This is a genomic window from Streptomyces sp. NPDC040410 (genome assembly GCF_055595715.1).
The window spans coordinates 97,109-187,760 of record NZ_JBVIVK010000003.1 but is presented as its reverse complement, the minus strand read 5'-3'; the positions used below and the strand labels follow the sequence as shown (position 1 = coordinate 187,760).

Annotated in this window: 76 protein-coding genes, 1 pseudogene and 1 riboswitch; of the genes and pseudogenes, 49 read left to right on the top strand and 28 right to left on the bottom strand. The window is 71.9% G+C overall.

Going from position 1 to position 90,652, the window contains the following annotated elements; genetic code table 11:
- Positions 1–328 precede the first annotated feature (328 nt).
- Positions 329–484, top strand: a complete 156-nt coding sequence (locus tag ACZ562_RS08130) for a hypothetical protein (protein ID WP_471175140.1) — start codon at positions 329–331, stop codon at positions 482–484.
- A 42-nt stretch (positions 485–526) separates the two neighbouring features.
- On the opposite strand, the gene ACZ562_RS08125 is transcribed toward ACZ562_RS08130, so the two are convergent.
- Entirely contained in the window at positions 527–1,081 is a 555-nt protein-coding gene (locus ACZ562_RS08125; RefSeq protein ID WP_471175138.1) for a hypothetical protein, read from the bottom strand.
- Between the two features lie 161 nt (positions 1,082–1,242).
- Here ACZ562_RS08125 and tsaB point away from each other — a divergent pair, with 161 nt between their 5' ends.
- The 7 genes and pseudogenes from tsaB (at position 1,243) to ACZ562_RS08090 (ending at position 5,792) form a co-directional block, all read left to right on the top strand.
- Positions 1,243–1,899 carry a tRNA (adenosine(37)-N6)-threonylcarbamoyltransferase complex dimerization subunit type 1 TsaB gene (tsaB, locus tag ACZ562_RS08120; protein ID WP_471175136.1) on the top strand — a complete coding sequence of 219 codons (657 nt, stop codon included), beginning with the start codon at positions 1,243–1,245 and terminating at the stop codon, positions 1,897–1,899.
- A gap of 8 nt (positions 1,900–1,907) precedes the next feature.
- Positions 1,908–2,426, top strand: a complete 519-nt coding sequence (gene rimI, locus ACZ562_RS08115) for a ribosomal protein S18-alanine N-acetyltransferase (protein ID WP_471175668.1) — start codon at positions 1,908–1,910, stop codon at positions 2,424–2,426.
- Entirely contained in the window at positions 2,419–3,513 is a 1,095-nt protein-coding gene (gene tsaD, locus ACZ562_RS08110; RefSeq protein ID WP_471175134.1) for a tRNA (adenosine(37)-N6)-threonylcarbamoyltransferase complex transferase subunit TsaD, read from the top strand. The genes rimI and tsaD overlap by 8 nt, the downstream gene beginning before the upstream one ends.
- Positions 3,510–3,767 (top strand): hypothetical protein, encoded by a 258-nt coding sequence (locus ACZ562_RS08105; protein WP_471175132.1) that lies wholly within the window; start codon positions 3,510–3,512, stop codon positions 3,765–3,767. The genes tsaD and ACZ562_RS08105 overlap by 4 nt, the downstream gene beginning before the upstream one ends.
- A 43-nt stretch (positions 3,768–3,810) precedes the next feature.
- Positions 3,811–3,937 (top strand): annotated as a pseudogene (locus tag ACZ562_RS08100) (LCP family protein); the annotation flags it as partial.
- Positions 3,938–4,110: 173 nt separating this feature from the next.
- Entirely contained in the window at positions 4,111–4,467 is a 357-nt protein-coding gene (locus tag ACZ562_RS08095; protein ID WP_471175130.1) for a YciI family protein, read from the top strand.
- Positions 4,468–4,511: 44 nt separating this feature from the next.
- Positions 4,512–5,792, top strand: coding sequence for an RNA polymerase sigma factor (locus ACZ562_RS08090; RefSeq protein ID WP_471175128.1), 1,281 nt, complete (start codon positions 4,512–4,514; stop codon positions 5,790–5,792).
- A 314-nt stretch (positions 5,793–6,106) separates the two neighbouring features.
- On the opposite strand, the gene ACZ562_RS08085 is transcribed toward ACZ562_RS08090, so the two are convergent.
- A complete protein-coding gene (locus tag ACZ562_RS08085) occupies positions 6,107–7,372 on the bottom strand; it encodes a class I SAM-dependent methyltransferase (RefSeq protein WP_471175126.1) in 1,266 nt (421 codons plus the stop codon).
- A 102-nt stretch (positions 7,373–7,474) separates the two neighbouring features.
- On the opposite strand from ACZ562_RS08085, the gene ACZ562_RS08080 reads away from it, so the two are divergent.
- From ACZ562_RS08080 to groL, 4 genes are all read left to right on the top strand, one after another.
- Positions 7,475–8,404, top strand: a complete 930-nt coding sequence (locus ACZ562_RS08080; protein WP_471175124.1) for a polysaccharide deacetylase family protein — start codon at positions 7,475–7,477, stop codon at positions 8,402–8,404.
- Positions 8,401–9,213, top strand: a complete 813-nt coding sequence (locus ACZ562_RS08075) for a polysaccharide deacetylase family protein (protein ID WP_471175122.1) — start codon at positions 8,401–8,403, stop codon at positions 9,211–9,213. The genes ACZ562_RS08080 and ACZ562_RS08075 overlap by 4 nt, the downstream gene beginning before the upstream one ends.
- A 335-nt stretch (positions 9,214–9,548) precedes the next feature.
- Positions 9,549–9,857 carry a co-chaperone GroES gene (groES, locus tag ACZ562_RS08070; RefSeq protein WP_003998759.1) on the top strand — a complete coding sequence of 103 codons (309 nt, stop codon included), beginning with the start codon at positions 9,549–9,551 and terminating at the stop codon, positions 9,855–9,857.
- Between the two features lie 115 nt (positions 9,858–9,972).
- Positions 9,973–11,598, top strand: coding sequence for a chaperonin GroEL (groL, locus tag ACZ562_RS08065; protein ID WP_471175120.1), 1,626 nt, complete (start codon positions 9,973–9,975; stop codon positions 11,596–11,598).
- A gap of 88 nt (positions 11,599–11,686) precedes the next feature.
- Here the strand turns inward: groL and ACZ562_RS08060 are convergent, their stop codons facing one another.
- From ACZ562_RS08060 to ACZ562_RS08050, 3 genes are all read right to left on the bottom strand, one after another.
- Positions 11,687–12,394: an ester cyclase gene (locus ACZ562_RS08060; protein WP_471175118.1), complete on the bottom strand. Its 708-nt coding sequence runs from the start codon at positions 12,392–12,394 to the stop codon at positions 11,687–11,689.
- 85 nt (positions 12,395–12,479) lie between these two features.
- Entirely contained in the window at positions 12,480–13,253 is a 774-nt protein-coding gene (locus tag ACZ562_RS08055; RefSeq protein WP_471175116.1) for an SDR family NAD(P)-dependent oxidoreductase, read from the bottom strand.
- 95 nt (positions 13,254–13,348) lie between these two features.
- Entirely contained in the window at positions 13,349–14,017 is a 669-nt protein-coding gene (locus ACZ562_RS08050) for an MOSC domain-containing protein (RefSeq protein WP_471175114.1), read from the bottom strand.
- A gap of 80 nt (positions 14,018–14,097) precedes the next feature.
- Here ACZ562_RS08050 and ACZ562_RS08045 point away from each other — a divergent pair, with 80 nt between their 5' ends.
- Positions 14,098–14,991, top strand: coding sequence for a LysR family transcriptional regulator (locus tag ACZ562_RS08045; protein ID WP_471175112.1), 894 nt, complete (start codon positions 14,098–14,100; stop codon positions 14,989–14,991).
- 82 nt (positions 14,992–15,073) lie between these two features.
- On the opposite strand, the gene ACZ562_RS08040 is transcribed toward ACZ562_RS08045, so the two are convergent.
- Positions 15,074–15,403: a WhiB family transcriptional regulator gene (locus ACZ562_RS08040; protein ID WP_471175110.1), complete on the bottom strand. Its 330-nt coding sequence runs from the start codon at positions 15,401–15,403 to the stop codon at positions 15,074–15,076.
- A 380-nt stretch (positions 15,404–15,783) separates the two neighbouring features.
- On the opposite strand from ACZ562_RS08040, the gene ACZ562_RS08035 reads away from it, so the two are divergent.
- The 4 genes from ACZ562_RS08035 to ACZ562_RS08020 all read left to right on the top strand — a co-directional run bounded on the left by ACZ562_RS08035 (position 15,784) and on the right by ACZ562_RS08020 (position 20,750).
- The gene (locus tag ACZ562_RS08035; protein ID WP_003948568.1) at positions 15,784–16,395 is read left to right on the top strand and encodes a response regulator transcription factor; all 612 of its coding nucleotides are present in this window, start codon (positions 15,784–15,786) and stop codon (positions 16,393–16,395) included.
- 868 nt (positions 16,396–17,263) lie between these two features.
- Positions 17,264–17,851: a sigma-70 family RNA polymerase sigma factor gene (locus ACZ562_RS08030; RefSeq protein WP_471175108.1), complete on the top strand. Its 588-nt coding sequence runs from the start codon at positions 17,264–17,266 to the stop codon at positions 17,849–17,851.
- 154 nt (positions 17,852–18,005) lie between these two features.
- A complete protein-coding gene (gene guaB / locus ACZ562_RS08025) occupies positions 18,006–19,511 on the top strand; it encodes an IMP dehydrogenase (protein WP_471175106.1) in 1,506 nt (501 codons plus the stop codon).
- A gap of 114 nt (positions 19,512–19,625) precedes the next feature.
- Entirely contained in the window at positions 19,626–20,750 is a 1,125-nt protein-coding gene (locus ACZ562_RS08020; protein ID WP_471175103.1) for a GuaB3 family IMP dehydrogenase-related protein, read from the top strand.
- A gap of 62 nt (positions 20,751–20,812) precedes the next feature.
- Here ACZ562_RS08020 and ACZ562_RS08015 read toward each other — a convergent pair whose 3' ends face one another.
- Positions 20,813–21,376: a hypothetical protein gene (locus ACZ562_RS08015; RefSeq protein ID WP_471175101.1), complete on the bottom strand. Its 564-nt coding sequence runs from the start codon at positions 21,374–21,376 to the stop codon at positions 20,813–20,815.
- A 126-nt stretch (positions 21,377–21,502) separates the two neighbouring features.
- On the bottom strand, positions 21,503–22,711 hold the full coding sequence (locus ACZ562_RS08010; protein WP_471175099.1) for a nucleotide sugar dehydrogenase: 1,209 nt from the start codon (positions 22,709–22,711) through the stop codon (positions 21,503–21,505).
- 273 nt (positions 22,712–22,984) lie between these two features.
- Here ACZ562_RS08010 and ACZ562_RS08005 point away from each other — a divergent pair, with 273 nt between their 5' ends.
- Positions 22,985–24,691, top strand: coding sequence for a glycerol-3-phosphate dehydrogenase/oxidase (locus tag ACZ562_RS08005; RefSeq protein ID WP_471175097.1), 1,707 nt, complete (start codon positions 22,985–22,987; stop codon positions 24,689–24,691).
- Positions 24,692–24,780: 89 nt separating this feature from the next.
- On the opposite strand, the gene ACZ562_RS08000 is transcribed toward ACZ562_RS08005, so the two are convergent.
- Complete coding sequence (locus tag ACZ562_RS08000; RefSeq protein ID WP_471175095.1) at positions 24,781–25,827, bottom strand: serine hydrolase domain-containing protein; 1,047 nt, start codon at positions 25,825–25,827, stop codon at positions 24,781–24,783.
- A gap of 209 nt (positions 25,828–26,036) precedes the next feature.
- Here ACZ562_RS08000 and ACZ562_RS07995 point away from each other — a divergent pair, with 209 nt between their 5' ends.
- The 7 genes from ACZ562_RS07995 (at position 26,037) to ACZ562_RS07965 (ending at position 40,409) form a co-directional block, all read left to right on the top strand.
- Complete coding sequence (locus ACZ562_RS07995; protein WP_471175093.1) at positions 26,037–28,166, top strand: serine/threonine-protein kinase; 2,130 nt, start codon at positions 26,037–26,039, stop codon at positions 28,164–28,166.
- Between the two features lie 164 nt (positions 28,167–28,330).
- Positions 28,331–31,267, top strand: coding sequence for a protein kinase (locus ACZ562_RS07990; RefSeq protein WP_471175091.1), 2,937 nt, complete (start codon positions 28,331–28,333; stop codon positions 31,265–31,267).
- A 175-nt stretch (positions 31,268–31,442) separates the two neighbouring features.
- Positions 31,443–33,164: a serine/threonine-protein kinase gene (locus ACZ562_RS07985; RefSeq protein WP_471175089.1), complete on the top strand. Its 1,722-nt coding sequence runs from the start codon at positions 31,443–31,445 to the stop codon at positions 33,162–33,164.
- A 92-nt stretch (positions 33,165–33,256) separates the two neighbouring features.
- Positions 33,257–34,945, top strand: a complete 1,689-nt coding sequence (locus ACZ562_RS07980; protein WP_471175087.1) for a serine/threonine-protein kinase — start codon at positions 33,257–33,259, stop codon at positions 34,943–34,945.
- A gap of 81 nt (positions 34,946–35,026) precedes the next feature.
- Positions 35,027–36,691 carry a serine/threonine-protein kinase gene (locus ACZ562_RS07975; protein ID WP_471175085.1) on the top strand — a complete coding sequence of 555 codons (1,665 nt, stop codon included), beginning with the start codon at positions 35,027–35,029 and terminating at the stop codon, positions 36,689–36,691.
- Between the two features lie 261 nt (positions 36,692–36,952).
- Positions 36,953–38,566 carry a succinic semialdehyde dehydrogenase gene (locus ACZ562_RS07970; RefSeq protein WP_471175083.1) on the top strand — a complete coding sequence of 538 codons (1,614 nt, stop codon included), beginning with the start codon at positions 36,953–36,955 and terminating at the stop codon, positions 38,564–38,566.
- 64 nt (positions 38,567–38,630) lie between these two features.
- The gene (locus tag ACZ562_RS07965; RefSeq protein WP_471175081.1) at positions 38,631–40,409 is read left to right on the top strand and encodes a GMC family oxidoreductase N-terminal domain-containing protein; all 1,779 of its coding nucleotides are present in this window, start codon (positions 38,631–38,633) and stop codon (positions 40,407–40,409) included.
- An 857-nt stretch (positions 40,410–41,266) separates the two neighbouring features.
- Here ACZ562_RS07965 and ACZ562_RS07960 read toward each other — a convergent pair.
- Positions 41,267–41,554 (bottom strand): chorismate mutase, encoded by a 288-nt coding sequence (locus tag ACZ562_RS07960; protein ID WP_471175079.1) that lies wholly within the window; start codon positions 41,552–41,554, stop codon positions 41,267–41,269.
- Between the two features lie 340 nt (positions 41,555–41,894).
- Between ACZ562_RS07960 and guaA the strand changes: the two genes are divergently transcribed.
- The gene (guaA, locus tag ACZ562_RS07955) at positions 41,895–43,475 is read left to right on the top strand and encodes a glutamine-hydrolyzing GMP synthase (RefSeq protein ID WP_471175077.1); all 1,581 of its coding nucleotides are present in this window, start codon (positions 41,895–41,897) and stop codon (positions 43,473–43,475) included.
- A gap of 12 nt (positions 43,476–43,487) precedes the next feature.
- Here guaA and ACZ562_RS07950 read toward each other — a convergent pair whose 3' ends face one another.
- Positions 43,488–43,973, bottom strand: coding sequence for a pyridoxamine 5'-phosphate oxidase family protein (locus ACZ562_RS07950; protein ID WP_471175075.1), 486 nt, complete (start codon positions 43,971–43,973; stop codon positions 43,488–43,490).
- A 220-nt stretch (positions 43,974–44,193) separates the two neighbouring features.
- On the opposite strand from ACZ562_RS07950, the gene ACZ562_RS07945 reads away from it, so the two are divergent.
- Positions 44,194–45,003, top strand: a complete 810-nt coding sequence (locus tag ACZ562_RS07945; RefSeq protein WP_471175073.1) for a class II aldolase/adducin family protein — start codon at positions 44,194–44,196, stop codon at positions 45,001–45,003.
- 17 nt (positions 45,004–45,020) lie between these two features.
- On the opposite strand, the gene ACZ562_RS07940 is transcribed toward ACZ562_RS07945, so the two are convergent.
- Entirely contained in the window at positions 45,021–45,902 is an 882-nt protein-coding gene (locus tag ACZ562_RS07940) for a DUF4429 domain-containing protein (protein ID WP_471175071.1), read from the bottom strand.
- Between the two features lie 198 nt (positions 45,903–46,100).
- On the opposite strand from ACZ562_RS07940, the gene ACZ562_RS07935 reads away from it, so the two are divergent.
- Together ACZ562_RS07935 and ACZ562_RS07930 are read left to right on the top strand one after the other, a co-directional pair.
- A complete protein-coding gene (locus ACZ562_RS07935) occupies positions 46,101–47,378 on the top strand; it encodes a hypothetical protein (protein WP_471175069.1) in 1,278 nt (425 codons plus the stop codon).
- Positions 47,379–47,530: 152 nt separating this feature from the next.
- Positions 47,531–48,061: a DoxX family protein gene (locus ACZ562_RS07930; RefSeq protein WP_471175067.1), complete on the top strand. Its 531-nt coding sequence runs from the start codon at positions 47,531–47,533 to the stop codon at positions 48,059–48,061.
- A gap of 70 nt (positions 48,062–48,131) precedes the next feature.
- On the opposite strand, the gene ACZ562_RS07925 is transcribed toward ACZ562_RS07930, so the two are convergent.
- Complete coding sequence (locus ACZ562_RS07925) at positions 48,132–48,377, bottom strand: hypothetical protein (protein WP_471175065.1); 246 nt, start codon at positions 48,375–48,377, stop codon at positions 48,132–48,134.
- Entirely contained in the window at positions 48,364–49,767 is a 1,404-nt protein-coding gene (locus ACZ562_RS07920; protein WP_471175064.1) for a PspC domain-containing protein, read from the bottom strand. The genes ACZ562_RS07925 and ACZ562_RS07920 overlap by 14 nt, the downstream gene beginning before the upstream one ends.
- Positions 49,768–49,909: 142 nt before the next feature.
- Here ACZ562_RS07920 and ACZ562_RS07915 point away from each other — a divergent pair, with 142 nt between their 5' ends.
- Both ACZ562_RS07915 and ACZ562_RS07910 read left to right on the top strand, forming a co-directional pair.
- Entirely contained in the window at positions 49,910–51,238 is a 1,329-nt protein-coding gene (locus ACZ562_RS07915) for an ATP-binding protein (protein WP_471175062.1), read from the top strand.
- A complete protein-coding gene (locus ACZ562_RS07910) occupies positions 51,235–51,975 on the top strand; it encodes a LuxR C-terminal-related transcriptional regulator (RefSeq protein ID WP_471175060.1) in 741 nt (246 codons plus the stop codon). Before ACZ562_RS07915 ends, ACZ562_RS07910 begins: the two co-directional genes overlap by 4 nt.
- 48 nt (positions 51,976–52,023) lie before the next feature.
- Here the strand turns inward: ACZ562_RS07910 and ACZ562_RS07905 are convergent, their stop codons facing one another.
- Entirely contained in the window at positions 52,024–53,085 is a 1,062-nt protein-coding gene (locus ACZ562_RS07905) for a C40 family peptidase (RefSeq protein ID WP_471175058.1), read from the bottom strand.
- A gap of 397 nt (positions 53,086–53,482) precedes the next feature.
- On the opposite strand from ACZ562_RS07905, the gene ACZ562_RS07900 reads away from it, so the two are divergent.
- Positions 53,483–53,836, top strand: a complete 354-nt coding sequence (locus ACZ562_RS07900) for a hypothetical protein (protein ID WP_471175056.1) — start codon at positions 53,483–53,485, stop codon at positions 53,834–53,836.
- On the opposite strand, the gene ACZ562_RS07895 is transcribed toward ACZ562_RS07900, so the two are convergent.
- Both ACZ562_RS07895 and ACZ562_RS07890 read right to left on the bottom strand, forming a co-directional pair.
- Positions 53,814–54,815: a tellurite resistance/C4-dicarboxylate transporter family protein gene (locus ACZ562_RS07895; RefSeq protein ID WP_471175054.1), complete on the bottom strand. Its 1,002-nt coding sequence runs from the start codon at positions 54,813–54,815 to the stop codon at positions 53,814–53,816. The genes ACZ562_RS07900 and ACZ562_RS07895 overlap by 23 nt on opposite strands.
- 114 nt (positions 54,816–54,929) lie before the next feature.
- The gene (locus ACZ562_RS07890; RefSeq protein WP_471175052.1) at positions 54,930–56,123 is read right to left on the bottom strand and encodes a C40 family peptidase; all 1,194 of its coding nucleotides are present in this window, start codon (positions 56,121–56,123) and stop codon (positions 54,930–54,932) included.
- Positions 56,124–56,131: 8 nt separating this feature from the next.
- Positions 56,132–56,304, bottom strand: a riboswitch (cyclic di-AMP (ydaO/yuaA leader).
- 398 nt (positions 56,305–56,702) lie between these two features.
- Here ACZ562_RS07890 and ACZ562_RS07885 point away from each other — a divergent pair.
- The gene (locus ACZ562_RS07885; protein WP_471175050.1) at positions 56,703–56,915 is read left to right on the top strand and encodes a hypothetical protein; all 213 of its coding nucleotides are present in this window, start codon (positions 56,703–56,705) and stop codon (positions 56,913–56,915) included.
- Between the two features lie 75 nt (positions 56,916–56,990).
- Positions 56,991–59,474, top strand: coding sequence for a DNA helicase PcrA (gene pcrA / locus ACZ562_RS07880; protein ID WP_471175048.1), 2,484 nt, complete (start codon positions 56,991–56,993; stop codon positions 59,472–59,474).
- A gap of 59 nt (positions 59,475–59,533) precedes the next feature.
- On the opposite strand, the gene ACZ562_RS07875 is transcribed toward pcrA, so the two are convergent.
- Both ACZ562_RS07875 and ACZ562_RS07870 read right to left on the bottom strand, forming a co-directional pair.
- On the bottom strand, positions 59,534–61,063 hold the full coding sequence (locus ACZ562_RS07875) for a M23 family metallopeptidase (protein WP_471175046.1): 1,530 nt from the start codon (positions 61,061–61,063) through the stop codon (positions 59,534–59,536).
- 282 nt (positions 61,064–61,345) lie between these two features.
- Positions 61,346–62,209, bottom strand: coding sequence for an esterase/lipase family protein (locus tag ACZ562_RS07870; protein ID WP_471175044.1), 864 nt, complete (start codon positions 62,207–62,209; stop codon positions 61,346–61,348).
- 559 nt (positions 62,210–62,768) lie between these two features.
- Here ACZ562_RS07870 and ACZ562_RS07865 point away from each other — a divergent pair.
- Positions 62,769–63,185, top strand: a complete 417-nt coding sequence (locus ACZ562_RS07865) for a cobalamin B12-binding domain-containing protein (RefSeq protein ID WP_471175042.1) — start codon at positions 62,769–62,771, stop codon at positions 63,183–63,185.
- A gap of 42 nt (positions 63,186–63,227) precedes the next feature.
- On the opposite strand, the gene ACZ562_RS07860 is transcribed toward ACZ562_RS07865, so the two are convergent.
- On the bottom strand, positions 63,228–64,874 hold the full coding sequence (locus ACZ562_RS07860) for a DUF5691 domain-containing protein (RefSeq protein WP_471175040.1): 1,647 nt from the start codon (positions 64,872–64,874) through the stop codon (positions 63,228–63,230).
- Positions 64,875–65,004: 130 nt separating this feature from the next.
- A complete protein-coding gene (locus tag ACZ562_RS07855) occupies positions 65,005–66,360 on the bottom strand; it encodes an SWIM zinc finger family protein (protein WP_471175038.1) in 1,356 nt (451 codons plus the stop codon).
- A gap of 145 nt (positions 66,361–66,505) precedes the next feature.
- Between ACZ562_RS07855 and ACZ562_RS07850 the strand changes: the two genes are divergently transcribed.
- The 4 genes from ACZ562_RS07850 to ACZ562_RS07835 are packed head-to-tail and all read left to right on the top strand — an operon-like array spanning position 66,506 to position 71,569.
- Complete coding sequence (locus ACZ562_RS07850; RefSeq protein ID WP_471175036.1) at positions 66,506–67,636, top strand: ATP-binding protein; 1,131 nt, start codon at positions 66,506–66,508, stop codon at positions 67,634–67,636.
- Entirely contained in the window at positions 67,633–67,767 is a 135-nt protein-coding gene (locus ACZ562_RS07845; protein WP_471175034.1) for a hypothetical protein, read from the top strand. Before ACZ562_RS07850 ends, ACZ562_RS07845 begins: the two co-directional genes overlap by 4 nt.
- Positions 67,768–67,811: 44 nt before the next feature.
- Positions 67,812–70,397 carry a DUF5682 family protein gene (locus ACZ562_RS07840; protein WP_471175666.1) on the top strand — a complete coding sequence of 862 codons (2,586 nt, stop codon included), beginning with the start codon at positions 67,812–67,814 and terminating at the stop codon, positions 70,395–70,397.
- Positions 70,394–71,569, top strand: coding sequence for a VWA domain-containing protein (locus ACZ562_RS07835; protein WP_471175032.1), 1,176 nt, complete (start codon positions 70,394–70,396; stop codon positions 71,567–71,569). Before ACZ562_RS07840 ends, ACZ562_RS07835 begins: the two co-directional genes overlap by 4 nt.
- A 200-nt stretch (positions 71,570–71,769) precedes the next feature.
- On the opposite strand, the gene ACZ562_RS07830 is transcribed toward ACZ562_RS07835, so the two are convergent.
- Entirely contained in the window at positions 71,770–72,225 is a 456-nt protein-coding gene (locus tag ACZ562_RS07830; protein WP_471175030.1) for a hypothetical protein, read from the bottom strand.
- Between ACZ562_RS07830 and ACZ562_RS07825 the strand changes: the two genes are divergently transcribed.
- The 4 genes from ACZ562_RS07825 (at position 72,224) to sucD (ending at position 77,610) form a co-directional block, all read left to right on the top strand.
- Entirely contained in the window at positions 72,224–72,892 is a 669-nt protein-coding gene (locus ACZ562_RS07825; protein WP_471175028.1) for a hypothetical protein, read from the top strand. The two genes, ACZ562_RS07830 and ACZ562_RS07825, sit on opposite strands and share 2 nt — an antisense overlap.
- Before the next feature lie 237 nt (positions 72,893–73,129).
- On the top strand, positions 73,130–75,103 hold the full coding sequence (locus tag ACZ562_RS07820; protein WP_471175026.1) for a hypothetical protein: 1,974 nt from the start codon (positions 73,130–73,132) through the stop codon (positions 75,101–75,103).
- A 421-nt stretch (positions 75,104–75,524) separates the two neighbouring features.
- Entirely contained in the window at positions 75,525–76,703 is a 1,179-nt protein-coding gene (gene sucC / locus ACZ562_RS07815) for an ADP-forming succinate--CoA ligase subunit beta (protein WP_471175024.1), read from the top strand.
- A 22-nt stretch (positions 76,704–76,725) separates the two neighbouring features.
- The gene (gene sucD / locus ACZ562_RS07810) at positions 76,726–77,610 is read left to right on the top strand and encodes a succinate--CoA ligase subunit alpha (RefSeq protein WP_471175022.1); all 885 of its coding nucleotides are present in this window, start codon (positions 76,726–76,728) and stop codon (positions 77,608–77,610) included.
- Positions 77,611–77,683: 73 nt separating this feature from the next.
- Here the strand turns inward: sucD and ACZ562_RS07805 are convergent, their stop codons facing one another.
- Positions 77,684–78,775 carry a sigma factor-like helix-turn-helix DNA-binding protein gene (locus ACZ562_RS07805; protein WP_471175020.1) on the bottom strand — a complete coding sequence of 364 codons (1,092 nt, stop codon included), beginning with the start codon at positions 78,773–78,775 and terminating at the stop codon, positions 77,684–77,686.
- Positions 78,776–78,871: 96 nt separating this feature from the next.
- On the opposite strand from ACZ562_RS07805, the gene ACZ562_RS07800 reads away from it, so the two are divergent.
- Complete coding sequence (locus ACZ562_RS07800) at positions 78,872–80,611, top strand: cell division protein PerM (RefSeq protein WP_471175018.1); 1,740 nt, start codon at positions 78,872–78,874, stop codon at positions 80,609–80,611.
- A gap of 40 nt (positions 80,612–80,651) precedes the next feature.
- Here the strand turns inward: ACZ562_RS07800 and ACZ562_RS07795 are convergent, their stop codons facing one another.
- A complete protein-coding gene (locus ACZ562_RS07795) occupies positions 80,652–81,467 on the bottom strand; it encodes a hypothetical protein (RefSeq protein ID WP_471175016.1) in 816 nt (271 codons plus the stop codon).
- 266 nt (positions 81,468–81,733) lie between these two features.
- On the opposite strand from ACZ562_RS07795, the gene purN reads away from it, so the two are divergent.
- The 3 genes from purN to ACZ562_RS07780 all read left to right on the top strand — a co-directional run bounded on the left by purN (position 81,734) and on the right by ACZ562_RS07780 (position 85,136).
- Positions 81,734–82,363: a phosphoribosylglycinamide formyltransferase gene (gene purN / locus ACZ562_RS07790; protein WP_471175014.1), complete on the top strand. Its 630-nt coding sequence runs from the start codon at positions 81,734–81,736 to the stop codon at positions 82,361–82,363.
- On the top strand, positions 82,360–83,925 hold the full coding sequence (purH, locus tag ACZ562_RS07785) for a bifunctional phosphoribosylaminoimidazolecarboxamide formyltransferase/IMP cyclohydrolase (RefSeq protein WP_471175012.1): 1,566 nt from the start codon (positions 82,360–82,362) through the stop codon (positions 83,923–83,925). Before purN ends, purH begins: the two co-directional genes overlap by 4 nt.
- A 155-nt stretch (positions 83,926–84,080) precedes the next feature.
- On the top strand, positions 84,081–85,136 hold the full coding sequence (locus ACZ562_RS07780) for a WGR domain-containing protein (protein WP_471175010.1): 1,056 nt from the start codon (positions 84,081–84,083) through the stop codon (positions 85,134–85,136).
- Between the two features lie 240 nt (positions 85,137–85,376).
- Here ACZ562_RS07780 and ACZ562_RS07775 read toward each other — a convergent pair whose 3' ends face one another.
- The 4 genes from ACZ562_RS07775 to ACZ562_RS07760 form a co-directional block, all read right to left on the bottom strand.
- Entirely contained in the window at positions 85,377–85,763 is a 387-nt protein-coding gene (locus ACZ562_RS07775; protein WP_471175008.1) for a hypothetical protein, read from the bottom strand.
- Positions 85,764–85,857: 94 nt separating this feature from the next.
- Entirely contained in the window at positions 85,858–87,417 is a 1,560-nt protein-coding gene (locus ACZ562_RS07770; protein ID WP_471175006.1) for a serine/threonine protein kinase, read from the bottom strand.
- Positions 87,414–88,160, bottom strand: a complete 747-nt coding sequence (locus ACZ562_RS07765; protein WP_471175004.1) for an FHA domain-containing protein — start codon at positions 88,158–88,160, stop codon at positions 87,414–87,416. The genes ACZ562_RS07770 and ACZ562_RS07765 overlap by 4 nt, the downstream gene beginning before the upstream one ends.
- 132 nt (positions 88,161–88,292) lie before the next feature.
- The gene (locus ACZ562_RS07760; protein WP_471175002.1) at positions 88,293–88,934 is read right to left on the bottom strand and encodes a hypothetical protein; all 642 of its coding nucleotides are present in this window, start codon (positions 88,932–88,934) and stop codon (positions 88,293–88,295) included.
- Positions 88,935–89,209: 275 nt separating this feature from the next.
- On the opposite strand from ACZ562_RS07760, the gene ACZ562_RS07755 reads away from it, so the two are divergent.
- Positions 89,210–90,064, top strand: coding sequence for a bifunctional methylenetetrahydrofolate dehydrogenase/methenyltetrahydrofolate cyclohydrolase (locus ACZ562_RS07755; RefSeq protein ID WP_471175000.1), 855 nt, complete (start codon positions 89,210–89,212; stop codon positions 90,062–90,064).
- Complete coding sequence (locus ACZ562_RS07750; RefSeq protein ID WP_471174998.1) at positions 90,054–90,533, top strand: DUF3017 domain-containing protein; 480 nt, start codon at positions 90,054–90,056, stop codon at positions 90,531–90,533. Before ACZ562_RS07755 ends, ACZ562_RS07750 begins: the two co-directional genes overlap by 11 nt.
- Positions 90,534–90,652 lie beyond the last annotated feature (119 nt).

Genomic DNA, 90,652 nt, shown 5'->3' with positions numbered 1-90,652 from the left:
CGCGTGAGCTGCGGGCTGGTCTGAGCGTGCTTTCCGCGTGAAGCGGCGGGCTGGTGGGTCTGAGCGTGCTTTCCGCGTGAGCTGCGGGTGGGTCCTTGGCCCGAGCGGCGGTCCGCGGTTCGTGGCGCGGCGGGCCCCCGCCGCCGTGAATCCGAGCGCTGCGGCGCCGCGGCCTGCGGGGCCGGCCGACCCGATGAGTGCGATGAACGTTCCGACAAGACGTCGGCAAGATGTTGCGTTCGGCGTCTTGCGCGTGGTCACATGGTTACCCAGTCCGTAGTTAGGTGTGCCTAACTACGTTCGCCCCCCGGGACCTCAGGAGGCGTACATGCCGGCCACGGAACGAGACGAGGCGCTGCCCCGCGTGGTGTCCATGCGTGATCTGCTGGCGGCATGTGCGGCGGCGGACGTGATCTCGACGCCGCCGCGCGAGCCCGAGCCGCAGCGGCCGGCACCCGTCAAGGACCACCGCGAGGCCGCGTAGCCCGAACGGGCGACTGAGCCGCGGACAGCACCTGGCGGAGACCTAACGGATGACGACGACCGGCTCGCCGACCGTCGCGAACCTCCACATCGCGTCGCCGTCCGCGCGGGACTCCCGGATGCCGCCCGTGCGCACCTTCGGATCGACCGGCGTCCGCGGGCCCTCCACGGCCGCGCTGAAGCCGATGGACACCCCGTCCCTGCTGGTGAACCGCACGACGTGCTCGATGGGGGTGCCGTCGGTGCCGGTGATCGCCCCGGAGCGGGACGTGACCCGGTAGACGCCCGGGGCCGGGTCGACCGAACCGGGGGTGACCTTGAACGTACGCCTTACCTTGTTGCCCGCTCCGACCAGCCACACCCGGTCGTCGTCCACCGAGTACACGACCCGCCGGCCCGTGCCGGACGCGGCGGGCAGGGCGGCCGGGTTCCTCTTGTCCCGTGGCGCCTTCGAGGCGGCCGCGGCGGGGGAGGTGTGCGCGTTCGCCCCGCCCAGGCCGTCCGGGACGCTCGCCGAGGCCTGGTAGGCGAGGACGCCGACCGTCGCGAGCGCGGCCATGGTGAGCCCGGCCACGAATCCGGCGCTGCCTGTTGCCACCGTCGCCCACCTCGGTCGTCTCGTACGTCGCGCTTCGTGGCGACGGTAGCAGCAGGCGCCCGCCCGACCGGGGCGGCCGTTGCGGGGTGCGCGGCCCGTGTCGGAATCCCTGTTGTCCCGCGGCGTCCGACACGGACCCCGGGGAGCCGTAGGCTGTTTGCGTGCTCTTGCTCGCTCTGGATACCGCCACCCCCGCCGTCACCGTCGCCCTGCACGACGGCACGGCCGTCATCGCCTCCTCCAGCCAGGTGGACGCGCGCCGGCACGGAGAGCTGCTGCTGCCGGCCGTGGACCGCGTGCTCGCCGAGGCCGGGCTCAGGCTCGACGCCGTCACCGGCATCGTCGTCGGCATCGGCCCCGGCCCCTACACGGGGCTGCGCGTCGGCCTGATGACCGCGGACACCTTCGGGCTCGCGCTGGGCGTCCCCGTGCACGGCGTGTGCACGCTCGACGGCCTCGCCTACGCGGCCGACATCGAGAAGGGCCCCTTCGTCGTGGCGACCGACGCCCGCCGCAAGGAGGTCTACTGGGCGCGGTACGCCGACTCCCGTACGCGTCTGACCGACCCCGCCGTGGACCGTCCAGCCGACATCGCCGACCGGGTGGCAGGACTGCCCGCCGTCGGCGCCGGCGCGCTGCTGTATCCGGACACCTTCCCGAACACGCACGAGCCCGAGCACGTGTCCGCCGCCGCCCTCGCCTCCCTGGCCGCCGAGAAGCTGGCCGCGGGCCAGGAGCTCCCGGCCCCCCGGCCGCTGTATCTGCGCCGCCCGGACGCCCAGGTCCCCAAGAACTACAAGGTGGTCACCCCCAAGTGACCGACGCCATGACCTCTCGACTGCGCGAGATGCGCTGGTGGGACATCGACCCCGTGCTCGGGCTGGAGAGGGACCTCTTCCCCGAGGACGCCTGGTCGCGGGGGATGTTCTGGTCCGAACTGGCCCATTCGCGAGGGCCCGGGGCGACCCGGCGGTACCTCGTCGCCGAACGCGCCGACCGCATCGTCGGCTACGCCGGCCTCGCCGCCTCGGGAGACCTCGCAGACATCCAGACCATCGCCGTGGCCCGCGACCAGTGGGGGACGGGGCTCGGCGGACAGCTGCTGACCGAACTGCTCGTGGCCGCGAGCGACTTCGAGTGCGCCGAGGTGATGCTCGAGTGCCGGATCGACAACACCCGCGCCCGGAAGCTGTACGAGCGCTTCGGCTTCGAAGCCATCGGGTTCCGGCGCGGCTACTACCAGCCGGGCAACGTCGACGCCCTGGTGATGCGACTGACCACGGCATCCGGCAGCGGCTCCGCCGCGGGCGCAACCTCCGAACAAGGAACCGAGATCAATGGCTGACTCACGCGACGAGCCTCTCGTACTCGGCATCGAGACCTCCTGCGACGAGACCGGTGTCGGCATCGTCCGCGGCACCACCCTGCTGGCCGACGCCGTCGCCTCCAGCGTCGACGAGCACGCCCGCTTCGGCGGGGTGGTGCCCGAGGTCGCCTCGCGGGCGCACCTGGAGGCGATGGTGCCGACCATCGACCGCGCGCTGAAGGAAGCGGGGGTGAGCGCGCGGGACCTGGACGGCGTCGCGGTGACCGCCGGCCCCGGACTGGCCGGTGCGCTGCTGGTCGGCGTCTCGGCGGCGAAGGCGTACGCCTACGCGCTCGGCAAGCCCCTGTACGGCGTCAACCACCTCGCCTCCCACATCTGCGTCGACCAGCTGGAGCACGGAGCGCTGCCGGAGCCGACGATGGCGTTGCTGGTGTCCGGCGGGCACTCCTCCCTGCTGCTGTCCTCGGACATCACCTCGGACGTACAACCGATGGGCGCGACGATCGACGACGCGGCCGGCGAGGCCTTCGACAAGATCGCACGCGTCCTGAACCTGGGCTTCCCGGGCGGCCCGGTGATCGACCGGTACGCGAAGGAGGGCGACCCGTCGGCGATCGCGTTCCCGCGCGGTCTGACCGGCCCGCGCGACCCGGCGTACGACTTCTCCTTCTCCGGTCTGAAGACGGCCGTGGCCCGCTGGATCGAGGCGAAGCGGGCGGCGGGCGAGGAGGTACCGGTGCGCGATGTGGCGGCCTCCTTCCAGGAGGCCGTCGTCGACGTGCTGACGCGGAAGGCCGTGCGGGCCTGCAAGGACGAGGGCGTCGACCACCTGATGATCGGCGGTGGAGTCGCGGCCAACTCCCGGCTGCGGGTGCTGGCCCAGGAGCGCTGCGAGGCGGCCGGGATCCGGCTGCGCGTCCCGCGGCCCAAGCTGTGCACCGACAACGGGGCGATGGTCGCGGCGCTGGGTGCGGAGATGGTGGCCCGGGGCCGTGCCGCGTCGAGCTGGGACCTGTCGGCGGACTCGTCTCTGCCGGTGACCGACCCGCACGTGCCCGGACACGACCACGTCCACGAGATGAGCAAGGAGAACCTGTACTCGTGACGGTCGCGTTGATGTGGGAGGCGCGGGCGGTCTCCGGACGCGGCGGGGAACTGCTGGCCTGGGCCCGCGCGCAGGAGCTGCCGCGGCAGCCCCTGCGCCGGGAGACCTTCCGGGCCCCGCAGGACCGGGTGCTGGTCATCACGTGGTGGGACGCGGCGTACGACGCCGAACTGCCCGAACTTCCGGAGCCGACCGGGGAGCTGGCGGGCCGTCCGGTGCATCGGTGGCGGTTCGAGTCGGTGGGCGCCGGCTGAACGGAAGGGTCAGGACGCCTGCGACACCTCCGTGTCGCACTGGCAGAAGCTGGTGAAGCACCTGCTGGAACGGCTCCTCGACGAACCTCCTCTCCGACCCGCCCAAGCTGTACGACGTCGCCGACGCGGTGACCGGCAGCCTGACCACGGACACCGGCATCGACTCCCTCAGGACGAGCCGGAGCTGAGCGAGCTGTGGGAGTCGCTGCGCTGACCAGCGAAAACGGGACCGCGGAAGAATCTTCGGAGAAAATTCGGCCCGCGTGTCGATCCCGGTGCCTCCCGATCGACGCAGGGGTGAGAGGCCGGAAAGGTCCCGGCCCCACCGACACGAGGAGTCACCATGCCGCGTTACCTGTCGCTCGTGCAGATCGACGAGAAGACCGCGCCGGCCGAGGGCCCCAGCCCCGAGCTGATGCAGAGGATGGGCGAGCTGATCGAGGAGGTCACCAAGGCGGGCGTGATGCTCGACACCCAGGGGCTCACACCGTCGGCGCAGGGCACCCGGGTGCGCTGGGAGGGCGGGGAGCTGTCCGTCACGGACGGGCCCTTCACCGAGTCCAAGGAGGTTGTGGGCGGCTACGCGATCATGCAGTGCAAGGACAAGGCCGAGGCCCTCGAGTGGACCAAGCGGTTCCTGAAGATCCACGAGGCTCACTGGACGGTGACCTGCGAGGTGCGGGAGATCGCGGAGGGCTGAGCCTTCCTTGGCGTCGGGCGGCCGCGGGTGTTGCATGGAGGGTTGTGAGCTCACAGCCCTCCACGGTCCCGCCGTCCGCCGACCCGCGCGGCACCGTCGAGACCGTCTTCCGGATCGAGTCCCCGCGCATCATCGCCGGCGTCGCCCGCATCGTGCGGGACGTCGGTATCGCCGAGGAACTGGCGCAGGACGCGCTGGTGGCCGCCCTGGAGCAGTGGCCCCGGGACGGGGTGCCGGACAACCCGGGCGCCTGGCTCATGGCGGCCGCCCGGCACCGCGCGGTCGACCTGATCCGGCGCCGGGAGAACTACGCCCGCAAGCTGCAGGAGATCGGGCGGGACCTTTCGGCCGAAGCGCCGCCGGACGAGCCTGCCGACCCCGACGACATCGACGACGACCTGCTCCGGCTGGTCTTCACCGCCTGCCACCCGGTCCTCTCCGCCGAGGCCCGCATCGCCCTCACGCTGCGGCTGCTCGGCGGCCTGACCACGGCCGAGATCGCCCGGGCGTTCCTGGTACCGGAGCCGACGGTCGCCCAGCGCATCGTGCGCGCCAAGCGCACCCTGGCGACGAGGAACGTCGCCTTCGAGGTGCCGTACGGTCCCGACCGCGAGGCCCGCCTCGGCTCCGTCCTCGACGTCATCTACCTGATCTTCAACGAGGGGTACGCCGCGACGGCCGGCGACGACTGGCTGCGCCCGGCCCTGTGCGAGGACGCCCTGCGCCTGGCCCGCGTGCTGGCGGGTCTGATGCCCAAGGAGCCGGAGGTGCACGGCCTGGCCTCCCTCCTGGAGTTCCAGGCGTCCCGCGCCGCCTCCCGCACCGGCCCGCACGGCGAGCCCGTCCTCCTCAGGGACCAGAACCGCCGCCGCTGGAACCGCATGCTCATCGCCCGCGGCATCACCGCCCTGGACCGCGCCACCGCCACCGCAACCGGCGCCCCGGGCCCGTACGCCCTCCAGGCCGCGATCGCCGCCTGCCACGCGTTCGCGTACTCCTACGAGGAGACCGACTGGCAGAAGATCGCCACCCTCTACGGTCTGCTCGCCGCCCGCGCCCCGTCCCCCGTCGTCGAACTCAACCTCGCGGTCGCCGTCTCGATGGCCGAGGGCCCCGGCCCGGCCCTGGAGATCGTCGAAGCCCTCGCCGCCGACCCCGCCCTGCGGGACTACCACCTGCTGCCGAGTGTGCGAGGCGATCTGCTGGCGCGGCTGGGGCGTACGGCGGAAGCGGCAGCCGAGTTCGAACGGGCCGCGCGGCTGACGCGCAACGAGCGGGAACGGGACCTGCTGGCGGCCCGCGTGCGGGAGCTGGGCCAGACATGATGGCCCTTGCGCAGCTGCCGTAACGGGAGTGACGCCATCGCGCGCCCCGCAGCCACCTGAACGGCGTGTCCGGACAGCCGGCGTGGCCGCCCCTGGTCAACGGGGCCGCGGGCATCAACTTCCCGGTGGCGTTCGGCGGCACCGGCTCGGTCTCGACCACGGCGCTGGACTCCCGGGCACCGCGATCAGCGCGAGCAGCAGCCAGTGGGGCTGCACGCCCTTCTGCAACGGCCCGGAGCCGACGGCGAGTTCGTTCGCCCCGGCGACGGCCGGTTCCTCCGCTCCGGCCCGCCCGGACGCCACGGCGCCGGATCTCACGGTGCTGCGGACGACGGCCGGTCAGGAGCGGCGGCAGGCGCCCCCGCGGGAGCTCCGACCAGCATGGTCGGGGCCCCCGCGACGCGTGTCAGGAACACGGTGGCCGAGTTGGGGCCGTGCGACCTGGGAAGCGCCTTGCGCCGCAGTTCCTCCGGCTCGACCGCCGATCCCCGCTTCTTCACCGTCAGGACCCCGACCTCGCGCTCCCGCAACAGAGCCTTCAACCTCTTCACGTTGAAGGGCAGTTGGTCGGTGATCTCGTAGGCCGAGGCGTACGGCGTCGGCCGCAGCCCGTCCGCGGTGATGTACGCGATGGTCTCGTCGATCAGCCCGCCGTCGAGTTCCTCGGCCACGTCCGCGACCAGATGGGCCCGGATGACGGCGCCGTCGGGCTCGTACAGGTAGCGTCCGACAGGGCGTACCCGAGGGTCCGGCAGGCCGCGTCCGAGCAGCGTGCGCGGCCCCGGCAGCAGGGTGGCGCGCACCGCCCCCGGCGCGGTGCCGAACCACAGCACCGCCTCCTTCACGTCCCCGCCGTCGGAGATCCACTCCGCCTCGGCCTCGGCGGGCACCGTCTCGTGCGGGATGCCGGGGGCGATCTTCAGAGCGGCGTGCGGCGCCCTGCGGGCCGCTTCCACCGCCCACGACAGCGGCGGTGAGTACGCCTCCGGGTCGAAGATCCTCCCGCCCGTCGCCCGGCCACCGCCCCTCGGTGACGCGCCTCGCGCGGCCCCTCCCGGCCTGCCGCCGCGCCGGGCGGGGTCGACGAACACGGCGTCGTAGCCGGCCGTGTCCACGTCCGTGACGTCCGCCTCCCGTACCTCGATCAGGCCGGCGAGGCCCAGCGCCTCCGCGTTCGCGCGCGCCGCCGCCGCCGTCAGCGGGTCCCGGTCCACTGCGAGGACCCGGATCCCGGCACGGGCCAGCGCGATCGCGTCCCCGCCGATCCCGCAGCACAGGTCCGCGACGGAGGTGACCCCCAGCGCCTTCAGACGTCCGGCCCGGTACGTCGCCACGCTCGCCCGGGTCGACTGCTCGACCCCGTTCGGTGTGAAGAACATCCGCCCCGCGTCCTCGGCCCCGAACTTCGCCGCCGCCCGCTGCCGCAGCCGCGCCTGCCCGAGCGCGGCCGACACCAGTTCGGCGGGGTGCTCGCGCCGCAGCCGGGTGGCGACGGCGAGTTCCCGCGCGGGGTCGGTGCCGCGCACCTCGTCGAGGAGGGCGCGGCCTTCGGGGGTGAGGAGGGCGTCGAGGTCGTTCACCGGCTCATTGTGGGCCAGTCGGTGGATGGTGCGCCTCCGGAGACGGGGCGGGCCGGGGTGTCGGCCGGGGGCGGCGGTGGTGTCCTGCGAAGATCCGGGCCCATGCGAGCAGTACGAAAAAATGACAAATACCGGACTTCTGTGGTGGCGCGGGTCCGCGGCGCAGTCGCCGTGCTCGCCGTGGCCGCCCTCGCCTCGGGCTGCGCCCCGAGCGGCTCCGAGGAAGTGCAACCGGCCTCCGGACAGCAGCCCCTGAAGGCGCCCCCGGCCCGCGCCCTCCAGCAGTACGCCGCCCAACTGCGCGCCGCGCAGGCCGCCCGGGTCGCCGCCACGAAGCGCTGGGGTCTGGCGAAGGTCCCGCTGCCGGCACCGCCGCCCCCCGCGAAGAAGCCGGTCATCAAGACCCGCAAGGGCTTCGAGGTGGACGACCACGAGGAACTCGGCCTCCCCCCGGTCTTCACCACCGTCCCCACCAAGCAGAAGGTCGTCTTCCTCACCATCGACGACGGCGCCGAGAAGGACCGGGCCTTCCTGCGCATGATGAGCGACCTGAAGATCCCGTACACCGCCTTCCTCAGCGACTACCTGATCAAGGAGGACTACGGCTACTTCAAACGGATGCAGGACAGGGGGGTGGTGCTGGACAACCACACCCTGCACCACCCGTACCTGCCAGGGCTGTCGTACGCCCGCCAGAAGCGCGAGATCTGCGGCATGCAGGACGTGATCGAGAAGCGCTACGGCACACGGCCGGCCCTCTTCCGCCCGCCCTTCGGCAGCTACAACCAGGACACCCTGCGCGCCGCGAAGAGCTGCGGCATCAAGTACGCCCCGCTGTGGGACCAGGAGGTCTTCGTCGACCGCTGGGAGTACCGCGAGTGGGACCGGGACATCCACCCCGGCGACATCGTCCTCAGCCACTTCCGCGGCAGGGAGCTGTGGAAGGGCACGATGCCCGACATGATCCGCCGCTTCATGGACAAGATCACGGCCAAGGGGTACGCGGTGGCCCGGCTGGAGGACTACCTGTGAGGCTGCGGGCGCTGGCGGCCGCGGCGCTGGCGGCCGCACTCCTCGGCGGCTGCGCCCAGTCCGTCGATCCCATCGAACGGCTCGGCAAGAAGGCGGCCCGGAAGGTGGGAACGCACGGGCCGGCCGGGAAGCCCGCGTACCGCCGGTGGGGCCTCACCGCCCCCGTGCTCCCGGCCCCGCACCCGCCCGACCGGCCCGCCGGCGCGCGCACGGCGGGCTCGGGCCTCCCGCCCGTCGTGGACCGCGTCCGCACCCGCGACCGGGTGGTCTTCCTGACCTACGACGACGGCGCCGAGAAGGACCCGCGGTTCGTTGACATGGTCCGTGAACTGCGGCTCCCCATCAGCCTGTTCCTCACGGACAGCGTCGTCGGACCGGGCTACGGCCACTTCGCCCGCCTCCAGTCGGTCGGCGCGGGCGTCCAGAACCACACCCTCGACCACGCCGCCCTGCGCGGCCTGCCCTATGCCGGCCAGCGCGCCGAGATCTGCGGCCAGCAGGACAAACTCAAGTCCCGCTTCGGCATCCGCCCCCGTCTCTTCCGGCCTCCCTACGGCACGTACGACACGACCACCCTCCGCGCCGCCGCCGACTGCGGTCTCTCGGCGGTCGTCCTGTGGCGCTCGTCCATGGAAGGCGACGGCACCCTCACCTACGCCGAGGGCGAGCACCGCCTGCGCCCCGGCGACATCGTGTCGCTCCCGTCGAGGGAGCCGACCGGCACGACACTGAGGGAACGGACGGCTCGGCTGCTGCGGGAGGCGCGGGGGGCGGGGCTGACGGTGGGTCGGCTGGAGGACTACCTGTAACGCTCTTCTCGGCGCCGGCCGCGGCGTGCCGGCCCGTCCGGCGTTTGCGGACGAGGCCGTTCAGGCCGAAAGCGGGGGCCTGGGGGCGGCAGCCCCAGACACGCCGGCACAGGGCAACAACACGGGAACGCCCGCCGAAAACCCGCCGCCACGCCGTGGGCATTGGCACTCCGCTTGACCGAGTGCTAATCGCGGTCATAGTCTCGGCACTGGCACTCCCCCCTGGAGAGTGCCAACCAAGCGACGGGCAGGTCCGGCACCCGCGACGACGGATCGACCTGGTCGCCACCTCAGACAGTTAACCCCGTGAGATCTCCGAAGGGGGAGGTCGGATCGTGACGACCACCAGCTCCAAGGTTGCCATCAAGCCGCTCGAGGACCGCATCGTGGTCCAGCCGCTCGACGCCGAGCAGACCACCGCCTCTGGCCTGGTCATCCCGGACACCGCCAAGGAGAAGCCCCAGGAGGGCGTCGTCCTGGCCGTGGGCCCGGGCCGCTTCGAGAACGGCGAGCGTCTTCCGCTCGACGTCAAGACCGGCGACATCGTGCTGTACAGCAAGTACGGCGGCACCGAGGTGAAGTACAACGGCGAGGAGTACCTCGTCCTCTCGGCTCGCGACGTGCTCGCGATCATCGAGAAGTAATTCACCCTGAAGCATTTGCTTTGAGCTGCGCCCCTGGCCCCCGCGACCAATAACTAGCCGGGCGCCCGGGGCGCAGTCTCTTTTCACCTAGATTTCCGAGAGGGCTCACGCTCCCATGGCGAAGATCCTGAAGTTCGACGAGGACGCCCGTCGCGCCCTCGAGCGCGGCGTCAACAAGCTTGCCGACACGGTCAAGGTGACGATCGGCCCGAAGGGCCGCAACGTCGTCATCGACAAGAAGTTCGGCGCTCCCACCATCACCAACGACGGTGTCACCATCGCCCGCGAGGTCGAGGTCGAGGACCCGTACGAGAACCTCGGCGCCCAGCTGGTGAAGGAGGTGGCGACCAAGACCAACGACATCGCGGGTGACGGCACCACCACCGCCACCGTGCTCGCCCAGGCGCTGGTGCGCGAGGGCCTGAGGAACGTCGCCGCGGGTGCCTCCCCGGCCGCCCTGAAGAAGGGCATCGACGCCGCCGTCGCCGCGGTCTCCGAGGAGCTCCTCGCGACCGCCCGCCCGATCGACGAGAAGTCCGACATCGCCGCCGTCGCCGGTCTGTCCGCCCAGGACACGCAGGTCGGCGAGCTCATCGCCGAGGCGATGGACAAGGTCGGCAAGGACGGTGTCATCACCGTCGAGGAGTCCAACACCTTCGGTCTGGAGCTGGACTTCACCGAGGGCATGGCCTTCGACAAGGGCTACCTGTCGCCGTACTTCGTGACGGACCAGGAGCGCATGGAGGCCGTCCTCGACGAGCCGTACATCCTCATCAACCAGGGCAAGATCTCCTCGATCCAGGACCTGCTGCCGCTGCTGGAGAAGGTCATCCAGACCAACTCCTCCAAGCCGCTGCTGATCATCGCCGAGGACGTGGAGGGCGAGGCCCTCTCCACCCTCGTCGTGAACAAGATCCGCGGCACCTTCAACGCGGTCGCGGTCAAGGCCCCCGGCTTCGGTGACCGCCGCAAGGCGATGCTGCAGGACATGGCGATCCTCACCGGCGCCACGGTCGTCTCCGAGGAGGTCGGCCTCAAGCTCGACCAGGTCGGCCTGGACGTGCTCGGCTCCGCCCGCCGTGTCACGGTCACCAAGGACGACACGACGCTGGTCGACGGCGCCGGCAAGTCCGAGGACGTCCACGGCCGCGTCGCGCAGATCAAGGCCGAGATCGAGAACACGGACTCCGACTGGGACCGCGAGAAGCTCCAGGAGCGCCTTGCGAAGCTGGCCGGCGGCGTGTGCGTGATCAAGGTCGGCGCCGCCACCGAGGTGGAGCTGAAGGAGAAGAAGCACCGTCTGGAGGACGCCATCTCCGCGACCCGCGCCGCGGTCGAGGAGGGCATCGTCTCCGGTGGTGGCTCCGCTCTGGTCCACGCCGTGAAGGTCCTCGAGGGCAACCTCGGCAAGACCGGCGACGAGGCCACGGGTGTCGCGGTCGTCCGTCGCGCCGCCGTCGAGCCGCTGCGCTGGATCGCCGAGAACGCCGGCCTCGAGGGCTACGTCATCACCTCCAAGGTCGCCGAGCTCGAGAAGGGCCAGGGCTTCAACGCCGCGACCGGCGAGTACGGCGACCTGGTGAAGCAGGGCGTCATCGACCCGGTCAAGGTCACCCGCTCCGCCCTGGAGAACGCCGCCTCCATCGCCTCCCTCCTGCTGACGACCGAGACCCTGGTCGTCGAGAAGAAGGAAGAGGAAGAGCCGTCCGCCGCGGGCCACGGTCACGGCCACGCGCACTGACGCGAGCCGTTCGAGCAGCGAGTGAGGCCCGGCACCCACGGGGGTGCCGGGCCCCACCGGCGTTCGGGTGCCGGGCCTCACCGGCGTGCTACTTCTCCAGCGCTTCCAGCGCCCCCAGCTGGGCCATCAGCCCCAGCCGGTCGTACTGCCACCAGCCCTCGGCGATCTTCCCGTCCTCGCGGCACCGGAAGGTGGTCGTCCCGGTCATCGTGACCTGCTTCCGGCTGGCCGGAATCCCCATGAAGTCGCCCTTGTGGGTGCCCTGCCAGGTCCAACGGGTGCACACCCTGTCACCTTCGGAGATCTGGTCCTCGATCGTGAACGCGAAGTCGAAGCCGCCGCGCCACATCTCCATCTCGCGCCGCATGGCGTCCATGCCGATGGTGTCCTGCTCGTTGGCGGGATCGTGGTCGTGGTAGTCCTCGGCCATCAGCCCGTCGAGCGGCGGCAGGTCGCCCCTGGTCGCGGCGGTCTCGAACAGCCGCCGCGCGTTCGCCGCGTACAACTGCTCGTCGCGCACCACGTCCAGATCGGTGAACGTGGGCATCTCGTCGCAGAGAGCGACCATCTCCTGGAAGATCCTGTCGGTCTCGGGCAGGTTCGAGTTCCGCATCGCCTCCTCGTACGACGGAAACTCCACGATCTCCACGAAGTGCGACGCGTCGGACCGGTCCCTGCCGACCAGGTCGTGTGTCGCGGTCCGCTTCCCATGAGTCTGCTCGACCCACCTGTCCATCAGCTGGTTCAACTCGTCGAACCGGCTGGTCTTGCAGTCGATGAGCTGTACGAACGTCATGACGCAGCCTCCAGCCCCCCTGGGCCCGCTGTTGTCCCGCCCATTTTCTCACCAGAGGGCCGACGTCACCCGGTCGGCGGAAGGCTCACTGCGGCCCGTACTTGCGCCCGGTCCGGGAACTGATCCCCCCGAGCAGGCCCCTCGGCACCACCTTCGCGACGCCCATCAACGCCTTGTACCGCGCATCCGGGATGGACACCGACTTGCCGCGCGCCAGATCCCCGAGCGCCGCCGCCACAAGTTTGTCCGCGTCCAGCCACATCCAGCCGGGGATGTTGTCCGTGCCCATCCCGGCCCGCTCATGGAACTCCGTGCGCACGAACCCGGGGCACAGCGCCATCAGACGCACCCCGCTGCCCGCCAGATCCCGCGCCGCTCCCTGCGTGAACTGCACGACCCACGCCTTGGACGCCCCGTACGTCCCGCGCGGCACGAACGCCGCGACCGAGGCGACGTTGACGACGCCGCCGCGGCCTCGCTCCCGCATGGCCTCCGTGGCCGCCGACGTCAGCCGCAGCACCGCCTCGCAGTGCACCTTGAGCATCTTCAGCTCGTCGGCCATGGACACGTCGAGATAGCGGCCCTTGTTGCCGAAGCCGGCGTTGTTGATCAGCAGGTCGACGGGATTCCTGCGGTCGGAGAGCCTGGCCGCCACCGCCTCGATGCCGCCGTCCGCCGCCAGGTCCGCCGTCAGCACCTCCGCCTCGATGCCGTGCCGGTCGTGCAGTTCGGTCGCCTGCTCCCGCAGCCGTTTGGTGTCCCGTGCCACCAGGACCAGGTCGTGTCCGTCAGCCGCGAGCCGCCGCGCGAACGCGGCACCGATGCCCGCGGTCGATCCCGTAATCAAAGCCGTTGTCATGGCGCAACATTAGTGACACGACCGAGCACGTCCGGTTCCTGCCCGCACCCTCCCGATCAGTGGAGGTACGGCGGTAACCGTCCGGTGAGACCCCGTCACGACCCGTACTTCTCCACGTACTTCCGTGCCGCCTCCAGCGACTCCGGGTGCAGCGCCGCACCCGCCGCGAGCAGCCCGGGCAGCAGCGCCCGCTCGGTGGTCACCGCCCGGAACTGCACCGCCACCGTCACGTCGTGATCCGGACGGTGCACGATCTCGACCGGGTCCCCGGCGCGTATCTCACCGGGTTCGATCACCCGCAGATACGCCCCCGGCGCACCCTTGCGCGTGAATCGCTTCACCCACCCCTTCTCAGCGAGATGGCCCTGGAAGGTCCGGCACGGAATCCGCCCGCTGGTGACCTCGAGGACCACCTCCGGCCCGACGCGCCAGCGCTCCCCGATCCGGGCGCCCGACACGTCCAGGCCCACGGTCGTGAGGTTCTCGCCGAACGCACCGCTCGCCAGCGGCCGCCCCAGCTCGCGCTCCCAGTCGTCCAGGTCCTCGCGCGCCACCGCGTACACCGCCTGGTCGTCGCCGCCGTGATGGCGTGTGTGGCACACCGCGTCCCCGGCCAGTCCGCTCGCCCCGACCCCCTTGGGCCCGGGAGCCGACACCCGCACCGGCCCGTCGGCCGGCCGCTTGTCGATACCGGTCAGTCCCTCCGGCTGGTCCGTGTACGGCACGGACTTCGCGCGGCCCAGGTTCACAGACAGAAGCTTCATGGCCGCACGGTAGGTGCCCAGGAGTCAAAGCGTCTACGGAATATTCGGCGGCGTACCAAAGAATCACTTATTCTCGAAGGATGATCGAAGCCCGTCATCTCCGCGTGCTGCGCGCCGTGGCCACCACCGGCTCCTTCTCGGCCGCGGGCCGCGAGCTCGGCTGCACCCAGCCCGCCGTCAGCCAGCAGATGAAGGCCCTGGAGGCCTCGGTGGGCACGCCCCTGCTGATCCGCAGCGGGCGCGAGATGCGGCTGACGCAGGCCGGTGAGGCGCTGGTCCGGCACGCCGCGGGGATCCTCGCCGGACTCACCGCGGCGGAGGAGGAGGTGGCCGCCATCGCGGGGCTGCGCGCCGGGAGGGTACGGCTCGTCTCCTTCCCCAGCGGCAGCTCCACCCTCGTCCCCACGGCCCTCGCCGCCCTGCGCGCCGCGCACCCCGGCACCCGCGTCTCCCTGGAGGAGGCCGAGCCGCCGGCCTCCGTCGAGCTGCTGCGCGAGGGCGACTGCGACGTGGCACTCGCCTTCCGCTACGAGCGGGCATCGGCGGAGGAGTGGGAAGACCTCGTCGTACGACCGCTGCTGACCGACCGGCTGGTCGCCCTCGTCCCCGAACGGCACCGGCTCGCGGGCGCGGAGTCCGTCGCCATCGTGGAACTCGCGGAAGAGCCGTGGATCGCGGGCTGCCCGCGCTGTCGCGGCCAGTTGGTCGAGGTGTGCGAAGGAGCGGGCTTCACGCCCCGCATCGACTTCGCGACCGACGACTATCCGGCGGTCGTGGGCCTGGTGCGCGCGGGTCTCGGCGTCGCCGTCCTGCCCCAGCTCGCCGTCGAGTCCGTACGGCCGCGGGGTGTACGCACGGTGACATTGGAGCCCGCGGTGCGGCGGGAGATCGTCGGGCTCACGCTGCCCGACCTTGCGCAGGTGCCGGCGGTGGCGGCGACGCTGGAGCAGCTGGTGCTGGCGGCGGCGAGATGAGGTCCGTCGCGGCGTCCCCGTAGGGCATGCCTCGGAGCAGAAGTAAGGGCACGCAGACGCGTGCCCGAGGTGCAGAAACGTTTCAGTGGCTCGCGGTATCGCCGCCGCCGGGGGCCGACGCCGACACCAGCCGGTTGCGCGCCCGCCCCATGAGTTCTTCGCGCTCGTCCTCGGTCAGTCCGCCCCACACGCCGTACGGCTCGCGCACCGCCAGCGCGTGCGCCGCGCACTGCGCGCGCACGGGGCATCTCATGCAGACCTCCTTGGCCGAGTTCTCACGAGCGCTCCGGGCCGCACCGCGCTCGCCCTCCGGATGGAAGAAGAGCGAGCTGTCCACCCCGCGACAGGCGGCCAGGAGCTGCCAGTCCCACAGGTCCGCGTTCGGTCCGGGAAGGCGGGAGAAATCTGCCATTGCGTGACCCCTTGCAGCCGTTCTGTGCGGATACGGTGACAACGACGGTACATCTACTATCTAAGGAGATGAAAATATGACTCATTGCGAATCTAGCCTCACGCGCCAGTAAATGGGAAGAAAAGAGGCTGAATGGGGCATGGGTTGTGATGAAAGATTGGGGGTCCGTCGCGCATGTCTGCGCCGTATCCGCGCCCTCACGTAGAGTGCCGAAGATGGCATACGGCCCCGTAACTCTTTCGAGTGACCGTCGTTGAGAGGGCGGAGGCGGTTGAAACAACAAGTGCTCGGGCAGGCGTCCGAGCCGGTCGACCGCACAGGTGACGATTCGTACCAGCCTGGAGGCTCAAGGTGACGTGCATCAGCTGCGGAGGGCGGCCATGACATCCGTCCTCGTCTGCGACGACTCCCCGCTTGCCCGAGAGGCGCTCCGCCGCGCGGTCGCGACCGTGCCCGGCGTCGAGCGCGTGACGACGGCTGCCAACGGCGAGGAAGTCCTCCGCCGCTGGGGAGCCGACCGCTCGGACCTGATCCTTATGGACGTACGCATGCCCGGGCTGGGCGGCGTCGAGACCGTCCGCCGGCTGCTGTCCGCCGACCCCGGTGCCCGCATCATCATGCTCACCGTCGCCGAGGACCTCGACGGCGTGGCGCTCGCGGTCGCCGCCGGCGCGCGCGGGTATCTGCACAAGGACGCCTCCCGCGCGGAGTTGCGGGCGACCGTCACCCAGGCCCTCGCCGACCCCACCTGGCGGCTCGCCCCGCGCCGGCTGCGCTCCGCGGAGATGGGCGCCGCGCCCACCCTCACCGCGCGCGAGATCCAGGTCCTCGAGGGCATGAGCCACGGCCGCTCCAACGCGGAGATCGGCCGCGAGCTGTTCCTCTCCGAGGACACCGTCAAGACCCACGCCCGGCGGCTCTTCAAGAAGCTCGGCGCCTCGGACCGGGCGCACGCCGTGGCACTCGGCTTCCGGTGGGGCCTGGTTCGCTAGTGCCGGGTCAGCCAAGGTCCGCCCCGTCGCGACGCCCGGCACGCCCTCTCGCCGCACCGGCCGAAAGCCCGCGTACGTCCAGTACGAGGACTTCCGGCCGGCACGCCGAGAGCACGCACCGGACGCCGCTCCTTGACGGGCAAACCTTGGCTGACCCGGCACTAGGCCCTGTCGTCACATTCCCGCCTGCCCCGCGACGCCGTGCACGCTCCCCCCACTGCCCTAAAAAGGCGTGGGAGGTGCCCCCACTCGCCGCATCGGGCCTTTGCCCAAGTGCATCCAGCACGAGGGCCAGGGCCAGGCACGCCGAGAGCACGCACCTGACGCCGCGGGGCCCGCGCTCCGGGCGGACGACGGGAATGTGACGAGACCCAGGGCCTGCCCGGCGATCAGGTCGGAGGAAGGCGGCGGCATGTGGACAACACGGGTGAGCGGGGTCATGGCGGTCCCCCCGCTCGAGCGAAGCCGAGCGTGGGGGAGCCGGCAACCGATGGCAACGCCGGTGGGGGCACCTCCCGCCCGAGCGAAGCCGAGCGTGGGGGATGGCGTGCCGGACCCCGCGTCTCCGGCAAGATCCGCCGGACAGATCCTCAGGGCGTCGGGTGTGTTGTAGCGGGGGGCATGAAGCGTCCGGGGATCCCCGCCTACCGCACGGTGGGCGCGGATGGCAAACGGGGCCGCCGGGTGCCCGCTGCTCGTTTCGCCGCGGATGCCGCATCCTTGAGGTGTGGAGTTCCTCGGGGACAAGTCGGTCGAGCGGAAGGGGAGGGCGCAGGGGATGAGTTCCGGCGCACCTGCTCATAACGCTTCGGTGCACAACAATGGGCGTGGTACCACGCATCGGACGCCGCCAAGGCACGATGGACCGATGCGTGACGACGATGCGGCCACTGCCCAAGGGGCGATCGGTGCGCTCGTCCACCGCGCAGTCGACGGGGACGAGCAGGCCACGCACGACCTGCTCGCCCATGTCCACCCCCTGGCGCTGCGCTATTGCCGCACCCGTCTGTCCCGGCTACCGGGCGACGCGCGGCACTTCGTCGAGGACCTGGCCCAGGAGGTCTGCGTCGCGGTCCTCCTCGCCCTGCCGCGCTACAAGGACACCGGCCGCCCCTTCGAGGCGTTCGTCTTCGCCATCGCCGCGCACAAGGTCGCCGATCTGCAGCGGGCGGCCATGCGCCATCCGGGCTCGACGGCGGTCCCGTCGGACGAGATGCCCGAGCGCCCGGACGACTCGCTTGGCCCCGAGGAGCGGGCCCTGCTGAGCAGCGACGCCGAATGGGCCAAGAAACTGCTCGCCAACCTCCCCGAGAACCAGCGCGAGCTGCTCCTGCTCCGTATCGCGGTGGGCCTCACGGCCGAGGAGACGGGTCAGATGTTGGGAATGTCACCGGGAGCCGTCCGGGTGGCACAGCACAGGGCGCTGAGCCGGCTGCGGGCGCTCGCCGAGCAATAGGAAGTGCCAGGCCCCGCCTTCAAGTGAACAGGCGCTCCCCGGATTCCGTACGAACATACGAAGCCCGGAGTCACCTCGAACCGTGGAATTTGAGAGCCGTGCTTCCCGTTAGCATGGACATCCGCACCGATCAGGGCCATTTGGGGAAGGTGTCATGACTGCCAACGTCGACGGAGTGCCCGGTAAATTCGCGACACTCGGGCTGACCTACGACGACGTGCTGCTGCTGCCGGGCGCGTCGGACATGGCGCCCGACGAGATCGACACCGCCTCGCACGTCTCAAAGAACGTGCGGGTCAACATCCCGCTCCTGTCCGCCGCCATGGACAAGGTCACCGAGTCGCGCATGGCGATCGCGATGGCCCGCCAGGGCGGCGTCGGTGTACTGCACCGCAACCTCTCCATCGAGGACCAGGCCAACCAGGTGGACCTGGTGAAGCGCTCCGAGTCCGGCATGGTCACGGACCCCATCACGATCCACCCGGACGCCACGCTCGCCGAGGCCGACGCGCTGTGCGGCAAGTTCCGCATCAGCGGAGTCCCGGTCACCGACGGCAACAAGAAGCTGCTCGGCATCGTCACCAACCGCGACATGGCCTTCGAGACCGACCGCTCGCGCCGGGTGCGCGAGGTCATGACGCCGATGCCGCTGGTCACCGGCAAGGTCGGCATCTCCGGTGTCGAGGCCATGGAGCTGCTGCGCAAGCACAAGATCGAGAAGCTTCCGCTGGTCGACGACGAGGGCGTCCTCAAGGGCCTGATCACCGTCAAGGACTTCGTCAAGGCGGAGAAGTACCCGAACGCCGCGAAGGACGGCGAGGGCCGGCTCCTCGTCGGTGCCGCGGTCGGTGTCGCCGGTGACGCCTTCGAGCGCGCCCAGGCCCTGATCGAGGCCGGTGTCGACTTCATCGTCGTCGACACCGCGCACGGCCACTCCAGGCTGGTCGGCGACATGGTCGCCAAGATCAAGTCCAACTCTTCGGGTGTCGACGTCATCGGCGGCAACATCGCCACCCGCGACGGCGCCCAGGCCCTCATCGACTCCGGTGTCGACGGCATCAAGGTCGGCGTCGGCCCCGGCTCGATCTGTACCACCCGCGTGGTCGCCGGCATCGGCGTACCGCAGGTCACGGCCATCTACGAGGCGTCCCTCGCCGCCAAGGCGGCCGGCATCCCGGTCATCGGCGACGGTGGTCTGCAGTACTCCGGCGACATCGCGAAGGCCCTGGTCGCGGGCGCCGACACGGTGATGCTCGGCTCGCTGCTGGCCGGCTGCGAGGAATCGCCGGGCGAGCTGATGTTCATCAACGGCAAGCAGTTCAAGTCGTACCGCGGCATGGGCTCGCTGGGCGCCATGCAGTCCCGCGGCGACCGCAAGTCGTTCTCCAAGGACCGCTATTTCCAGGAGGGCGTCGCCTCCGACGAGCAGCTGGTCCCCGAGGGCATCGAGGGCCAGGTGCCCTACCGCGGCCCGCTGTCCTCCGTCGTCCACCAGCTGGTCGGCGGCCTGCGCCAGTCGATGTTCTACGTCGGCGGCCAGACGGTGCCGGAGCTCCAGGAGAAGGGCCGCTTCGTCCGGATCACCTCCGCGGGCCTGAAGGAGAGCCACCCGCACGACATCCAGATGACGGTCGAGGCGCCGAACTACAGCCGTAAATGACCTTCACGCACGCGTGAGGCATGCCGAGGGCGGCTCCGGAGGCTCCGGGGCCGCCCTTGTCGTACCCGTCGGCGATACTGGAGACGCTGAAACGCAGAGGGAAAGGCCACAGACGTGACTGAGATCGAGATCGGGCGCGGCAAGCGCGGCCGCCGGGCGTACGCCTTCGACGACATCGCCGTCGTCCCCAGCCGCCGTACGCGGGACCCGAAGGAGGTCTCGATCGCCTGGCAGATCGACGCCTACCGCTTCGAGCTGCCCTTCCTGGCAGCTCCCATGGACTCCGTCGTCTCCCCGGCCACCGCGATCCGCATCGGCGAGCTCGGCGGCCTCGGCGTGCTGAACCTCGAGGGCCTGTGGACGCGGTACGAGGACCCGCAGCCGCTGCTCGACGAGATCGCCGAGCTGGACGCGGACACGGCCACCCGCCGCATCCAGGAGATCTACTCCGCCCCCATCAAGGAGGAGCTGATCGGTGCGCGCCTCAAGGAGGTGCGCGACTCGGGCGTGGTCACCGCTGCAGCGCTGTCCCCGCAGCGCACCGCGCAGTTCTCCAAGGCGGTCGTCGACGCGGGCGTGGACATCTTCGTCATCCGCGGTACGACGGTCTCGGCGGAGCACGTCTCCGGCTCGCACGAGCCGCTGAACCTGAAGCAGTTCATCTACGAGCTCGACGTCCCGGTGATCGTCGGCGGCTGCGCCACGTACACCGCGGCCCTGCACCTGATGCGTACGGGCGCGGCCGGCGTCCTGGTCGGTTTCGGCGGCGGCGCGGCCCACACCACGCGCAACGTCCTGGGCATCCAGGTCCCCATGGCCACGGCCGTGGCCGACGTGGCCGCCGCCCGCCGCGACTACATGGACGAGTCCGGCGGCCGGTACGTGCACGTGATCGCGGACGGCGGCGTCGGCTGGTCAGGCGACCTGCCCAAGGCGATCGCCTGCGGCGCCGACTCGGTGATGATGGGCTCCCCGCTCGCGCGCGCGACCGACGCGCCGGGCAGGGGCCACCACTGGGGCATGGAGGCGGTCAACGAGGAGCTGCCGCGCGGCAAGAAGGTCGACCTGGGCACGGTCGGCACCATCGAGGAGGTTCTCACCGGCCCGTCCCACACGCCGGACGGCTCGATGAACTTCTTCGGCGCCCTGCGCCGCGCCATGGCCACCACCGGCTACAGCGAGCTCAAGGAGTTCCAGCGGGTCGAGGTGACGGTGGCGGACTCACAGCACAAGCGGTGAGCCGTACGACGTGAAAGGGCCCGTCCACCGGGAGGTGGGCGGGCCCTTTTCGAGGTACGCCGTTACGCCGTGGCTGCCTTCTTGGCGCCGGAGAAAGCGGCGAACGCGCCGATGGCGAGGAACAGGAAGGTCATCGCGTCGGCGGTCTCGCTCCATCCCTCGGTCAGCAGGTCGAAGTGCTCGGTGAACAGCGTGGTCGCGGAGACGCCCAGCTCGTCGGCGCCGATCATCGCGATGCCGATGAGCTGGCCGAGGTAGACGGCGCCCAGCGAGAGGACGGCGCTCACCACGGGCAGCACCGGGTTGGGGCCGCCGAGCTTGCCCGCGGCGAAGCCGATGACGAAGCCGACGCCGATCGCCGCGTAGCCGATCTCGTACTCGGTGGCGCCGACGATGCCGCCGTAGATCCCGGCGGTGACCAGGGCCGCGACCACGGCGGCGACAAGGCCGAGGGCGATGTTGTTGCGCACCGGCGCGGCCACCACCGGGGGCGGCGGCACGGCGCCGGGCTGCTGGGCGTACGGGTTGCCGTCGCCCGGCTGCTGGGCGGCGTACGGGTTGCCGCCGACGGGCTGCTGGGCGTACGGGTTGCCGTCGCCGGGCTGCGGCGGAACTGGCTGGGTCATGACAGGGATCCCCCCACGGGACTGGTGAACGAGCGGTGTGGTGTGCGCACGACAGTGCGACGAGTCGCCGAAGAGTAGCAAAGACACCGGCCCGCTCCACCAGGGAATTCAGGGGGAGGCCGGTACTCAGAGCCGGTGTGCGGCCCCGGTCGGCGTCGCCCCCCGCGTGTCCAGCAGGAGCTGGGCCTTCACCGACAGGCCCTGGAGGTCGTAGGTGCGGTGGTGCTGGAGCAGGATCGTCAGGTCGGCGTCCGCGGCGGCTTCGTAGAGGGAGTCGGCGCGCGGGACCGGACGGTCCAGGACGCTCCAGGACGGGATGTGCGGGTCGTGGTAGCTGACGGAGGCGCCCAGCTCCATCAGCCGGATCGCGATCTCGTGGGCGGGAGTGGCCTGTTGGTCGGCGAGGTCGGGCTTGTAGGCGACGCCGAGGAGCAGTACGCGGGCCCCGCGCGCGGACTTTCCGTGCTCGTTGAGGAGGGCCGCGGCGCGCTGGATGACGTAGCGGGGCATCTGGCTGTTGACCTGCTGGGCAAGTTCGACCATCCGCAGCGTGCGGCCCGCGTGCCCGGTCAGGTCCTGTGGGACGGCATGGCCGCCGACGCCGGGGCCGGGGCGGAAGGCCTGGAAGCCGAACGGCTTGGTCTCCGCGCAGCGGATGACGTCCCACAGGTCGACGCCCAGGCCGTGGCACAGGACGGCCATCTCGTTGACGAGGGCGATGTTGACGTGCCGGTAGTTGGTCTCCAGCAGCTGCACGGTTTCCGCTTCGCGTGGTCCACGCGCGCGTACCACCTTGTCGGTGAGACGGCCGTAGAAGGCGGCGGCCGACTCGGTGCAGGCGGGGGTGAGGCCGCCGATGACCTTCGGGGTGTTGGCGGGGGTGAAGTCGCGGTTGCCGGGGTCGACGCGGCTGGGTGAGTACGCGAGATGGAAGTCGCGGCCCGCGCGCAGCCCCGAGCCCTCTTCGAGGAGCGGGCGCAGGAATTCCTCCGTGGTGCCTGGGTACACGGGTGACTCCAGGATCACCGTGGTGTGCGGGCGCAGCCGCGCGGCCAGGGTGCGGGCGGCCGTCTCCACCTGGCTCAGATCGAGTCCGCCGTCCGCGCCCCGCGGGGTCGGGGCGCAGATGACCGCGGTGCGCACCCGGCCGAGCTCGGCCGGGCCGACGGCCGTCCGGAAGCCCCCCGAGAGCATCCGGCGCAGTTCGGCGGCGCTGAGGGAGCCGGCCTCGGGTCCCGTCTTGTAGCCGAGCGTGGGGATGCCGGCGGCGACGGCGGCCTGGGCCAGGGGCAGGCCGTAGGGGCCGAGTCCGATGACGGCGAGATCTGCGGGCATGGAGTGGGCCGTCCTTCCCAATAGCCGAAGCGGGACAGGTGCGCAAGCCGTGTGGACAGGACGGGCGAGCGCAATGTCAGACTAGGAGTAAATATGACCGACATGCGGGATTGGCTGACTGTGTGTTCCGGCCGGTCGTCGAGGGTTGTCCACAGGCTGGGGGTGAGTGGTGGCTGAAGTCGGGCAAGCCGGTCAGAATCTGGTCATGGGGGATTCGGACCGGGCCTCATCCCCGACGGGTGCGGCCGGCACGACTGACAGCGGGAGGCAGCGGTGAGGACAGCGACACTGGGGCCGGCGCGACGCGCCGAGTCACTCGCAGCAATGGCCGAGCGGGAGCTGGACGTGCTGGTCGTGGGCGCGGGCGTGGTCGGTGCGGGCACCGCGCTCGATGCCGTCACCCGCGGTCTGTCCACGGGCCTGGTCGAGGCGCGTGACTGGGCGTCGGGCACGTCGAGCAGGTCCAGCAAGCTCATCCACGGCGGCCTGCGCTATCTGGAGATGCTCGACTTCGCGCTTGTGCGGGAGGCGTTGAAGGAACGCGGCCTGCTGCTGGAGCGGCTCGCCCCGCATCTGGTGAAGCCGGTGCCGTTCCTCTACCCGCTCCAGCACCAGGGCTGGGAGCGTCTGTACGCCGGAGCGGGCGTCGCTCTCTACGACGCCATGTCGATGGCCCGTGGTCACGGCCGCGGGCTGCCCGTCCACCGCCACCTGACCCGCCGTCACGCCCTGCGTGTCGCACCCGCCTTGAAGAAGGACGCGCTGGTCGGCGCCCTCCAGTACTACGACGCACAGATGGACGACGCCCGATATGTGGCGACGCTCGTGCGCACGGCGGCGTCGTACGGCGCGAGCGTGGCCAACCGTGCACGCGTGACCGGGTTCCTGCGCGAGGGCGAACGCGTGGTCGGCGCCCGCGTGCAGGACGTGGAGGGGGGCGGCGAGTACGAGATCCGCGCCAAACAGGTCGTGAACGCGACCGGCGTGTGGACCGACGACACCCAGGCGATGGTGGGAGAGCGGGGACAGTTCCACGTCCGGGCGTCCAAGGGCATCCACCTCGTCGTGCCCAAGGACCGCATCCACTCCTCGACCGGGCTGATCCTGCGCACGGAGAAGTCCGTGCTGTTCGTCATCCCGTGGGGCCGCCACTGGATCGTCGGGACGACGGACACCGGCTGGGACCTCGACAAGGCGCACCCCGCCGCGTCCAGCGCGGACATCGACTACCTCCTGGAGCATGTGAACTCGGTGCTCGCGGTACCGCTGACCCGGGACGACGTACAGGGGGTGTACGCGGGTCTGCGCCCGCTGCTCGCCGGGGAGTCGGACGCCACCAGCAAACTGTCGCGCGAGCACACCGTGGCGCATCCGGTGCCCGGGCTCGTCGTCGTGGCGGGCGGCAAGTACACCACGTACCGTGTGATGGCCAAGGACGCGGTGGACGAGGCGGTGCACGGGCTCGACATGCGGGTCGCCGACAGCGTCACCGAGGACGTGCCGCTGCTCGGCGCCGAGGGGTACCCGGCGCTGTGGAACGCGCGAGCGCGGATCGCCGCCCGGACCGGTATCCACGTGGTGCGCGTGGAGCACCTCCTGAACCGGTACGGAACGCTGACCGAGGAGATCCTCGAGCTCATCGCCGCGGATGCCTCGCTGGGCGCGCCCCTGCAGGGGGCCGACGACTATCTGCGCGCCGAGATCGTGTACGCCGCCTCGCACGAGGGCGCCCGGCACCTGGACGACGTGCTGACCCGGCGCACGCGCATCTCGATCGAGACGTTCGATCGCGGGACGCGCAGCGCGCGGGAGGCCGCCGAACTGATGGCGCCGGTGCTCGGCTGGGACAAGGACCACATCGACCGGGAGATCGAGCACTACGAGAAGCGGGTGGAGGCCGAGCGGGAGTCGCAGCGGCAGCCCGACGACCTGACGGCGGACGCGGCGCGGCTGGGGGCGCCGGACATCGTGCCCTTGTAGAACCTCTCGGTTCCGCCCCCGCGTGCATCCCTCCCGGGATCACTCGAACGAGTGCGTAAACCGGGATCTTCGTTCGGAACCGGCTCGTTCTAGGAGGTGCGGGGGCAGAACTCGGCGGCGAGCAGCCGGGGTTCGAGTCCGGGATCTGTCACCGTGTCCGTGTTCACCCGGAAGGTGAGGACACGACGGCCGTCGATGGTGGCTGCGGTGCGCACGTAGCTGCCGGTGATGCGGCCGTTGTGCCCCCACACCGTGGTGCCGCACGGCAGCTCCACCGGAAACAGGCCCATGCCGTACGAGCCGTGTGCGGTGCGGGTGTCGAGCATCTCGCGCAGCCGGCGCGGGGGCAGCAGTTCGCCGCCGAGCAGTGCCGAGTAGAAGCGGTCCAGGTCGGCGAGCGTGGTCACCAGCTCGCCCGCGGCGCCGGCCACCCGGGGGTCGAGCTCGGTGACGTCGGATCCGTCGGCGGCGTAGGCGCGGCCGTGCGGGGAGGGAAGCGCGGTGCGGGATCCGGGAAAGGAGGTGCCCGTCAGACGCAGGGGAGCGATGATGCGGCGCTCGGCCTCGGCGGCGTAGGAGCGGCCGGTGACCTGTTCGACGACCAGGCCGAGCAGAACGTAGTTGGTGTTCGAGTAGGAGTAGTGGCCGGGGACGGCCGGAGGGTGGGTGAGGGCTATGCGCACGGCCTGAAGAGGGGGCACGGGGACGACCCCCTCGGTGTCCGCGGTGAAGTCGTACAGGCCGCTGGTGTGGGTGAGCAGGGCGCGCAGGGTAAGCGCGCGGCCGTCGTTGCCCGCTCCGTGCACCAGGCCCGGCAGGTGCTGTTCCACCGTGTCGGACAGCGACAGCCGGTGTTCGGCCGCCAGTTGCAGGACCACGGTGGCGATGAAGGTCTTGGTTATGCTGCCGCCGCGGAAGTGATCGGCGAGGGCGATGCCCTGACCCGCGTGGGCGTAGCGGGTGCCGGTCTCCTCACGGGCCAGCAAAGCCGCGGCGGGGGCGCTGCCCCGCGTGACCAGCAGCGGAAGGACGGCGTCCGTGGGCGGTGTTGAATGCGCCGCCTGCGAGCCGGTCCCGGCCAGGCCGAGGAGCGCCAGGGCCATGGGGACGGCCAGGAGCGTCCGAAGCGGCGGCATCGCGGGGTCCTTCCTTCTCGCGGCCCATCATGCAGGGCCGCGAAAGGCGCGCCGCACCCGGTCCCCCCGGGTTTGTGAGCGCCGAAGGCGGGGACGGGTTCAGGGCTGTTGAGGCGGTCCCGGTGCCGTGAGAGACACCCTGGGCGTCGGGCACTTGTCGGGTGAGAGACAATGGAGCCTCTGTCAGGGCGGGTTGCATGAGGGGACGCATGTCGGAGGCGGAGCGGGCGGGGGCATCCCGGCAGGACAAGAGCGAGCGTCTCCTCGCCGGGCGGTACCGGCTGGGAGAGGTGCTCGGCCGCGGCGGCATGGGCACTGTGTGGCGTGCCGAGGACGAGACCTTGGGCCGCACGGTGGCCGTGAAGGAGCTGCGGTTCCCGTCCAGCATCGACGAGGACGAGAAACGGCGGCTGATCACGCGCACACTGCGTGAGGCCAAGGCGATCGCACGGATCCGCAACAACAGTGCGGTGACGGTCTTCGACGTGGTCGACGAGGACGACCGGCCCTGGATCGTGATGGAGCTCGTCGAGGGCAAGTCGCTCGCCGAGGCCATCCGGGAGGACGGCCTCCTGGAGCCCAGGCGCGCGGCCGAGGTCGGGCTCGCGATCCTCGACGTGCTGCGGTCCGCGCACCGCGAGGGCATCCTGCACCGCGACGTGAAGCCGTCGAACGTGCTGATCGCCGAGGACGGCCGGGTCGTGCTCACCGACTTCGGCATCGCGCAGGTCGAGGGCGACCCGTCCATCACCTCGACCGGCATGCTCGTCGGCGCGCCCTCCTACATCTCCCCGGAGCGAGCCCGCGGCCACAAGCCGGGGCCGGCGGCCGACCTGTGGTCGCTCGGCGGGCTGCTGTACGCGGCGGTCGAGGGGGTGCCGCCGTACGACAAGGGCTCCGCGATCGCGACGCTCACCGCGGTGATGACCGAGCCGCTCGGGGAGCCGAAGAACGCGGGACCGCTGAAGGACGTCATCTACGGGCTGCTCACCAAGGACCCCGAGAAGCGGCTCGACGACGCCGGTGCGCGGGCGATGCTCGACGCGGTACTCCATGCCCCCGCGCCCAAGGCGGCGGAGCCCGAGCCGGCGGATGCGACGAAGGTCGTGCCGCTGCCGGCGCAGCCGGGCGAGCGAGCCGGCAAGGCAACGACGGGCACCGGGAGCAAGCGCAGCGAGGAAGCCGCCGAGCGCTTCCGCGGGGCGCTGCGGTCCGTGCGGAAGGCCGCCGGAGCGGCGGCCACTTCGGCGACCGCGGCCCGCGCCGGGGCCGGGAGCGGTACGGCCGTTCCGGGTTCGCCCGACGCCGGCTCGCCCGGGGCCACGAAGGCCGGCAAGCCCGATGCGGCGGAGGAAAAGGGTGCGGCCGCGGGGTCGGCCACGACCCATGTGTCCAGTACGTCAGCAGGGGCGGGCGCGTCTGCCTCGGGGCGGGTGCCCGGTGCTCGTGAGCGGGAGGCACAAGGGGCGGCCAAGCCATCCGGCACCGCGAACGCGTCGACGAGCGGGCGGAGTTCGGGATGGCCCGTGATGACGCCGCCGGACCTGCCGCCGCGCCCCGCGCCCAGAGCGCCGCTCACCGATGTGGTGCCGCGGCGCACGCTGCTGATCATCGCGGTGGCCGTGGTGCTCGCCGTGATCGGCACGGTGCTGGCCTTCACGTTCGGCGGAGACGACGACTCGAACGGAGCCAAGAGCAGCGGGGGCGGTGCCAAGGTCACGGCCGGGGCGAGCGCGAGTGCCGCCACCAAGGAGGACAAGAGCGACAGCGCCCGGACGGACGGGGCCGGCGCGGCCGAGTCCGCCCCGGCCGGTTCGGAGTCCGGGAGCACTCCGGACTCCGAGGTGAGCCCGCCCGGCGGCAGCGGCAGCGGCTCGTCGGCAGACGGCTCCTCCGGTGGCGACAGCGCGGTGGCGTCGACGCACCAGGGCAGTCAGGGGTACTCGATCGGGCTGCCCGCGGGGTGGAAGTACCAGTCCACCGACGCGGCGGGGGACCGCTTCACCGGGCCCGACGGGCAGAAGCTGCTCGTCGCCTGGACGACCACGCCGAAGGGCGACCCGGTGGCGGACTGGAAGGACCAGGAGCAGTACATGACCCGCTCGCAGTACCGGAAGATCCGCATAGAGGAGGTGAAGTACCGGGGCTGGGACACGGCCGACTGGGAGTTCACCTATGTGGAGAGCGGGACGAAGTACCGGACGATCGACCGCGGCTTCGTCGTCGACGACCATCTCGGATATGCGCTGATGTACACCGCCAAAGCCGCCAAATGGGGCACTGAGCTGCGCAAGAACACATGGAAGACCCTGACCGGGACCTTCGAACCGAAGTCGTGAGATGAGCGCTTCCGCGTTTGGGACGTGAGATCTGGCATCCCCTCTTTGCGGGTTGCCTCCGGCACGTATCGTGAGTGGTTGCGGACCGTACGCATCCAGGTGGGTGTGCACAACGGGTCGCAGGGCGAACGGAATTGACCAACCAGGCTGCCGGGGGAGGCAACGTGGACGACTATGCGGGCCGGATACTCGCCGACCGCTACCGCCTGCCGCCGCCGCCCTCCGACGAGTACGAACTCACCGAATCCCGGGCCTTCGACACCTACAGCGGGCAGGAAGTCCTGGTCAGGCAGGTGCCGTTGCCGGAGGTCGTCGAGGCGGAGGTGCTCGACGCGGAGGGCCTGCCGGACGGTTTCACCGCACGCGTACCACGGGACCGCGGGGCGCGGGGACCCGTCGCGTCGCGCACGAGCACGCGGCGGCCCGCCGACCCGGCTGTCCGGCGGGCGGTCGAGGCCGCGCGGGCCGCGGCGCGGATCCCCGACCACCCCCGGCTCGACCAGGTCTTCGACGTGTTCGCCGAGGGCGGTTCGCTGTGGATCGTCAGCGAGTTGGTGTCCGCGCGGCCGCTGGCGACGCTGCTCGCCGAGAAGCCGCTGACGCCGTACCGGGCGGCCGAGGTCGCCTCCGACGTCCTCATGGCGCTGCGGGTGCTGCACGCCCACGGCTGGGTGCACCGGAATGTCACCGCGCGCACGGTGCTCGTGTGCGACGACGGCCGGGTGATGCTGACCGGCCTGGCGGTCGGGGCGGCGGAGGAGGCGCTGTGCGGGTATGACCCGGTGCCGGCCCAGGAGGGTGAGTGGGGCGCGGACGCGGGTCTCGGGGCCGCGGAGCTCGGTGACGGGCGCGGTGCGGCTTCTCGTGGAACGACGGATGTGACCGGTGCCGGCGCCTCCCGTGGGCCGGGCATCGGCGGTGCGTCCGGCTCCGGTGTCGCCCTCGGTTCCGGACCGGGGGCGACACCCGGCCCCGGTGCTGTGGATCCCGAGGCTGCCCGGCGGGCCGCCATCGACGCGCGTGCGGCCGGGGGGCTGCCGGCTCCGGGGGCGGACACGGCGACGGGGGCGGCGTCGTCTTCGGCCGCGCTTGCCCGCAGGGCCCCCGACGGCGGAGGGGACATCAGGGCCGCGCGGGCCGGAGCGATCGCCGCGTATCGCGCGGGGGCGCGGGCCGCGGCCCGGGTCCAGGAGGCGCAGCAGAACGGCCGGGCGGCCCTGCCTGGAGCCCGCCCCGCCTCCGAAGGCGCCGACGGGTCGGCACAGTCGTCGTACACCCCGGGAACCGGTGTGGAGCGCGCGCCTGGCACCACGCCCCCGGGCCGGATAGCCGACCCCTACGGCGTGGGCGCCACCCCCTGGCACGGTGCCGCGCCCCGCGGCGGAACCGACGGCACACCGCCGACCGGGCCCGACGGCCAGGGCACCCCGGGGCGTAGGGCCCTCCCTCTCGGAGACGACGGCGTCGTGACGCCGGGTCATACGGCAGTGCCGGACCAGGGCCGAACGTCATCGCCGGGGCATCCGTCATCGCCGGGACTCGGCGCAACGAGTCCGGGCCCCGGCGCCACATCAGCGCCCGGTCACACGTCAACGCCGGGCCTTGACCCCACGCCAGACCCCGGCCACACCGCGACGCGAGGCTCCGGCCACACCGCGACGCCGGGCCCCGGCGCAACGCCCATCGCCGGCACCCCGGCCCCAGGCCTCGGCGCGACCCCCGTCCGCGGCCTCGGCGCGACTCCCGCCCCCCGCGCCCGCTGGGACGACCTGGCGGCCGTTGCCCCCGTGGGCCGGGGCCCGGCCACCGCCTTGGCAGCTGAGCGGGCCCGGCAGGCGCGGATGGCTGTCGTCGGGCCCGTGACCGAGCGGTGGGCGCCCGAGCAGGCGGGGTCCGTGCACGAGAACTGGCAGCTGGCCGCGCCGATCGGGCCCGCGACCGACCTGTGGGCGCTCGGCGCGCTGCTCTTCCGGGCCGTACAAGGGCATGCGCCGTACCCGGAGGAGTCGACGGCCGAGCTGGTGCAGCTGGTGTGTGCGGAGCCGCCCGCGTTCGCCGAGGAGTGCGGCCCGCTGAGGCCGGTGGTGGAGTCGCTGCTGCGCCAGGACCCCACCGAGCGCCTGGACTTCGAGGAGCTGCGCGGCTGGCTGCGTTCCCTGGTGCGGTCGGCGCCCGAGCCGGAGGCCGGCGCGCACGTCGTCGCGGCGCCGCCCGTCGACGCGAGCCGGCTGCCCGTCGTACGCCGCCGCGGCGAGCTGGTGCGCAGGCGGCGCGCCGGGCTGCCCGCGGCCGGTGCGCACGGCCGGCACAAGCGGGCCCGGGAGGAGGCCCGCTCGCCGCGCAGTCTCGGCCGCACCCTGCTGCTGCTGATCCTGGTCGCGCTGGCCGCGGCGATCGCGTACGCCATGCTCTTCATGCCGAAGGCCGACCCGGACGACACGGGCGGCGCGGACCGGACCGGTGCCGCCGGTGAGGCCGGGCGGTTGCCCGGACAGTCCCCGGAGGCGAGCAGTGAGCCGCGCCCGGACCAGACGTCGCCGGCGGAGAACAGTCCCTCCCAGCCGACCGGTTCAACCGGTTCAACCGGTTCAAGTGGTTCGGCCGGTTCAAGTGGTTCGGCCGAAACCCAGACCACAGGTCCCGACGTAGCCGATGGTTTCACCCTGCGCGACGACGCTGCGGGTTTCCGCGTCGCCGTCGCCAAGGGCTGGGACCGTACGCCGGAGAACGGGCGCGGTCAGGTCGTGTACTCGCACGGGAACTTCGAGCTCATCGTCGTACCGGGGCGGGACGGCGCGGACGCGAACGGCAGCGATCCCATGGTGTACCAGCGGGAGAAGGAGCCCGAGCTGAAGCCGTACCGCGACTCCAGCTGGGCCACCGCCACCGGCCTGAAGACGATCCAGGTGGGCGGGCGGACCATGGCCGAGGGGCAGTTCACCTGGACCGGCGACGACGGCCGGGAGCTGTTCGTGCGCAACCTGGCGCTGCTCGTCGACGGCAAGTACCACGTGGTGCAGGTGCGCGGCCCGGAGGCCGAAAGAGACGAGGTGACGCGGCTGTTCGAACAGGCGTCGGCTACGTATCAGGTCACCGGGTGACGACCGGCCCCAACAGCGAGTGACCGTACGCCGTTGACGGCTCGACGGTTCACTTCCGTCACGGAAAGCGACAACCGTCACAGTGCGGTCTCCTTGGCGTGCCCCGTGTTCCCCTGGGAGCGGGACGGTACTTAATCTGACCCTGTCAAGAGCATTGCGGGGCAACGTGAATCAGATGCAGGGCCTGCTCCTCGCGGGGCGCTATAGGCTCGCCGACGCGATCGGCAGCGGCGGCATGGGCCGAGTTTGGCGTGCGCACGATGAGGTGCTGCACCGGTCCGTCGCCATCAAGGAGTTGACCGCCGCACTCTACGTGTCCGAAAGCGACCGGCCCAGGCTGCTGGCCCGCACCCGGGCGGAAGCCCGCGCTGCCGCGCGGATCAACCACTCAGCCGTCGTCACCGTGCACGACGTGCTCGAACACGACGGCCGGCCCTGGATCGTGATGGAGCTGGTCGAGGGCCACTCGCTGGCCGACGCGGTCAAGGACCAGGGGCGCGTCGAGCCGACGGAGGCCGCGCGCATCGGGCTGTGGGTGCTGCGTGCGCTGCGCGCCGCCCATGCCGCCGGCGTACTCCACCGCGACGTGAAGCCCGGCAACGTGCTCATCGGGCACGACGGGCGGGTTCTCCTCACCGACTTCGGCATCGCGCAGATCGAGGGCGACACCACCATCACCCGTACCGGAGAGGTCGTCGGTTCGGTCGACTACCTCGCCCCCGAGCAGGTCCGCGGCCAGGATCCGGGACCGGCCTCCGACCTGTGGGCGCTCGGCGCAACGCTGTACACGGCGGTCGAGGGCAGGTCGCCCTTCCGCCGCACCTCGCCGCTGAGCACCCTGCAGGCGGTGGTCGAGGAGGAGGCCGCCGAGCCGCGCCACGCCGGGCCGCTGGCGCCCGTCATCGCCGCGCTGCTGCACAAGGATCCCGCCCTGCGTCCCGACGCGTCCGCGGCCGGGCAGCTGCTCGCGGAGGCGGCGGAGGGGCGGCGGCCGCACGCGGCGCAGGCGTTCGTGCCGACGCAGTACGGGGGCCCTTACCGCGAGTCTGTGTCCCGTACGGAACACACCCCGCACGTGGCGGTCGCGCCGTATCCGTCCGGGACGGCCGCGCCGTATCCGTCGGGGACGGCCGCGCCGTACTCCTCGGGGAGCTCCACGGCGTACGCCTCGGCCACCAGCGCCCCCTACCACGCGGCCACCGGCACCCCGTACGGCACGGTCACCGCCTCGACCGGCGTCGGGCCCTCCTCGCCGTCCAAGCGGCGCCGGGTGCGCACCCTCGCCTGCGTGGTCCTCCTCGCCGCACTCGTCGGCGGGGGCACGGTGCTGGGCCTGCAGAAGTGGGACGCGGGACGGCAGCAGAAGGGCCCCACGGCTGCCTCGCCGAGTGCGAGCACGCCGACTCCCGAAGCCGGAGGCGGTGTTCCCGCCGACTGGGTACGCAAGGACGACCCCGAGGGATTCAGTCTCTACCTGCCCAAGGGCTGGGAACGGCAGGTCTACAGCACCGAAGGCGGCATCGAGCAGATCGACTACACACCCGACGGCGGCGAGCACTTCGTCCGCATCGCCGTCGACCCCTCACCGGACTTCGCCCACCCGATCGACCACCAGAGCGACCTGGAAGCGCAGTTGCGGCGGCTGCTCGACTACAAGCGGGTGGTCCTGGAGAAGAACATCTACCGGGACCGCGAGGGCTCCCGGTGGGAGTACACCTGGACCGCGCTCGCGAAGGACGCGGACTTCCCGGGGCCGCGCCGCGCCGTCGAGGAGACGTACGTGGGCCGGGACGGCGTCGAGTACGCGATCTACATGTCCTCGCCCGCCGAGGACTGGGCGACCACGCGCAAGCAGTTCGAGGCGGTCCTTCAGGGCTGGACGCCGCCGGCCTCCTGACGGTCGTACGGCCCGTCGGTTGTCGGCCACTCGTGGGCCGTCCGTCGCCTGCGACCCGGAAGGGGTTCGTCCGGTGCGGCATGATGGGGCTCATGGGGACCGAGGGGGACGACGCGCGTGTCATCGCCGGGCGCTACCGGCTGCGGGCGCGGCTCGGGCGCGGCGGCATGGGCGTGGTGTGGCGGGCCACCGACGAACTGCTCGGCCGGCACGTGGCGGTCAAGGAACTCGCCCTCGACGACACGCTCTCCGCGGACGAGACCCTGCGGCAGCGCGACCGCACCCTGCGCGAGGCGCGCGCGGTCGCGCAGTTGCAGCACCCGCACATCATCGTGGTCCACGACGTCGTCGAGCACGACGAACGCCCGTACATCGTCATGGAGCTGATCGACGGCGGCTCGCTCGCGGACCGCATCTCCGCGGGCGGCCCCCTGGACGCCGCCGAGGCCGCCCGTATCGGCATCGGCCTGCTGAGCGCGCTGCGCACGGCGCACGCGGCCGGGGTGCTGCACCGCGACATCAAGCCTGCGAACGTCCTGCTGGAGGCCGGCACCGGCCGGGTCGTCCTCACCGACTTCGGCATCGCCCAGGTCGCCGGCGCCACGACGCTCACCGAGACCGGGTCCTTCGTCGGCTCGCCCGAGTACACCGCGCCCGAGCGGATGTCGGGGGCCCGGACCGGCCCGGAGTCCGACCTGTGGTCGCTGGGCGCGCTGTTGTGCACGGCCCTGAGCGGCGAGTCGCCGTTCCGGCGCGACTCGCTGGGCGGCATCCTGCACGCGGTGGTCTTCGACGAGATCCGCCCGCCCGCGCAGGCCGCCCCTCTGCTCCCCGTGGTGCGAGGGCTCCTTGAGCGCGATCCGGACCGGCGGCTGGACGCAGCGCAGGCGGAGCGGATGCTGCGCGCGTTCCGGGACACGGGCCGGACGCCGACGCCGCCGGCCGGGTACCCGCCGACACAGCTGGACGTGCCCCGGAGCCGGCCCGCGCCACCCGCCTCGGTTTCCGCCCCGCTTCCGGCCCCGGCCCCCGCTGCCGCCACGGCTCCGGTCCGTACGACGCATTCCACGCGGGGTGTGCTGGTGGCCGCGCTGCTGGTCGCCGCGATGGCGGGAGCGGGCGTGTCCGCGGCGGCGCTGCTGGTGAAGGGGGACGGCGGCGGGGGCCGTGCGCCGGCGAGTTCGGCGCCGCGGACGTCCGTGAGCCCTTCGCAGTCGAATACGTCCGGTCCATCGGGTACATCGGGTACATCGGGCACGACGAGTCCGACGAGTCCGTCGTCACCGACCGACGGGAACACGCCATCCCCGACCGGTGCCTCCGCCCCCAAGTCCCACGCTCCCTCGGGCTACCGCACCGCCGAGGACCCGGCCGGCTTCACCCTCGCCGTGCCCGACGGCTTCACCCGCAAGCCGCAGGGGGAGCGCGTCTTCTACATGTCGCCGGGGGAGACCGTCCGCCTCGGCATCAAGGTCACCGGCCCAGAACCGGGCGGCCCGCTCGCGGTGATGCGGCGCGCGGACGCCAGGGGGCCGTCGACCAATCCCGGTTACCACGACGCCCGGGTCACCGCGACGACGCACCGCGGACACCCCGCCGCCCTCTGGGAGTTCACCTGGAACGGCTTCACCGCGGCGGAGGGCCCCCGGCACACCTACGACCTGTGCTGGGAGGAGGACGGGCAGCTGTACGACGTGTGGGTGTCGGCGCCGGTCGGCCAGGTACGGGAGGCGAAGGAGTACTTCGACGTCGCCGTGGACACCTTCACAAAGGGGACATAGCCCGCCCGCTGGGTCACGGGTCTGTGACCGGAAGGCGTTCGAGGTGGATACCGGACCGCTTGGCGCGATATGGATGGACCCATGAGCAGCAACGGGGGAGCCCGCTACGGGTCCGACGAGCCGACGAGTTTTGGTCTGCAACCACCGCGTCCGCCGCAGCAGCCCGCGGCGGTGCCGCACCCCGGGAATCCCTACACGGCGCCCACCCAGGTCGTTCCGCAGCGGTCCCAGCCCGCACAGGACCCGGGCGCCGGGCGGCTCATCGCAGGCCGTTACCGGCTGCTCACCAAGCTCGGGCACGGGGGCATGGGCACGGTGTGGCGTGCCAAGGACGAGACGGTGGACCGCGAAGTCGCCGTCAAGGAGCCCCGCGTCCCGGACCACCTTCCCGAGCGTGAACGCGCCAACGCCTTCGAGCGGATGCGCCGTGAGGCGCGGGCCGCGGCCCGGCTGGACCACCCTTCGGTGGTCAACGTGCACGATGTGGCGGTCGTGGACGGGCAGCCGTGGATCGTGATGGAGCTGGTGCAGGGCCGTTCGCTGGGCGACGCGTTGCAGGAAGGCACTCTCGGCGGCCGGGAGGCGGCCCGAGTCGGCCTGGAGGTGCTCGCCGCGCTGGAGGCGGCGCACGCGGCGGGCATCCTGCACCGGGACGTCAAGCCGGACAACGTGCTCCTCGGCCGGCACGACCGGGTCGTCCTCACCGACTTCGGCATCGCTCAGATCGAGGGTGAGACGAGCCTCACCGACACCGGCGGCTTCGTCGGCTCGCCGGAGTACATCGCACCGGAGCGGGTGCTGGGCCAGCGCCCCGGCCCGGCGAGCGACCTCTGGTCCCTCGGCGTGGTCCTCTACGCGGCCACGGAGGGCGTCTCCCCCTTCCGCCGCAGCAACACCCCCGCCACCCTCCAGTCCATCCTCAACGCCACGCCCGCGCCGCCCGCTTCCGCCCGGGGCCCGCTCGCCGAGGCCATCAACGGCCTGCTGGAGAAGGACCCGGCGCGCCGCCCGAACGCCGCCCAGGTGCGCGCCCTCCTGGACACGGCCGCGAATCCGCCCGCCCTCCAGCCGACGCAGGTCGTGCAGCACACGGAGGGGCACACGGAGGCCCCGCGGCAAGGGCTGCGGCTCGGACGCAAGGCCTGGATCGCCGTCGGCGCCACGGTCGTCGCGGCGGCGGTCGCCGCGTACCTGGTGATCGCGGACCCGTTCGCGGGACCGCTGCCGGACGGGTGGAAGCTGCGCGAGGAGAAGGACGTCGCCGCCACGCTGGCGGTGCCCGACGGCTACCGGCGGGCCGTGCCCGACCGGGAGACGGACGAGACCCACTGGGTCACGTACACCGACTGGAGCGGCAGCATCTGGATCGGCGTGACCCGCGACAAGAAGTCCGAGGACACGAACAACGAGATCGCGGACTCGGCGCCCGCCGAAATGTACGACGACAACGCCGAGTTCAAGGAGAGCGGCAACTACGGCCTCGGCATGCCCGAGAATCCGAAGACCGAGACCGACGGCGAGGCAACCTTCCACGGCAGGCCGGCCGCCCAGAACACGGTCGGATACATCTCCACCGACGACAGTGAGAACCCACGCCCCCGCGAACTGAAGATCTTCTACTACAAGACCTCAGGCGGCGACATGCTGAAGCTCACGGTGAGCTATCCGGGCAAGGGCGACTTCACGGAACGAGGCCGCGAGGTGGCGAAGACGGCGATCGCGAACCTGGAAGTCGAGGAGCGGTGACCGCCGGACGACGTCCACCGGCTTCTACGGCCACGAGGCGGTCCTCGCCGACACCACCCACGACCTGGCAGGGCGGGGCCGGTCTCAAGGGCGCCCGGGGCCGACTTGTGATCGGTTGAGGTCCCTCCGCGCCGGCCGCCGTCACACAACGCCCTGATCAGCGCATTCCTTGCCAGTGACCACTGGCGCCGTGTGTGCGGTCGGTGAATCCCTGTTACCGACGGGTACCCAAAGTCTCCGCCCCGGCATACCCTGCGGCTCATGACGGACGCGCAGGCCCCGGCCAAGACCGGCACGAATCCTCTCGCCCCCGCCCCGGTGGGCGCCCGTACCGCCGCCGACGTGGTGACGCCGGAGCTGGTCGCCCAGCTGACCAAGGGCGTCGTCGGCTCGGGCCGTACCGCCAACCACACGCCGTTCACCGGCGAGAAGCTGGCCGACCTGCCCGAGTCCACGCCCGAGGACGTACAGAAGGCCTTCGACGGGGCCCGGGCCGCTCAGGCCGTCTGGGCGCAGACCCCCGTACGGCAGCGCGCAGCCGTCCTCCTCCGCTTCCACGACCTGGTGCTGGAACGCCAGGCCGAGGTCCTCGACCTGATCCAGCTGGAGACCGGCAAGGCCCGTCTGCACGCTCACGAGGAGGTCCAGGCCGTCGCGATCGCGGCCCGCCACTACGGCCGCAGGGCCGCCGCCTACCTGAAGCCGAAGCGGCACGCGGGCGCGATGCCGACCCTCACCCGCGTCACCGAACTGCGCCACCCCCGCGGGGTCGTCGGCCAGATCGCCCCCTGGAACTACCCCCTGGAGTTGTCGGTCGGCGACGCGCTCCCCGCCTTCGTCGCGGGCAACGCGGTCGTCATGAAGCCGGACACCGAGACCTGCCTGACGGCCCTGTGGGCGCGCGACCTCCTTGTCGAGGCCGGGCTGCCCGCCGACGTCTTCCAGATCGTGCTCGGCGAGGGCCCCGTCGTCGGTCCCGAGGTCGTCAAGCGCGCCGACTACGTCTCCTTCACCGGCTCCACCCGCACCGGCCGCGAGGTCGCGCAGGGCGCAGCCGCCCGTCTGATCGGCGTCTCGCTCGAACTCGGCGGCAAGAACGCCATGCTGGTGCTCGAGGACGCCGACATCGAGAAGGCTGCCGCGGGCGCGGTCCGCGCCTGCTTCTCCTCCGCGGGCCAACTCTGCATCTCCATCGAGCGGTTGTACGTCCACGAGTCCATCGCGGACGCCTTCCTCGAGCGCTTCGCCGCCCGCACGCGCGCGATGCGGCTCGGCACGTCCCTGGCCTACGGCGCCGACATGGGCTCCCTGGTCGGGGAGCGCCAGCTGGAGACGGTCACCCGGCACGTCGACGAGGCGGTCGCGAAGGGCGCCGAGGTCGTCGCGGGCGGTGTCGCCCGCCCCGACATCGGCCCGTACTTCTTCGAGCCGACCATCCTCGACGGCGTGGAGTCCCCCATGTCCGTCTGCTCCGAGGAGACCTTCGGCCCGGTCGTCTCGATCTACCGCTTCAAGACCGACGACGAGGCCGTCGGGCTCGCCAACTCCACGCCGTACGGCCTGAACTCCTCGGTGTGGACGAAGGACGGCCGACGCGGCCGTGGGGTCGCCGCCCGCCTGCGCACCGGCACGGTCAACGTCAACGAGGGCTATGCCCCGGCGTACGGCAGCGTCCAGTCGCCCATGGGCGGCATGAAGGACTCCGGCCTCGGCCGCCGCCACGGCTCCGAGGGCATCCTCAAGTACACGGAGGCGCAGACGGTGGCCCGGCAGCGCCTGCTCCCGATGGCCCCGTCACTGGGCATGGACGACGAGAAGTACGCGCAGTTCATGAGCAGGAGCCTGCGGCTCATGAAGGCGTTCCGGTTCAGGTGAACGCGGAGAACCGCGCGATCAGCCACACAGCACCCGCACTGCACACTCAAAGGGGAGACCGCACGTGCCACAGGACGCTTACGACTACGACGTCATCGTCGTCGGATCGGGCTTCGGCGGCTCGGTGACCGCCCTGCGCCTGACGGAGAAGGGCTACCGCGTAGGCGTCCTGGAAGCCGGCCGCCGCTTCACCCGGGAGTCGCTCCCCAAGAACTCCTGGGACCTGAGGAACTACCTCTGGGCGCCGAAACTCGGCATGTACGGCATCCAGCGGATCCACCTGCTGGGCAACGTCATGGTCCTGGCCGGCGCGGGCGTGGGCGGCGGCTCCCTCAACTACGCCAACACCCTCTACGTACCGCCGAAGCCGTTCTTCGAGGACCCGCAGTGGCGTGACATCACCGACTGGCAGGAGGAACTGAAGCCGTACTACGACCAGGCGCGGCGCATGCTCGGCGTGCGGCTCAACCCGACCATGACCCCGTCCGACGTTCACCTCAAGGCGGCCGCCGAGCGGATGGGCGTCGGCGACACCTTCCACATGGCACCGGTCGGCGTCTTCTTCGGCGACGGCAACGACTCCGACGGGACGGCGAAGGCGCGCCCCGGCGAGCAGGTGGCGGACCCCTACTTCGGCGGCGCCGGGCCGGCCCGCAAGGCCTGCACCGAGTGCGGGGAGTGCATGACCGGCTGCCGGCACGGCGCGAAGAACACCCTCAACGAGAACTACCTGTATCTCGCCGAGAAGGCGGGCGCCGTCGTGCACCCGCTGACCACCGTGGTGTCGATCACGGACGACTCGCAGGGCGGCTACGCGGTCGCCACCCTCCCCACCGACGACCGCCGCAAGTCGAAGGGCAGGGTCTTCAGGGCCCGCCGGGTGGTCCTCGCCGCCGGGACGTACGGCACGCAGACCCTGCTGCACCGCATGAAGGCGACCGGCCGGCTGCCGTACATCTCCGACAGGCTGGGCGAGCTGACCCGTACCAACTCCGAGGCGCTGGTCGGCGCGCAGACCGACAACCGGCGCTACCGCAGGGTCACGGGCGAGCCGAAGGTCGACTTCACGCGCGGCGTCGCCATCACGTCCTCGATCCACCCCGACGAGGACACCCATATCGAGCCCGTCCGCTACGGCAAGGGCTCCAACTCCATGGGCGGCCTGTCGATCCTGCAGGTCCCGTACGCGGAGGGCACGTCGAGGCTCGCCGCGTGGCTGCGGAACGCCGCCCGGCACCCGCTGCTGGTGCTGCGCTCCCTCTCCAACCGCCGCTGGTCGGAGCGGACCATCATCGGCCTGGTGATGCAGTCCCTGGACAACTCCCTGACGACGTACCTGAAACCGGACGGAGTGGGGAAGGGGCTGCTGACGGCCCGCCAGGGCCACGGTTCCCCGAACCCCAAGCAGATCAGGGCGGCTTCGGAGGGTGCCTCGGCCATCGCCGCCGAGATCAACGGCTTCGCCGGCTCGAACGTCGGCGAACTGATGGGCACACCGCTCACCGCGCACTTCCTCGGCGGCTGCCCGATCGGCTCCTCGCGCGAGACCGGGGTGATCGACCCGTACCACCGCCTCTACGGCCACCCCGGCATCTCGGTCGTCGACGGCGCCGCGGTCTCGGCCAACCTGGGAGTGAACCCCTCCCTGACGATCACCGCCCAGGCCGAGCGGGCCATGTCGTACTGGCCCAACGAGGGCGAGACGGACCCGAGGCCGGCGCAGGGGGAGGCGTACGAGCGCCTGAAGCCGGTCGAGCCGAGGACACCGGCGGTGCCCGCGGAGGCGTTCGGCGCACTCAGGCTGCCGTTCCTGGGGATGCCGGCGGTGCCGCCGAGGACGTAGGTCCGCGGGCCGGGCGGACAGAGAGCGCGAGCCCCGCGCACAGAACAGCAAGCCCCGCCCACGCGAGCTCCGCACACACAGAGAGAAGGACCCGCACCCCCCCTCCGAGTGCGGGTCCTTCTCCACGTCCTGCGCGCTGCGGCTGGCACGCTGGGGTGGGGCCTCCGCGTGTGGTGCGCGCCTGTGTGGCCCTTGGTTCGCCTGGTTTGATCCGCGACGCCTGGGAATGGTTGCGCCGACGTTCACGGATTTTCCAAGTGGCCCGGGTCACACACGTGTGCTCTCCGGTACGGGCCCGACCCTCCCCGAACGGGCATGCGAAGGGCCCCGCGGGACGGAGCCGCGGGGCCCTTCTTTCGTCAGCACCGACGTCAGGGCAGCGCCGGTGCCTGGGAGCGGCGCCGGGGGGTTGCGCCGCTGGCCTGAGTGCCCCTCGGTCGGCGCCCCGGCGCATTCGGGGCGCGCGGATGGGCTCGACCTCTGGCAGCGGGGCATCGCAGGACAGTGCAATGCGGTTGTCTGCGGCGGGACTTGGGGGCTTCTACGCGTCGTGCTGGATGGGCCTGGCCTCCGCACCCGTTTCGCCCAGCCCCGTACATGTTCCTGTGTTTTCCGCCGGTCGGCCCCGGGCGTCCCCGGAGCCGGCCGTTCTCTTGTGTGACCGGGCTGCTGTCCCCTGCCGTCCGGTCACGTGACTGGAGCGAGGTCCCACGACGCACAGCACGATCCGTGCGTCTCATCGCCCCAGTGAGCCACGCGTGGTTCTTTCGGGCCCGCCCCTGGCTGGCACGGACACCGGGACCAACGAAGGGGTCCGCGCGCCGTCACGCGCCGTACGGGTGAGACGCGGACCGAACTCAGATGCGACCACGGCACAGTTCGAGGAGCGTCATCGCGAGGGACGTACCGGGCTTGCCCAGCGCCTCCCTGTAGTGGCCGAGGACCTCCATCTCGCGGGAGAGGTTCACACGCCGGCCGCCTGAGGCGATCCGGGCGTCCTGGATGACGGCCGAGACGGCAATCCGTTCCTGGACGAGGCCGATGATCCGGTCGTCGAGAGCGTCGATGCGCTCACGGGCGTCGCTGATGACCTCGGCGGCCTCGGGGGTGTGCGCGCCGGTCTTCTCCGTCGTGGTGGCGGTCATGTCGGGGTCTCCTCATCGGATCGGGTCGGATGCGGTGCCCCGGAGCGGCAGGACCCGGAAAACGACAGGCGCCCCGGGCCTTGTCGGCCCGGGGCGCCTGGGAAGTCGCTTGTCGGTTGCTCAAGCAGCACGACCATGGCAGCCGGCGGGCCGGGTGCCATAGGTAAAGAGGAAGGTCGCTTGCGTGAGCATGCGGTCAGTATGCCGCGCTCACGGACTGCGTCCAACACGGTTCGGATGGTGAGACGAGCGCACCCCCGGAAGCGGCGGGACGTCACCCCCGCCCACCTCGGTAGAATCGGCAAGCACAGAGATCCGCCCAGCCGCCGGAAGGCAACCCGTGTCATCAGCGACTAACGCTGCCGCCGCCCCCGACACCGTCCTGGTCGTCGACTTCGGCGCGCAGTACGCCCAGCTCATCGCCCGTCGCGTCCGCGAGGCCCGGGTCTACAGCGAGATCGTGCCGAGCACCATGCCGGTCGCCGAGATGCTCGCCAGGAACCCGGCGGCGATCATCCTCTCCGGCGGCCCTTCGTCGGTCTACGCCGAGGGCGCCCCCCGCCTCGACCGCGCGCTCTTCGAGGCCGGTGTCCCGGTCTTCGGCATGTGCTACGGCTTCCAGCTGATGGCGCAGACCCTGGGCGGCACCGTCGACAACACCGGCGCCCGAGAGTACGGCCGTACTCCGCTGCACGTCTCCAAGTCGGGCTCCACCCTCTTCGAGGGCACCCCGGACGAGCAGTCGGTGTGGATGTCGCACGGCGACGCCTGCTCCGCAGCCCCCGAAGGCTTCACCGTCACGGCCTCCACGGACGTCGTCCCGGTCGCCGCCTTCGAGAACGACGAGAAGAAGCTCTACGGCGTCCAGTACCACCCCGAGGTCATGCACTCCACGCACGGCCAGCAGGTCCTGGAGCACTTCCTCTACCGTGGCGCCGGCCTCACTCCCTCCTGGACCACGGGCAACGTGATCGAGGAGCAGGTCGCGTCCATCCGCGAGCAGGTCGGCGGAAAGCGCGCGATCTGCGGTCTGTCCGGCGGTGTGGACTCCGCGGTCGCCGCCGCCCTCGTCCAGCGGGCCATCGGGTCCCAGCTGACCTGCGTGTACGTCGACCACGGCCTGATGCGCAAGGGCGAGACCGAGCAGGTCGAGAAGGACTTCGTCGCGGCGACCGGCGTGCAGCTGAAGGTCGTCGACGCGGAGGAGCGGTTCCTCACCGCGCTCAAGGGGGTCAGTGACCCCGAGGAGAAGCGGAAGATCATCGGCCGGGAGTTCATCCGGGTCTTCGAGCAGGCGCAGGCGGAGATCATCGCGGACGAGGGTCCGGAGGTGGCCTTCCTCGTCCAGGGCACGCTCTACCCGGACGTGGTCGAGTCCGGTGGCGGCACCGGCACCGCCAACATCAAGTCCCACCACAACGTCGGCGGGCTCCCCGAGGACCTCGAGTTCCAGCTGATCGAGCCGCTGCGCCAGCTGTTCAAGGACGAGGTCCGCATGGTCGGCCAGGAGCTCGGCCTGCCGGAGGAGATCGTCCAGCGCCAGCCGTTCCCCGGTCCCGGCCTCGGCATCCGTATCGTCGGCGAGGTCACCAAGGACCGCCTCGACCTGCTGCGTGAGGCCGACGCCATCGCCCGCGAGGAGCTGACGGCGGCGGGCCTCGACCGCGACATCTGGCAGTGCCCGGTGGTCCTGCTCGCGGACGTCCGCAGCGTCGGCGTCCAGGGCGACGGCCGCACCTACGGCCACCCGATCGTCCTGCGCCCGGTCTCCTCCGAGGACGCCATGACGGCCGACTGGTCGCGCCTGCCGTACGACGTCCTCGCGAAGATCTCGACCCGGATCACGAACGAGGTCGCCGACGTCAACCGGGTCGTCCTCGACGTGACCTCGAAGCCGCCGGGGACCATCGAGTGGGAGTGAGCCCTTCCGGGCTCAGGTCCGCTTGAGCGTGCGCACCGGCGCTCCGGGCTTCCAGACCTCGACGACGAGGTACTTGTCGTCCTCGACGAAGGTCCGTACGACCTCCGTCAGCTCGGTGCGGAAGAGGTGGAACGGCTCCGGCGGTTCCACCTCTTCCGTGTAAGAGGCCTTCGCCCGCGCGTCCGTCACCTCGACCGCCCGCCCGCTGATCCGCGCGTCTCCGCCGCCCATGCCGGTGCCCTCCCCGGGGTTCGCCTGGAGCGCGAAGCGCGGGTCGCGGCGCAGGTCGAGCGCCTTGAGCGAGTCCGGCATCATGCCGAGCCACAGCTCACCGTCCAGGAAGCGCACCTCGAGTCCGGTGGTGCGGGGCGAGCCGTCCTTGCGGAGGGTCGCGAGGACGTGGTGGGTGAAGGCGCCGAAGCGCTCTTCGACGGTATTGGCGAGATCAGGTGCGGCGGTGGCGAAGGCTGCCCAGTTCGCTGCTGTATGAGCTGTCATACGGCGAGTGTGGCGCTTATACCTGACATCTGCTGTCGGGTATCTGTTGTCGGGTATTGCTGTACTGACCAGGAGCATCTGGTTCCGCATCCCGGGCCCGCGAGCCCTCGGAACGGTCGCACGCGTCATCTTCACAAAACAGCTCGGCAATCAGCTCTGCCCTTTCGGGCTGACCGACGGTAGCTTCCGCCCCGTGAAGCAACCCAGTGCTGGAGGACACATGCACGGGACGCCCGCGGCCGGGCCCACTCCGCCGCTGCCCCTGCCCACCGACCGGCTGCGGTTCGCCATGCCGCCCATGCACGAGTCGCTCGACGACGAGCGCCGGCACCGCAAGGAGCGGCTCGCCGGCGCGCTGCGGATCTTCGGGCGGCTCGGCTTCGAGGACGGGGTCTCGGGGCACATCACCGCGCGCGACCCGGAGTTCAGCGACTGCTTCTGGGTCAATCCGTTCGGCCTGCCGTTCAGGCACGTCACCCTCAGCGACCTGGTCCTCGCCAACGCGGACGGGCAGGTGATCGACGGCCGCTACCACGTCAACCAGGCGGCGTTCACCGTGCACGTCCAGGTCCACGCCGCCCGTCCCGACGTCGTCGCGGTCGCCCACTGCCATTCGGTGCACGGGCGGGCCCTGTCCGCGCTCGGCGACCTGCTGGACCCCCTCACCCAGGAGAGCTGCGCCTTCTACGAGGATCACGCTCTCTACGACGCATACACCGGCGTCGCCGTCGACGCCGACGAGGGCCGGCGGATCGCGGCGGCGCTCGGCTCGCGCAAGGCGGTCGTGCTGCGCAACCACGGGCTGCTGACGGTCGGCGACTCGGTGGACGCCGCGGCCTGGTGGTTCCTGTCCATGGAACGCTCCTGCCAGGTGCAGCTGATGGCGAAGGCGGCCGGCCGTCCCCTGCTCATCGACCACAAGGCGGCCGTGGCGACCCGGGAGCAGCTGGGCGGGGACCTGGTCGCGTGGATCAACTACCAGCCCCTGTGGCAGGACATCAGCCGCAGCGAGCCGGATCTGCTCAGCTGAGGACCCCTCCTGACGCGTCAGAACCCGCGCAGCACGACCGCCTTCGTCATCGCGAACTCCTCGTCCGTGAGCACCCCGTCGCGGTGCAGCTCGCCCAACTCGCGCAGGCGGCGCAGGAGGACGTCGTGATGGTCGGCCGAGGGCGGGAGGGAGGCCGCCGCGCGGGGCAGGTCCGCGGGGTCACCCGCCTGGACGGACGGGTGCGGCAGCCGGGCGGTGACCGCGGTGGCGACCAGGGCCGTGAGCAGGTCGCGGCGGGTGCTGCCCCACAGGTCCAGGGCGTACGGGTCCTTCTCGGGCGGCAGCTTGGAGAACGCGGTCTCGCGGGTCACGAAGCGCAGGAAGCCGTCCTCGTAGCCGGAGTTGGGCAGCCACTCGACCTGGACGAGGTCGGCGACGGAGATGATCCGCGGGCCGGTCGCGCGTTTGACCCGGTCGGACGTGTCGGCCCAGTCGATCCGCACATGAGTGCCGTCGAAGGAGACCGTGCCGTCGGAGGAGCGGACCGAGACGGGCACCGGCGGGCCCGGCAGCAGATAGGTCCTGGTGGGATCCTTGGGGATCTGGTCGAGGAGCAGGGCGTGGCGGATCTCCTCGGCCACGTACTCGGCGACCCCGGCCCGGTCGACGTCCACCACCAGCTGATACGGGTCCGCCGGGCCGGGCAGCCGCCCGCCGGTCGCCTGGAGGAGGGGGTCGGAGCCCTCGCGCAGCCGCATCCGCAGCCGTCCGCGCTTGCGCTCCGGCTCGAAGGCGACCCCGGAGACGGCCTCCAGCGGCACGGCGACCTCTCCGTACGTCTGCCGGAAGAGCGGCACGGAGCGGTGCAGTCCCGGCGTGATCCTTACCGTGCTGCCGTCGAAGGCCCAGGTCCCGTCACGCTGGATGATCTCGGCCATAAGGGAATTCTCGCAGCCCGGTCAACACGACGGTCCCGGCTTCACCGGCGCTGACCGGACCCGGCAAACACGGATGGTGTGCCATAGGGCACAATTCGCTGTCCACGGGGGCGTTGTTCGGGGAGTTGTTCACAGCACGGTGGCCGGACTCATCAAGGGCCGCCGATCATGAGATCGCGGGGAAGGCGGGCGTCGGGCGTGGCGGTGCAGGAGGCGAGACAGAGCGCGGACGCGGGCGCCCACGAGGGCGGCTGCACCTGCGGGGACTGCCCGCACGGGGCGCGAGCGGGGCACCGGCGGGCGATCGCCGAGTTCCTGCTGAAACGGGACGGCTTCGCGGCCGGGCAGGGGTTGCCGGCGGCGGTGGCCCACTCGGCCTCGGCCTCCCGGCAGTGGGTCTCGGAGGAACTCACACAGTCCGCCGAACTCGTCGCCGAGCGCGGCCGGGCCGAGGGCGAGACATGGCTGGCACGACTGTGGCGCCGTACGTTGTGCGCGGTGTGGTCGGCGGTCGTCCTGCTGCTCCTGGTGCAGTCGCTCACGGCGATCGGCGCGGGCTGGACGACGGCGCGCACGGCCGGACTGCTGGCGGCCCTGGCCGTGGCCGGCGCGCTGACTGCGGCCTCGTGGTTCCATCGCGCGCGAGGCGGCGCGGTAGCGCCCGTGATCGGCGAGGACAACCGACTGTCCACATCGCGTGCGGTGGCCGCGGCCTGGGTCCTGTTCGTCGCGTACGCCGTGCTCGTGCTGGCGGGGCGTCTCGCCGCGGCATCCGGACACGCGGAGCGCGACACGTTGATCTCCGGGCTCGAACTCGCCCGCGGCGCGGGCGTGGTGACCGTGCTCGCCGTGGTGTGCGGGATCGCGGTGCTGGTACGGCGGGTGGTCGGGCTGCGGGTGCTGGGGCAGCGGCTGCAGAAGGTACGCGCGGACCGGCCGCGAGCCGCCGACCTGCTGACCGACGACGCGGGCCGCGGGGCCTTCGCCGACATCCAGTATGTCGTGATCAGCGCCGTCGCCCTGCTGTTCGCGGCCGTACGGCTGGCCCGGCGGCCGGAGCAGCTGCCGGATCTGCCGTGGGGGCTGGCCGTGGTGGTGCTGGTGTCGGCGGCGACATACGTGGCCGGCAAGTATGCCGAGGGCGGCCGGCCGGTGATCCTCTCCGTGGTGCGGTCGAGGGAGGCCGGCGACCTGGACGCGCCGATCCGCACCGGCGACGACATCGAGATCCGCGGGGCGGGGTTCGTCCCGCCGGGCGCCCAGAGCGCCGACCGCCTGTCCCGAATGGTCGTACGCATCGGCACCGTTCACGTACATGTCCCGCTCGTGCCGGTGACCGGGGGCTTCAGCAACCCCACGGACGCGGTGCTGACCCTGCCGGTACCGGCGGACGTGGAGCCCGGGCGGGTGGACGTGCAGGTGGTCACGGCGGCCGGCGTCGAGACGAACCGGTACGCGATCGACGTGACCGACTGACCGACCGACCGCCTCCCGGCGCGGGCGCGAAGCGCGGAGCCGAAGCGGACCAAGCCGAAAAACCCGCCCGGACAGGATTGAGCGGAGCCTCTCCGTCGTACGTATCGTTTTGCGGGGGGTCACGGCACGGCGGCGAGAGGCGGCTGGGAACGATGACTCATGGCATTCGTACGGACACGCACGCTTCCCATCTGGACGGCCGCCGGGACTGGCGGGACACCGCATCCCGCTACGCCCTGCTCCCGCTCCGCATCTTCCTCGGCGTCACCTTCACCTACGCGGGCCTGGACAAACTCACCGACAGCGCCTTCATGAAGAGCTCCGGCGCCGGTTCGATCGGCGAGACGATGCGCGGGGTCCGTGACTCCTCGGCCATCCCGGCCCTGGTCGACCTGGCGCTGAAGAGCCCCGTCGGCTTCGGCTATGCCATCGCCTTCGGTGAGCTCGCCGTCGGCATCGGCACGTTGATCGGCCTGCTCGCCCGCCTGGCCGCGCTCGGCGGTGCGCTGATCTCCCTGAGCCTGTGGCTGACGGTCAGCTGGGCCTCCGACCCTTACTACTTCGGCAACGACCTGCCCTACCTGATGTCCTGGATCCCCCTCATCCTCACGGGCGCCTCTCTGTTCTCCGTGGACGCCGCACTGCGTAACCGACGACGGCAGCGCGCGGGAGGCTACCGGTAGTTCCGCTGCCGGCGCGCGCTGATTCGGTGGCTGCTGCCGGTGGCGGGTGCGGTGCCGTCCGAGGCGAGGCTCAGCCTCTCGCGTTCGGCTGAGCCTCCGCGGCGCCGCAAGTACGACCCGACCCGCGGCGTCGGCGTATGCCCCGGGTCAGGACTCCGACCACGCCCGCGAGGCAGAGGCCGCCCGTGACGAGGGGGATCACCACGAACCAGGGGGTGTCCCACAGGCCGCCCGCGTCACCGGCGTAGATGCCGCCCGCGAGGGTGAGGAAGACACCGGCGACCAGCTTCCCGGGCTGGAACTCATGACGCAGCACGGCTCACCTCCGCCTGCCCGAGGCCCACCCGGATGTCCACGTCGAGCGTGCCCTTGCTCCTGGCACCCGAGGCCGGCGCCAGGGTCACCTCCTTGTACCTGCCGGGCTTCACGTCCACGTCCTTCTCCTTGTCGCCCGGCAACTGGATGTCGCCCACCCTCACGTCGATGTGCAGCTTCACCGTCATGTCCGGCGGCACGATCACTCTCGCCCGGCCGACACCCACCTCGACCTCCGACTCCACCGTCTGCCCCTTCGCCGGGTTCAGCCGGGTCAGATCCAGGGTGCCGACACCGGTGCCGAGGTCGTACTTCCGCTGGACGTCGGCCACAGCGGCCGGCCGCCAGGTGGTACGCACCCAGTCGGTGCCGATGTTCTTGGGCAGCGCCGCCGAACCGGCGAGCAGGGCCGCCGTGATGATCGCCAGGAACACCGACCCCGCCCCCGTACGCCCCAGGAACGCGCTGACCGCGATGCCCAGGCCGAAGACGGCGAGCGCGCAGGCCAGGCCGGTCTGCAGGCTGGTGCCGAGCGCGTGGTCGTGCCACGTCAGGCCCGTGCCCAGGCCGCCCGCGAGCAGGGCCAGCAGGAAGACCCAGCCGCCGATCCAGCGCGCGCCGCGCTGCTTCGGCGGCCGGGCGGGCGGGGTGCGTTTGTCCCAGCGGCCGCTTCCGTAGCCGCCGAGGCCGATACTGACGGCCGCCGCGATGTCGCGGTCCCGGGAGTCCCTCGGGCCCCACAGATAGCCCGTCCGCCCGTCGTGTGTGCCGTCCTTGACGATGGTGTCGCGCCACCACGACGGATACGCGGCGGGAACGGGCGGCGCCTGGGCCTCGGGCGGGGCGTCGGCGGCGGCCTGCGCGGCCAGCGGGTCGGGGTCGGGAGCGCCGCGCTGCCGCGACCAGTACCCGGCGCCCGCGAGCAGAACGGAGAGGACGACGGCGAAGGCCAGCACCCCGCCGTTGCTCAGCATCGTCAGGAACACTCCGCAGCCGACCAGCGCGAACAGCACCGCCGCCAGGGCCTGTCCGTCGACGCGGCCGGTCAGCAGCTTGCGCACCTCGTTCTGCTCCTCGTCGTCGTACGGGACGAGGAGCCAGGCGAACCCGTAGAAGATGAGACCGATGCCGCCGGTCGCGGCGAGCACGGCGAGCGTGATCCGGAAGATCACCGGGTCCATGTCGCACTGGCGCCCGAGCCCGGCGCACACCCCGGCGAGCGTCTTGTGCCGGCGGTCGCGCCGGAACTTGTGGGGCGGCTCGGCCACACCGGTCTCGCCGGACACCGGGTCCGCGGCGGGCGCGGCATCCTGCGGCCCGCCGCCCGGGGCTGCCGGGTGCGGGCCGGAGCCGGGTCCCGGACCCGTCGCGGCGTGCTGGTGCTCTGTCATGTGTCCATGGTGACGGGCGCATCGCCGCCGCGGCAGTCGGAATGACCCTGGTCGGACCCTGATATCGCCCTGAGCCGGCGCCGGTGAGGTGTTCGACGGGGCCGCCGTGCGAAGATCCGGGGAGTCTCCGGGGTCGACCCTGATGCTCCGGGCCCCCGGCCGTGTGAACATCGATGACATGCCGGAAGCCGCAGCAGCGCTACTCGTCGAACCGCGGCCGCCGCGCAAGCTCTACCGCAGCAGTGACGGACGCTGGCTCGGTGGCGTGGCGCGGGGGCTCGCCGGGCATCTCGGGCTGCCCGTGATCTGGGTGCGGCTCGTCTTCGTCGGCCTGTTCCTGGCGGACGGCCTCGGCGCACTGCTGTATGCCGCGTTCTGGTTCTTCGTACCGCTCGGCGTGGGCGGCGTCGGCGACCACCGGTTCCCGTCCCTGGTCACCGCGGAGACCTCACCCGACGGCCGCCGCAGACTCGTGGCCCGCAAGCCGGACAAGGGCCAGATCGTGGCCCTGCTCCTCATGGTCGTCGTGGCCATGGTCTTCGTCAGCAGCGTCAATCTGGGCAGTGGCGCCAAGGCGTACCTCCTGCCGGCCGTCCTCGTCGGCGCGGGCGTCGCCCTGGTCTGGCGCCAGGCCGACAACGCACGCCGGGCCCGCTGGGCCGAGGTCGGCCGCCGCCGTCGCACGGTGACCCTGCTCAGGTCCGTGGGCGGCGTGCTGCTGGTGGCGGCGGGCGTCTCCGGCATCTTCGTCCTGCAGGGCTCCGCCGCCCATCTCGGCTCGGTCCTCCAGGCCGCCCTCGCGGTCCTCGTCGGTATAACGCTCCTCGCCGGCCCCTACCTGGTGCGCATGACCCAGGACCTCTCCGAGGAGCGCCTGATGCGCATCCGCGCCCAGGAGCGGGCGGAGGTCGCCGCCCATGTCCACGACTCGGTGCTGCACACCCTGACCCTGATCCAGCGGAACGCGGAGAACGCCGCGGAGGTGCGCCGCCTCGCCCGCGCCCAGGAACGTGACCTGCGCACCTGGCTCTACAAGCCGGAGGGCACCGGCAAGGACGAGGCCGACGAACCCACGAGCGTCGCCGACGCCGTGCGCCGCAACGCCGCCGAGGTCGAGGACAAGCACGGCGTCCCCATAGAGGTCGTCGTCGTAGGGGACTGCCCGCTCGACGAGAGAATCGGTGCACAGATGCAGGCCGGGCGTGAGGCGATGGTGAACGCCGCCAAGTACGGTGGCGAGGGCGGCGCCGTACAGGTCTACGCCGAAGTCGAGGAGAGGACGGTCTTCGTGTCCGTGCGCGACCGCGGTCCCGGCTTCGACCTCGACTCGATACCCGCCGACCGCATGGGCGTCAGAGAATCGATCATCGGCCGCATGGAGCGCAACGGCGGCACGGCGCGGCTGCGCGCGGTGCCCGGTGGCGGCACGGAGGTCGAGCTGGAGATGGAGAGGGCGGAGAAGACGTCATGAGCGACCCGACCGAGGCAAACGGTACGGCGGGAGCGGCGGAGGCCGAACCCGTTCAGGCCGCAGACGGCGGCGCCGAGCGTCACGTGCGCGTGGTCCTCGTCGACGACCACCGCATGTTCCGTACGGGAGTCCAGGCCGAGATCGGACAGACCGAGCAGACCGGCGTCGAGGTCGTCGGCGAGGCGGCGGACGTCGACCAGGCGGTCACGGTCATCACCGCGACCCGGCCCGAGGTGGTCCTCCTGGACGTCCACCTCCCGGGCGGCGGCGGTGTCGAAGTGCTGCGCCGCTGCGCCCCGTTGATGGCCGACGCCGAGCAGCCCGTCCGCTTCCTCGCCCTGTCCGTCTCGGACGCGGCGGAGGACGTCATCGGCGTGATCCGCGGCGGCGCGCGAGGTTATGTGACGAAGACGATCACGGGCAGGGACCTGGTCGACTCGATCTTCCGTGTCCAGGACGGCGACGCCGTCTTCTCCCCACGTCTGGCCGGCTTCGTCCTCGACGCCTTCGCCTCCACGGACGCCCCGCCGGTCGACGAGGACCTGGACCGCCTCACGCAGCGCGAGCGCGAGGTACTGCGGCTCATCGCCCGGGGTTACGCCTACAAGGAGATCGCCAAGCAGCTCTTCATCTCGGTGAAGACGGTCGAGTCCCACGTCTCCGCGGTCCTGAGGAAGCTCCAGCTGTCCAACCGGCACGAGCTGACACGCTGGGCGACGGCGCGGCGGCTGGTGTGAGCCACGGGCGGTGAGGGTCCCGTCGGCCGCCGCGTCGCCGGGAACCCCTCAGGCCACCCGCGTCGCTCCCGCGAACGGCATCTGGCTGATCGGTGCGACCCGCACCGGGGCTGACGGGTTCGGAGCGTGGATCATCTGTCCGTCGCCCACATAGATGCCGACGTGACTGATGCCGGAGTAGAAGAACACCAGGTCCCCCGGGAGCAGTTCGGAGCGGGAGACCCGGCGGCCGGCGTCGATCTGCGCGTAGGTCGTGCGGGGAAGGGAGAGGCCCGCGGAGCGGTACGCGGCCTGGACCAGGCCCGAGCAGTCGAAGGCGTCCGGGCCGGTCGCGCCCCACACATAGGGGCTGCCGAGCTTCTGGTACGCGTACGCGACGGCCGCCGCCGCACGGGAGTTCGGCGCCTGGGCCGCGGCGGAACCGGGCGCCTGGAGGCCGTCCCGCACACCCGTCGTGGAACGCGAGGCGCGGCCCGAGCCGTCCGCGAACCTCGTGCGCTCGTCGGCGGACAGCCGGGACAGCAACTGCCGGGCGGCGCCCAGCTTCCCGGTGATCGTGTTCTTGTACCGTTTCAGCTCCGACTGACGCGACTTGAGCGAGGTCAGCTCGATGTGGGCCGCCCCGCGCAGCTGCTCGATCTCCCTCAGCTGCGTGCGGACGCGGGAGACGGCGGCGGTCTGCCGGCTGCCCGCGCGTTCGACGAACTCGGCGCCGTCGAGGTACCGGTCGGGGTCGTCGGAGAGCACGAGCTGCAGCGAGGGGTCGAGGCCCCCGTCGCGGTACTGGGCGGACGCGATCGAACCCAGCGCGTCCCGTGCGGAGTTGAGGTTGTCCGTCTTGCGTGCCGCCTCGTCCCGCAGGGTCCTCAGCCGCGCCTCGGCCGCCTCCGCCTTCTCCTGCGCGCCGTTGTACTTCTCGGTGGCGGCCTCCGCCTCCTGGTACAGCCTGTCCACCTTCGCCCTGACCTGCGCGGGCGTCGGATTCGGCGCGGCGTGTCCGATCCCGTCGAAGCCCGTCGCCGTCGCCGCGCCCGCCAGGGCGATCGTCGCCGCCGTACGGGCCGTATTGCCGCCGGCCGGCCGCTGACGGGGCTTGCGGTGCGCTGCCACGTGGACTGCACGTCCTTTCGTACGACCGCCTCGTGCGTACGAACGCCAAGCGGAGCGGACGTACGGCCGCCCAGGGGCGGTTTTACGCGTCCGGCGACGGCCCGCACAGGGGGAGCGGTCCGCCGCCGGACCTTCTCGGCGGTGGTGGCCGACTGCCGCCCCTGGCCCGGGCGGCGGTGGGGAGCCGGTCACCTGGGGGAGGACGCTAGGCCTCATTGTGTCGGTGCGGTAACGCGTTGTGCAGAAGTGCCGGGTGCCGACCGAGGCGCGACCGTATGTGACCGTGATCCCCTTCCCCCACCGGCGACTTCACGCTGCGTGATGACCGATGTGACGATTCCGGACGTCCCGGGGGCGCCGGAGTGCTACGGGTCGCCCCTGATTAGGCTCCGGCCTCATGGACGTACTCATCCATCTCTTCGTCGGCCTGCACATCATCGGCATCGCCTCGCTCCTCGGCGGCTTCCTCACCCAGATGAAGGCGATGGGTCGGGGCACCGCCCGTTTCGTCCCGGCGATGCTGCACGGCGCGCTGACGATGCTGGTCACCGGCGTGATCCTGGTCGGCCTCAACCAGGCCGACGACCAGTCCGTCAACAACGTCAAGATCGGCGTGAAGCTGGCCCTGCTGATCGTCATCCTCGGCCTCGTCTATGTGAAGCGGGACGACGAGAGTGTGGACAAGCGCCTGTTCGGCCTGGTGGGCCTGCTGACCACGGCGAACATCTTCATCGCGGTGCTGTGGACCTGAGGTCCCCGGGCGCGGCCTTCAGGGCTGCGCGGACGTCCGCCACCGCCCCCGCGGCGACGGCCAGCCACACCGCCACCGAGATCCACAGCAGCACCTCCCCCGGCACATCGAGCCACGAGACGTCGAGCGCGGCGGCGACCGACAGCGTCGCGGTGGCCGTCAGCCCCATCGGGAACACGGTCGCCCACCGCAGTGCGTCGTAGCGCAGCCGGGGCCGGCCCAGCTCGGCGGCGAGCAGTACGGCGTACCAGGCGAGGTCGAGCACCAGCAGTGCGCCGGTCACCGCACGCAGGACGCCGTTGTCGTCGACGTTCCACAGGTACAGGCTCGCGCTGTCGGCGGCGACCAGCGTCGCTCCGGCGAGCGCCGAGATGGCGAGCGCACCGCCGGCCACCCAGTGGTCCCCGGCACCCCCGGTCACCTGCCGCGGGTCGAAACAGGCCAGCGCGAGGCCGTAGAGCGCGAGCCCGAGCCCGAACAGGACGAGCGCCGCGTGCGCGAGCCAGGCCGACTCCTCGGCCGCGGCGAGCGTGGCGGCGAGGACGGCGAGACCCTGTGTGGCCACGCAGCCCAGGAACACCGTCCCCGGCATACGGCGCTCCCAGTTCCGTACGGCGAGGACGAGCGGCCCCGGCCACACCAGCACGGCCAGTGCCAGCAGCGTCTCGGCCAGGACCTGCCGGCCCAGGGCGGAGAAACGGGTGCCGAGCACGGCGGTCGCGGCGACGGCCGTGAGCGCGCCCGGTGCCGCCTCCGCAACCCGTCTCCCACGGTCCCGCAGCAGCCGTACGACGAAGTCGGCGGCCAGCCCCAGCCAGGCGGCGCAGGCCACCGCCAGCGCGATGCGGGACAGGACCTCGTACCCCGTCAGGTGCAGACCGACCGACATGATGCCGGTCGCCAGCGCGGCGGCACCGGCCGCCGGCGGACGCTGCGCCCACCAGGCGCGGAAGGGGGAGCGGGAGGAGGTGCCGGCCATGGGGCGATGCTAAGGAGCGCCGCGCGCGTCGAGGGCGGGGCACGCGCGCGGGCGCTCCGAAAAACGCGCGGGCGCAGGGCAAGGGGACTGGGTGTGCGTCCGCGCCTGGGGCCGTCAGGCCGGGCGTACCAGGCTGTGGATCGCCGACTCGCCGTCGTAGTAGATGGACTCCTCGCGGACGTACGCGCCGGGCTTCGGGGCGTGGATCATCATGCCGTTGCCGATGTAGATGCCGACGTGGCTGATGTCGTCGTAGAAGAAGACCAGGTCACCGGGCTGGGCGTTGGAGAGGGAGACCGTGGTGCCCGCGTTGACCTGGTCGTAGGTGGTGCGGGGGAGGGTGACGCCGGCGGCCTTCCAGGCGGCCTGGGTCAGGCCGGAGCAGTCGTAGGAGTCGGGGCCGGTGGCGCCCCATACGTAGGGCTTGCCTATCTGGGCACGGGCGAAGGCCAGGGCCTTCTCGGCCTTGGTGGCGTACGAGGAGTCGGACGAGGAGTCGGACGAGGAGTCGGACGACGAATCGGAGGAGGACGAGCCCGACGAACTGCTCTCCTGCTGGGCCGCCTCCTGCTGGGCCGCCTCCTCCGCCGCCTTCTGCTCGGCCGCCTGCTGCTGCGCGAGCTCCGCGGCCTTGCGCGCGGCCTCCTGCTGCTTCTTCTCCTCGATCGCCGCGAGCCGCGCCTTCTCCTCCGCCGTCAGCTTCGACAGCAGCTCGCGCGCGTCGGAGAGCTTCTTCTGGACGGTGGCCTTGGCCGTCTTCAGGTCGCCCTGCGACTCGGTGAGCGTCTCGAGGCTCTGGGCGGCCTCCTGACGCTTCTTCATCGTCGCGGACTGCTCCGAGACGTAGTCGTCGACCGCGCCCTTCTGGCGGCTGGTCAGCCGGCCCATCAGCTGGGTCTGGTCGAAGTAGTCCTGCGGGGAGTCGGCGAGCAGGAAGGTCGCGGTGTCCGGCGCGGAGGCGCCGGTCCGGTACTGGGCCGCGGCGAAGGAACCCAGCTCCTCCCGCGCCTCGTTGAGCTTCTGGGTGCGCTTGGCCACGTCGTCGAGCAGGGTGTCGACGTGCTTGCGCTGCTTCGCGGTCTTCTCCTTGGCCGCGTTGTACTTCTCGGTCGCCGACTCCGCCTGGCGGTACAGGTCATCGACCTTCTTCTCGACCTCTTCGAGGCTCGGCTTGTCGTCGGCCGAGGGAGCGGCGTTGGCCGCCTGGGACAGCAGGGCCACGGAGGTGAGGGCCGCCGTTGCGAGGGCGGGGGTCCGTATACCTGCTACGCGCGTACCTGCGGGACGCGGCTTGCGGTGCGACGCCAAGGGAGGCGACTCCTTCCAACGTTCCGCCTACCGAGTTAGCTGTCGGGTTCGGGCGGGTGGTTCGGAAGGGTTGCCCTACGGCCTTTCCCCGAAAGGGAGTTGGGCCGATTCACCCCAAGGTCGGTGTGGGTCCCCGGCTCCGGCTGCCCCGGGGGCGCACCGGACTCGGCGGAGGCCGCGCGGCCCGGCGACGTTCGCCGGTGGGGGTCGTACGGCCTGCCGGGCACGGTAGCCAACTCGTGGGGCGCCTGTGAAGGTTGCTGGGTGATATGCCCGATACATTTTCGTGACCTTGGCCCAGGGTGCCGCTGACGGTGGTCAATCGGGGGTGATCTACGGCGACTTGTACGTATTTTTACCGGAGTGACGATGTCCCTCCGCTTCTGGCGGCCCGGCGTGCATCGGGCTCACGTCCGCGGTCACGCTCTTCGCCACCGGTCGCGACGGCGTTGGCGGCGGTCGAGTCGAACCCGTACGCCGTGCTCGCCCCTCCCGACGGCCGCAAGATCGTCGCTTACGCGGCCGGCAAGGACCTCGTCGTCGTAGCGCCCCTTGGCAAGGCCAGTTCCCTTATCGGTCTTGTACGTAGGCCGGCTCTTCGCCGGTCAGGTGACCAAGGTCTCGTACGGCAGGCGCACGAGCGTGAGGCTCCCGTTCCCGGCGGGCGTGGCCGTCGACCCGTGGGACGGCAAGGTCCGCGTCGCCGCCTGGTCGGTCGCGGACCGTGACGGGACGGTCCTGGAGGGCGAGAAGACGCCCGGCGGCCGGATCGGAAAGCTCCTCGGCTTCTGAAACCGGACCCTGGGACGGGTGATGTTCTCAGGGCGGCGGCGGGGTGTCACCGGCGCCCCCTAGACTCGGAGAGCGATGAGCAGCCTCTTTGACGACAGCTTCCTGGCGGATCTCCGGGCCCCCCGGGCCCACGAGGAAGAACACCCGCCGCCGCCCGAGGACGATCACGTACCGGAGCCGGTTCCGGACGATCTGTTCGGCGGGAAGTTCGACGTGCCGCCGGACCGGGACGGGTACTACCGCGACGGCGCCCCGCGCCCCGCGGTGGACCCGGCCGCACTGCTGGAAGGGCTGAACGAGAACCAGCGCGCGGCGGTCGTCCACTTGGGCACCCCGCTCCTCATCGTGGCCGGCGCCGGCTCCGGCAAGACCCGCGTGCTCACCCACCGCATCGCGTACCTTCTCGGCGAGCGGAACGTCCACCCCGGCCAGATCCTCGCGATCACCTTCACCAACAAGGCCGCCGGCGAGATGAAGGAGCGCGTCGAGCAGCTCGTCGGCCCGCGCGCGAACGCGATGTGGGTGATGACCTTCCACAGCGCGTGCGTGCGCATCCTGCGCCGTGAGAGCAAGAAACTCGGCTTCACCTCGTCCTTCTCGATCTACGACGCCGCAGACTCCAAGCGCCTGATGGCCCTGGTCTGCCGTGACCTGGACCTCGACCCCAAGCGCTACCCGCCGAAGTCCTTCAGCGCCAAGATCTCCAACCTGAAGAACGAGCTGATCGACGAGGAGGACTTCGCCGCCCAGGCCACCGACGGCTTCGAGAAGACCCTCGCCCAGGCCTACGCCCTGTACCAGTCGCGGCTGCGCGAGGCCAACGCCCTCGACTTCGACGACCTGATCATGACGACGGTCAACCTGCTGCGCGCCTTCCCGGACGTCGCCGAGCACTACCGCCGCCGCTTCCGGCACGTTCTCGTCGACGAGTACCAGGACACCAACCACGCCCAGTACGCCCTCGTCCGGGAACTCGTCGGCACCGCCGAGCACCCCGTCGACGTACCGCCCAGCGAGTACGACGTCCCGCCCGCCGAACTGTGCGTCGTGGGCGACGCCGACCAGTCGATCTACGCCTTCCGCGGGGCGACGATCCGCAACATCCTCCAGTTCGAGGAGGACTACCCGGACGCGACGACGATCCTGCTCGAACAGAACTACCGCTCCACCCAGACGATCCTGAGCGCGGCCAACGCCGTCATCGAACGCAACGAGTCCCGCCGCCCGAAGAACCTGTGGACCAACGCGGGCTCGGGCGCGCGCATCACCGGCTACGTCGCGGACACCGAGCACGACGAGGCGCAGTTCGTCGCCGACGAGATAGACCGTCTCACGGACGCGGGTGACGCGAAGGCCGGCGACGTCGCCGTCTTCTACCGCACCAACGCCCAGTCCCGTGTCTTCGAAGAGGTCTTCATCCGCGTCGGCCTGCCCTACAAGGTCGTCGGCGGCGTCCGCTTCTACGAGCGCAAGGAGGTCCGGGACGTCCTGGCCTACCTGCGGGTGCTGGCCAACCCGGAGGACTCGGTCCCGCTGCGCCGCATCCTCAACGTGCCCAAGCGGGGCATCGGCGACCGCGCGGAGGCGATGATCGACGCCCTCGCCCAGCGCGAGAAGATCAGCTTCCCGCAGGCGCTGCGGCGCGTGGACGAGGCGTACGGCATGGCCGCGCGCTCCACCAACGCCGTCAAGCGGTTCAACACGCTGATGGAGGACCTCCGCACGATCGTCGAGTCCGGCGCGGGGCCGGCGACCGTCCTGGAGGCCGTCCTCGAGCGCACCGGCTACCTCGCCGAGTTGCAGGCGTCGACCGACCCGCAGGACGAGACCCGGATCGAGAACCTCCAGGAACTCGCCGCCGTCGCCCTGGAGTTCGAGCAGGAGCGCGGGGAGGGCGAGTCGGTGGCCCTGTCCGACTTCCTGGAGCAGGTGGCCCTGGTCGCCGACTCCGACCAGATCCCCGACGAGGACGAGGACGGCTCCGGCGTCATCACCCTGATGACCCTGCACACCGCCAAGGGCCTGGAGTTCCCGGTCGTCTTCCTGACCGGCATGGAGGACGGCGTCTTCCCGCACATGCGTGCCCTCGGCCAGACCAAGGAGCTTGAGGAGGAGCGGCGCCTGGCGTACGTCGGCATCACGCGCGCGCGTGAACGGCTGTACCTGACCCGGTCGTCGCTGCGGAGTGCTTGGGGACAGCCGTCGTACAACCCGCCGTCGCGCTTCCTGGAAGAGATCCCGGCGCAGCACGTGGACTGGAAGCGCACCGGTGCCACGGCACCCACGTCGTCCGGTCCGGCATCAGGCGTGGCGGCCTCGCTGTCGTCGTCCCGCTCCCGCTCCTCGGCGTCGGGCGCCTCCGGTTTCGCCACGCGCAGGGCCTCGGAGAAGCCGGTCGTCTCGCTTTCCGTCGGGGACCGGGTGACGCACGACCAGTTCGGGCTCGGGACGGTCGTGGCGGTGAAGGGCACGGGTGCCAACGCCGAGGCGACGATCGACTTCGGGGACACCAAGCCGAAGCGGCTGCTGCTGCGCTACGCGCCGGTGGAGAAGCTGTAGCTCTCATGCGGTGAGCCCCCGCCGGAGGGCGGGGGCTCACAAAGAGTCGTCCACGTCGCTCACGCTGGGTCGAGGCCGTGGCTGCGCAGCCACGGGAGCGGGTCTATCGCCGAGCCGCCACCCGGCCGTACCTCGAAGTGCAGGTGCGGGCCGGTCGAGTTGCCGGAGTTCCCGGAGTAGGCGATCGGGTCGCCGGCCTTGACCGTCGTGCCGGAGGCGACCCGGTAGGTGGAGAGGTGGCAGTACCAGGTCTCCGTGCCGTCCTTGGCGGTCACGATCATCATGTTGCCGTACGCGCTGTTCCACTCCGTACGGACGGTGCCGTCGGTCGCGGCCATCACGGTCGTGCCGTAGGAGACAGGGAAGTCGATGCCGGTGTGCACGGACATCCAGTTGATGCCGGCCTGGCCGTAGTAGGCGCTGAGCCCGTGCCGGGCCACCGGCAGCGCGTACTTCGGGCGCAACCGCTCCTTGCGTGCGGCCTCCGCAGCAGCCCTCTTCTTCTCGGCCAGCTGTTGGGCCTTGAGGTCGATACGTTCCTGAGTACGGCTGGCCCGGTCGGCGAAGTCGTCGGCGCCCGCGGAGAGGCTCTCGAGCTGGGTGTCCAGCTTGTTGTTCGCGGCGGACGGCTTCACCGCGGTCGCGTCGGACCCGGCGGCGGAGGTGTCCTTGCCGTCATCGGTCAGCGTGCCGACGGAGGCGGCGGCGATCCCGGCGACGCCCATGACGCACGCCGAGGGCACGGCCACCGTCAGGAACGCCGAGCGCTTGGGGGGCGTACGGCGGCGGGAGCGGGCCGCGCGGGCGGCGGCACGGGTGGCCGGGGCCGGAGCGGACTCCTCCTGGTCGTCGAGGAGCGGGGAGACGGCGGGCATCTCACCGGTGGCGCTCAACTCGTCGCCGTCAGGGGCGTGTTCGGTGTGGGAGACCTGCTCGAAGGTCTCGGTCGCCGACTGGTCGAAGGCGGCCGTTTCCTGCTGCTCGAAGGTTTCGGCGTGCTGACCGTAGTCGCCCGTCGTCTGCGTCGCGTCACCGATGGCGCCGTCTGTGTTCCACTGCGTGGCGTCGTAGGCGCCGGTGTCGAAGGCCTGCGTGCCCCATTCCCACTGCTGGGTCTGGTCGGCCGGGCCGGCGGACGGGTCGGGCTGGAGCCAGGCGCTCGCGTCCCACTGGCCGCTGACGTCGTGGCCGGTGGCCTGCGGCGGGATGCCGGGGAACTGCTGGTGGCCGGTGGTCCAGGCGGTGGAGTCGTACGCTCCGGTGTCGTAGGCGGCGTGGTGCTGGGCCGCGTACGCGTCGTAGTTCAGGGCCTGGTGACTGCCCGTGGTCCATGCCGTCGTGTCGTACGCGGCGGTGCCGTGGCCGTCCGACGGGAGGTTGCCGAAGAGGGGGTCGGTCTCGAAGGTCGTGGTGGCGTGGCCGGCTGTGTCGAAACCGGCGGTGGCGAAACCGTCGGCGGAGTAGCTGCCGTACGTGGTGAAGTCGCCGTACTGGGCTTCCTGTCCGCCGTAGGACGCGTACTGCGCCGGGGCGGCGTCGGAGGCCGGAGCCGGGGTGTGCATGGTCCCCGGCGGGTGACGGTCGTTCACCAACTTCTCTTTCGCCTCGACAACAGGGGCTGCCAGAGCAGTGCGGTGACTGTACCCGGCGGTTCGCGGGCACGACAATCTTCGCCAGGTTTCGTGCGAGCAGGAAACGGGCATTCGGCCGTGTTTCGGGGATCACGGACGCGAGTTTGGCTCTATGTTCGATGAGTGTTCGACGCTGATCGGCCGCCCAGCCCGGGATGAACCGTGACGGGTCCGTTACGTTCTGTTACGCCCCTCGTGGTTCACGCGCCGTTCGCGGGCGCTGGACCGCCGCCACGGCCGTCACGCCACCGTCAGGCCGCCCGCGTGGGTGCCCGCCTCGGCCTCGGTCCACGCCAGGTCGAGGGCCTGCCGTATCCCCGTCGCCACCGCCGGGTGCACGGGCAGGGCGAGGTGTCCGACCCCGCTCACCCGGACGTTCTGCCCCAGCAGGTCGGGATGCTCGATGCAGGCGGCCTCCAGCGGGTCCATCAGGTGGTCGAGGTCGCTCCAGAAGCTGACGAAGTGCGTACGGCAGCCAGGGGCCGGCAGGGCCAGCTCTTCGATCAGCTCCGAGCCGGGGCGCATCTGGCGCACGATCGGGTGCGCGTTCGCCAGCGGCGCCACCTTCGTTCCGGAGTGCGGTGTACCGAGCGTCACCAGCGTCCGCACCCGGAGGTCTCCGCCCAGGCGCTGGGCGTAGTAGCGCGCGATCAACCCGCCGAGGCTGTGGCCCACGATGTCGACCTGGCTGTTTCCCGTGCGCTCGCAGATCTCCTCTATGTGGCGCCCGAGCAGCTCCGCCGCGGTGCGGATGTCGCAGGTCAGCGGTGAGTAGTTGAGTGACTCGACCTGCTGCCTGCCGTGCTGGGCGAGGCTGCGGCGCAGCAGGACGAAGACCGAGCGGTTGTCTATGAAGCCGTGCAGCAGGACGACCGGTGGCTTGGCCTCCGTGGGCAGCTGTGCCGCGCCGTCCGGTGAGGGGAGCGGCGCCGGACCCCGGCGCTCCTGGATGATGCCGGAGGGATAGAGCAGGAGGTGGCCGGCGAGGATCGCGATCTCCAGGGCGGTCGCCTTCAGGAGGGCCAGGGAAAGACCCGCCAGCTTGGTGGGGAAAAGGCGCTGGCAGAGCGGAAGAAAAGGCAACGCTGCCTTGGTGACCTTCATGGCCGACCTCCTGTCGGCACGCTGGGGGACGGCTCTGTCCCCCGTGTGCCCTCATGGGAAGTCGCGCCGAGGGCGATCGACGATGCGCGAGCGGGGCATGCGGGGTGAGTGCGGCCTGTGGCGCGTCGTGCTCGTGGTGCGCCACTGACGTGGGCGAGGCTCCCTGCCGGTGTGGCGACGAGGCTCCCCGCTGTCGTGCCTTACCTGCCCTACGTGCCCTTCGTGCCATCGTCGAAGCGCCGCTCCGCCACGTCGCGCGGTGTGCGGCGCGGTGGCGCGGCGACCTCGTTGCGGCTCCCGTTGCGCGTGTTCCCGCTGTGGCATGTGTGCCGCAGACGCCTGTGACCAATGTGCCACAGGCGTCTGCGTCGCGCGTGTCGCAGAGACTCGGAACGGTGCGCTGCCGATGTGTCCCATCGTGTGATTTCCCCCTCGGTATGCGCCGCGAAACTGCCGGTTGCGGGATGCTGGCGATAACGTTCGTTCACTCTTCCCGGCCGGTTTGCGTACCGCGGTACCCGTCGGTAGGGATGAAGGCAGTCGGTTCATGGAGGCAGTGATGGGTGTGGCAGCCGGTCCGATCCGCGTGGTGGTGGCCAAGCCAGGGCTCGACGGCCACGATCGCGGCGCGAAGGTGATCGCGCGGGCGCTGCGCGACGCCGGTATGGAGGTCATCTACACCGGGCTTCACCAGACCCCCGAGCAGATCGTCGACACCGCGATCCAGGAGGACGCCGACGCGATCGGCCTCTCCATCCTCTCGGGCGCCCACAACACGCTTTTCGCGGCGGTGATCGAGCTGCTCCGGGAACGGGACGCGGAGGACATCCTGGTCTTCGGCGGCGGGATCATCCCCGAGGCGGACATCGCTCCGCTGAAGGAGAAGGGCGTCGCGGAGATCTTCACGCCCGGTGCGACCACGGCGTCGATCGTGGAGTGGGTGCGCGCGAACGTACGGCAGCCTGCCGGGGCGTAGGGCCTCCGGCGGTGAGCCGGTCAGGGCATCACCGGCCAGACTTCAGCCGACCCGCGCCGAACCCAGTTCGTCGGCCATCGCCGCGCGCAACCTCAGCGTGGTGACGAGCCGTTGGAAGGCCTCCGCCCAGTACCCCCCGGCTCCCGGTGACGCATCCTCCCGCTCGTCCGGTACCGCGAGCAGCCCGTCGAGGCGGGCCGCTTCGGACGGGTCGAGGCACCGCTCGGCCAGCCCCATCACTCCACTGAAGCTCCATGGATAACTCCCCGCGTCCCGCGCGATGTTGAGTGCGTCCACCACTGCCCGCCCGAGCGGCGCAGCCCATGGCACCGCACAGACGCCCAGCAGCTGAAACGCCTCGGACAGGCCGTGCGCCGCGATGAACCCGGCCACCCACGCGGCGCGTTCGGCGCCGTCGAGCGTGCCGAGCAGCTTGGCGCGCTCGGCCAGGGACACCGCTCCGGGGCCGCCGGCCTCGGGCGCCGAGGGTGCCCCGAGGAGCGCCCGCGCCCATTCGGCGTCCCGCTGCCGCACCGCGGCCCGGCACCATGCCGCGTGCAGTTCACTCCGCCAGTCGTCCGTCACCGGCAGCGCCACTATCTCCCGGGGCGTGCGTCCGCCGAGCCGCCCTGGCCACGTGCCGAGCGGGGCCGCCTCCACCAACTGACCCAGCCACCAAGACCGTTCGCCCCGTCCCGCGGGCGCCTTGGCCACGACACCGTCGCGCTCCATGCCCGCGTCGCACTCGTGCGGTGCTTCGACGGTGAGGACCGGCGCGCCTTGCGTGCGGTCGACGGACACGCACGCCCCGGCCCGGACCGCCATCCGCCCGGCGAGCGCCGAATCCGGCAGCGCCGACAGCAACTCAGCGGCCGTCGTCCTCACGTTGCGGCTTCGGTCGGCCAGCGTCTGCTCCAGGAACGGCTCGTCCTCCGGGCCCAGGCCCGTGCGCAGGGAGTCGAGGAACATCAGCCGGTCCTCCGCCCGCTCCGTCGCCCACGTCGTCGCGAGCAGCTCGCGCGCGGCGCCGGGCTCACGGGCGCGGATCGCCGCGAGAAGGGCGACCCGTTCCGCGAACAGCCCCTCCTGCCACAGCTGCCGCACCCGGTCCGGCTCCTCTGCGGGCGGCGGCGCCGCGCCCCCGCCGGGTGTCGCGCGCAGCGCGAACCGCCAGTCCGGGTTCAGCCGGGCGAGCCACACGGCGCGCGGCCCCGCGAACATCAGCGCCGCCGGCCGCAGGTCCGTACGACCGCGGGCCGCGTCCAGCAGCGCGGGCAGCGTCTGCGGGGGCGGTGCGTAGCCACGGGCGTTCGCGGCCGCCAGCCACTGCGGGAGCAGCTCCATGAGGTCCGGTGTGGTGCCTCTGCGGCCGCCGCCCGTGCCCGGCCGGTCGGACAGCAGCATCGACAGCCTGCGGGCCGCCTCAGCGGGCAGCGGCGGACGCGGGTCCTCGGGAGCCGGCTGCGGACGCTGCGCCGCCCGCGCCGCCCGCAGCCCGGCCCGCCGTCGTACGGTCTCCACGGCCGCCGCGTCCAGCAGCGCCACCGGAGCCTCCCGGCCCGGCTCACAGCCCGGCGGCGTACGCCGCTCCGTCCCGAGCAGGGCCGCGGTGACGAGCTCCTCCCAGGCACCCGGTGCGGGCGAATCCACCGAAGCCGTCTCGTCCGCCGGAGCGGGGGCCCTGTTCATGTGGTTCCTTTCGGCCGGGTTCCGCGGAGTCCGTGCCGCGGAGTGGTCGGAGGCTCATCGGTGACGGGTGTCCCGCGAGGCCGGACGAAGGCGCGGAGCGCGTGGGAAAGGGCGGTTCGCCGTACGGTGCTCAGCACAGCGGCACCGCCTCACCGGCGCCCGCCGGCCAGGCCGTCAGCGGGGTGAAGCCCCGATGGCCGCACTCGCCGAACACCTTGACCGGGGTGCCGCCCGAGAGGGCGACCAGGCGCCACAGGCCGGGCCGGGAGCAGGCCGAGGGAGTGAGCGGCAGCGCCGAGTCGCCCTCGGCGTCCGCCAGCTGCCACGAGCTGCCGTCCGGGGTCGGTATGACGTCGTCCAGCGTCACCGGGACCGAGTCCAGCCACGGGTCGCCCCGCAGAGCTTCGCCGTAGCGTGCCGCCGCACGGGCCGCCGTCACCCCCCTCGGCCGTATGGCCGCCGGTGCGGGCGGCGCGAACTGCTCGCCCAGGGACGCCCGCAGCTGCCCGGTACCCGGATACGCGGACACCTGAGCCTCCAGGGCGAGCCCCACCGGCAGCGCGAGTTCCGGCGCGCGGCCGGCCGCTCCATAGGAGAGGAGCAGTGCCGTACGGTCCGACTCCGCGCCGTACAGCCAGATCCGGCGGGTCGTCAGACGCGCGTCCGACGTGTCGTACTGGGCGAGGACCAGCCAGCGGTCCCTCAGCGGAGGGCCGTCAGCCGAGCCGGGCAGGCCGACGCGTGAACGGACCGTCGCCGCCAGGCCGTCCGGGAGCCGCTCGCGGCGCAGCCAGCCCTGGTCCAGGAGGTGCAGCAGCGCGCACTCCTCCAGCAGGCGCACCGGCCAGCCGGGACCGGACGACGGTATCGCCCCCAACTCCCTCACCCGCGCGGCCAGTCCGGAAGCCTGGGCGTCGACCATGCGGGCCGCGGTCTCCTCCCACAGCCCGTACCCCGCCTGCTCCGCGCCGGCCAGCCCGCCCCGCAGCAGATCCGTCAGCCGCTGCTCCAGCTCCGCCGCCCCCGCGGTGATCCGCTCGGCCCGCCGCTGAGCCCTGCGCCGCGCCGCCTCCGGATCACCCGAGCCGGAGGCGGAACCGGACGCCCCCGCCGTCCGTTTCTCCTCCGCACGCTTCCGCCTTCCCCCTATCCACTGCTCCGCCCACTCCGGAGGCTGGGCCGACGGCACCGCGCCGTCCCCGCCCGCCCAGAGCAGCAGCAGTCCGAGTGCGTGCTTGCACGGGAACTTGCGGCTCGGGCAACTGCACTTGTACGCGGGACCGGCCGCGTCCGCGATGTCGATGACCGTCTGATACGGCTTGCTGCCACTGCCCTTGCACAGCCCCCACAGCGTCCCCTCGTCAGAACTGCCCGCCTCGGACCACGGACCCGCCGCGCCGAGTTTGCTTCCCGCTTTGCGTGACGCGGCGTCAGGCGCCAGTGCCAGCACCTGATCCGCCGTCCAGCGCACCCCCTGCTGAGTCATGTCATCGAAGGTAGACCCCACCACTGACAATCGGTCCCGTCCACGACCCCGCCACAGCGTTTTCGCAGGTCAGGGCGCATTGTCAGTGCCGTGGTGCACGGTGGACACCAGATCCGAACCGGCCGAGCTGGAGGGGGCCTCAGCCATGTCTGTGTCCGTAGATCCGATGTCCGTGGAATCGCGCGAGAGGGAGCAGGCCGAAGCGTTGCGGCCGCACGCAGAGGACGCCTTCGCCGGCGAACTCACCGCGCTGGCCGCGCAGGACGACCGGCCGCGCCCGGCCCGCTGGAAGCTGTCGCCGTGGGCCGTCGCCACCTACCTGCTCGGCGGCACCCTGCCCGACGGCACGGTGATCACACCGAAGTACGTGGGACCGCGCCGCATCGTCGAGGTCGCCGTCACCACCCTCGCCACCGACCGCGCCCTGCTCCTGCTCGGCGTCCCCGGCACGGCCAAGACCTGGGTGTCCGAGCACCTGGCCGCAGCGGTCAGCGGCGACTCGACGCTGCTCGTGCAGGGCACGGCCGGCACCCCGGAGGAGGCGATCCGGTACGGGTGGAACTACGCCCGGCTGCTCGCGCACGGTCCGAGCCGTGACGCCCTCGTGCCCAGCCCGGTCATGCGGGCCATGGCGGAGGGCATGACGGCCCGCGTCGAGGAGCTGACCCGCATCCCGGCCGACGTGCAGGACACCCTCATCACGATCCTGTCGGAGAAGACACTGCCGATACCGGAGCTGGGGCAGGAGGTACAGGCGGTCCGCGGCTTCAACCTGATCGCGACCGCCAACGACCGCGACCGCGGGGTCAACGACCTCTCCAGCGCCCTGCGCCGCCGCTTCAACACAGTGGTGCTGCCGCTGCCGGAGAGCGTCGAGGCCGAGGTCGACATCGTCTCCCGGCGCGTCGACCAGATCGGCCGCTCCCTCGACCTGCCGGCCGCACCGGACGGCATCGACGAGATCCGCCGCGTGGTGACCGTCTTCCGGGAGCTGCGCGACGGCGTCACCTCCGACGGCCGTACGAAGGTGAAGTCGCCCAGCGGCACGCTGTCCACCGCCGAGGCCATCTCCGTCGTCACCAACGGCCTCGCGCTCGCCGCCCACTTCGGCGACGGCGTGCTGCGGGCCGGTGACGTCGCAGCGGGCATCCTGGGCGCCGTCGTGCGCGACCCGGCGGCCGACCGCGTCGTCTGGCACGAGTACCTGGAGGCGGTCGTCCGCGAGCGCGACGGCTGGAAGGACTTCTACCGGGCCTGCCGGGAGGTGAGCGCGTGACCGACCGCGGATGGGGGTTCCGCTTCGGGCGTCCCGCGGAGGACGGCCGCGATGTCGTGGTGTACGGCGAGGTCAGGAACGCGCTCGGGGACGACTCCACTTGGTCCCGGAGGAAGAGGGGGACGGCGTGACAGGTGCTGACGAGTCCGGGAACTGGTGGCCCGGCGAGGGACCGCTGCTGCTCGGCGTGCGGCACCACGGGCCGGGGTCGGCGCGGGCCGTGCGGGCGGCGCTGGCCGCGGCCCGGCCACAGGCCGTGCTGATCGAGGGGCCGCCCGAGGCCGACGCCCTGATCCCGCTGGCCGCCGACGAGGACATGCGACCGCCGGTCGCCCTCCTCGCCCACGCCGTGGACGAGCCCGGCCGCTCGGCGTTCTGGCCGCTGGCCGAGTTCTCCCCGGAATGGGTCGCGATCCGCTGGGCCCTGGAACACGGTGTCCCGGCCCGCTTCATCGATCTCCCGGCCACGCACACGCTGGCATGGGAGAGGGAAGCGGGAGACCCGCCTGAGGGGGAGGAAGCCGGGGGACCCGCGCGTGGCGCCGACAAGCCCGCGGGTGCGGGGGAGAGCTCCGACGAGCCCATGGGCGCACGTGAAGACGACGACGCGCACGCGACCCGCCTCGACGTCCGGGTCGATCCGCTCGCCGTGCTCGCGGAGACCGCCGGCTACGACGATCCCGAACGCTGGTGGGAGGACGTCGTCGAGCACCGCGGCCCGGGCGATGGGGACGCGTTCGCGCCGTTCGGTGTGCTCGAGGAGGCCATGGGGGCGCTGCGGGAGACGTACGGCAGCGGGGGGCACGACCGGGATCTCGTGCGGGAGGCGTACATGCGGCTCCAGGTGCGGGCCGCACAGCGCGAGGTCGGGGACGCCGTGGCCGTGGTCTGCGGTGCCTGGCACGTGCCCGCACTGCGGCAGAAGACCACTGTCGCGGCGGACCGGGCGCTGTTGAAGGGGCTGCCCAAGGTCAAGGCGGACATGACATGGGTGCCGTGGACGTACCGCAGGCTCTCCAGGATCAGCGGCTACGGCGCGGGCATCGACTCGCCGGGCTGGTACGGGCATCTGTTCGGTGCACCGGACCGGCCCGTCGAGCGGTGGCTGACCAAGGTGGCCGGGCTGCTGCGGGCCGAGGACCGGATCGTCTCCTCGGCGCACGTCATCGAGGCGGTGCGGCTGGCCGAGACGCTCGCCGCGATGCGCGGCCGCCCGCTGCCCGGCCTGAGCGAGACCACCGACGCCGTGCGGGCGGTGATGTGCGAGGGCTCGGACGTGCCGCTGGCGCTGGTGCACGACCGGCTGGTCGTGGGAGATGTGTTGGGGGAGGTGCCGCGGACGGCGCCCGCGGTGCCGTTGCAGCGCGACCTCGACCGGATCCAGCGCGGACTGCGGCTCAAACCGGAGGCGCTGGAGCGCGAGTTGGAGCTCGACCTGCGCAAGGAGACCGACGCAGGGCGCAGCAGGCTGCTGCACCGGCTGCGACTGCTCGGCGTCGCCTGGGGCGAGCCGGTCGCCTCGCGCGGCAGCACCGGCACGTTCCGCGAGACGTGGCGGCTGCGGTGGGAGCCCGAGCTGTCGGTGCGGGTCGCCGAGGCGGGCGTGTGGGGTACGACCGTGCTGGCCGCCGCGACCGCCAAGGCCGAGGCCGACGCCGTCGCCGCGCCAGGGCTCGCCGAGGTCACCGCGCTGGCCGAGCGCTGTCTGCTGGCCGAACTGCCGGACGCCCTGCCGGTGGTGATGCGGGTCCTCGCCGACCGGGCGGCGCTCGACGCGGACGTCGGCCACCTCGCCCAGGCCCTGCCGGCCCTGGTCCGCTCCCTGCGCTACGGCGATGTACGCGGCACGGACACGCACGCGCTGGCGGAGGTCGCCGCGGGCATCGCCGAACGGATCTTCGTCGGCCTGCCCCCTGCCTGCACCGCGCTCGACGCCGACGCGGCCGACGAGATGCGACGCCATGTGGACGCGGTGCACGGAGCGGTGGGGCTGCTGGGCGACGTTCCCGCAGGGGGACACCGTCCGGAGGCCCTGCCGGGCACCGGTTCGGCACCGGGGCTGGTGGCGGCGGGGCCGTCGGGTCACGTCCCCGGCCCCGGGGAGGCGGGGCCGGCGGGTCGCGTTCTCGCCCCGGGACACAGGGAGGCGGGACCGGCCGCCGAGGCCGCCGCACTCGGGCACGGCAACCTCCGCGGTCGCTGGTGCGCGGTGCTACGGGCGCTGTCCGGCCGGGACCGTGTGCCCGGCGTCATTCGGGGGCGGGCAGTGCGGCTGCTGCTGGACGACGGGGAGCTGGCGCAGGGCGAGGCGGCGCGGCTGATGGGTCTCGTGCTGTCGCCGGGGACGCCTCCCCAGGACGGGGCCGCGTGGATCGAGGGCTTCGTCGGCGGCGGCTCCGGGGGCGGGATGCTCCTCGTCCACGACGAGCGGCTGCTCGGCCTGGTCGACGCCTGGCTGACCGGCGTGCCGGCGGAAGCGTTCACGGATGTGCTGCCCCTGTTGCGGCGCACCTTCTCCGCGTACGAACCGGGGGTGCGCCGGACCCTGGGCGAGCTGGTCCGGCGGGGACCGGAGGCGCGGGGCAGCGCGACGACCGCCGGTTCCGGCATACCCGGCTTCGCGACCGGCCTCGATCCCGGCCGCGCGGACGCCGTACTGCCGGTGGTGCGGCTGCTGCTGGGCCTGGGCGGAGACAGCGGCAACGACAACGACAACGACGAGGCCGCCGAGGACAACAACCCGGTGGGGGTGGGCAGATGACGACGACCGTGCCGATGGACCCGACGCAGGAGCGGCTGCGGCGGTGGCGGCTCGTGCTCGGGGGCGACGCGGCCGACGGCACCGGGTGCGCTCTCTCCGGGCAGGACGCCGCGATGGACGGAGCGCTCGCCGCGCTCTACGGAAAGGGGGACAAACCGCCCACAGGGAGGGCGGGGCGGGACCGTTCGGCGGGGCTCGGAGCGTCGGCGCCGTCCGTGGCGCGCTGGCTCGGTGACATCCGGACGTACTTCCCCTCCTCCGTCGTGCAGGTCATGCAGCGCGACGCCATCGACCGGCTCGGGCTGTCCACGCTGCTCCTCGAGCCGGAGATGCTGGAGGCGGTGGAGGCCGACGTGCACCTCGTCGGCACGCTGCTCTCCCTCCACAAGGCGATGCCGGAGACCACGAAGGAGACGGCGCGGGCCGTCGTGCGCAAGGTCGTCGAGGACCTGGAGAAGCGGCTCGCCACCCGCACCCGCGCGACGCTCACCGGTGCCCTCGACCGCAGCGCCCGCATCAACCGGCCGCGCCATCACGACATCGACTGGAACCGCACGATCGCGGCCAACCTCAAGCACTACCTGCCCGAGTACCGGACGATCGTGCCGGAGCGGCTCATCGGCTACGGGCGGGCGTCCCAGTCCGTGAAGAAGGAAGTCGTCCTCTGCATCGACCAGTCGGGGTCCATGGCGGCGTCCGTCGTGTACGCGTCCGTGTTCGGGGCGGTGCTGGCGTCCATGCGGTCGATCGGCACGCGGCTCGTCGTGTTCGACACGGCCGTCGTCGACCTGACCGACCAGATCGACGACCCGGTCGACGTCCTCTTCGGTACGCAACTGGGCGGCGGTACGGACATCAACCGGGCACTCGCGTACTGCCAGTCGCAGATCACCCGGCCCGCGGAGACGGTCGTCGTGCTGATCAGCGACCTCTATGAAGGGGGAATCCGGGACGAGATGCTCAAGCGGGTCGCGGCGATGAAGGCGTCGGGGGTCCAGTTCGTCGCGCTGCTCGCACTGTCGGACGAGGGGGCGCCCGCGTACGACCGCGAGCACGCGGCAGCGCTCGCCGCGCTGGGCGCGCCGGCCTTCGCCTGTACGCCCGACCTGTTCCCGGAGGTGATGGCGGCGGCGATCGAGAAGCGTCCGCTTCCGATACCGGACACCGCGTGAGAAGCCTGGGGTCCGGGGGGCTCGCTGACGATTTGTCGACCCGGTGGCGTCCGGCTCCGGCCAGCAAAACGGACATGACTACCCATCGGTAACGGAGGGCTTGCGCAACCTCCCGAGTCCCGTGCGAGGATCGACGCCCGTCAGCGGTGTGTCGCCGCTCCGCTCACGCAGCCCCGTTCCGCCGCACGGGAGGACCCTCCCTACTTGACCTGGCCGGCAGCTCTGCCCGTGGCCGCTTTGCGCGTGATGCGCACGGCGGCCGGACGGCGTGCGCTGCAAGTGGCACTGCTGGTGGGCGGGTTGTTCGCGCTCGGGTTCCTCTGCGGGGAGCAGGCGCATGCGGCGGACGGCGTGCCGTCGGTGACCGCGACGACGTCGGAGGCCTCCGCGCCCTCGGCCGAGGCGGTCTCCTCGGCTTCGGCGGACGGCGTCCGGTCGTTGGCGAAGAACTCGGCCGGACGGCTGGTGAACGCCCCGGCTGAGACGGCACGCCACGACGCGGCATCTCCGGCCGAGCCGCCTCGGCCGGACCCCACGCCGTCGGCCGAGCCGCCGCGGCAGGACCCCCCGCCGTCGGCCGAGCCACCTCGGCAGGACCCCCCGCCGTCGGCCGAGCCGGCGGTCCACAACTCGGCGGCCACGGTCGTGCCTTCCATGCCCCACTCGGTGGACCATGTCGTGCAGCCGGTCGGGGACCTGGTCGAGACTGTGACCGAGGAACCGTCCGAGGGACTGTCCGAGGAACCGTCCGAGGAACGGTCCGAGGATCTGTCCGAGGAACGGTCCGAGGATCTGTCCGAGGAACTGTCCGAGGAATTGTTCTGGGCGCGGGCGAAGGCGCCGCAACTGCCGGCCCTTCCCGCCCTCCCCGCCTTGCCCTGCCTCCCCGCCATCCCAGGTCCACCCGGCCTGCCCGCGCTCCCGGGTCAGACGCTCCCGGCGCCGGTCACCGTGCCGCAGCCGTCGTCGGCCTCCCCGGTGACCTCGCCGGGGGGCGCGCACGAGGCGGAAGGCGTCGTGTACGGGCCGTACCTCGCCACCGGAACCACCGGAACCACCGCAGTCCATGCCTCGGCGCCCGCCGACCGGCACCGGATCGCACCCGCCGTAGGCCACGCGCCCGAGCACCCGGCCCCCACCGGTCCGGGCGGCGCGCTGGACGGCAAGCCGGCCGTCGACGGCGGCACGTCGCGGTACGGCGACGCGCACGCCGTCACTCCGAACCGCCGCGCGCCGCTGCGGCTCGCGCCCGGTGTCGCCGTGGGCGTCGACCCGCCCGAGATCCGGGACAGGCACCGGGACATTCCCGTTTCCCCCGCCTAGAGCAGACCGCTTCCCCCCGCCGTAGACCTGCCGCGCGGGGGCGGAACAGGTCTGCCCGCCCGTCCGGACACCCCTGCGAGCTCCGGACGGAAGCCCACCGGGGCCGTATCCGATTCCGCTGGTCCCCAACTCCCCGGACCGCGACCGGAACCGGCGCCGGAATGTCCCCAAGCCTTCCGAAGTCCCGGAACTCCCAAGGAGCTTCGGAACTCAAGGATCTAAGGATCTGACGCACACATGAACAAGAACATCCGCCGCTCCATCGTCATGGCCGCCGGTGTCACCGGCGCGTGGGCGCTCGGTTCCACCGTGGCCAGCGCCGACGAGCTGCCGGCCCCCTCCGTGTCCACGCCGGACGCGACCACCGACATCCCCGACGGCACCGACGTCACCGACACGGTCGGCGCGGTCACCGACTCCGCCGACCGTGTCGTCTCCGACGTGCGGGACACCGTCGCCAGTGGCGCGCCCTCGAAGGTCACGGACGCCGCAGCCGACGCCCTCGGTACCGCCGACGACGCCGAGCAGACGGTCCCCGCCGACACCGCGGACCAGGCCCGCCGGTACGTAGACGCCAAGGTCACCGTGCCGCACGGGGCCGAGGCCAAGGCCGCCCAGGTCATCCGGGGCGCCGAGGCCGCCCGCGCCGAGAAGGCCGTGAAGAAGGCCGAGGCCGGCGCTGCCTCGGCCGCCGCCGGAGTGAAGGCGCCGTCCACGCCGGACGTCCCGCAGGACGGCCGGGGCGCCATCGACTACCTCTTCGGCCCCCTCTCCGCCTTCGCGCCCGAGCTGGAGCAGGCCCTCGCCGGCGCCCGGACGAAGCTCCCGGGGGTCCAGTCGGCCGCCCGCGCCCAGGCCCAGGGCGTCGACGGCGTCGTACGGACGAAGGCGCAGCACACGGTCGCCGGCGCGGGCCGTTCCGCGGCCGGAGTGACCGATGCCGGCCAGACCGCGGCCGCCGGTGCCCAGGGCCGTGCCGTCGGCGTGGTCGCCACCGCCCAGGGCGAGGCCACCGCCGTCACGACGGCGGCCAAGACCTCCGTCTCGTCCGTGCCGAGCCACGTCACGGGCACGGTCGGCGGGGTGAAGCAGCAGGTCGTCGGCACGGTCACGAGCGTGCCCGGGACGGTCACCCCGGTCGTCGAGCAGACGTCGGCCGCGGCCGTCCCGCCGGTGGCGACCGCCGCCGTGGACGGCGTGCTGCCGGTCGCCGGTCACGCGGTCGCCGGCGTCGTGCCGGTCGCCGGGCAGGCGGTGGCCGGGGCCGCGCCCGTCGCCGGCCACGCGGTGGACGGGGTGACGCCGGTCGCCACCGGCGCCGTGGGCGGAGTGACGCCGGTCGCCACGGGCGCCGCGGCCGGGGTCCACCGGACCGTCGGGCACACCGTCGACTCCGCGACCGCGCTGGCGTACGGCGTCGCCGCCGACGTCCAGCCGATCGCCGCCGGAGCCGCCCGGGGCGCGCACCCCGTCGCGGGCGGGGTCGTGCAGGGCGTGCAGTCGGTCGTCGGGGGCGTCGCCGCGGACGTGCCCGGATACGCGACCGGTGTCGCCGCCGGGGTGCCGGCGTACGCCGGCGGTGTCGTCGGCGACGCGGTTCCCTGCGCCACCGGCCTGGCCGCCCAGGCCGGTGGTGACGCCACGGGCGCCGCACTGCCGCCCCTCGCGAACACCGCGGTGCACGGCGTGCGGCCCGTCGCCGGGCAGGCAGTCGCGGACGCGAGCGGACCGGCGTACGGCGTAGCGCACGAGGTGCGGCCCTTCGCGGGCGGTGTCGCCGGTGCCGTACCGCCGCTCGCGCACGGCGTGGCCGGGCACGCGGTCCCCTTCGCCGAGGGCGTTGCCGGCGAGGTGCCGCCGTTCGCCGGCGGGGCCACCGGTGCGGTCCGGCCCGTGGCCGACACCGTCGCCGAGGCCGTCCGGCCCGTCGTGCAGGGGGTGGGCGGCAGTGCCACGACGCTGGCGTACGGCGTCGCGCACGAGATGCGGCCCTTCGCCGGCGGTGTCGTCGGCGAGGTCGGCCCGTTCGCCCACGGTGTCGTCGGCCAGGCCGCGCCCTTCGCGCAGAACCTGACGGGGACCGCCGAGGCGACCGGCGGCCCGCTGGCCGGCCACGCCGTGACCGGTGTCGACGGCGTCGCCGAGTCGATCACCCCCGGCTATGTGCAGGACGTGCGGAACGCGCACTACGGCAGCGCCTACGGCATCTGACCGTCGCGCACGACCGGCTCCGCGAGGCGGCAGACCCGGACGGCCGAAAGCCGTCGGTTTCGTCCGGGCGAAACCTCGTGGATGGGGCCGGGCGGTCCCCATCGGGGTGCGGATCACCAGCCCCGCGCCCCGCACAGGGGCTGTTCACGGGCCCTCACCGGGTCGACACCGGCCCGGTGAGGCCTCTCACCCCCGGCACGCCGTGCCGGGGAACCCTACATCATGTGACAGGTATCACCGCTCAGATGTGACCCGCGATTTAGAGGCCCCCTGCAAGCAGAGATAACCTGCGAGACGGACATGCCGCGCGCTCGGACACCGTGTGCGCCTCCCTTGTGACAGACGGCGGACGTCACGTTGCCCTTCGCGGCACGCCCACGCATCCAACGAACCGCGAGATCACTGATAGGGACGGAAGCGCGTGGACCTGTTCGAGTACCAGGCGAGGGACCTCTTCGCCAAGCACGATGTACCGGTGCTGGCCGGTGAAGTCATCGACACGCCTGAGGCGGCCCGCGCAGCCACCGAGCGTCTCGGTGGCAAGTCCGTCGTCAAGGCCCAGGTGAAGGTCGGCGGCCGTGGCAAGGCCGGTGGCGTGAAGCTCGCCGCCACCCCGGACGAGGCCGTCGCCCGCGCGACGGACATCCTCGGCATGGACATCAAGGGCCACACGGTCCACAAGGTGATGATCGCCGAGACGGCCCCGGAGATCCTGGAGGAGTACTACGTCTCCTTCCTCCTCGACCGTGCCAACCGCACCTTCCTCTCCATCGCGTCCGTCGAGGGCGGCATGGAGATCGAGGAGGTGGCGGCCACCCGTCCGGAGGCCGTCGCCAAGACGCCGATCGACGCCAACGAGGGTGTGACCCCTCAGAAGGCGCGTGAGATCGTCGAGGCCGCGAACTTCCCGGCCGAGGTCGCCGACAAGGTCGCCGACGTCCTCGTCACGCTGTGGAAGACCTTCATCGCCGAGGACGCGCTCCTCGTCGAGGTCAACCCGCTGGCCAAGGTCGCCTCCGGTGACGTCATCGCCCTGGACGGCAAGGTCTCCCTGGACGAGAACGCCGAGTTCCGTCAGCCGGAGCACGAGGCTCTCCAGGACAAGGAGTCGGCCAACCCGCTCGAGGCCGCCGCCAAGGAGAAGAACCTCAACTACGTCAAGCTCGACGGCGAGGTCGGCATCATCGGCAACGGCGCGGGTCTCGTCATGAGCACCCTGGACGTCGTCGCGTACGCCGGTGAGAACCACGGTGGCGTCAAGCCCGCCAACTTCCTCGACATCGGCGGCGGCGCCTCCGCCGCGGTCATGGCGAACGGCCTGGAGATCATCCTCGGCGACCCGGACGTCAAGTCCGTCTTCGTCAACGTCTTCGGTGGCATCACCGCCTGCGACGAGGTCGCCAACGGCATCGTGCAGGCCCTCAAGCTCCTTGAGGGCAAGGGCGAGGAAGTCACCAAGCCGCTGGTCGTCCGGCTGGACGGCAACAACGCCGAACTGGGTCGTCAGATCCTCTCCGACGCCAACCACCCGCTGGTGCAGCGCGTGGACACCATGGACGGCGCGGCCGACAAGGCCGCCGAGCTCGCGGCTGCGAAGTAAGGGAAGAGGGACACAGACAGCCATGGCTATCTTCCTCAACAAGGACTCCAAGGTCATCGTCCAGGGCATGACCGGTGCCACGGGCATGAAGCACACCAAGCTCATGCTGGCCGACGGCACGAACGTCGTCGGTGGCGTGAACCCCCGCAAGGCGGGCACGTCCGTCGACATCGACGGCACCGAGATCCCGGTCTTCGGCACGGTCGCCGAGGCGATGGAGAAGACGGGCGCGAACGTATCCGTCCTCTTCGTCCCGCCGGCCTTCGCCAAGGCCGCCGTCGTCGAGGCGATCGACGCCGAGATCCCGCTCGCGGTCGTCATCACCGAGGGCATCGCGGTCCACGACTCGGCCGCGTTCTACGCGTACGCGGTCGCGCAGGGCAACAAGACCCGGATCATCGGCCCCAACTGCCCCGGCCTCATCACCCCGGGCCAGTCGAACGCCGGCATCATCCCGGGCGACATCACCAAGCCGGGCCGCATCGGCCTGGTCTCGAAGTCGGGCACGCTGACGTACCAGATGATGTACGAGCTGCGTGACATCGGCTTCTCCTCCGCCGTCGGCATCGGTGGCGACCCGGTCATCGGTACGACGCACATCGACGCGCTCGCCGCGTTCGAGGCCGACCCCGACACCGACCTGATCGTCATGATCGGTGAGATCGGCGGCGACGCCGAGGAGCGGGCCGCGGCCTTCATCAAGGAGAACGTGAAGAAGCCGGTCGTCGGCTACGTCGCGGGCTTCACCGCGCCCGAGGGCAAGACCATGGGCCACGCCGGCGCCATCGTCTCCGGCTCATCCGGCACGGCCGCCGCGAAGAAGGAGGCCCTCGAGGCCGCCGGCGTCAAGGTCGGCAAGACGCCGACCGAGACCGCCAAGCTGGCCCGCGAGATCCTCGCCGGCTGAAGCTGAGGCAGAGCCTGGAGCTCAAGCAGCAGGCAAGGGCCCGCACCCCCGGGGGTGCGGGCCCTTCCCGTCCTCAGCGGGACTGCGGCACGAGCCTGTCCGGCCCGCTCACCGTCTCCTCCCGCAGTTTCTCCCGAAGTTCCGCCTCCGCCTCCGACAGGGGTCCCGGCGCCACCCGCGGCGGTACACCTTTGACGTCCGCTCCCGGTGCCACCGGCGGTTCGTAGCGTGTCGGCGCCGTCCACACCGTGAGGGCCGTGGTGCCGATGAGGGCGACGGTGAACGCGATGGCGGCCCGGGTCCAGAAGCGCGCCCGGCGTTCGCCTCCGCCGCGGACCTCGGGCGGGTCGGGGGCGCGCAGCCGCTCCGCCGAGGCCAGTTCCGCCAGCCGCCGGTGCAGTTCCGCCGGGTCGGACAGCTCCGGCAGGTGCTCGGCGATCGCCTCCCGCGCGCGCAGCAGCCGGTTCGCCGCCGCCCGCGTGCTCGCCTCCGTCTCCGCCGCCGTCTCCGGCAGGTCGAGCCCCACACCGTCGTACAGCAGAAGGGTGCGCCGGTAGTGCGGCGGAAGCGTCAGGAGTACGTCCATCAGTGCGCGGTCGGAGGCGTCGGCGGGCGGCGGTTCGAGGTGGCGGTAGCGCGGGCGGAACCGGTGCCAGGGGGAGAGCGCGTACTCGTACGCCGACGCCCGCACCCAGCCGGCCGGATCGGGGTCGACGGCCACCTCGGGCCAGCGCTGCCAGGCGAGTTGGAAGGCCCGCTCGACCGACTCGCGTGCCAGCTCGCGCCGGCCGGTCAGCACGTACGTCTGCCGTACGAGGGCGGGGGCGCAGAACGCGTAGAGCGCGTCGAACGCCTGTGCGGGGGTCAGGACGGCCCGGGACACCACCGGTTCGGGTCCGAGCGGCAGCTGCTCTTCCTTGCGTTCCGTCACGGCCGGTTCCGTCGGAGGCTGCCGGACGACCGGTTCTGCCGACTCGGCCAGCAGCTTCGCGTACGCCTCCCGTTTGCGGCCGCGCGGACTGGTCCGGCCGCTCTCCCAGGAGCGGACCGTCTCGCGGCTGACGCCCACCCTCGACGCGACCTGAGCCTGCGTCAACGACCCGGCCTCGCGGAGGCGTCGGCGTTCCTCGGGCGGGGGAAGCGGGGTCGCAGGGCTCTGCGTCACGAGGCACCCCTTCGTACGAAAAAGCACATAAACGTATATTGAGCGACACATCGGAGGTTCGCCTCTTACACGAAGAAAGCGTGTGACATTGGGACCATGACGGTCGTGATCCCGATGACCGTTCGCCGACCGCCGACGTCGTCCCTGCTCACCCGGATGCGCGACCGATCGCCCGGACTGGCCGCGAGCCTCTTCGGCGGCGCCGTCGCGGCGGGACTCGGGCTAGGGGTGTTCGCCGCGCTCGTGATGGTGCTGTGGATCAGCTCGCCGTACCCCGACAGCGGGCCCGGCGGCGCGCTGCACGTCGCCGCGGCACTGTGGCTGCTGGCGCACGGCGCCGAGCTGGTCCGCACCGACACGCTCTCCGGCGTCCCCGCTCCCGTGGGCGTCACCCCGCTGCTGCTGCTCGCGCTGCCGGTGTGGCTGCTGCACCGGGCGGCGCGCGACGCCACGGACGGGGGCGGCGAGGACGACGGCAGCCCGGAAGTCCCCGCACGCACGGCGTGGGCGGGGGTCGTCCTCGGTTACCTCGCCGTCGGCGCGGCCGCCGCGCTCTACGCGTCGGGCGGCGAGCTGCGGCCCTCATGGGGCTGGACGGCGGTGTGCGTGCCGCTGGTCGCCCTGACGGCGGCCGGGGCGGGGGTGTGGACGGCGTACGGCCGTCCCGGCGCGGCGGTGCGCAGCGTGCCGGCGCTCTTGCCGGCGGGGGGCCGGCGTCTCGCCCTCGGCCCGGACACCCGGGCACACCTCGGTACCGCCGCGCGGGCCGCCGCCGCCGGGACGGCCGTGCTCGCGGGCGGCGGGGCGCTGCTGGTCGCAGCGTCGCTGGTGTGGCACTGCGATGGGGTGCGGGAGGCGTTCCTGCAGCTGACGGAGGGGTGGTCCGGGCGGTTCGCCGTCCTGCTGCTGTGTCTGGCGCTGGCGCCGAACGCGGCCGTGTGGGGAACGGCCTACAGCCTCGGGCCGGGCTTCGCGCTCGGCGCCGGCCATGTCGTGGGGCCCCTGTCCTCGGCGCCCGCCCCGCTGCTGCCACCGTTCCCGCTGCTCGCGGCAGTGCCGGACGCGGGAACCGGGACGCCGCTGAACTGGGCGGCAGGGGTGGTTCCGGTGGCGGCCGGGGTGACGGTGGGGTGGTTCACGGGCAGGACGGCGTCGCCCGACGGCCGGTTGGCGGGCCGGCCGCCCGGGCGGACCGCCACCACGGCCGGGCTCGCGGCCCTCCTCTGCGCGGCCGGGGTCACCGCTCTCGCCGCGCTGGCGGGCGGGCCGCTCGGTGGCGCCGCGCTCGCCCGCTTCGGGCCGGTGTGGTGGCAGACCGGGGGGACGGCGCTGATGTGGATCACGGCGGTGGGCGTGCCGACGGCAGCGGGGGTACGGGCGTGGCGGCGCCGGAAACAGCGGGGGCGCGGGGAGCCGGTGGTGGCGAGGATCGGCACGCCGCGGGTGGAGCTGCCGGCGGAGAAACAGTCCGGCCGGGGCCGGTTCCGGGTGTCGCCGCGGTCAGTGGGCGGGTGGTTCTCCCGTACGAAGAGCCGTCGTATTACGAAGAGCCGTTGTATGAGGAGCCCCCGTCCGGAGAACTCCCGTACGGGAACCTCTCGTGTGAAGGACGCAGGTAGACAGGGCCCGGCGCCGATGCACCCCGGCTTGGACGCGACGACGGACTCGAGCCTGGCGGCGTACCTGCTGGATGGGCGCGACGACACGTACGAGGCCACGTACGACGACCCCTTCGAGCCGTACGACTTCCTGCCGGCGTCGCCCGATGTCCCGCCTGCGTCGCCGGACATCCTGCCCGGGTCGCCCGACGAGCCGAAGGCGCCCGGCGCTCCCTGAGGTGAGTCCGGCGTCCCGCCCCCGTCGGGCGGGACGGCGGTCAGCTGTTCGTTCCCAGCAGTCCCCGCAGCTCCTTCGGCAGGAGGTCGTTGCAGGCCTGCTTCGACTCGTTGGTGAGGGCGTCGCTGGTGCAGGTGTAGTAGTCGCTGTAGACCATCTTCGCGGCGAAGCCCGCGGCGACCAGCATGATCGCCAGCGACGCGGTGACCAGGCCGCTCACCGCGGCCGTCGTCTGCGGGCGGGCGTTCGGGTCGGGGGCCGGGGTGTCCGGGTCGGGAGTGCGGGGCTTGGTGCGCAGGGACGTGATACCCCAGTACATGGCCAGGGCGCCGAGCAGCAGGGCCACGTACGGCCAGCTGAAGAGGGCGAAGAAGAAGGCCCACATGCCGCTCAGGAGGGCGAAGCGCGCACGGCGCTGAGAGGGGTCCGTGGGGTCCCAGCGCAGGCCGCCCGTGCCGGGGCCGCCGCCACCTGGTCTCTCGGGGCCGGTACCCGGACCGCCCGGGCGGTCGCCGAAACCGCCGGGGGAGCGGCCGGGCTGCTGGTCGCTCCACTGGCTGCCCCACGGGGAGTGGCTGTCCTCGGGGCCCTGCCTGCCCTGGTCGTCCTGCGAGCCGCCGTCGGAGCCCTCGCCGCCGGCCGGGCGGCGGGGCTGCCACGGGCGGTCCGGCGTGCCCTCCGGGGGCGGAGCGAACGGGTTGTCGTCCTCGGCCTGGCCGCCCCGCTCGTCGCCGTTCTTCTCGCCGGAGGGCGCGTCCGGCGGTGAGGCGGGGCGCTCCCGCAGGAGCATGCCGCGCTCCCCTCCCGGCACCGACTGCGGGGGGAGCGTGAGGAGTCGCAGGCTGCGGTCCGGCATCAAGTGAGCGTCTTCCCCTTGGTGAATACGCCTGTCTGGCGTGAGCTGGCGTGAGCTGTCACTTGGTGAACGCAGCGCATGACTACCACGTTCCCGAGGACACTCCCCCCAGACGCTACCTTCCGGCCACGCCCCCGTCCCGTGGGGGCCGCCCCCCGGTGCCGGTATCGTTGCTGGCGGTCGGCCGCTTCGTAGCCTTCCCCGTATCCGGGGGCGCGAAGCATTCGTACGACCGCACAAACGCTTCCCCGAGAAAGGGCACCGCCGTGGCCGCCAAGCCCGTGGCCAAGCGCCTCGTCGTGCTGGTATCCGGATCCGGAACGAACCTCCAGGCGCTCCTCGACGCCATCGCGACCGACGGTGCCGAGGCGTACGGAGCCGAGATCGTGGCCGTCGGGGCCGACCGCGACGGCATCGAGGGGCTCGCCCGCGCCGAGCGAGCGGGGCTGCCCACGTTCGTGTGCAAGGTGAAGGACCACGCGACCCGGGACGAGTGGGACAAGGCGCTTGCCGAGGCGACCGCCGCGTACGAGCCCGATCTCGTGGTGTCCGCCGGGTTCATGAAGATCGTGGGCAAGGAGTTCCTGGCCCGCTACGGCGGGCGGTTCGTGAACACGCACCCCGCCCTCCTGCCCAGTTTCCCGGGAGCCCACGGCGTGCGGGACGCGCTCGCGTACGGCGCCAGGGTCACCGGCTGCACCGTCCACTTCGTCGACGACGGCGTCGACACCGGCCCCATCATCGCCCAGGGCGTGGTGGAGGTCCGGGACGAGGACGACGAGAGCGCTCTGCACGAGCGCATCAAGGAAGTCGAGCGAAGGCTGCTCGTCGATGTCGTGGGGCGGATCGCCCGCAACGGCTATCGCATTGAGGGACGAAAGGTAGTTATCCAGTGACCGCCGAGAGCAACAAGCGGCCCCTTCGCCGGGCGCTCGTCAGCGTCTACGACAAGACCGGGCTCGAGGAGCTCGCTCGCGGGCTCCACGAGGCGGGCGTGGAACTCGTCTCCACCGGCTCCACCGCCGGCCGTATCGCCGGCGCCGGCGTCCCCGTCACCAAGGTCGAGGAGCTCACCGGCTTCCCCGAGTGCCTGGACGGCCGCGTCAAGACCCTGCACCCCAAGGTCCACGCCGGCATCCTCGCCGACCTGCGCCTGGAGGACCACCGGCGGCAGCTCGCCGAGCTGGGCGTCGAGCCGTTCGACCTCGTCGTCGTCAACCTCTACCCGTTCCGCGAGACCGTCGCCTCGGGCGCGTCGCCCGACGAGTGCGTCGAGCAGATCGACATCGGCGGTCCGTCGATGGTGCGCGCCGCCGCCAAGAACCACCCGTCCGTCGCAGTCGTCACCAGCCCCGCGCGGTACGCCGACGTCCTCGCCGCCGTGCAGGACGGCGGCTTCGACCTCGCCACCCGCAAGCGGCTCGCCGCGGAGGCCTTCCAGCACACGGCGGCGTACGACGTGGCGGTGGCTAGCTGGTTCGCGTCCTCTTACGCCCCGGTCGACGAGTCACAGTTCCCCGACTTCCTCGGCGCGACGTGGGAGCGCGAGAGCACCCTGCGCTACGGCGAGAACCCGCACCAGCCGGCCGCGCTGTACGTCGACGGCACCCGTGGCGGACTGGCCCAGGCCGAGCAGCTGCACGGCAAGGAGATGTCGTACAACAACTACACGGACACGGACGCCGCCCGCCGTGCCGCATACGACCACGACGAGCCGTGTGTCGCGATCATCAAGCACGCCAACCCGTGCGGCATCGCCGTCGGCGCGGATGTCGCCGAGGCGCACCGCAAGGCGCACGCCTGCGACCCGCTGTCGGCGTTCGGCGGTGTGATCGCGGTCAACCGCCCGGTGTCGAAGGAGATGGCGGAGCAGGTCGCGGAGATCTTCACCGAGGTCATCGTGGCGCCCGACTACGAGGACGGCGCGCTGGAGGCCCTCGCCAAGAAGAAGAACATCCGGGTGCTGAAGGCCCCGAACGGCCCGTCCAACCCCGTCGAGCTCAAGGCGATCGACGGCGGTGCGCTGCTCCAGGTGACCGACCGCCTCCAGGCCGAGGGCGACGACCCGGCCAGCTGGACCCTGGCGACGGGCGAGGCGCTCACCGCCGCTGAACTGGCCGAGCTGGCCTTCGCCTGGAAGGCGTGCCGGGCCGTGAAGTCCAACGCCATCCTGCTCGCCAAGGACGGCGCCTCGGTCGGCGTCGGCATGGGCCAGGTCAACCGGGTCGACTCCGCGAAGCTGGCCGTCGAACGGGCCGGCGCCGAGCGCGCCCAGGGCTCGTACGCCGCCTCGGACGCGTTCTTCCCCTTCCCGGACGGGCTGGAGATCCTGACGGCGGCCGGCGTCAAGGCCGTGGTCCAGCCCGGCGGTTCGGTCCGCGACGAACTGGTCGTCGAGGCCGCGAAGAAGGCGGGCGTCACGATGTACTTCACGGGGACGCGCCACTTCTTCCACTGACGGTTCGTACGACGGCTCACCCCTCCGCCCGTACGTGGTGAACTCCGCGTACGGGCGGTTCTTGTGCCGCCGCCGAGCCGTCATCGAACGAGAAGGCGCAGCGGAGTTGGTCGCGCCGTCATGCTGATCGCAGTCACCCGGGACGTATGGAGGAGATGGTGGAGACGCGGTATTTCGAGAAGAGCGGCAGCGGGCCCGTACGCCGTTGGCAGATCGGACGCACCGGTATCCGCTGCCACGTGGGCTGGGGGCTGGAAGGTGGTGTGATGCGGGGCCTGACGGCGACGCGCGACGACGAGGCGGACGCCGAGCGCTATGTGAACGAGAAGATCCGCGAGAAGACCCGTGAGGGATATGTCGAGGTTCCTCCGAGCCAAGCCGTCGTCGAAGCCGGGGCTGCCGCAAAGGCGGCCGCCGCTGACATGGCGGACGCCAAGCTGCTCGACGTGATGCGGGAGCAGGAGAAGCGGCGGTACGAGGGGGCCTGGGACTTCTACTGGGCGGGCTACGAACCGGTCGAGGGGTACGACGGGGTGTTCGCGAAGTGCCACGGCTACCAGCGCGGGCCCGGGCCCTTCCACGACTACCTCGTCCTGAGCGAGGACGAGCGCCGGGGCCTGTCCTTCATCGTGAAGGAGCCCGGTCACGACCCCAGGAACGTCTCAGCCTTCCTCGACTTCGTACGCCCCCGCCTTGAACTGGCCTTCGACGGCCGGTCCCACCACAAGGTGGCCCTGCCGTCACCCGTCGGCCAGTTCGATCACGTGCTGTTCTGCGCCCCTTCTCTGTGCGACTACCGCTACAGCGGACGGCTCGGGAGGGCCTTCCCGGTCCTCGACTGCGAAATCGGCGACGAAGACACCGAGACGCTGGTCGAGGCACGGCTGACGGGACGTGACTCGATGCCCTGGAGCACCTGGGATCGTGATCCCTTTCCCGTGATCGACCTGAGGTTCGACCTGCGGAGCAGCAAGGGCTTCGCGGAACTCGGCGGCAGGTCGTCCGTACGGGGTGAGAAGTTCAAGGTCTACCCGCGATCGGCACTGGAACGGATGCTGCGGCTGCTGTCAGAGGCCATACCCGGCAGCCGGCTGGAGATCCGGAACTACCGGAATGACGTTCTGACCCTCGCACGGGCAGACCTCTCCTTGGAGACACCCGCCGAGGTCGACCGATTCCTGCTGGGCGACTCCGTCCAGGGTGCCGCATGATGGCGCGACGCCGACTGCCGAGTCGGACCGGAGCGTCGCCGACGGGCCGGGCCTGTCGCCGCGGATCGCGGATCAGCCGCGTTGGCTGAGGGCTCTGGTCAGGTCGCGGCCGTACGCCCGCGCGGCATCTCGTGTTCCCCGCCCGCGCCTGGGCGCTGTTCGTCGAGTCCTTGCAGCAGGCGGACGGCCCCCGGTCCTCCCCCGAGGGGACCGGGGGCCGCCGCTCTCGGGCGCGGGCGGTCAGCAGACTCGCAGGCCCGGGATCTCTCCGTAGTTCACGCCACCGGAGATCTTGTTGGCGGGGAACCAGCCCCAGCCGCCGTTGCTGACGTTGGTGTCGGCCTGGGTCCACAGCCACCAGTCGTTGCGGGCGTTGCCGACCGGCGGGTTCTCCTGGCCGGGGAACTTCTTCTGGCAGACGAACCAGTTGTCGCCCGCGTTGAGGTAGCCCGCGACATCGCCGTTCATCATCACGTTGCCGCCCTCGTAGTTGTGGCAGTAGCGCGAGTCGTTCGGCCCGCTGCCCCAGCAGCCGTTCGGTGCCGCCGACGCGCCCGCCGGTGTCAGTGCGACCGCGCCCGCGGCGAGTACCGCCGCCGCGCCGAGTGAGGCGAGTGTCCGCTTCATGGTCATGGTGTCCTTCCGGTCGTGCCACCCCCGTTGGTGGACACGACCACCGTGGCCGTGTCAGGCCGCGGAAGGTACCTCGGAAGTCTCAGGGTCACTTCCCGCCCGGCGGCGTGTACTCCTTGAGGTAGTGAGCGACGCGGTCGGCGTAGTCGCGGTACTTCGGGGGAACCCCGGCCGCGTCGTTCACCTTCGCGTACGACGTCCGGTAGGCCGCGGCGATCAGCACGCGGCGGTCGCCCGGCAGGTCGGCGTCCAGACGCGGCGCGATCCAGCACAGGTACCGGCCCATCGCCGGGATGGACTCGGCGGGAGGGAAGGGCGGCTTGGGGACGGACTCGCCGGGCGTGCCGTCCTCGTGCATCCACCAGCGCAGCACGCTCGGGGTCCAGCGGGCGATGCCGTACTCGTCCTTGGCGGGGTCGGCGAGGTCCGGGTCGAAGTCGCTCTCCACCTTCAGCATGGCGGCGATCAGGGGCGGGGTGACCTCCCCCTGCGCGCAGTCGTGCGCCGTTTCCACGATCAGCAGGCGGTAGGCGGCCGGGACGCCCCGGTCGGTGCGGAGTTCGGCGGCGCCGTACGGGGTGGTGGCGTTCCGGCTGTCGGTGCCGTTGCCGGTCGCGCCCGCCCCGCCCGCCCGGACGCTGATGCCGTACCCGAGCGCCGTGACGGCGACCGTCGCCGCCGTCGCGCCGAGGACCAGCAGGGGCCGTGAGCGGCGGCCGCGCCGGGCGAACAGGCGGGGCAGCCGCGTGGACCGGGCGGTGTCGGCGGCCGTCTCCACCCGCCGCAGCAACGCCTCGGTGCCGATGCGGTCCGCGTAGGTCCGGGTCAGACAGTCCCGCACGATCTCCCGCCACGCGTCGGGCAGTTCCGGCGACAGCCGTAACTCCTCAGTGCCCCGGGCGTACGCGGCCGCCGCGTCGCGGCGGGCCGTCGACGTGCCGCCGGGCAGCGGGAAGGAGCCGGTGAGCACGAGGTGGGCGAGGACCCCGAACGCCCATACGTCGGCAGACGGGCGGATACGGCGGCCGCGGTCGCCGATCTCCGACCAGAGCAGCTCCGGCGGGGTGTAGTCGGGCGTGGAGAACGCCGGTGTGTACGCGTGCGTGCCCTCCAGTTCCGCGGCCATGTTGAAGTCGGCCAGCCGTGCCGAACCGTCCTTCATCAGCAGCACGTTGGCCGGCTTCAGGTCCCCGTGCACCCAGCCCGCCCGGTGCAGCTGCGCCAGCCCCTCGCAGATCTGCGCGAGCAGCACGGGGCCGCCGTCCGGCCGGGGTCTCGCGGCGAGCAGCGCGGACAGGGAGCCTTCCGCCTTCTCCAGTACGAGGACGGTGGCGCCGTCGAGGCCGGGGCGCCCGGGGTCGTCGACGGTGAGGGTCTCGTACATCCGGATCAGCCGCGGGCGTCTGAGCCGGCGGTGCAACCGGACCTCGCGGTCGACGAGCTCGCGCAGGTGGGTCAGCCGGCGGGGAGTTCCGGTGCCGGTGGGCAGGAACTTCAGGGCCGCTGTCGCCGGCAGGTCCGCATCACCGCCGCCCGTGCGCCTGGCCTCGTACACGCTCCCGAACGCGCCCGTCGCGATGGGCCGCCGCACCTCCCAGTCGCCGACCCGGTACCCCTTGGGGACCGGCACGGCGTAGGGCTCGGTCACCGGGCGACCCGGCCGGACGGCTCGGCGAGGACGACGAGGTCGTCCTCCCGCACCAGGTCGAAGCGGAGCGCCAGGGACACCAGCGACTCCTTCTTGCCGTTCAGGCGCGGGCCCGGCTCCGCCGTTTCCGGGCCGGGTTTGAGGCGCAGCTTGACGGCGAGGTAGTCGATGTTCCACTGCACCGAGGTGCGGGAGGCGGCCGGCCAGCCGGGACGCAGGCGCTCGACCACCTGGTCGACGGTGGGCAGCGGGGCGTGCGGGGCGCCGCGCAGACGGGGCTCGCACAGGGCGGCGAGGACCGCGAAGTACCGCTTGGTGCGGTCCACGGAGAAGGCGGGCGCGGTGGTGTCGCCGTCGAGTCCGCCCTCGGTACGCAGGTAGTCGTGGCGCGGTGCCCACACCTCGACCGCCAGCAGGTCGCCCGCGGCCGGGAGCACGATCCGCGAGAACTCGAACGGCACCGGCGCGTCCAGTCGGCCCGGTCCCACCTTGATGTGCTCGCCCGCGCCCTCCGGGTTCTCCACGACGTACGTCTGGCGGGAGCAGAGGTTGCTCAGTGTCCAGAAGGCGCCCTGCGCGCGGATCTCTCCGGCCCTGCGGGAGACGCCGTCGTGCGCGATCCACAGGTCGTTCTCCCGTGCGGACCGCCCGAAGGCGAGTCGTTCACCCGGTGCGAGGCGGTGCTGGGAGCGGTGTCGCTCGTCCTCCGTGGTCGGTGGAGGTACCACGATGATGCTGTACAAGGTGCGTCTCCCCGTGCCTGACAGCTACCACTGCCAGACTAGGGCGACGCACCAGCGCCGTGTCCCCCTCGAACGGGTGAGACACGGCCCTTGGACGTGAATGGCGCGAACTGTTCAGTCGCGGGGAAGTGTTCAGTAGCGAGGGCGGCTGAACCACGCCGTGCCGCTCGACACCACCGGCGCCGCCGTGATGATGGCGCCGAAGGCGACCCACAGCAGCGGGAAGATGACCGCGCTGGCAAGGCCGGAGTCGAGGGCGACGAACAGGATGATCAGGCCGATGATGGTGCCGAGCGCGCCGTAGACCACGGTGGTGATCCGGATGCCCTGGCCGCCCGTGCCGAACTTGACGCCGAGCGTGATGGACAGCGCGGCGAACCCCAGGGCGATCAGGGCGAGCACCACGAGGCCGCCGGCCGCCATGTCACTGCCGTCGCTGAACACGCCGAACGGGTCGTCGTCGGAGGAGCTGAAGTCGTCCGCCGCGTCCGAGATGTCGCTGGCGATGGACGCGGCGTACAACCAGGCGATGCCCATCAGGATCTGCACGGCCGAGATGATGAAGAGGAAGACGCGGGCCGTCACCAGCAGGCCCGGCATCGACTGCGGCACCATCGGGTTCCCGCCCGGGTACCCGGGGTAGGCGGGCTGCTGCGGATAGCCGTAACCCTGCGGCGGGGCGCCGGGAGGGGCCTGGGGGTAGCCGTAACCGGGAGCGGCCGGAGGCTGCTGGGGCGGCTGCCCGTAGGGGTTGTTCGGGTCGCCAAAACTCATGGCGGTCTTTCCTCCGTTGTCCAAGTGCGGGGACGACGCGTGGCACTGCACGGAGGAAGGTTTTCTGCAATTGCGGTTGGTCCCCCCGATGAGCTGCCCCGCGGCACTGTTCCCGCCATCGTTCTTCACGCCGGACTTCGTTGTCCAGCCGTAATCCGAATGTGTTGTGCAAGTGCAACATCTCTGATCATGAACGGATGCGCGCGGACGGATGCCGCGCTCCCCACAGGCCCCCTGATTGGAACCGGGACCCCGCCATCGGCGAGGATGGAGCCATGACCGCCCAGATTCTCGATGGCAAGGCCACCGCAGCCGCGATCAAGTCCGATCTGACCGCCCGCGTGGCGGCGCTGAAGGAGAAGGGCGTCACGCCCGGCCTCGGCACGATCCTCGTCGGGGACGACCCCGGCAGCCAGAAGTACGTCGCCGGCAAGCACCGCGACTGCGCCGAGGTCGGCATCGCCTCCATCCAGCGTGAGCTGCCGGCGACGGCGACGCAGGACGAGATCGAGGCAGCCGTGCGGGAGCTCAACGAGGACCCGGCCTGCACCGGTTACATCGTGCAACTGCCGCTCCCCAAGGGCATCGACGAAAACCGCATCCTGGAGCTGATGGACCCGGACAAGGACGCCGACGGGCTCCACCCGATGAACCTGGGCCGCCTGGTCCTGAACGAGCCGGCGCCCCTGCCCTGCACGCCCAACGGCGTCCTCACCCTGCTGCGCCGCTACGGCGTGGAGATCAAGGGCGCAGAGGTCGTGGTCGTCGGCCGCGGCGTGACCATCGGCCGGCCGATGCCGCTGCTGCTGACCCGGCGCAGCGAGAACGCGACGGTGACCCAGTGCCACACCGGGACGCGTGACCTCTCCGCCCACCTCAGGCGCGCGGACATCATCGTCGCGGCCGCCGGTTCGGCCCACCTTGTCCGGCCGGAGGACGTGAAGCCGGGCGCGGCAGTCCTCGACGTCGGCGTCTCGCGCAGCGCCGAGGGCAGGATCGTCGGAGACGTCCACCCGGGCGTCGCCGAGGTCGCCGGCTGGATCTCCCCGAACCCGGGCGGGGTCGGCCCGATGACCCGGGCGCAGCTGCTCGTCAACGTGGTCGAGGCGGCGGAGCGCAGTGCCGGCTGAGGACACCCCCGGCGAGACCGAGGACATCGAGGTACGGGACCCCGTCAGCGCGCCCGACGCCGAGGGGCGGCCGCGGCGTACGACGCGTCGCTTTCCGCTGTTCACCAGGGACACCGCCCGCCCCGAGGGCGGCGGCCGGGCCGCGCCCGGCGACGCCCCGGCACCCGCCCGGCAGTGGCCGATCCTCGCGGTGCTGACCGCGGTCGGCCTCGGTCTGCTGCTGACCGCGCTCGACGTGTTCCGCTACGGGACGCTGCTGATCGGCGCCGCTCTGCTGGCCGGCGGCGTTCTGCGGTGGGTCCTGCCGGACGTCGGCATGCTCGCCGTACGCTCCCGCTTCACCGACATCGTCACGTACGGCGTGCTGGGCGCCGTGATCGTCCTGCTGGCGATGATGGCGCAGCCGCACCCGTGGCTGCAGATCCCGTTCCTGAAGGACACGCTGCACTTCACCGTCAGCAGCGGCTGACCGCCCGCGCACGGCGGCGGGGGGGGGTCCCCCCCCCCCAACACAGAAACCCCCCCCACACCACCCCCCCCCCCCCCGCGGGGCCCTCCCCCCACCCTCCGTCCCCCTTTTTCCCTGCT

Bases quoted from the DNA above. Each gene is read 5' to 3' on its own strand.
- ACZ562_RS07860 (WP_471175040.1), bottom strand. From the start codon at position 64,874: ATGAACAGGGCCCCCGCTCCGGCGGACGAGACGGCTTCGGTGGATTCG.
- ACZ562_RS07855 (WP_471175038.1), bottom strand. From the start codon at position 66,360: ATGACTCAGCAGGGGGTGCGCTGGACGGCGGATCAGGTGCTGGCACTG.
- ACZ562_RS07985 (WP_471175089.1), top strand. From the start codon at position 31,443: ATGCAGGGCCTGCTCCTCGCGGGGCGCTATAGGCTCGCCGACGCGATC.
- ACZ562_RS07795 (WP_471175016.1), bottom strand. From the start codon at position 81,467: ATGCCGGACCGCAGCCTGCGACTCCTCACGCTCCCCCCGCAGTCGGTG.
- ACZ562_RS08050 (WP_471175114.1), bottom strand. From the start codon at position 14,017: ATGAAGCTTCTGTCTGTGAACCTGGGCCGCGCGAAGTCCGTGCCGTAC.
- ACZ562_RS08010 (WP_471175099.1), bottom strand. From the start codon at position 22,711: ATGCCCGCAGATCTCGCCGTCATCGGACTCGGCCCCTACGGCCTGCCC.
- ACZ562_RS07980 (WP_471175087.1), top strand. From the start codon at position 33,257: ATGGGGACCGAGGGGGACGACGCGCGTGTCATCGCCGGGCGCTACCGG.
- pcrA (WP_471175048.1), top strand. From the start codon at position 56,991: ATGAGCAGCCTCTTTGACGACAGCTTCCTGGCGGATCTCCGGGCCCCC.
- ACZ562_RS08060 (WP_471175118.1), bottom strand. From the start codon at position 12,394: ATGACGTTCGTACAGCTCATCGACTGCAAGACCAGCCGGTTCGACGAG.
- sucD (WP_471175022.1), top strand. From the start codon at position 76,726: ATGGCTATCTTCCTCAACAAGGACTCCAAGGTCATCGTCCAGGGCATG.
- tsaD (WP_471175134.1), top strand. From the start codon at position 2,419: ATGGCTGACTCACGCGACGAGCCTCTCGTACTCGGCATCGAGACCTCC.
- ACZ562_RS07960 (WP_471175079.1), bottom strand. From the start codon at position 41,554: ATGACCGCCACCACGACGGAGAAGACCGGCGCGCACACCCCCGAGGCC.
- ACZ562_RS07830 (WP_471175030.1), bottom strand. From the start codon at position 72,225: ATGGAAGGCACGACCGTGGCCGCCGAGTTGTGGACCGCCGGCTCGGCC.
- ACZ562_RS07865 (WP_471175042.1), top strand. From the start codon at position 62,769: ATGGGTGTGGCAGCCGGTCCGATCCGCGTGGTGGTGGCCAAGCCAGGG.
- ACZ562_RS08035 (WP_003948568.1), top strand. From the start codon at position 15,784: ATGACATCCGTCCTCGTCTGCGACGACTCCCCGCTTGCCCGAGAGGCG.
- ACZ562_RS07800 (WP_471175018.1), top strand. From the start codon at position 78,872: ATGACGGTCGTGATCCCGATGACCGTTCGCCGACCGCCGACGTCGTCC.
- ACZ562_RS07760 (WP_471175002.1), bottom strand. From the start codon at position 88,934: ATGAGTTTTGGCGACCCGAACAACCCCTACGGGCAGCCGCCCCAGCAG.
- ACZ562_RS07820 (WP_471175026.1), top strand. From the start codon at position 73,130: ATGAACAAGAACATCCGCCGCTCCATCGTCATGGCCGCCGGTGTCACC.
- ACZ562_RS08130 (WP_471175140.1), top strand. From the start codon at position 329: ATGCCGGCCACGGAACGAGACGAGGCGCTGCCCCGCGTGGTGTCCATG.
- ACZ562_RS08080 (WP_471175124.1), top strand. From the start codon at position 7,475: ATGCGAGCAGTACGAAAAAATGACAAATACCGGACTTCTGTGGTGGCG.
- ACZ562_RS07780 (WP_471175010.1), top strand. From the start codon at position 84,081: ATGGTGGAGACGCGGTATTTCGAGAAGAGCGGCAGCGGGCCCGTACGC.
- ACZ562_RS08015 (WP_471175101.1), bottom strand. From the start codon at position 21,376: ATGACCCAGCCAGTTCCGCCGCAGCCCGGCGACGGCAACCCGTACGCC.
- ACZ562_RS07895 (WP_471175054.1), bottom strand. From the start codon at position 54,815: ATGGCCGGCACCTCCTCCCGCTCCCCCTTCCGCGCCTGGTGGGCGCAG.
- ACZ562_RS07930 (WP_471175067.1), top strand. From the start codon at position 47,531: ATGACTCATGGCATTCGTACGGACACGCACGCTTCCCATCTGGACGGC.
- ACZ562_RS08000 (WP_471175095.1), bottom strand. From the start codon at position 25,827: ATGCCGCCGCTTCGGACGCTCCTGGCCGTCCCCATGGCCCTGGCGCTC.
- ACZ562_RS07850 (WP_471175036.1), top strand. From the start codon at position 66,506: ATGTCTGTGTCCGTAGATCCGATGTCCGTGGAATCGCGCGAGAGGGAG.
- ACZ562_RS07940 (WP_471175071.1), bottom strand. From the start codon at position 45,902: ATGGCCGAGATCATCCAGCGTGACGGGACCTGGGCCTTCGACGGCAGC.
- ACZ562_RS07995 (WP_471175093.1), top strand. From the start codon at position 26,037: ATGTCGGAGGCGGAGCGGGCGGGGGCATCCCGGCAGGACAAGAGCGAG.
- ACZ562_RS08030 (WP_471175108.1), top strand. From the start codon at position 17,264: ATGCGTGACGACGATGCGGCCACTGCCCAAGGGGCGATCGGTGCGCTC.
- ACZ562_RS08040 (WP_471175110.1), bottom strand. From the start codon at position 15,403: ATGGCAGATTTCTCCCGCCTTCCCGGACCGAACGCGGACCTGTGGGAC.
- guaB (WP_471175106.1), top strand. From the start codon at position 18,006: ATGACTGCCAACGTCGACGGAGTGCCCGGTAAATTCGCGACACTCGGG.
- ACZ562_RS07900 (WP_471175056.1), top strand. From the start codon at position 53,483: ATGGACGTACTCATCCATCTCTTCGTCGGCCTGCACATCATCGGCATC.
- ACZ562_RS07975 (WP_471175085.1), top strand. From the start codon at position 35,027: ATGAGCAGCAACGGGGGAGCCCGCTACGGGTCCGACGAGCCGACGAGT.
- ACZ562_RS08045 (WP_471175112.1), top strand. From the start codon at position 14,098: ATGATCGAAGCCCGTCATCTCCGCGTGCTGCGCGCCGTGGCCACCACC.
- ACZ562_RS07755 (WP_471175000.1), top strand. From the start codon at position 89,210: ATGACCGCCCAGATTCTCGATGGCAAGGCCACCGCAGCCGCGATCAAG.
- ACZ562_RS07970 (WP_471175083.1), top strand. From the start codon at position 36,953: ATGACGGACGCGCAGGCCCCGGCCAAGACCGGCACGAATCCTCTCGCC.
- rimI (WP_471175668.1), top strand. From the start codon at position 1,908: ATGACCTCTCGACTGCGCGAGATGCGCTGGTGGGACATCGACCCCGTG.
- ACZ562_RS07825 (WP_471175028.1), top strand. From the start codon at position 72,224: ATGCCCCACTCGGTGGACCATGTCGTGCAGCCGGTCGGGGACCTGGTC.
- ACZ562_RS07870 (WP_471175044.1), bottom strand. From the start codon at position 62,209: ATGAAGGTCACCAAGGCAGCGTTGCCTTTTCTTCCGCTCTGCCAGCGC.
- ACZ562_RS08095 (WP_471175130.1), top strand. From the start codon at position 4,111: ATGCCGCGTTACCTGTCGCTCGTGCAGATCGACGAGAAGACCGCGCCG.
- ACZ562_RS07945 (WP_471175073.1), top strand. From the start codon at position 44,194: ATGCACGGGACGCCCGCGGCCGGGCCCACTCCGCCGCTGCCCCTGCCC.
- ACZ562_RS08055 (WP_471175116.1), bottom strand. From the start codon at position 13,253: ATGACAACGGCTTTGATTACGGGATCGACCGCGGGCATCGGTGCCGCG.
- ACZ562_RS07775 (WP_471175008.1), bottom strand. From the start codon at position 85,763: ATGAAGCGGACACTCGCCTCACTCGGCGCGGCGGCGGTACTCGCCGCG.
- groL (WP_471175120.1), top strand. From the start codon at position 9,973: ATGGCGAAGATCCTGAAGTTCGACGAGGACGCCCGTCGCGCCCTCGAG.
- ACZ562_RS07950 (WP_471175075.1), bottom strand. From the start codon at position 43,973: ATGACAGCTCATACAGCAGCGAACTGGGCAGCCTTCGCCACCGCCGCA.
- ACZ562_RS07835 (WP_471175032.1), top strand. From the start codon at position 70,394: ATGACGACGACCGTGCCGATGGACCCGACGCAGGAGCGGCTGCGGCGG.
- ACZ562_RS07920 (WP_471175064.1), bottom strand. From the start codon at position 49,767: ATGACAGAGCACCAGCACGCCGCGACGGGTCCGGGACCCGGCTCCGGC.
- ACZ562_RS07915 (WP_471175062.1), top strand. From the start codon at position 49,910: ATGCTCCGGGCCCCCGGCCGTGTGAACATCGATGACATGCCGGAAGCC.
- ACZ562_RS07910 (WP_471175060.1), top strand. From the start codon at position 51,235: ATGAGCGACCCGACCGAGGCAAACGGTACGGCGGGAGCGGCGGAGGCC.